82 protein-coding genes, 4 tRNA genes and 1 pseudogene (1 of these 87 running past the window's edge) are annotated in these 115,343 nt (G+C 37.7%); 46 read left to right on the top strand and 41 right to left on the bottom strand.

The window, feature by feature from the left end; translation table 11 throughout:
• From dnaK to lepA, 5 genes are all read left to right on the top strand, one after another.
• Nucleotides 1-1,664, top strand: partial view of a molecular chaperone DnaK gene (gene dnaK, locus ACFIJQ_RS00480; RefSeq protein WP_273722421.1) — the 3' portion only. It extends 229 nt beyond the left edge of the window; 1,664 of the gene's 1,893 nt are visible here — the last part of the coding sequence; its start codon lies off the left edge, out of view; its stop codon occupies nucleotides 1,662-1,664.
• Between the two features lie 157 nt (nucleotides 1,665-1,821).
• A complete protein-coding gene (gene dnaJ / locus ACFIJQ_RS00475; protein ID WP_012754490.1) occupies nucleotides 1,822-2,964 on the top strand; it encodes a molecular chaperone DnaJ in 1,143 nt (380 codons plus the stop codon).
• A gap of 839 nt (nucleotides 2,965-3,803) precedes the next feature.
• The gene (gene argB / locus ACFIJQ_RS00470) at nucleotides 3,804-4,709 is read left to right on the top strand and encodes an acetylglutamate kinase (RefSeq protein WP_012754491.1); all 906 of its coding nucleotides are present in this window, start codon (nucleotides 3,804-3,806) and stop codon (nucleotides 4,707-4,709) included.
• A 32-nt stretch (nucleotides 4,710-4,741) separates the two neighbouring features.
• On the top strand, nucleotides 4,742-5,656 hold the full coding sequence (locus ACFIJQ_RS00465; RefSeq protein WP_273787500.1) for a DMT family transporter: 915 nt from the start codon (nucleotides 4,742-4,744) through the stop codon (nucleotides 5,654-5,656).
• 1,453 nt (nucleotides 5,657-7,109) lie between these two features.
• On the top strand, nucleotides 7,110-8,915 hold the full coding sequence (gene lepA, locus ACFIJQ_RS00460) for a translation elongation factor 4 (RefSeq protein WP_375628132.1): 1,806 nt from the start codon (nucleotides 7,110-7,112) through the stop codon (nucleotides 8,913-8,915).
• A gap of 75 nt (nucleotides 8,916-8,990) precedes the next feature.
• On the opposite strand, the gene ACFIJQ_RS00455 is transcribed toward lepA, so the two are convergent.
• Nucleotides 8,991-9,137 carry a hypothetical protein gene (locus ACFIJQ_RS00455; protein WP_375627978.1) on the bottom strand — a complete coding sequence of 49 codons (147 nt, stop codon included), beginning with the start codon at nucleotides 9,135-9,137 and terminating at the stop codon, nucleotides 8,991-8,993.
• A gap of 262 nt (nucleotides 9,138-9,399) precedes the next feature.
• Complete coding sequence (dapD, locus tag ACFIJQ_RS00450) at nucleotides 9,400-10,248, bottom strand: 2,3,4,5-tetrahydropyridine-2,6-dicarboxylate N-succinyltransferase (protein WP_375627976.1); 849 nt, start codon at nucleotides 10,246-10,248, stop codon at nucleotides 9,400-9,402.
• Between the two features lie 106 nt (nucleotides 10,249-10,354).
• On the opposite strand from dapD, the gene ACFIJQ_RS00445 reads away from it, so the two are divergent.
• Nucleotides 10,355-11,218, top strand: a complete 864-nt coding sequence (locus tag ACFIJQ_RS00445) for an LOG family protein (RefSeq protein ID WP_375627974.1) — start codon at nucleotides 10,355-10,357, stop codon at nucleotides 11,216-11,218.
• A 32-nt stretch (nucleotides 11,219-11,250) separates the two neighbouring features.
• On the opposite strand, the gene truA is transcribed toward ACFIJQ_RS00445, so the two are convergent.
• Genes truA through def form a run of 3 tightly spaced genes read right to left on the bottom strand, consistent with a single transcriptional unit; the run spans nucleotide 11,251 to nucleotide 13,461 of the window.
• A complete protein-coding gene (gene truA, locus ACFIJQ_RS00440) occupies nucleotides 11,251-11,994 on the bottom strand; it encodes a tRNA pseudouridine(38-40) synthase TruA (RefSeq protein WP_273787496.1) in 744 nt (247 codons plus the stop codon).
• Between the two features lies 1 nt (nucleotide 11,995).
• A complete protein-coding gene (gene fmt, locus ACFIJQ_RS00435) occupies nucleotides 11,996-12,925 on the bottom strand; it encodes a methionyl-tRNA formyltransferase (protein WP_273787495.1) in 930 nt (309 codons plus the stop codon).
• The gene (gene def / locus ACFIJQ_RS00430) at nucleotides 12,925-13,461 is read right to left on the bottom strand and encodes a peptide deformylase (RefSeq protein WP_273787494.1); all 537 of its coding nucleotides are present in this window, start codon (nucleotides 13,459-13,461) and stop codon (nucleotides 12,925-12,927) included. Before def ends, fmt begins: the two co-directional genes overlap by 1 nt.
• Before the next feature lie 90 nt (nucleotides 13,462-13,551).
• On the opposite strand from def, the gene ACFIJQ_RS00425 reads away from it, so the two are divergent.
• Both ACFIJQ_RS00425 and ACFIJQ_RS00420 read left to right on the top strand, forming a co-directional pair.
• Entirely contained in the window at nucleotides 13,552-14,733 is a 1,182-nt protein-coding gene (locus ACFIJQ_RS00425) for a DNA recombination protein RmuC (RefSeq protein ID WP_026500134.1), read from the top strand.
• A gap of 111 nt (nucleotides 14,734-14,844) precedes the next feature.
• Nucleotides 14,845-15,429, top strand: coding sequence for a membrane protein (locus tag ACFIJQ_RS00420; RefSeq protein WP_012754500.1), 585 nt, complete (start codon nucleotides 14,845-14,847; stop codon nucleotides 15,427-15,429).
• 1,199 nt (nucleotides 15,430-16,628) lie between these two features.
• Here ACFIJQ_RS00420 and ACFIJQ_RS00415 read toward each other — a convergent pair.
• Both ACFIJQ_RS00415 and ACFIJQ_RS00410 read right to left on the bottom strand, forming a co-directional pair.
• Nucleotides 16,629-16,704 (bottom strand) — tRNA-Ala (locus ACFIJQ_RS00415).
• A 117-nt stretch (nucleotides 16,705-16,821) separates the two neighbouring features.
• Entirely contained in the window at nucleotides 16,822-17,202 is a 381-nt protein-coding gene (locus ACFIJQ_RS00410) for a TIGR02300 family protein (protein WP_012754501.1), read from the bottom strand.
• Nucleotides 17,203-17,389: 187 nt separating this feature from the next.
• Between ACFIJQ_RS00410 and aroA the strand changes: the two genes are divergently transcribed.
• The 5 genes from aroA (at nucleotide 17,390) to pncB (ending at nucleotide 31,431) form a co-directional block, all read left to right on the top strand.
• Entirely contained in the window at nucleotides 17,390-18,718 is a 1,329-nt protein-coding gene (aroA, locus tag ACFIJQ_RS00405) for a 3-phosphoshikimate 1-carboxyvinyltransferase (RefSeq protein WP_273787493.1), read from the top strand.
• Nucleotides 18,715-19,362 carry a (d)CMP kinase gene (gene cmk, locus ACFIJQ_RS00400; protein WP_273787492.1) on the top strand — a complete coding sequence of 216 codons (648 nt, stop codon included), beginning with the start codon at nucleotides 18,715-18,717 and terminating at the stop codon, nucleotides 19,360-19,362. Before aroA ends, cmk begins: the two co-directional genes overlap by 4 nt.
• 132 nt (nucleotides 19,363-19,494) lie before the next feature.
• On the top strand, nucleotides 19,495-21,195 hold the full coding sequence (gene rpsA / locus ACFIJQ_RS00395) for a 30S ribosomal protein S1 (protein WP_026500132.1): 1,701 nt from the start codon (nucleotides 19,495-19,497) through the stop codon (nucleotides 21,193-21,195).
• A gap of 228 nt (nucleotides 21,196-21,423) precedes the next feature.
• Complete coding sequence (locus ACFIJQ_RS00390) at nucleotides 21,424-29,994, top strand: GH36-type glycosyl hydrolase domain-containing protein (RefSeq protein WP_375627970.1); 8,571 nt, start codon at nucleotides 21,424-21,426, stop codon at nucleotides 29,992-29,994.
• A gap of 132 nt (nucleotides 29,995-30,126) precedes the next feature.
• Nucleotides 30,127-31,431 (top strand): nicotinate phosphoribosyltransferase, encoded by a 1,305-nt coding sequence (pncB, locus tag ACFIJQ_RS00385; protein ID WP_375627968.1) that lies wholly within the window; start codon nucleotides 30,127-30,129, stop codon nucleotides 31,429-31,431.
• Nucleotides 31,432-32,021: 590 nt separating this feature from the next.
• On the opposite strand, the gene ACFIJQ_RS00380 is transcribed toward pncB, so the two are convergent.
• The 10 genes from ACFIJQ_RS00380 to nth form a co-directional block, all read right to left on the bottom strand.
• A complete protein-coding gene (locus ACFIJQ_RS00380) occupies nucleotides 32,022-32,408 on the bottom strand; it encodes a YbaN family protein (RefSeq protein WP_012754508.1) in 387 nt (128 codons plus the stop codon).
• Nucleotides 32,409-32,815: 407 nt separating this feature from the next.
• Nucleotides 32,816-33,721 carry a metal ABC transporter permease gene (locus tag ACFIJQ_RS00375; protein WP_012754509.1) on the bottom strand — a complete coding sequence of 302 codons (906 nt, stop codon included), beginning with the start codon at nucleotides 33,719-33,721 and terminating at the stop codon, nucleotides 32,816-32,818.
• Nucleotides 33,718-34,584: a metal ABC transporter permease gene (locus ACFIJQ_RS00370; RefSeq protein ID WP_012754510.1), complete on the bottom strand. Its 867-nt coding sequence runs from the start codon at nucleotides 34,582-34,584 to the stop codon at nucleotides 33,718-33,720. Before ACFIJQ_RS00370 ends, ACFIJQ_RS00375 begins: the two co-directional genes overlap by 4 nt.
• On the bottom strand, nucleotides 34,581-35,411 hold the full coding sequence (locus tag ACFIJQ_RS00365; protein WP_273787488.1) for a manganese/iron ABC transporter ATP-binding protein: 831 nt from the start codon (nucleotides 35,409-35,411) through the stop codon (nucleotides 34,581-34,583). Before ACFIJQ_RS00365 ends, ACFIJQ_RS00370 begins: the two co-directional genes overlap by 4 nt.
• Nucleotides 35,408-36,316, bottom strand: coding sequence for a metal ABC transporter substrate-binding protein (locus tag ACFIJQ_RS00360; protein ID WP_375627965.1), 909 nt, complete (start codon nucleotides 36,314-36,316; stop codon nucleotides 35,408-35,410). Before ACFIJQ_RS00360 ends, ACFIJQ_RS00365 begins: the two co-directional genes overlap by 4 nt.
• 291 nt (nucleotides 36,317-36,607) lie before the next feature.
• Nucleotides 36,608-39,022, bottom strand: coding sequence for a phenylalanine--tRNA ligase subunit beta (gene pheT, locus ACFIJQ_RS00355; RefSeq protein ID WP_375627964.1), 2,415 nt, complete (start codon nucleotides 39,020-39,022; stop codon nucleotides 36,608-36,610).
• A gap of 32 nt (nucleotides 39,023-39,054) precedes the next feature.
• Nucleotides 39,055-40,137, bottom strand: a complete 1,083-nt coding sequence (pheS, locus tag ACFIJQ_RS00350) for a phenylalanine--tRNA ligase subunit alpha (protein WP_375627962.1) — start codon at nucleotides 40,135-40,137, stop codon at nucleotides 39,055-39,057.
• 94 nt (nucleotides 40,138-40,231) lie between these two features.
• Nucleotides 40,232-40,633 carry a 50S ribosomal protein L20 gene (gene rplT / locus ACFIJQ_RS00345; RefSeq protein ID WP_273787484.1) on the bottom strand — a complete coding sequence of 134 codons (402 nt, stop codon included), beginning with the start codon at nucleotides 40,631-40,633 and terminating at the stop codon, nucleotides 40,232-40,234.
• A 33-nt stretch (nucleotides 40,634-40,666) separates the two neighbouring features.
• A complete protein-coding gene (gene rpmI, locus ACFIJQ_RS00340; protein WP_012754516.1) occupies nucleotides 40,667-40,870 on the bottom strand; it encodes a 50S ribosomal protein L35 in 204 nt (67 codons plus the stop codon).
• Nucleotides 40,871-41,024: 154 nt separating this feature from the next.
• Nucleotides 41,025-41,765 carry an endonuclease III gene (gene nth, locus ACFIJQ_RS00335; protein ID WP_273787483.1) on the bottom strand — a complete coding sequence of 247 codons (741 nt, stop codon included), beginning with the start codon at nucleotides 41,763-41,765 and terminating at the stop codon, nucleotides 41,025-41,027.
• A gap of 120 nt (nucleotides 41,766-41,885) precedes the next feature.
• On the opposite strand from nth, the gene ACFIJQ_RS00330 reads away from it, so the two are divergent.
• The 3 genes from ACFIJQ_RS00330 (at nucleotide 41,886) to ilvD (ending at nucleotide 45,268) form a co-directional block, all read left to right on the top strand.
• Nucleotides 41,886-42,317, top strand: a complete 432-nt coding sequence (locus tag ACFIJQ_RS00330; RefSeq protein WP_012754518.1) for an Hsp20 family protein — start codon at nucleotides 41,886-41,888, stop codon at nucleotides 42,315-42,317.
• A 26-nt stretch (nucleotides 42,318-42,343) separates the two neighbouring features.
• Nucleotides 42,344-42,595 (top strand): DUF1150 domain-containing protein, encoded by a 252-nt coding sequence (locus ACFIJQ_RS00325; RefSeq protein WP_012754519.1) that lies wholly within the window; start codon nucleotides 42,344-42,346, stop codon nucleotides 42,593-42,595.
• A gap of 834 nt (nucleotides 42,596-43,429) precedes the next feature.
• Complete coding sequence (gene ilvD, locus ACFIJQ_RS00320; protein WP_375627959.1) at nucleotides 43,430-45,268, top strand: dihydroxy-acid dehydratase; 1,839 nt, start codon at nucleotides 43,430-43,432, stop codon at nucleotides 45,266-45,268.
• 1,042 nt (nucleotides 45,269-46,310) lie between these two features.
• On the opposite strand, the gene mutS is transcribed toward ilvD, so the two are convergent.
• A complete protein-coding gene (mutS, locus tag ACFIJQ_RS00315; protein ID WP_375627957.1) occupies nucleotides 46,311-49,055 on the bottom strand; it encodes a DNA mismatch repair protein MutS in 2,745 nt (914 codons plus the stop codon).
• A gap of 195 nt (nucleotides 49,056-49,250) precedes the next feature.
• Between mutS and ACFIJQ_RS00310 the strand changes: the two genes are divergently transcribed.
• Nucleotides 49,251-51,551 (top strand): NADP-dependent malic enzyme, encoded by a 2,301-nt coding sequence (locus ACFIJQ_RS00310; RefSeq protein ID WP_273787480.1) that lies wholly within the window; start codon nucleotides 49,251-49,253, stop codon nucleotides 51,549-51,551.
• Nucleotides 51,552-51,618: 67 nt separating this feature from the next.
• Here the strand turns inward: ACFIJQ_RS00310 and secB are convergent, their stop codons facing one another.
• The gene (gene secB / locus ACFIJQ_RS00305; protein WP_012754523.1) at nucleotides 51,619-52,095 is read right to left on the bottom strand and encodes a protein-export chaperone SecB; all 477 of its coding nucleotides are present in this window, start codon (nucleotides 52,093-52,095) and stop codon (nucleotides 51,619-51,621) included.
• 142 nt (nucleotides 52,096-52,237) lie between these two features.
• Nucleotides 52,238-52,732 (bottom strand): FxsA family protein, encoded by a 495-nt coding sequence (locus tag ACFIJQ_RS00300; protein ID WP_375627955.1) that lies wholly within the window; start codon nucleotides 52,730-52,732, stop codon nucleotides 52,238-52,240.
• A 172-nt stretch (nucleotides 52,733-52,904) separates the two neighbouring features.
• Here ACFIJQ_RS00300 and ACFIJQ_RS00295 point away from each other — a divergent pair, with 172 nt between their 5' ends.
• Complete coding sequence (locus ACFIJQ_RS00295; protein WP_273787478.1) at nucleotides 52,905-53,597, top strand: Tim44/TimA family putative adaptor protein; 693 nt, start codon at nucleotides 52,905-52,907, stop codon at nucleotides 53,595-53,597.
• Between the two features lie 52 nt (nucleotides 53,598-53,649).
• Nucleotides 53,650-54,240: a Smr/MutS family protein gene (locus tag ACFIJQ_RS00290; RefSeq protein ID WP_375627953.1), complete on the top strand. Its 591-nt coding sequence runs from the start codon at nucleotides 53,650-53,652 to the stop codon at nucleotides 54,238-54,240.
• 901 nt (nucleotides 54,241-55,141) lie between these two features.
• Here ACFIJQ_RS00290 and ACFIJQ_RS00285 read toward each other — a convergent pair.
• Entirely contained in the window at nucleotides 55,142-55,675 is a 534-nt protein-coding gene (locus ACFIJQ_RS00285; protein WP_375627951.1) for a GcrA family cell cycle regulator, read from the bottom strand.
• Nucleotides 55,676-56,161: 486 nt separating this feature from the next.
• Here ACFIJQ_RS00285 and ACFIJQ_RS00280 point away from each other — a divergent pair, with 486 nt between their 5' ends.
• From ACFIJQ_RS00280 to ACFIJQ_RS00270, 3 genes are read left to right on the top strand one after another with little or no spacing between them, the layout of a single operon-like run.
• Entirely contained in the window at nucleotides 56,162-57,376 is a 1,215-nt protein-coding gene (locus ACFIJQ_RS00280; RefSeq protein ID WP_012754528.1) for an aspartate aminotransferase family protein, read from the top strand.
• Nucleotides 57,373-58,308 (top strand): ornithine carbamoyltransferase, encoded by a 936-nt coding sequence (gene argF, locus ACFIJQ_RS00275; protein ID WP_273787475.1) that lies wholly within the window; start codon nucleotides 57,373-57,375, stop codon nucleotides 58,306-58,308. The genes ACFIJQ_RS00280 and argF overlap by 4 nt, the downstream gene beginning before the upstream one ends.
• 36 nt (nucleotides 58,309-58,344) lie before the next feature.
• Nucleotides 58,345-59,346: an Hsp33 family molecular chaperone gene (locus ACFIJQ_RS00270; RefSeq protein ID WP_375627949.1), complete on the top strand. Its 1,002-nt coding sequence runs from the start codon at nucleotides 58,345-58,347 to the stop codon at nucleotides 59,344-59,346.
• A 1,102-nt stretch (nucleotides 59,347-60,448) separates the two neighbouring features.
• Here ACFIJQ_RS00270 and ACFIJQ_RS00265 read toward each other — a convergent pair.
• Genes ACFIJQ_RS00265 through ccmA form a run of 5 tightly spaced genes read right to left on the bottom strand, consistent with a single transcriptional unit; the run spans nucleotide 60,449 to nucleotide 63,370 of the window.
• Complete coding sequence (locus ACFIJQ_RS00265; protein ID WP_273787473.1) at nucleotides 60,449-61,042, bottom strand: DsbE family thiol:disulfide interchange protein; 594 nt, start codon at nucleotides 61,040-61,042, stop codon at nucleotides 60,449-60,451.
• Nucleotides 61,017-61,268, bottom strand: a complete 252-nt coding sequence (locus ACFIJQ_RS00260) for a hypothetical protein (RefSeq protein ID WP_273787472.1) — start codon at nucleotides 61,266-61,268, stop codon at nucleotides 61,017-61,019. Before ACFIJQ_RS00260 ends, ACFIJQ_RS00265 begins: the two co-directional genes overlap by 26 nt.
• Complete coding sequence (locus tag ACFIJQ_RS00255; protein WP_375627946.1) at nucleotides 61,256-62,035, bottom strand: heme ABC transporter permease; 780 nt, start codon at nucleotides 62,033-62,035, stop codon at nucleotides 61,256-61,258. The genes ACFIJQ_RS00260 and ACFIJQ_RS00255 overlap by 13 nt, the downstream gene beginning before the upstream one ends.
• 46 nt (nucleotides 62,036-62,081) lie before the next feature.
• A complete protein-coding gene (gene ccmB, locus ACFIJQ_RS00250) occupies nucleotides 62,082-62,747 on the bottom strand; it encodes a heme exporter protein CcmB (protein ID WP_375627944.1) in 666 nt (221 codons plus the stop codon).
• 11 nt (nucleotides 62,748-62,758) lie between these two features.
• Nucleotides 62,759-63,370 carry a heme ABC exporter ATP-binding protein CcmA gene (gene ccmA / locus ACFIJQ_RS00245; RefSeq protein WP_375627942.1) on the bottom strand — a complete coding sequence of 204 codons (612 nt, stop codon included), beginning with the start codon at nucleotides 63,368-63,370 and terminating at the stop codon, nucleotides 62,759-62,761.
• 297 nt (nucleotides 63,371-63,667) lie between these two features.
• On the opposite strand from ccmA, the gene acnA reads away from it, so the two are divergent.
• The 11 genes from acnA to gpsA all read left to right on the top strand — a co-directional run bounded on the left by acnA (nucleotide 63,668) and on the right by gpsA (nucleotide 77,857).
• On the top strand, nucleotides 63,668-66,355 hold the full coding sequence (gene acnA / locus ACFIJQ_RS00240; protein ID WP_273787468.1) for an aconitate hydratase AcnA: 2,688 nt from the start codon (nucleotides 63,668-63,670) through the stop codon (nucleotides 66,353-66,355).
• Between the two features lie 237 nt (nucleotides 66,356-66,592).
• Nucleotides 66,593-66,859: a 30S ribosomal protein S20 gene (gene rpsT, locus ACFIJQ_RS00235; protein ID WP_012754537.1), complete on the top strand. Its 267-nt coding sequence runs from the start codon at nucleotides 66,593-66,595 to the stop codon at nucleotides 66,857-66,859.
• A 701-nt stretch (nucleotides 66,860-67,560) separates the two neighbouring features.
• Complete coding sequence (gene dnaA / locus ACFIJQ_RS00230) at nucleotides 67,561-69,132, top strand: chromosomal replication initiator protein DnaA (protein ID WP_012754538.1); 1,572 nt, start codon at nucleotides 67,561-67,563, stop codon at nucleotides 69,130-69,132.
• Between the two features lie 185 nt (nucleotides 69,133-69,317).
• Complete coding sequence (gene dnaN / locus ACFIJQ_RS00225; RefSeq protein ID WP_273787467.1) at nucleotides 69,318-70,439, top strand: DNA polymerase III subunit beta; 1,122 nt, start codon at nucleotides 69,318-69,320, stop codon at nucleotides 70,437-70,439.
• A 20-nt stretch (nucleotides 70,440-70,459) separates the two neighbouring features.
• Nucleotides 70,460-71,593 (top strand): DNA replication/repair protein RecF, encoded by a 1,134-nt coding sequence (gene recF, locus ACFIJQ_RS00220; protein ID WP_375627939.1) that lies wholly within the window; start codon nucleotides 70,460-70,462, stop codon nucleotides 71,591-71,593.
• Between the two features lie 54 nt (nucleotides 71,594-71,647).
• The gene (gene aroQ / locus ACFIJQ_RS00215) at nucleotides 71,648-72,100 is read left to right on the top strand and encodes a type II 3-dehydroquinate dehydratase (RefSeq protein ID WP_273787466.1); all 453 of its coding nucleotides are present in this window, start codon (nucleotides 71,648-71,650) and stop codon (nucleotides 72,098-72,100) included.
• A gap of 132 nt (nucleotides 72,101-72,232) precedes the next feature.
• Nucleotides 72,233-73,204 (top strand): ubiquinol oxidase subunit II, encoded by a 972-nt coding sequence (cyoA, locus tag ACFIJQ_RS00210; protein WP_273787465.1) that lies wholly within the window; start codon nucleotides 72,233-72,235, stop codon nucleotides 73,202-73,204.
• Between the two features lie 75 nt (nucleotides 73,205-73,279).
• Entirely contained in the window at nucleotides 73,280-75,298 is a 2,019-nt protein-coding gene (gene cyoB, locus ACFIJQ_RS00205; protein WP_375627937.1) for a cytochrome o ubiquinol oxidase subunit I, read from the top strand.
• The gene (locus ACFIJQ_RS00200; protein WP_273787463.1) at nucleotides 75,295-75,963 is read left to right on the top strand and encodes a cytochrome (ubi)quinol oxidase subunit III; all 669 of its coding nucleotides are present in this window, start codon (nucleotides 75,295-75,297) and stop codon (nucleotides 75,961-75,963) included. The genes cyoB and ACFIJQ_RS00200 overlap by 4 nt, the downstream gene beginning before the upstream one ends.
• The gene (gene cyoD, locus ACFIJQ_RS00195; protein WP_273787462.1) at nucleotides 75,963-76,451 is read left to right on the top strand and encodes a cytochrome o ubiquinol oxidase subunit IV; all 489 of its coding nucleotides are present in this window, start codon (nucleotides 75,963-75,965) and stop codon (nucleotides 76,449-76,451) included. The genes ACFIJQ_RS00200 and cyoD overlap by 1 nt, the downstream gene beginning before the upstream one ends.
• A 398-nt stretch (nucleotides 76,452-76,849) precedes the next feature.
• Nucleotides 76,850-77,857 carry an NAD(P)H-dependent glycerol-3-phosphate dehydrogenase gene (gene gpsA / locus ACFIJQ_RS00190; RefSeq protein ID WP_375627934.1) on the top strand — a complete coding sequence of 336 codons (1,008 nt, stop codon included), beginning with the start codon at nucleotides 76,850-76,852 and terminating at the stop codon, nucleotides 77,855-77,857.
• Between the two features lie 586 nt (nucleotides 77,858-78,443).
• On the opposite strand, the gene ACFIJQ_RS00185 is transcribed toward gpsA, so the two are convergent.
• The 4 genes from ACFIJQ_RS00185 to fabA all read right to left on the bottom strand — a co-directional run bounded on the left by ACFIJQ_RS00185 (nucleotide 78,444) and on the right by fabA (nucleotide 82,396).
• The gene (locus tag ACFIJQ_RS00185) at nucleotides 78,444-78,593 is read right to left on the bottom strand and encodes a hypothetical protein (RefSeq protein ID WP_375628131.1); all 150 of its coding nucleotides are present in this window, start codon (nucleotides 78,591-78,593) and stop codon (nucleotides 78,444-78,446) included.
• A gap of 1,148 nt (nucleotides 78,594-79,741) precedes the next feature.
• Complete coding sequence (gene fabI, locus ACFIJQ_RS00180; protein WP_273787460.1) at nucleotides 79,742-80,560, bottom strand: enoyl-ACP reductase FabI; 819 nt, start codon at nucleotides 80,558-80,560, stop codon at nucleotides 79,742-79,744.
• A 48-nt stretch (nucleotides 80,561-80,608) separates the two neighbouring features.
• Nucleotides 80,609-81,829, bottom strand: coding sequence for a beta-ketoacyl-ACP synthase I (gene fabB / locus ACFIJQ_RS00175; RefSeq protein ID WP_273787459.1), 1,221 nt, complete (start codon nucleotides 81,827-81,829; stop codon nucleotides 80,609-80,611).
• A 57-nt stretch (nucleotides 81,830-81,886) separates the two neighbouring features.
• Nucleotides 81,887-82,396, bottom strand: coding sequence for a 3-hydroxyacyl-[acyl-carrier-protein] dehydratase FabA (gene fabA / locus ACFIJQ_RS00170; protein ID WP_375627932.1), 510 nt, complete (start codon nucleotides 82,394-82,396; stop codon nucleotides 81,887-81,889).
• 231 nt (nucleotides 82,397-82,627) lie between these two features.
• Here fabA and irrA point away from each other — a divergent pair, with 231 nt between their 5' ends.
• A complete protein-coding gene (gene irrA, locus ACFIJQ_RS00165; RefSeq protein WP_273787458.1) occupies nucleotides 82,628-83,140 on the top strand; it encodes an iron response transcriptional regulator IrrA in 513 nt (170 codons plus the stop codon).
• Nucleotides 83,141-83,186: 46 nt separating this feature from the next.
• Here the strand turns inward: irrA and ACFIJQ_RS00160 are convergent, their stop codons facing one another.
• The 4 genes from ACFIJQ_RS00160 to ACFIJQ_RS00145 form a co-directional block, all read right to left on the bottom strand.
• Nucleotides 83,187-83,747 (bottom strand): SH3 domain-containing protein, encoded by a 561-nt coding sequence (locus tag ACFIJQ_RS00160; RefSeq protein WP_375627930.1) that lies wholly within the window; start codon nucleotides 83,745-83,747, stop codon nucleotides 83,187-83,189.
• A 1,616-nt stretch (nucleotides 83,748-85,363) separates the two neighbouring features.
• Entirely contained in the window at nucleotides 85,364-85,597 is a 234-nt protein-coding gene (gene rpsU, locus ACFIJQ_RS00155) for a 30S ribosomal protein S21 (RefSeq protein ID WP_012754552.1), read from the bottom strand.
• A 186-nt stretch (nucleotides 85,598-85,783) separates the two neighbouring features.
• Nucleotides 85,784-87,457: a formate--tetrahydrofolate ligase gene (locus ACFIJQ_RS00150; protein WP_375627928.1), complete on the bottom strand. Its 1,674-nt coding sequence runs from the start codon at nucleotides 87,455-87,457 to the stop codon at nucleotides 85,784-85,786.
• Between the two features lie 679 nt (nucleotides 87,458-88,136).
• Nucleotides 88,137-88,213 (bottom strand) — tRNA-Arg (locus ACFIJQ_RS00145).
• A gap of 366 nt (nucleotides 88,214-88,579) precedes the next feature.
• Here ACFIJQ_RS00145 and ACFIJQ_RS00140 point away from each other — a divergent pair.
• The 3 genes from ACFIJQ_RS00140 to pgi all read left to right on the top strand — a co-directional run bounded on the left by ACFIJQ_RS00140 (nucleotide 88,580) and on the right by pgi (nucleotide 94,713).
• Nucleotides 88,580-89,719 carry an efflux RND transporter periplasmic adaptor subunit gene (locus ACFIJQ_RS00140; RefSeq protein ID WP_273787455.1) on the top strand — a complete coding sequence of 380 codons (1,140 nt, stop codon included), beginning with the start codon at nucleotides 88,580-88,582 and terminating at the stop codon, nucleotides 89,717-89,719.
• Nucleotides 89,716-92,850, top strand: a complete 3,135-nt coding sequence (locus ACFIJQ_RS00135; RefSeq protein WP_375627926.1) for an efflux RND transporter permease subunit — start codon at nucleotides 89,716-89,718, stop codon at nucleotides 92,848-92,850. Before ACFIJQ_RS00140 ends, ACFIJQ_RS00135 begins: the two co-directional genes overlap by 4 nt.
• Nucleotides 92,851-93,048: 198 nt before the next feature.
• Nucleotides 93,049-94,713, top strand: a complete 1,665-nt coding sequence (gene pgi / locus ACFIJQ_RS00130) for a glucose-6-phosphate isomerase (protein ID WP_375627924.1) — start codon at nucleotides 93,049-93,051, stop codon at nucleotides 94,711-94,713.
• A 315-nt stretch (nucleotides 94,714-95,028) separates the two neighbouring features.
• On the opposite strand, the gene ACFIJQ_RS00125 is transcribed toward pgi, so the two are convergent.
• Nucleotides 95,029-95,118: transfer RNA gene (locus ACFIJQ_RS00125), tRNA-Ser, on the bottom strand.
• Nucleotides 95,119-95,403: 285 nt separating this feature from the next.
• Between ACFIJQ_RS00125 and rplU the strand changes: the two genes are divergently transcribed.
• The 4 genes from rplU (at nucleotide 95,404) to ACFIJQ_RS00105 (ending at nucleotide 100,683) form a co-directional block, all read left to right on the top strand.
• Nucleotides 95,404-95,883: a 50S ribosomal protein L21 gene (gene rplU / locus ACFIJQ_RS00120; protein ID WP_375627923.1), complete on the top strand. Its 480-nt coding sequence runs from the start codon at nucleotides 95,404-95,406 to the stop codon at nucleotides 95,881-95,883.
• A gap of 12 nt (nucleotides 95,884-95,895) precedes the next feature.
• On the top strand, nucleotides 95,896-96,165 hold the full coding sequence (rpmA, locus tag ACFIJQ_RS00115) for a 50S ribosomal protein L27 (protein WP_273787451.1): 270 nt from the start codon (nucleotides 95,896-95,898) through the stop codon (nucleotides 96,163-96,165).
• A 1,422-nt stretch (nucleotides 96,166-97,587) separates the two neighbouring features.
• On the top strand, nucleotides 97,588-100,119 hold the full coding sequence (gene ptsP, locus ACFIJQ_RS00110; protein ID WP_375627921.1) for a phosphoenolpyruvate--protein phosphotransferase: 2,532 nt from the start codon (nucleotides 97,588-97,590) through the stop codon (nucleotides 100,117-100,119).
• A 474-nt stretch (nucleotides 100,120-100,593) separates the two neighbouring features.
• Nucleotides 100,594-100,683 (top strand) — tRNA-Ser (locus tag ACFIJQ_RS00105).
• A 462-nt stretch (nucleotides 100,684-101,145) separates the two neighbouring features.
• Here ACFIJQ_RS00105 and ACFIJQ_RS00100 read toward each other — a convergent pair.
• From ACFIJQ_RS00100 to ACFIJQ_RS00090, 3 genes are all read right to left on the bottom strand, one after another.
• On the bottom strand, nucleotides 101,146-102,366 hold the full coding sequence (locus ACFIJQ_RS00100) for an MFS transporter (RefSeq protein WP_375627919.1): 1,221 nt from the start codon (nucleotides 102,364-102,366) through the stop codon (nucleotides 101,146-101,148).
• A gap of 1,925 nt (nucleotides 102,367-104,291) precedes the next feature.
• Nucleotides 104,292-105,497, bottom strand: a complete 1,206-nt coding sequence (locus ACFIJQ_RS00095) for an ATP-grasp domain-containing protein (protein ID WP_375627918.1) — start codon at nucleotides 105,495-105,497, stop codon at nucleotides 104,292-104,294.
• Nucleotides 105,494-106,684 (bottom strand): hypothetical protein, encoded by a 1,191-nt coding sequence (locus ACFIJQ_RS00090; RefSeq protein WP_375628130.1) that lies wholly within the window; start codon nucleotides 106,682-106,684, stop codon nucleotides 105,494-105,496. Before ACFIJQ_RS00090 ends, ACFIJQ_RS00095 begins: the two co-directional genes overlap by 4 nt.
• Before the next feature lie 180 nt (nucleotides 106,685-106,864).
• On the opposite strand from ACFIJQ_RS00090, the gene ACFIJQ_RS00085 reads away from it, so the two are divergent.
• From ACFIJQ_RS00085 to ACFIJQ_RS00075, 3 genes are all read left to right on the top strand, one after another.
• Nucleotides 106,865-107,182: a hypothetical protein gene (locus ACFIJQ_RS00085; RefSeq protein WP_375627917.1), complete on the top strand. Its 318-nt coding sequence runs from the start codon at nucleotides 106,865-106,867 to the stop codon at nucleotides 107,180-107,182.
• A 584-nt stretch (nucleotides 107,183-107,766) separates the two neighbouring features.
• Complete coding sequence (gene tmk / locus ACFIJQ_RS00080; protein WP_375627915.1) at nucleotides 107,767-108,417, top strand: dTMP kinase; 651 nt, start codon at nucleotides 107,767-107,769, stop codon at nucleotides 108,415-108,417.
• 603 nt (nucleotides 108,418-109,020) lie between these two features.
• Complete coding sequence (locus tag ACFIJQ_RS00075; protein ID WP_375627913.1) at nucleotides 109,021-110,232, top strand: MFS transporter; 1,212 nt, start codon at nucleotides 109,021-109,023, stop codon at nucleotides 110,230-110,232.
• 321 nt (nucleotides 110,233-110,553) lie between these two features.
• Here the strand turns inward: ACFIJQ_RS00075 and ACFIJQ_RS00070 are convergent, their stop codons facing one another.
• The 3 genes from ACFIJQ_RS00070 to ACFIJQ_RS00060 all read right to left on the bottom strand — a co-directional run bounded on the left by ACFIJQ_RS00070 (nucleotide 110,554) and on the right by ACFIJQ_RS00060 (nucleotide 111,625).
• Nucleotides 110,554-110,823 carry a hypothetical protein gene (locus tag ACFIJQ_RS00070; protein WP_273787442.1) on the bottom strand — a complete coding sequence of 90 codons (270 nt, stop codon included), beginning with the start codon at nucleotides 110,821-110,823 and terminating at the stop codon, nucleotides 110,554-110,556.
• The gene (locus tag ACFIJQ_RS00065; RefSeq protein ID WP_114647992.1) at nucleotides 110,804-111,271 is read right to left on the bottom strand and encodes a hypothetical protein; all 468 of its coding nucleotides are present in this window, start codon (nucleotides 111,269-111,271) and stop codon (nucleotides 110,804-110,806) included. The genes ACFIJQ_RS00070 and ACFIJQ_RS00065 overlap by 20 nt, the downstream gene beginning before the upstream one ends.
• Nucleotides 111,272-111,343: 72 nt before the next feature.
• Nucleotides 111,344-111,625, bottom strand: a complete 282-nt coding sequence (locus tag ACFIJQ_RS00060) for a hypothetical protein (RefSeq protein WP_273787440.1) — start codon at nucleotides 111,623-111,625, stop codon at nucleotides 111,344-111,346.
• A 146-nt stretch (nucleotides 111,626-111,771) separates the two neighbouring features.
• Here ACFIJQ_RS00060 and ACFIJQ_RS00055 point away from each other — a divergent pair, with 146 nt between their 5' ends.
• Both ACFIJQ_RS00055 and ACFIJQ_RS00050 read left to right on the top strand, forming a co-directional pair.
• The gene (locus ACFIJQ_RS00055; protein ID WP_375627911.1) at nucleotides 111,772-112,278 is read left to right on the top strand and encodes a helix-turn-helix domain-containing protein; all 507 of its coding nucleotides are present in this window, start codon (nucleotides 111,772-111,774) and stop codon (nucleotides 112,276-112,278) included.
• 892 nt (nucleotides 112,279-113,170) lie between these two features.
• Nucleotides 113,171-115,343: pseudogene (locus ACFIJQ_RS00050) on the top strand (hypothetical protein); the annotation flags it as partial.

The raw sequence follows: 115,343 nt of genomic DNA, 5'->3' as shown, positions 1-115,343 counted from the left end.
TTGATGATCCTATGGTTGAAAAAGATAAAGCACTTGTGCCTTATAAAATTGTTAAAGGTGACAATGGTGATGCATGGGTTGAAGAAGCGGGTAAGAAATATTCTCCATCGCAAATTTCAGCTATGATTTTGCAAAAGATGAAGGAAACAGCTGAATCTTATCTGGGTGAAAAAGTTGAACAAGCGGTTATTACTGTTCCTGCTTATTTTAATGATGCGCAACGTCAAGCGACTAAAGATGCGGGTAAAATTGCTGGACTTGAAGTTTTACGGATTATCAATGAGCCGACTGCTGCTGCTTTAGCTTACGGTTTGGATAAAAAAGACGGAAAAACAATTGCTGTTTACGACCTTGGTGGTGGTACATTTGATATTTCAGTACTTGAAATTGGAGATGGCGTTTTTGAAGTTAAATCAACCAATGGAGATACGTTTTTAGGGGGTGAAGACTTTGACATGCGCTTGGTTGGTTATTTTGCAGATGAATTCAAAAAAGAGCAAGGAATTGATCTGAAAAATGATAAATTAGCTTTACAGCGCTTAAAAGAAGCGGCAGAAAAAGCAAAAATAGAGCTTTCTTCGTCACAGCAAACAGAAATCAATTTACCATTTATCACGGCAGATCAATCAGGTCCCAAGCACTTAACAATGAAATTGACTCGGGCAAAATTTGAATCTCTGGTTGACGATTTAGTGCAGCGCACCATCGAGCCTTGTAAAGCTGCGTTAAAAGATGCTGGATTAAAGGCCGGTGAGATTGACGAAGTTGTTTTAGTGGGTGGTATGACACGTATGCCCAAGATTCAGCAAGTCGTGCAAAGCTTCTTTGGTAAGGATCCACACAAAGGCGTTAATCCTGATGAAGTTGTTGCAATGGGTGCTGCCATTCAAGGGGGTGTATTGCAAGGCGATGTCAAAGACGTGTTGCTTCTAGATGTAACACCTTTATCCTTGGGGATCGAAACCTTGGGTGGTGTTTTTACACGTCTCATTGAGCGCAATACCACTATCCCAACGAAAAAATCTCAAGTTTTTTCAACAGCTGATGATAACCAGAGTGCTGTAACTATTCGTGTTTTCCAAGGTGAACGGGAAATGGCGAGCGATAATAAGTTATTGGCTCAATTTGATCTTGTTGGTATTCCTCCAGCACCACGTGGTATACCTCAAATTGAAGTTACTTTTGATATTGATGCGAATGGTATTGTTAATGTTTCTGCCAAAGATAAGGGAACTGGTAAAGAGCATCAAATTCGTATTCAGGCATCAGGTGGTTTAAGTGATGCTGATATTGAAAAAATGGTACAGGACGCGGAAGAGCATGCAGCTGAGGATAAAAAACGCCGTGAAGGTGTTGAGGCTAGGAATCAAGCGGAAGCTCTTATTCATTCAACTGAAAAGTCACTCAATGAATATGGCGATAAAGTATCAGCTGAAGAAAAAGGACAGATTGAAACAGCAATATCTGATTTGAAATCTGCGCTTGAAGGCAGTGATACTGAAGAAGTAACAACAAAGATGCAAAAATTAGCTGAAGTCAGTATGAAGCTTGGACAGGCTATGTATGAAGCTTCACAAGCAGCGAGTGCTGACACTGAAACAGAAGCAAAGAATGATGATGTTGTTGATGCTGATTTTGAAGAAGTTAATGATAAGAAGAAATAGTGTCAGCATATGTGTTGATTAATTTATAAACCCGGCCTTTGAAATATAAGGCTGGGCTTTATTATTTGAGTGAGTTGCAACTTTGTTGCTAAAAATATAAATTAAAAGCAATCTTATCCATAAAGATGGATGACAGAGAAATTATCAGGAATACATGATGAAGGTTGACTATTATGAAATTCTTGGCGTGACTCGTGAATGTGATGATAAAAAGTTGAAATCTGCTTTTCGTAAGTTGGCAATGCAATATCATCCTGATCGCAACGCCGGGGATAAAGAGGCAGAGCGAAAATTCAAAGAAATTGGCGAAGCCTACGAAGTCCTTAAAGATCCCCAAAAGCGTGCTGCTTATGATCGATTTGGTCATGCGGCCTTTGAAAATAGCGGTAGTCAAGGAGGAGCAAATCCCTTTGGAGGTTTTGCTGCTGGTGGTGGCTTTGCTGATATTTTTGAAGATTTTTTTGGCGAAATTATGGGAGGTGCGCACCGTAAGCGTGGTGATGGTCGCGAACGTGGTGCAGATCTGAGTTATAATATGGAAATAACCTTAGAAGAGGTATTTTCAGGAAAAACTGCAGAAATTACTATTCCCAGTTCCGTTACGTGCGATGTTTGTGAAGGATCAGGAGCGAGAAAGGGTTCTAAGCCGCAAGTTTGTGGAACATGTCATGGATCTGGTCGTGTGCGTGCTGCACAAGGTTTCTTTTCTATTGAGCGAACATGTCCTTCATGTCATGGACGTGGTGAAACTATTACAGATCCATGCCCAAAATGTCAGGGGACACGACGCATAGAGAAAAAACGTTCATTGAGCGTGAATGTTCCAGCTGGTATTGAAGATGGAACACGTATTCGCCTTTCTGGTGAGGGTGATGCTGGTATTCGTGGTGGCCCCAATGGTGATCTTTATATTTTTCTTTCCGTGAAACCGCATGAATTTTTTCAGCGAGAAGGAGCAGATCTTCACTGTCGCGTTCCCATTTCAATGGTAACAGCTGCTTTAGGAGGAGAGTTTGAAGTTTCCGATCTTGATGGTGTTAAAGCGCGTGTTAAGATCCCAGAAGGGACACAAAATGGACGTCAGTTCCGCCTTAAGGGAAAGGGTATGCCCATGTTGCGTCGGCAGCAAGCAAGGGGTGACCTTTACATCCATATCACGATTGAGACACCACAGAAATTAACGCAAGAGCAACGTGAACTATTGCAAAAATTTGAAAAACTTTCAAATCATGAGAACTCACCGCAATCACATGGCTTTTTTTCACGTATGAAAGAATTTTTTGAAAATATTTCTGGTTAAATATGTGAATGTTCTCAGAATAGATTAGAAAAAACTTTTGGAAGGTTATTTTAATTAAGCTTTCTATAGTCTTAATCATCTGTGAAAAGCATTTTTTCTTGAAAAGAAAAGAGAGAAACGATTAATTTAGGGTAAGTGCCTGCCGCTGATAGTTTTTTACATTTCACGAGTTTTATGGATAAGTCTTATTTTTGAGTATCTATGATATTTTAAAAAGGGCTTATCCATACAAGAAGAACGCAATTGAGTGACTAATTTCCAGTGTCATGATAACTGCCTTTATGCATTCAGCATTTTTTGTATTTATTGTTTTACTCAAAATGCCTTTTTAAAAGCCCTGTACTAAAACTGTCAAATAGGGTAGTAGCCCACCAAGAAGTAGCTAAATAAGCTATTAGACAATCCATCTTTTTGAAATAAAAGATCAATTCCTCATAACCAATTTTATTTTTGGCATTTTTGATAGTCTTAAAAATTTCTTGGATAAGGTTACAGTGTTAAGTCAATCTACTTTTTATCGGTGATCTGTTAATTTTATTATTATAAGAAAATTTTGTTTTTACCTTACAAAATCAATGGTTGTATATATTCTTATTCATTGTTAAGTATCCATAAGCGTAAACTAACGAGTCGAATGTACGGCATAACTTTAAAATTTTTTTAGAACTTTGCTTTTCAATTTTATACATAAAATCATAAAATAATAACGTTTTGTACGCCTGTTTTGTTTAATTTTTCGCTGTCAATTTTTTGAGGAAGTTGTTTTCTTGTTTCATTTCGTTATTACTTTTCCTAAATTCCACTAAGAGATGGTAAAAAGTGATGAGGAGGCTCTATTAATGGATGATGCTAAAAACGGTGCTGTAGATGTTTTAGAAAAACAAGCAGCATTTCTATCGTCTGCTTTACCATATATGCAAAAATACGAAAATGAAACGGTTGTGGTAAAATATGGCGGTCATGCTATGGGTGATCCTGCCTTGGGGCGAGCATTCGCGCGTGATATTGCTCTATTAAAGCAATCGGGGATTAACCCTGTTGTTGTTCATGGTGGAGGACCTCAAATTGCTGAAATTTTGATGAAAATGGGGATTGAATCACGATTTGAAAACGGTTTACGGGTAACCGACGAGCGGATCGTTGAAGTCGTTGAAATGGTTTTGGCCGGTTCCATAAACAAAGAAATTGTCGCTCTCATCAATGCAGAGGGTGAATGGGCAATAGGATTATGTGGCAAGGACGGCAATATGGTTTTTGCCGAAAAGGCTTATAAAACTGTCATTGATCCTGATTCGAATATTGAACGTGTTTTAGATTTGGGATTTGTTGGTGAGCCTATTGAAGTTGATCGCACATTGCTGGATCTTTTAGCATGTTCTGAAATGATACCAGTTCTTGCTCCTGTGGCTCCAGGACGCGATGGAAAAACCTATAATATTAATGCTGATATTTTTGCTGGGGCTATTGCTGGTGCATTAGAGGCTAAACGCCTTTTATTTCTCACTGATGTTCCTGGTGTTTTGGATAAACAGGGCCAACTTTTAAAAGAATTGACAGTTTCTGAAGCAGAGAAACTTATCAAAAATGGAACAATTTCAGGAGGCATGATTCCAAAAGTAGAGACTTGTATAAAAGCCCTTCAAAATGGTGTGGAAGGTGTTGTCATTTTAAATGGTAAAACTCCTCATTCTGTTTTACTAGAACTGTTTACCGAACAGGGAGTTGGAACGCTTATTGTTTCATAAATTGTGCGGAAAATTGGAGGAGAAAGCCTTTCATGACAAATATAAAACAGCTTAAATATCCTTTATTAAGTAAGCCAGAATTAGCAATATTTGTTGCAACAATATTGTGGGGTATTACATTTTTAGTCATTCATATTGCGGTACGCTATAGTGGTCCCCTGTTTTTTGTTGGATTTCGTTTTATTGTTGCATCTCTTATATGTGGAGCAATTTTTTGGCGCTCTATAAAAGGTATAACGGTTTATGAAGTTTTCGCTGGGATGGCGATTGGTTTAGCCATGTTTTTAGGTTATGCTTTTCAAGCAGCTGGACTTCAAACGATTATTAGTAGTCAGTCGGCTTTTATTACAGCGCTTTATGTACCGATGGTTCCAATCTTGCAATGGATTGTTTTTAAAAAACCTCCCCGTTTTGCTTGTTGGGTTGGTATTGTTTTCGCTTTTATTGGGCTTGTTCTTGTTTCAGGACAAAAGCCGGGGAATTTTGATTTTTCAAAAGGCGAAATTTTGACTTTGTTAGGCGCTTTAGCGATTGCTGGAGAAGTCATACTCATCGGAATTTTTGCCAATAAGGTTGATAGTCGGCGTGTGACCATTATTCAGTTATTTTTTAGTGGTTTTTTTTCATTTTCTTGTATGCCTTTAATGGGTGAAAGCATTCCTGAATTTTCGTGGGTATGGTTTAGTATTGGCATCGGATTGGCATTAATGAGTGCCATCATTCAATTGGCTATGAATTGGGCACAAAAGTCTATTTCCCCTACACGTGCAACACTCATTTACGCAGGTGAACCGGTATGGGCTGGTATTGTTGGGCGTTTGGCTGGAGAGCATTTATCCCCGTTAGCATTATTAGGTGGCTTGCTTATTCTGATTGGGATCATTGTGGCTGAATTACAACCTTCACAATGGCGTAAAAAAAACAAAGCAATTGAAAAAATTGATTAGCTATGCACCTTTACTATTATGATTTTATTACATGAGATTTTTGCTTGCAAAGTTTTCATTTTTGAGGCTTTTTTTAATATGGAGATAAAGGAGGCTTTATAAGCTATTCCAGCTTTTGTATAGTAAATTGGAGCAATAATATTTATCTGTCTTCTTAACCTCTGAAACGAGAAGTCAACCTTCATTGAGTCAAAGCATGAAGTGGTAAAGACAAAAAACAACTCTCATCTTTACTGTTATTGTTAAATTTAGCTTTACAATTTTCAAAAACATCCATGGTAATTTTTTTGAATAATAAAAATTACGCACCGTTGCATGTTATTCCTTTTGTTATTTCATGGGATCACGCTTTTCACGTAAAATAGAACGCCTAAAGCAGCCTCCCATAATGTTGTATATTAACGCGTTTTTTAAAAAGACAATTTTCTTAATATACATCATATTCATTGACGGTCCGCGTGAAGTATCGAAAAACCACAGAGCATCATCGTTTTACTTAAATAAAAGGCACTAGCATTTTCTTTGTCAGTTCTCAATATTACGACAGCCTTTCGCATTTGAAAGAGAGAGAGGCATGTTTACTCATTTCTTAAACGTTTTTATCCATATACTAGCCCTGTTTTATAATGGGGAAGCAAAAAATTTGATTGATTCACTATGAAAAGATTTAAAATGAGAAAGGCTCGCGATATTCAGAGTTTTAATTTAAATTGAAAAACAATAAACGATCATTATAAATCAATGCATTATCCAATGAATCGAAGAGGATTGGTGTTTTTTATCTTTAATGGATGGAGGAAGGAGTTGTATAAAAGGTACATAAAAACATCACTCAATAGAGCATATTTCTAAAGTTTTAAAAATTGAGAAGAAACTCCCTCGATATTCATGTTATTTTATATAAGATTGCTAAAAAAAGCAGGTTATTGCGTATAAATAAAAAAGCATTTCTTGCGAATTTTATTGCAAGCTTAAGTGATATATACGCCCATCATATAAATATTATAACACATTGATTTATAATTATAATATAGAATTATTCACATTGAATTAGAACCCTGAATACCGTAAAATTTTCTCACTTCAAATCGTTTTCATATTAAATCAATCCAAGTCTACTTGCTGACACGTTACAAGCAGGTAGTCCATGTGGGTAAAAACTGTACAAGAAAGGCATATCTCTTATAAACTTTTTCAAGTGTAAAGGATTGTTGCAACATTGGAGACTGGCAAAATGTGTGATGGTATCGGTTTATCCAGCATATGAGTCATAAAATAAGATGCGAAAGTATCATTTTAGCACCGTTGGATTTAATTTAGCAAATAAAAGCCTCATTTTTTAGGTTATGAAAAGTTGTGTTTTGAGAAGCTTTTTAGATTTATATTCTTTTGATAGAAGCCGGAGCATAATTGGTCTTTGCGTTTTGTATTATTCTTTGCTAAATCGCCTTATATGACAATAGATCGTAATTATATTCGTAATTTTTCCATCGTGGCGCATATTGATCACGGCAAATCCACTTTAGCTGATCGTTTGATTCAAATAACAGGTGGGCTTGATACACGTGAGATGAAAGAACAAGTACTCGATTCCATGGATATTGAGCGTGAACGTGGAATTACTATTAAAGCACAAACGGTACGTTTACACTATAAGGCAAAGAATGGTGAAACCTATATTTTAAATCTTATGGATACACCTGGTCATGTGGATTTTGCTTATGAGGTTTCGCGTTCATTGGCAGCTTGTGAAGGTTCTCTGTTGGTGGTGGATGCAAGCCAAGGTGTAGAGGCGCAGACGTTAGCAAATGTTTATCAAGCCATTGATAATTCCCATGAGTTGGTTGTTGTACTCAATAAAGTTGATCTTCCAGCAGCAGAACCTGAGCGTGTTAAAGAACAAATTGAAGATGTGATAGGCATTGATACATCTCAAGCAGTAGAAATATCAGCAAAAACAGGTTTGGGTGTTCCTGATGTTTTGGAGGCAATTGTTACACAATTACCACCTCCACATACAGGCGATGTTGCAAATCCCTTGAAAGCAATGTTGGTTGATAGCTGGTATGATGCATATCTTGGTGTCATTGTTTTGGTACGAGTGATAGATGGTATTTTAAAAAAAGGCCAAACCATTCGTATGATGGGTACGGGAGCAAAATATCCAGTTGAGCGCGTTGGGGTGTTTACACCTAAAATGGTACAGGTTGATGAGTTAGGACCAGGCGAGATTGGTTTTATCACTGCCTCTATCAAAGAAGTAGCAGATACACGGGTTGGGGATACGATTACTGAAGAGCGCCGTCCTTGTGAAAATGCTTTGCCTGGTTTTAAGCCGGCGCAACCAGTTGTATTTTGTGGTCTTTTTCCAATTGATGCTGCCGATTTTGATGATTTGCGTGCAGCCATGGGCAAATTACGCTTAAATGATGCGAGTTTTTCTTTTGAAATGGAAACATCCGCGGCTTTAGGATTTGGTTTTCGCTGTGGCTTTTTGGGACTTCTTCATCTTGAAATTATTCAAGAGCGATTAGAGCGTGAGTTTAATTTGGATTTAATCGCGACAGCACCTTCGGTTGTTTATCGCATGAATATGAATGATGGTTCTGTTAAAGAGTTACACAATCCAGCGGATATGCCTGATGTGGTTAAAATTTCTTCAATTGAAGAACCATGGATTCGGGCGGCAATCATGACTCCTGATAATTATCTTGGGTCAATTTTAGAACTATGCCAAGAGCGGCGGGGGATACAGGCTGGTTTGTCCTATGTTGGAACCCGTGCTATGGTAACGTATGATTTACCACTGAATGAAGTTGTTTTTGATTTTTATGATCGGCTAAAATCAATCTCAAAGGGTTATGCTTCTTTTGATTATCAGATGGCAGATTATGCAGAAGGGGATTTAGTTAAAATGTCTATTTTGGTAAATGGAGAGTCTATAGATGCATTGTCTATGCTTGTGCACCGCACGATTGCAGAAAAGCGCGGGCGTTCCATGTGTGAAAAACTGAAAGATCTTATTCCCCAGCATATGTTTCAGATTCCAGTTCAAGCGGCTATTGGTGGTAAAGTTATAGCGCGCGAAACAATTCGTGCTTTGCGTAAAGATGTAACAGCAAAATGTTACGGGGGTGATGTCACGCGTAAGCGCAAACTTTTGGAAAAGCAAAAAGAAGGCAAAAAGCGGATGCGCCAATTTGGAAAAGTAGAAATTCCACAATCGGCATTTATTCAAGCGCTCAAAATGAACAAATAATGAAAAAAGGAGTATTGTCTCTCATTGATTGCGCTTTTGCTTTTGTTGATTGGTTCAGGTGCTTAAAGAACACTTTTAAATAGAATTGCGCTGTGCTTGTTTTAGTGAATCATCACTCAATGCATCAAATTCCATTTCACAATAGGGGCTGTGAAAAATATAAAGTAACATACACTGTGAATGATATAAAATCCATTTGGCATTACCGTCTTTACGCGTCATAAAGATGCAAAGTGCACCTATCATTCTCTTTTTCAGCTCAAAATATTATGACAGTCCTTATCACTTGAGAGAATTTTCATTAAAAATATTTTTACTCTTTTCTTAAAGTGTCTCTTACCCACACACCAACTGCGTTTGGAACGTGCAAGGAAATGATAGTGATTGATTCACTATGAAAGGATTTGAAATGAGAGAATTCTTGTATTCGAGGTTATTATTCAAGTAAAAAAACGATGAAATATTATTATGAATTATCTTGTGTCTAAGAACGTAAAAGATCATTAATGGATGTTTTTTCTCGTGTTTTTTGATCAACGCGTTTTACAATAACGGCACAATAAAGGCTTGGTCCTGCTTCACCATTTGGTAAAGGTTTTCCAGGGAAAGAACCTGGCACAACCACTGAATAGGCTGGTACCTCACCGATAAAAATTTCACCTGTTGTACGATCAATAATCTTTGTAGATTTTCCAATAAAGACTCCCATTCCCAAAACAGCACCTTCACGGATAATACAGCCTTCAACAATTTCAGAACGAGCACCGATAAAGCAATGATCTTCAATGATTGTTGGGTTTGCTTGCAGTGGTTCCAAAACACCTCCAATACCAACACCGCCAGAAAGGTGGACATGTTTACCAATTTGTGCACAAGAACCAACAGTGGTCCATGTATCAACCATTGTACCCTCATCGACAAAAGCACCAAGATTAACAAAGGATGGCATCAATATAACGTTGGGTGCAATGTAAGCAGAATGACGTACAATGGCTCCAGGAACGGAACGGAAATTAGCACTTTTAAAATCTGCCTCTTGCCAACCAGAGAATTTTGAAGGAACTTTATCCCACCAATGTGTTCCATTGATTCCACCAGTGATAATTTGCATAGGATTAAGCCGAAAAGAGAGCAAAACCGCTTTTTTCAACCATTGATGAACATGCCATTGTCCATTTTTTTGTCGTTCTGCAACACGGATTTCACCTTTATCAAGAAGGTTCAATGTATGTTCGATACTCTCACGGATTTCGCCTTTTGTGGTAGTATCGATAGAATCGCGATCGTCAAAAGCTTGTTGAATAATCATTTCAAGTTGTGTGAGATGGGTCATGACGAGAGTTCCGTTAAACAAGTTGAAAGCTTCAAGATTTATTCTCTATGAACTACGCGAAGAAATGTGTTCAGTCAATAAAACGATGAGGAAGTAGGACAGGTGTATGAAAAAAGGCTGTAAAGAAAAAATAAAAGGAGAGCAAGAAAATTGGACACCACTTCTCCATACGAAGGATGCTCTACAACAAATACATAAAATCTCTAATTCAGCACAAATGCGTTCGTCTACTTATCGCTTAGCCTATATCGATCAAGATTTTATGATGCGTCCAGAGTTGCGCTCACAACGTATTGGTCTTGAATTTTTAAAGCCGGAAATAACCCTTAAAGAATATGATATTCAATCAACAGTTGTTTTGTTTGGTGGTGCGCGTATCCCTGAATCTGGGCAAGCAGCGTGGGCTGCAAAAAATGAAATACAAAAGAAAAATTTGCGTGCTATGTCACATTATTACGATGAAGCGAGAGAATTTGCGCGTTTGTGCTCACTTTATTCTGCTACGACAGAATATCGTGAATTTGTGGTTGTTACGGGAGGCGGACCAGGAATTATGGAGGCGGGAAATCGTGGTGCTTGTGATGTTGGTGCCCCAACGATTGGTTTGAATATTATTTTACCACATGAGCAGGAACCTAATTCGTATGTGTCGCCGCATTTGTGTTTCAATTTTCATTATTTGGGGATGCGCAAAATGCATTTTTTAGTACGAGCGAAAGCATTAGCTATCTTCCCTGGAGGATTTGGGACTCTGGATGAATTGTTTGAGACGTTAACTTTAGTACAGACGGGGCGTATGAAACAGGTACCAATTTTATTGTTTGGCAAAGAATTTTGGAGCAATACTATCAATTTTGAGTATCTGTCTGAACAAGGTACAATTTCTCCTACTGATGTTAATTTTGTGAAATTTGTCAATACAGCAGCAGAAGCTTTTGAAGAAATTCGTTCTTTTTATGAACTGCCTTGACGACTTTTAAGACGTTCACTCTTGAAGGATAATTAATACTCTACTTTAGTTAAATAAAGTCCTGAAGGAGGAGCAACAACACCACAATGTTTACGATCTTTAGCATGAAGAGCTGCTTCGAGATCTTGAGCTGTCCAACGTCCAATACCCACTTCCATGAGGCTTCCTGCGAATGAACGGATTTGATGATGAAGAAAAGAACGCGCTTGCGCATAAAGGAAAATCTCATCTCCTTCTCTTTGAACATCCAAACGGTCAAGGGTGCGAATAGGGCTTTTGGCTTGGCAATGTGCTGAACGGAAAGTGGTAAAATCATGTTTTCCTACAAGCTTTTGAGCAGCTTCATGCATGGCTTCAGCATTAAGAGGCTTTGGCAACCACCACACGCGTTTGGCATTTAAGGCTGGTGGAGAGCGACGATTAAGAATTTTAAAAAGATAATGACGTTTTACAGCGGAAAATCGTGCATCAAAGTCATCAGGGACATTTTGTACGTTTAAGATTGAAATCGCTTCTCCCTGTTTACGTAAAAGAGCATTGAGCGCATCACGTACAGTATGGGGATGCCAGTTTTTTATGAAATCAACATGCGCAACCTGTCCCGTAGCGTGTACGCCCGCATCGGTTCTTCCTGCTGTTGTTATGGTCAATTGTTGTCCACTAAAGGAAAAGAGTACCTGTTCAAGAGCTCCTTGTACAGTGTGAAGCTTTGCTTGACGCTGCCAACCAGCATAATTTGAACCATCATATTCAAGAGTGAGTTTAAAACGTGGCATCTTAAAAAACAGCAGAAATATGAGCACCTCGCAAAAAGGTTGCGCTATCAAGGACTTTACCACCCGATCTTTGGAGAGAGGTTATTTCTATCCGCCCTTGTCCACAATGGACAATCAAAGAATCTGGTTCTATTCGTCCAATTTCAAGAGAAGGACCTGTTGTTAAGCGACTATCAAGAATTTTTACACGTTCTTCTCGTCCCCCAATATTCATATTGCACCAGCAGCCAGGAGAAGAAGAGAGCGCACGGATATGCCTATGAATAAACTCTGCAGGTTTTGTCCAATCAATGCGGGTCTCTTCCTTTTTGATTTTGGCAGCATAGGTGATGCCTTCCTCTGATTGTGGGGTCAGTTTAAGTTGTCCTTTTTCAAGAGTTGATAGGGTTTCTACCATAAGTTCTGCGCCAATATGTGAAAGTTTGTTTAAAAGCTCAGCAGTGGTGGTGTTATCAGTAATGGGGATGGAGCGAGAAAGAGCGATAGGTCCCGTATCAAGTCCTTCATCCATTTTCATGATCATAATACCTGTTTCTTTATCACCAGCCATAATTGCTCGTTGAATAGGCGCAGCACCACGCCAACGTGGTAAGAGTGAAGCGTGGGCATTAAAACAACCAAAACGCGGCGTTTCGAGAATAGCTTTGGGTAAAAGGAGTCCGTAAGCTACCACAATAGCAACATCAACAGAAAGTGCTGCAAATTGCTCCTGTTGTTCGATTGTTTTGAGTGTTTGTGGCGTGAAGATGGGAATAGATTTCTCTTTTGCTACATTGTGAACAGGTGAGGGGATTAATTTAAGTCCTCGACGTCCTGCTGGGCGAGGGGGTTGACTATAAACAGCAACAACATCATGACCTGCATCCAATAAAGCACGTAAAATAGGAACAGAAAAATCTGGTGTCCCCATAAAACTTAATCGTAAAGCCATTACAAAACTGCTTCCTGCATGTTTTTTTCTTTTGCGCGTTTTTTAAATTTTCGTATCACCATATCGCGTTTGATCTTTGAAATGTAATCAATAAAAAGGCGCCCATCTAAATGATCAATTTCATGCTGCAAGCAAGTTGCCAAGAGATCGTCTGCTTCAATTTCTGTTTGTTTTCCTTCACGGTTCTGATAGCGAACACAAAGGCGTTTAGGACGTTCAACCTCTGCAAAATAGTCAGGAATAGAAAGACAACCCTCTTTATAAATATTACGCTCATCTGAAAGCCATAAAATTTCAGGGTTGATAATAACAAATGGTTTTTTCTGCTCATCTTCAGAATTTCCAGAGACATCTATAACCAACATACGTAGCGGTATACCAATTTGAATAGCAGCAAGACCAACGCCCTTAGCATTATACATGGTTTCCAACATATCATCCGCAAGTTTTTGTAGAGCTGAATCGACCTGATCAACGGGTTTGGACACTTCCCGTAAAATCGGATCAGGTAAAGTAACTAAAGATCTCATTGGCATAAGTAGAGATTAATCAATGGTTTGTTATTGGTCAATATTGAATAACGGATTCTTGCGTTTTTTTACAATAAGAGCGTTATATTATAATTTATGTTTGATTCGTTTTTTTCCATACTCGCTGGTGAGTTTTTTTCTAAACTAATGCTTTTGCTTTTATTTATATTTGTCTGTTTGGCATTTTTTATGTTGATACATTCTCATCGAAAAAAAGCATTTTTGGAAAATGAAATTGCTGAACGCGCACGTGAGGCACAAATGCAGATGGCTACCTTGCTGAAAACACAAGCTGAAATGCAAGGGAGAATGCAAACGATGGCGGAAATTTTTGGTCAACGGCAGGCTGAATTAAATAAATCACTCAGTGAGCAACTCAATGGGATGACAACAAGCTTAGGCCAAACACTTCAGGTACAGACCAAATCCACTTATGAAAATTTGAATCGTTTGCAAGAGCGTTTAGCAGTGATTGATGCGGCACAAAATAATATTCAATCGCTTACGGGACAAGTTGTTCAGTTGCAGTCCATTTTAAGTAATAAGCAGACACGTGGTACTTTCGGTCAGGGGCGGATGGAAGCAATTATTGCCGATGCCTTACCAACAAATGCTTATGCTTTTCAGGCTGTTCTTTCCAATGGAAAGCGCCCAGATTGTCTCATTCATATGCCCAATAAAGCCCCTTCTCTTGTTGTTGATGCTAAATTCCCTCTGGAGGCTTGGAATGCTATGCGTAAGGCAGAATCAGCGCAAGAGCGTCAAGAGGCAGAACGCCAATTTCGTACCGATATGGAAGTCCATATTCGTGATATTGCACAAAAATATTTGATTCCCGGAGAAACTCATGACACTGCTTTCCTTTTTGTGCCATCTGAATCGATTTTTGCAACAATTTATGAGGACTTTGAGGCATTGGTACAAAAATCCAATAGAGCCCATGTGATTATTGTTTCACCATCTTTGTTGATGCTCTCTGTCCAAGTAGTACAAACCATTATGAAAGATGCACGGATGCGTGAACAAGCGCATTTAATTCAATCAGAAGTAGCAAAATTGATGGAAGATTTTGGACGAATGGATATACGTGTTCGTGCGTTACAGAAGCATTTTCACAAAGCAGGTGAAGATATAGAGGGAATTTTGATATCATCCTCCAAAATTATGAAACGGGCAAATCGCATTGAAACTGTCGAATTAAAAGAGAATCATTCTGAACCAACAAAAATGACAACATTGGCTCAGTCGCAAACATTGCGTTTTGCTGACGAGGAATAAAGCAAAGCAAGCTTCTTAAATATCACAAGTCAGATCACGTTCTTTATTGATTGGTAATACTTTTTTAGTATCTCTATCTTGTTTTATTTCTTAAACGAGAGGAATAGGAAGATGCGACACCTTTTGTTTTTAGGGGCACTGGTGTTTCTGCTAGATGGGTGTGCAACGACCACTCCCACACACACAAACAATGCTTGTGCTATTTTGGCACAAAAAAATGGTTTTTTTGACAATTGGGGTAAGGCTTCTAAACGTGCAGAAATGCGCTATGGGATTCCTATGCCTATTATTCTTGCAACCATTAATATGGAATCGAGCTTTCGTCACAATGCACGTCCTCCACGTAAAAAACTACTTGGTTTTATTCCATGGAAGCGTCAATCGACAGCCTATGGTTATTCTCAAGCGCTTGACAGTACATGGGCAATGTATCTTCGCTCTACGGGCAGATCTTTTGCATGGCGTACGAATTTTGCAGATTCTGCTGATTTTATTGCTTGGTATCATCGTCAAAGTGTTCAACGCAATGGGGTGAGATTTGATGATGCATATAGCCTTTATTTAAATTATCATATGGGACATGGTGCTTATGCGCGTGGCGGGCGTGTCACTGCTGCACTTTCACAGGCAGCACAGCGCATGGCAAGGATATCGAGGCTCTATGAACAGCAATTAAAGAGATGTGGATGGCGTTAGGGAAGATTTTTGAAAATCTCAATTAGGGAATTGTTGCGGTAAAATTATTTGAGAGCCAAATTTCTTATGGCGTAATAAGGTTGTATCGTTTTTCTGATTGTTAAATGAAATAAATTGTTATTTTTTAGAATAAACCCAAGAGACAGAAAGCTTTTGCAATGCTCAATATATTTGACTGTACTCTCGATATTTTTACCTTCTTTGTTTAAAAAATTTACAATGGAAACTATATCCTATTTGGCTCAGGCATTTCGCACAGGTTTAAATATCAGAGATTATTAAAGAAAAATTTTAAAGTTTAATATCATTTTTTATTTTCATTATGCGTATTACTGGCTGGTTATTACATGAATATTTTCTTTGTTAACGTATAAAATAGCAATCAAAAAAATGCAATTCGAGCATCATATTAAAGTAAGAATCTCGAATGGCGTAGGGTTTTATCATTTCAGATCTCTTGAGGTTAAATCAATAAAAACAATTGGCTTGCACATAACAAGCGTAATTGGCATGTGGATAAAAACTGTGAAAGAAAAGACTAAAAATGTTTTTTATGAACATTCTCAAAAGTAAGAATTATCGGCAACATTGAGAATTAGCACATATAATGATGGCGCCACTTTGCTTTTACAACTCAACCTTGCTTGTGACGGGCAAGGAAACAAAATTAATTGATTCAATATGTTATTTAAGCGTGAATATACCTTAGTATTGAGCAGGTAGATGCTACCCAAGGTGGGCAATTTTTTAATTGGCAGGACATCTGATCAGGCTAAAAATACTCGAAAAAAGTTCTGATTCGCAATAATTGAGAAGTATATTTTAATATTTTATTCTCTCATCTTCGTTTAGATACTTCGTACCTTTTAAAAAGATGTCGATAACCAACATATTATGATTTTGTGGAAATATTGTGATAAAGAGAATTCAAATTTTGTTCTTTAAAACAAGGCGTAAGTTAAACAGCTCATTTTCCGTTTCTGTGCAAAGCATAAAAATTATCTACTTTCACGGTTACGACAGTAAAATTTTATAATCCAATCAATGATTAAAAATGTGTTATAATATCATAAAAATGCAAGGAACAGGCGCTATTGGAATGATGATTAAATAACACATAAAACTTTTAAATTGATGCACACGTTCCCTATTATAATTGATATTATAATTAATCCCCTTGATAGAATAGCTGGTCCTTTTGGTGGAGCTAAGCGGGATCGAACCGCTGACCTCTTGCATGCCATGCAAGCGCTCTCCCAGCTGAGCTATAGCCCCTATAAAAACAATTTTTCCCAAAAGGAAAGTATACAATTTCAGCTTTTCTAGAACGATCAAAATTGAAGATCAAGAAGAATTTACATTCAACGGAAAAGATATCCTCTTTTACTTCTCTTAAGCATCGTCATCATTAGAAACACCGCCTCCGAGAATATCAGTAACGTCATCATCTTCATCGTCATCATCATGAGATAAAAATGTATCATCGTCATCACCGAGATCTACATCACTATCTTCTAAATCAGGAAGATCGTCATCTTTAGAATCCTCATCATCCTCTTCAAGAAGCATAAAAGCAGATTTTTCAAGTGCTGTATCAAGCTCTTCAGCATCAACGTCTTCCTCATTGTTTGCTTCAGCTGCTGCAACTTCAAAGTAAGAACGCGGATAAGAAATTCCTGTATAGGGCGACACAATAGGATCGCGATTTAGATCGTAAAATTTTTTTCCTGTTTCTGGATCAACACGTTTAGTTCCAAGTTCTTGTTTTGCCATAAACCGTGCCTCTTTGATTAACTATTATTCCATTAAAAGATAAATTTTATGGTGCTTAATCGAAAAATAATACCTTTGTCAAAGATAAATACACTGTTCCACAGTGATTTTTTCATGACGTCTTTTAAAGCATGTGCTAAAGGATGCACAATTTCATAAAAGTTAGATAGAATTAAATAGAATTTCCATGCAAAAAGCAATCCCTATAACCACCTATAAATCAAGTAGTCTCTCTGGAAAAATTAAAATACCAGGAGATAAATCAATCTCTCATCGCTCTCTTATATTGGGAGGATTAGCAAGTGGTGAGACACATATTCATGGATTACTTGAAAGCGCTGATGTACTCAATACAGCTTCTGCTATGCAAGCTATGGGTGCCTGTATTATTAAAAAAGATGACTTCTGGACCATACGAGGAACAGGGAATGGTTGCCTTTTAGCTGCACAAAAACCTTTGGACTTTGGAAACGCTGGAACGGGTGCTCGTTTGGTTATGGGAATGGTTGGGCCATATCATATGAAAACAACCTTTATTGGTGATGCTTCTCTCTCTAAACGTCCAATGGGACGTATTCTTGATCCGCTGCGTCTCATGGGGGTTGAAATTGAAGCAACGCATGATGATCACCTTCCTTTAACACTTTATGGTCCGAAAATGGCTAATCCGATTCGTTACCGTGTTCCAATAGCTTCCTCCCAAATTAAATCAGCAGTCTTGCTTGCTGGACTCAATACCGCCGGCATTACAACTGTTATTGAACCAGTTCTGACACGAGATCATACGGAAAAAATGTTAAAAGCATTCGGTGCACAACTTGAAATAGAAAAAGATAATGAAGGTGCGCGTTTGATTCATCTTAACGGTCAACCCCATCTTATTGGGCAAACGATTCATATTCCGGGTGATCCTTCTTCTGCTGCTTTTCTAATTATCGCAGCCCTTCTTGTAGAAGACTCTGATATCACCATTGAAAATGTTTTGATAAATAATTCTCGAATAGGGCTTATCGAAACATTGTGGGAAATGGGTGCTCAAATTGAATTTTTGAACCGACGTCAAACAGGTGGAGAGGATGTTGCTGATCTACGGATAAAATCATCGGTTCTTAGAGGCGTTACGGTGCCCAAAGAACGTGCTCCATCGATGATTGATGAATATCCTGCTTTGGCAGTAGCAGCAGCCTTTGCAGAAGGTAAAACAGTGATGTTAGGAATTGAAGAGTTGCGTGTAAAAGAATCAGATCGACTGTCTGCTGTTGCTCAAGGACTCGAAATTAATTGCGTAGACTGTGAAGAAGGTCAAGATTTTCTTATTGTTTATGGGAAAGGTTCTGCCAAAGGTTTGGGTGGTGGACATGTCTCCACACATCTTGATCATCGAATTGCTATGTGTTTTCTCGTTTTTGGGCTTGTATCAGAAAAACCTGTTACCATTGATGATAAACGAATGATCGCTACGAGTTTTCCAGAATTTATTCCTTTTATAAAACAACTTGGGGGGAAAATCGCTTGAAGCCTTTTGTTATTGCCATTGATGGGCCTGCAGCCTCAGGCAAAGGAACCTTAGCACGCAAAATTGCTGCACATTATCGTCTTCGCCATCTTGATACTGGTCTTACTTATCGTAGTGTTGCTCATACGCTTTTACAACAAAATTTAGCTCTTAATGATGAAAAAAATGCTATTATTTATGCTAAAGAACTTGATTTTAATACCTTAAATCCTGCCCTTCTTTCTTCTCATGAACTTGGTGAAGCGGCTTCAAAAATAGCGATTAATCCTGCTGTACGCAAAATTCTTGTCGAAAAACAACGCAACTTTGCTAAAGTTTTGCCTGGCTGTGTGCTTGATGGACGTGATATCGGAACTATTGTTTGTCCTGATGCCGATATCAAGTTTTATGTTTTAGCCAATGTTCAAACGCGCGCCAAACGTCGCTATCAGGAGATTTTAAAAAAGGGTGTTCAAGCAAATTATCATGAAATCCTAACTCAACTTGAACAGCGCGACAGTCGCGATATAACGCGCAAACAAAGTCCACTAAAACCAGCAAAAAACACCCACTTGCTTGATACGTCAGAATTGAGTATAGAAGCAACATTTGAAATTGCATGTAGTTTTATTGATCCAATCATAAAAATGCATATAATTGGATAAATTCGTTAAGGTGACTTCCAGCCTAGCGCTAACTTTTTTTCCTTTATTCAAGGAAAAAGGCAGGGGGTTGCTTATGTTAACACTAACCTAGCGCTCATACCTTATAACACAAGGTATATATTAGGAGTTCTTATGTCACAATACAATCCCACAACAGCGGATTTTGAAGCCCTTTTAACAGAATCTTTTCAAACCAATGATCTTAATGAAGGATCTGTTGTTAAAGGTCGTGTTATTGCAATCGAAAAAGACATGGCCATTATTGATGCTGGTCTTAAAGTCGAAGGACGTATTCCTCTCAAAGAATTTGGAGCTAAAGCAAAAGACGGTTCTTTGCAAGTTGGCGATGAAGTTGAGGTTTACATTGAACGCATTGAAAATGCGATGGGTGAAGCTGTTTTATCACGTGAAAAGGCACGGCGCGAAGAAAGTTGGGTCCGTTTGGAGGAAAAATTCAATGCTGGTGCACGCGTTGATGGAGTGATCTTTAGCCAAGTAAAAGGTGGTTTTACAGTCGATCTTGATGGTGCTGTTGCTTTCTTGCCGCGCAGCCAAGTTGATATTCGTCCCATTCGTGATGTTTCACCTCTCATGCACAATTCTCAATCCTTTGAAATTTTGAAGATGGATCGTCGTCGTGGTAATATTGTGGTTTCACGTCGTACTGTTTTAGAAGAAAGTCGCGCCGAGCAACGTTCAGAAATTGTACAAAATCTTGAAGAAAACCAAATCGTTGAAGGTGTGGTGAAAAATATCACAGATTACGGTGCCTTTGTTGATCTTGGTGGGATTGATGGTCTCTTGCACGTTACAGATATGGCATGGCGGCGTGTTAACCACCCATCTGAAGTTCTCACAATTGGTCAAACGATTAAAGTTCAAATTATTCGCATCAATCAGGATACGCACCGTATTTCTCTTGGAATGAAACAGCTTGAAAGTGATCCTTGGGAAAGCATCAGTGTTCGGTATCCGATTGGTAAAAAAATTACAGGTGCTGTCACCAACATTACTGATTACGGTGGTTTTGTTGAAATTGAGCCAGGAATCGAAGGGTTGATCCATGTTTCTGAAATGAGCTGGACGAAGAAAAATGTTCATCCTGGAAAAATTCTGTCTACATCACAAGAAGTAGAAGTAGTTGTTCTTGAGATTGATCCTTCTAAACGGCGTATTTCTCTTGGCTTAAAGCAAACATTTGAAAATCCATGGGAAGCTTTTGCCAATAAATTTCCTGTCAATTCACAAATTGAAGGAGAGGTTAAAAATAAAACAGAATTTGGTCTGTTTATTGGGCTTGAAGGCGATGTTGATGGTATGGTCCATTTATCTGATCTTGATTGGAACCGTCCTGGTGAACAAGTCATTGATACTTACAATAAAGGCGATATCGTTAAAGCTGTGGTCCTTGATGTTGACATTGAAAAAGAGCGCATTTCTCTTGGAATTAAGCAGCTTTCCAGCGATAAAGTTGGAGAAGCAGCTGCTTCTGGCGAATTGCGAAAAGGTGCTGTTGTAACATGCGAAGTGATTGCTGTTAACGACAATGACATTGGTGTGAAGTTGATTGACCACAACCTTGAGACAACCATTCGGCGTGCTGATCTCGCGCGTGATCGTGATGAGCAACGTCCTGAGCGTTTCGCAATTGGACAAAAGGTTGATGCTCGCATCACAGCATTTGATAAAAAAACACGTAAAATTTCAGTATCGATTAAAGCTTTAGAAATTGCAGAGGAAAAAGAAGCTGTTGCACAATATGGTTCTACAGACTCGGGTGCTTCTCTTGGTGATATTCTTGGTGCTGCTTTAAAAAAACAAGAACAAGATTAATCATCAATCATTAAAGCTTACGGTGTTATTAAGGTCACTCATTTTAGGGTGACCTTTTTATTTTCTAAAAAAATTGTCTGCTTATTTTCTAATTATTGCGTAAAAAATTATAACTGCTTGCAACTAAAAACAAAAAGTTTGTTTTTTTGTCTATCAACGGTTCACTATTCAGATAAAATGCTTACAATTTAAATAAACAACGATGTAATTGAATAACAATGGGACATTATGACGTGCATAATACCTTTCATAAAGTGCTTTTTTTCTCAAAAAGAGAAAAAAAACCATTTTATTAATACGGATTTTCCTCTTCGTGCAATTTATAAGGTACGGGAAGATCTTTATAACTTAGGGCGTGATATAGCTTCTGGTAAAGAAATTTTACTCCCTGAATATGAAGGAGTAGAAGATTTTCGCAAGAGATTGAATGAAAATGCGAAACTTATTCTTAATGCCTTTCATACCAGTGATTTTGCAGCCCGAAATGATGAGACTATCGCACCGTCTGCTCAATGGCTCATTGATAATCATTACACCATTGATAAAACTATACAAAAGCTACGTCGTAATCTACCCAAGTCCTTCATAAAGCAACTTCCTCTTTCTACACACAAAGCGGAAATACCACGAATTTTTGCTTTAACTTGGCTTTATATTGCGCATACTGATAGCAGCTTTTCACAAGAAACACTCACTGCTATGACCAATGGATTTCAAGAAGTTTGTGCGCTCACAATTGGTGAATTGTGGGCTCTTCCTTCTGTTATGCAAATGTTGCTCATTGAAAATGTCCGTCGTCTTTCAGTACGTATCGAAAAAGCGCGACATATGCGCCATCTTGCTAGCCAAGTGGCTGATAAAATTTCTCTTGTAGAAAATAAAAAAAATCTACACTCTCTCTTTACGCAGTATAAACCATTTACTGTTGATCCAACGTTTTCAGCACATTTATTCTATCGCCTGCGTAGTGCATCTGTCGATTCAACCGTAGCATTAACTTGGCTTGAAAAGCAATTGAAAAGCCAAGGCAGTAGCTTAGAGATTGCAACAGCTGATGAACATACCCGACAAGCAGCAGATGGTGTGACCATGGGAAATATTATCCGTGCTCTTAAAGCTATAGATGATGTTGATTGGACAGCATGGTTTGAAACAGTGAGTTGTGTCGATTCTATTTTGCGTAAAAATAGTGATTTTTCTGAAATTGATTCTCACTCACGCAATATTTATCGACAAGTCATTGAAAAAGTTGCACGCTTTTCGCCTCTTAGTGAGCTGGAAATTGCACATAAAGTTGTAGAAATGGCAAATTCCACTTCTAAAGATATGCCTCATCATTCTTGTGTGGGGTGGTACCTTGTTGATGATGGTCGTGGCATATTTGAAAAGGCTTGTGGATATATCCCGCCCTTTCTCATAAAATGGACACGAGCTTCCTGTTGCTCAAAATTGAGAGTCATCGCCATTCCTGTCTCTTTTCTGACGCTCGCTCTTTTGCTTGTAATTTACGCCCTTTTACAAATATCTGGCATGACATCATGGATGTCTTTTTGCTTTACTGTATTAGCGCTTTTTCCTGCTATCGATGCTGCTTTTGCTTTATTTAACACTGTTGTTTCATGGTTTGTCCCATCAAGACAACTCATTGGCTATGAATATAAAGAAGGTATTCCAAAACATGCACGGACAATGGTTGTTGTACCTACTTTGATGACATCACGCGATGATATTGATGAACAAGTGCGCAATCTTGAAGTGCACTATCTTTCCAATCCTAAAGGTGCCATTCATTTTGCACTCATTACAGATTGGGTGGATGCTCCATTGAGAGAAACGCAAGATGATCTTGATTTATTGCACTATGCGCAAAAAAGTATTGATAAACTCAATAGTCGTTATCATTGTGATGAACTTCCTCTTTTTTTCCTTTTACATCGCCGACGCCTTTATAATACAAGCGAAAAATGTTGGATGGGATGGGAACGAAAGCGAGGAAAACTTCATGAACTCAATCGGCTCTTAAGAGGCGATAAAAACACAAGCTTTTATCCTCCCAATCCACACCTTCCTATGGATTGCCGTTTTGTTATGACGCTGGATTGTGATACACGTCTTACTCCAGAGAGCGTCGCGAAACTTGTTGGAAAGCTTAACCATCCACTCAATCATCCCATTTTTGATCCGCAAAGTGGAAAGGTTGTAAAAGGCTATAGCGTTTTACAACCACGCATTATTCCTTCTCTTACAACAGGAAAAAAAACATCAATTCTCCAACGGGTTTTTTCTATCAACCGTGGCATTGATCCTTATGTTTTTGCCGTTTCTGATACTTATCAAGATCTTTTAGGAGAAGGTACCTTTATCGGTAAAGGTCTTTATAATATTGATGCATTTGAACAAGCGCTTGATGGCAAAATTAAAGAAAATACTATTCTTAGTCATGATCTCTTAGAAGGAGGTTATGCTCGTACTGCTCTGGTAAGTAGCATAGAAGTCATTGAAGACTATCCAACCGCTTATAATATTGATGTTATGCGTTATCATCGCTGGATTCGCGGTGATTGGCAGCTTTTGCCTTATCTTTTTTCCCACCGTCAAATAAGTTCCGTGACGCGTTGGAAAATGCAGGATAATTTACGTCGTTCTCTTACTCCACTTATGTGGTTAATCGCAGCATTTGCAGGATGGACTTTTTTGTCTTTCAAGAGTGCAATTGTCTGGCAAATATTCTTGTTGTTTAGCTCCTTCATTTCTCCCATTCTATGTGTATTAAAAACGCTAGTCTCGTCCAATATAGATCATTCTTTGCGTGGACATTTTCAATTAATTTGGAACAAAACTGCTCTTACAAGCGCTGATATATTTCTTAAAACAACGTTTCTTGCTCATTCGGCGTATTTTATGACCGATGCGATTATTCGTACACTCTATCGTATGACGATTTCAAAACAGCATCTTCTTGAATGGAAAACTTCTGCCGCAACAAAATCAATGCCCAATAGTTTGCGTTTCTATGTTTTTACAATGGCACCAGCATCGCTTATTGGTGTCCTTACTGTAGCACTTTCTCTTTTTTCTGATAGTTTTGCAAGCTTGATTGCTTTTCCTTTTGGGATAGCATGGTTTTTTTCACCCTTCATTGCTTGGATTGTGAGTCAACCTTCAACCTTTCAAGATAGCCTTGATCTTTCTTCAAAAGATGAAAAAAAACTTCGCTCTATTGCACGGCGTACATGGCTTTATTATACAACCTTTGTCAATGCACAAAACAACTATTTGCCTCCCGATAATTTTCAAGAAGATCCTGAACCTCTTGTTGCTCAACGTACATCTCCTACGAATATTGGCGTTTATCTCCTTTCTGTTATTGCTGCACGTGATTTTGGCTGGATTGGTTTTGAAGAGACCATTACCCGTATTGAATGTACATTACGCTCTCTTACAAAAATGGAAAAGTTCCGTGGTCATCTCTATAATTGGTATGAAACGGATACACTCAGGCCTCTTTTACCTACTTATGTATCAACCGTTGATTCAGGAAATCTTGCCGGTCATTTGATAACACTCTCTTCTGCCTTAAGTGAATGGGCTGAAAAACCGCCTCTTTTTTTTCAAATTGATCGAGAAGGCTTATCGGATGTTCTTGCTATTCTTGAAGAAACTGTCAAAGAAATTCCAGATCATCAACCCAATTTACGCTCGTTACGTCAAAAAATCGAAGAAAACATCACTCGTTTTCATGACTCTGTCTTCACTTTTGTAAAACAAGAAAATACAATTCCTTCTCACATCATAGACCTTTCACATGCAGCCCACGATATTGTGCACTTAGTCAGTGAACTTGACCACAAAATTCAAACAATAGAATCTGCTCGTGCGCTTTCTTGGGCTAAATGCCTTATCGATACCTGTAACGCTTATCATCATGATGCGACTGCTCATTGTGATACTGAAAAATTACGTAAAAAACTAAACAGGTTGGCTATAGTGGCACGGCAAATAGCCTTTGATATGAAATTTGACTTTTTAGAACAGCCTAAACGGCATCTCTTATCCATTGGATATCGTGTTCAAGAAAACAAACTCGATGAAAATTGTTATGATCTACTTGCTTCAGAAGCACGTCTTGCAAGTTTTTTTGCTATCGCAAAAGGAGACATAAAACTTAAACATTGGTTTCGTCTTGGTCGACTCCTCGTACCCATAGGTTGGAAAGGTGCGCTCCTATCATGGTCTGGATCGATGTTCGAATATCTTATGCCATCTCTCATAATGCATGAACCTTTAGGATCTCTCCTAGATCAAACAAATCGATTGATTATTCGTTGTCAAATACAATATGCTCATAAACGGGAATTGCCATGGGGTATTTCAGAGGCCGCATTTAACGCTCGCGATCATTTAATGAATTACCAATACGCTCATTTTGGTGTTCCAAACCTCGGACTCCAACGTGGTCTTTCACGCAATGCTGTCATTGCTCCCTATGCCAGCCTTCTAGCGGCACAATATGCTCCTGCTTGCGCTGTCGCTAATTTAAAACGACTTCGTGATCTTGGAGCTTTAGGAACATATGGTTATTATGACTCTGTCGATTTTACCCCTTCACGCGTGAAAACAGGGGAAAAATACGCTGTTGTACGCAATTATTATGCGCACCATCATGGCATGTCTATCCTTGCTCTTAACAATGTTATTTTTCAAGGGCGAATGCGTGACCGTTTTCACCGTGATCCCATTATTGAAGCAACGCAATTGCTGTTACAGGAAAGAGCGCCTCATCTCATTCCTATTATTCATACCAAAGCTGTTAATCGTATGCGCAATAAGTCTCAAGCACTTGACGCCGCTCCTTTGCGCATTATTACAAACCCGTTGCTCAAACCACGAGAAACGTTACTTTTGTCTAATGGCTTTTATTTTACCATGCTAACAGCGAATGGTTCTGGTTACAGTCGGTGGCACGATTATGCGATTACGCGCTTTATTCCTGATGCAACAGAAGATCAACAAGGTACTTTATTCTTCTTACGCGATACGCATAGTGGACGGTGGTGGTCTGTTACTAGTGAGCCAACACGTGTTATTGAAGAAGAAGCTGTCAGCATTTTTACAGATGAAAAGGCTGAATATACAAAAATGGTTGATGGTATAAAATCAACACTTGAATGTCTTATTACATCTGAAGGATGTGGCGAAGGTAGACGTATTCAACTGATGAATACGACAAATAAAGAGCGCCTCATTGAAGTGACTTCTTATGGTGAATTAGCGCTTGCCACAATGGATACAGACGAAGCTCATCCTGTTTTTTCCCGTATGTTTATAGAGACAGAAATTGCTGAGGAAGGTAAAACAATTTTTGCTAAAAGGCGCAAACGTTCACCTAGCGATCCTGAAATCTATGTTGCCCATTTTGTCTCTAGTACAACAGATATTCTCCAAGAGACAGAAGCTGAAACGGATCGCTCTCTGTTTATTGGGCGGGGTCGATCTATTCATCGGCCCGCTGCATTTGACCAAAATGCTCGTTTCAGTAACAGTCAAGGTTGTGTTCTTGATCCTATTATGTCATTGCGATGCCGTATAAAAATTTCAGCATATGGAAAAGCAGAACTTATTTTTTGGACTTTTGCTGCTCATACAAAAGAAGCGCTGCATAATCATATTAAACATTATCGACAACCCGATATGTTTCAAAAAGAACTTTCAAGGGCATGGACGCGCTCACAAGTCGCACTGTATCAGAGCGGAACCCAGCCTAAAGAAGCTATTGTCTATCAAAAATATGCCACATCGCTTATCTACCTTGATCGAATATGGCGTCTTTCTCCTGAAATATTAGCAAAAACGCTTGGAAAACAGTCCGATCTTTGGCCTATGTCCATTTCAGGAGACAATCCACTCTGTCTCCTTAGATTAAATAACGAGGGAAATATCTCTGTACTGCGTGAGCTCCTTAAAGCACACGAATATTGGCGTATGCGCGGACTCATCGTTGATTTGGTAATTCTCAATGAACAAGTATTTTCCTATATACAAAATACACAACGGGCTCTTGAATGGGTCTGTGAATCTTATCGACACCACGCACAAGAGGCAGATGAACGCCAACATATTTTCATGCTTCAGCGTGACAAAATAAATGAACAAAGTTTTAAAACGCTTCTTGCATCAGCGCGCATCGTTCTTGATGCCCAAAATGGCTCTTTATCTGAACAGCTTAAACGATTTGATGAGAGTGATTTTGATCTTACAGTTCATAAAAATTATCATGAATTGCATGATCAATTAGATTACCAAAAATATAACGAAGGAAGGCAAGTTACAACACAAACTGAACAAAATTTTTTTGCTTCCATTGGTCTTATTAGCCAACGAAAACCATCTTCTTTTCTCATAAATGGAGAAGATCTAAAATATTGGAATGGTTACGGTGGTTTTAACCAGTATAACCATTATGTAATACGTCTTCATGGACGTACAACCACACCGCACCCGTGGATTAACGTCATCGCTAATCACAAATTTGGTTTTCATGTCTCTGCTGAAGGTGCAATTTTTACTTGGGTTAACAATAGCCGCGATTATAAATTAACTCCTTGGGCAAATGATCCAACATCTAACCGGCCAGGAGAAGCACTTTATCTGGTTGATCGCCAGTCTTTAAAACGTTTTTCACCCGTTTCTGCTGTAGAATGTGATGAAAATATTGTCTATGAGGCTTGTCATGGTTTTGGATTTTCAACTTTTAAATCGACACATTCAGAAATTGCATTAGAACTGACTCATACACTCGATCCGGAAAAACCAGTTCGCTTTTCACGTCTTACCCTCACGAATGAAGGGAAAAAACCACGCAGTTTACGCCTTTATAATTATGTTGAATGGGTTTTGGGAAATACCCGTACAAAATATGCCCCCTTCATTATTTCCTCTTATGAGGACAAAAGGGGTGTACATTTTATTCAAAATCCTTATCACATTGAAAAATCTCAACAAGTCACATTCTTATCGGCATCTGAAATGCCAACCAGCACCACAACCAATCGTGCTGAATTTATTGGTGCAACGGGAACCGTAACGCATCCAACAGCGATCCGTAAAGCTGGTGCTCTTTCGAATACCATTGAAGCAGGATGTGATCCTTGTTCAGCATTTTCCTATGATATTGATCTTCAAGCAGGGCAAACAAAAGAAATCATCTTTTATCTTGGCAGTGCTGAAAATAGACAAGAAGCTGAAAAATTACTTAATCACGTACGTGCAAGTGATTTTGAAATTCTGCTCACAAAACAAAAACAGCAATGGAGCGATTTTGTTTCTCCTTTTCAAGTTAAAACACCGGATCCCTCTTTTGATATTATGGTCAATCATTGGCTCCCTTATCAGACCTATGCATGCCGCATCATGGCACGCGCAGGATTTTACCAAGCTAGTGGTGCATTTGGCTTCCGTGACCAGTTACAAGATAGCTTATCTTTATTATTGCTGGAACCACAACTGGCACGTGAACAATTGTTAAACGCCGCCGCGCACCAATTTCTTGAAGGGGATGTGCAACATTGGTGGTTACCCGATACAAATGCTGGTGTTCGTATGCGCATTTCTGATGATATCGTTTGGCTTGCATATGCAACAGCTCTTTATGTCAATACCACTGGCGATGATGCCTTTCTTGATACGCTCATTCCTTTTATTGAAGGCGATGTTCTCAAAAGTGGGCAACAGGATGCTTATTTTCAACCCACCCAATCCTCAAAGGTTGCAACAGTTTATGAACATTGTGTTTTAGCTTTAGACCTTGCCATTAAACGTTGTGGACCCCATGGTCTCCCTCTTATTTTAGGTGGGGATTGGAATGATGGCATGAATTTGGTAGGTGTGGAAGAAAAGGGTGAAAGCACTTGGTTAGGATGGTTTCTTGGTACTACATTAAAAGCATTTATTCCTTTGGCCAAAAAACGTGGTGATAACAGCCATATGCAAATATGGAGTACATACCTTGAACGCTTAACAAAATCCCTAGAGGAAAACGGTTGGGATGGTGCTTGGTATCGACGTGGTTATTTTGATGATGGAACACCTCTTGGTTCTAAAATCAATGATGAATGCCAAATTGATACCATTGCTCAATCTTGGGCTGTCATTTCTCAAATGGCGTCGCCTGAACATCAAAAGCAAGCAATGACATCAATGTTGGAACATCTCTATGATAAAAAAGGCGGACTCATTCGCCTTTTTTGGCCACCTTTTGACAAAAGCACACTTGAGCCCGGTTATATAAAAGGTTATCCTCCAGGAATCCGAGAAAATGGTGGTCAATACACGCATGGTGCCATTTGGAGTATTTTAGCATTGGCAAAAATGGGGCAAAACGATAAAGCTTATGCGTTATTTTCTATGATTAATCCGATTACCCATGGACAAGATCCTGAAACTTATCGTGTTGAACCTTATGTGATGGCCGCAGATATTTATTCTGTTGAACCACGATGTGGTCAAGGCGGTTGGACATGGTATACAGGCTCAGCCGGTTGGTTTTATCGCGCTACAACACAAGCTATTCTTGGAATACAGCGTCAGGGAGATCTGTTGTTTTTACAGCCACATTTACCCTCTATTTGGCCAAAATATGAAGCAACAATGAAGTTTTATGATGCCGTTTATACCATTAAAGTAAAATGGGGACCTAAAAATATGCTCCATGTTAATGGCAAAAAATATACCGAAGTTCATGCGGGGATAAAGTTACACAAAACAGGTCAGCATGAAATTATACGTATTGTTAAATCTTAGAGATGAAAGATGAAAAAGAGAGCAGACTTTTTTATTCTTGCTCAAAACTGTAGAGTTGTTATATCGCACCGCCTATATTGTCCGTGTTGGTGCATAATATTTTAGATTTTATGAAACTGAAAGAAAAAGGTTATGAATCATCCGGATATTGCTAGACGTGTTTACAATCATACTTGGAAACTTGATCCCATTATTCGTTCACTTCTTGATACGGATTTTTATAAGCTTCTTATGGTACAGATGATTTGGGGGTTGTATCCTGATGTTAATGTTACTTTTTCCCTCATAAATCGCTCTAAAACAATACGTCTTTCCGATGATATTGATGAGAGTGAATTACGTGCTCAACTTGATCATGCTCTTAGTTTGCGCTTTACAAAAAAAGAAATGATCTGGCTTGCTGGTAATACATTTTATGGACGCAAACAAATTTTTGAACCGGATTTTCTTCAGTGGCTTGAGAATTTTCAACTCCCAGAATATGAACTAACCCGCAAAGATGGCCAATATATGCTTCATTTTTATGGTTCGTGGGCTCGTAGCTCTATGTGGGAAATTCCAGCCCTTGCTATTATCAGTGAATTACGTTCACGTGCAGCTCTCAAAAAACTAGATCGTTTTGCTCTTGATGTACTTTATGCGCGTGCTAAAGCAAAAATGTGGAGTAAAGTTGAACGTCTCAAAAAATTGCCTGATATTAAAATATCTGACTTTGGGACAAGGCGTCGCCATTCTTTTTTATGGCAGCGCTGGTGTGTGGAAGCATTAAAAGAAGGCATTGGTAATTCTTTTACTGGAACTTCTAATGTTCTTCTTGCCATGGATACGGATTTAGAAGCTCTTGGAACCAATGCACACGAATTGCCCATGGTTATTGCGGCTCTCAGCAACAACGATGATGAATTACGCAGAGCTCCATATCAAGTCTTGCAAGATTGGAACCGTTATTATGGTGGAAATCTTCTCATTGTTTTACCTGATACCTTTGGTACAGAAGCATTTTTACGCAATGCACCAGATTGGGTCGCTGATTGGACAGGTTTCAGACCCGATAGTGCGCCCCCTATTGAAGGTGGTGAACGTATTATTCAATGGTGGAAAGAAAAAGGAAAAGATCCACGCGAAAAACTTTTAATTTTTTCTGATGCTCTTGATGTCAATACAATTGAAAAAACCTATCATCATTTCCATGGCAGAGTGCGCATGAGTTTTGGATGGGGCACGGATCTTACCAATGACTTTACAGGCTGTGCACCTCAGGAAATCGAAACTCTTGATGCTCTTTCCCTTGTTTGTAAGGTGACCTATGCCAATGGTCGACCAGCCGTAAAGCTTTCAGATAATCCTGAAAAAACGATCGGTGATTCAAAAGAAGTACAACGTTATCTCAATTTTTTTGGTAATAAAAAGCGAATTGCTAGACCTATAAAGACGTAGTTTCCGGTTCTTTAAACGAGTATATTGACTCATCATATTGTTCATAAGATTGATTTTTGTCCTACCCTAAGGATGAGGGTTCTTAACCTTTGCTGGTCTGTAAATAGTTCGGTTGTTTTTTAAGAATTATCCTTAAGCTAAGAACAGATGTAACATTAAAGATTGATATAATAGACCGGCTTCTTAACTGTATAAGTATAAAATGATGATGTTTAGTAAGCTTTGTATTATATCTTCATTAAGAGATATGAAAATAAACGAAACGTCTTTTTAGAAAGAAAAGGCTATCATATCAATGACTTTTCAATGACGTATATATAGAGATTCATACAAACATGTCTTATAAAAATAATGACTCTCTTCCATGAATGTGGTTTATCCAAGTGAGAACATTTTGAGTGTGCGTAAACAGTCTTCTTTGTTCATAAAAATCATTTCACAAATATATTATTAATTAATTGCTTTCAAAAAGCTTACTACGTCATATGCATTTTGGATATGGAGAGCTTATATTCAAAACTTAAAAGTCCTCATAGTTTTTACAAATAAGTCGAAGCTAAAAAGAATATCTCATAAAGCCTTTTCTATCATTATGAAGATGGACGTGTTACAATATAAATGGCAATCAGCAGTAATATAACCGCAACAAGTAAGGAAATCCATAAAGGAGGGTGTACCATTACGAAAAAGGATAAAAATCCTCCTGTCATACTCATTATTGCAAAAACTTTAATGAATGGAGAGATTGCTTTTTTTTCTTCCCATCGCTTAATAGGGGGACCAAAAATACGATGATTATTCAACCATTGATGAAAACGTGGAGAAGAACGCGTAAAACACCATGAGGCAACTAACAAAAAAGGCACAGTTGGCATAATAGGTAATACTACACCGATAATACCTAATATAACCATTGTCCACCCTGCTATATAATAGCAGATACGCAAAGGGTGAGATATCTTCAAATCTTTTTTCATTTTCTTGTATTTTTTTCCTCTACGCAAAACCCTCTACAAAAACATTATATCTATTTTTTTCTGTTTACATGTCTGAGTGCACAATTACTTTCTACCCCTTCATGCGTAAGCGTCTTTGCTGTTATAAGTTCCTTGAAAATACCAAATAGCTCACGCAATATGATAATCATTTTAAATGATTTCAAGAAAAGAGAAGAGATTTTAGAAAATCAAAAAAATAAAAAGGCTGCAGAATAAATCGATGCAGCCTCTTAATTAAGAATGCAGCGTTGGGGGGAGAAAATGTACCGCATTCACTTGCTAGACATTAGGAGGAAAAATAACCTAGCGCCTCGAACTCTAATTAAAATAGAAATGAGAAACAATATATAAAAATGCATGGCTGATATGCATGAATTTTAACACTTTTAAGTTTCTTGAACTGTGTTTTGACGAAAAAAAATCATCATGAAAATAGCCATAAAAATCAACGTCAAGATCAACACAATTGTGGAAGCAGAATCAGAGCCGATAAATAAGCTGAGATAAATCCCTAAAAAACCAGAAAAAGCTGCAACAAGTATCGCGATCATTAACATAAAAGAAAACCGCTTTGTAACAAGATAGGCAATTGCTCCTGGTGCTATCAGTAAAGAAATAACGAGCACGATACCTACAGCTTTCAAAGCCGCAACAATTGTAAGAGAAATCATCGTTAGAAGGGTATAGTGAAGTAGAGATATTGGTAACCCCATTGCATGTCCTTGAACTGTATCAAAAATATACAACATAAAGTCGCGCCATTTTGCTGCTAAAATGAAAGTGACAACAGCAGAAATGATCGCCGTTTGTGTTATATCAAGCCAGTTAACACCTAAAAGATTACCAAATAGAATATGATTCAAATCTAAGCTACTATAAATAGACGTGGCTAAAACAAGCCCCAAACCAAACATCGAAGAAAAGACCACACCCATCACCGTGTCCTGTTTGATACGGCTATTGCTTCCTAAAAAACCCGTTAATAGTGCACACACCATTCCTGCAACAAAAGCACCGCAAGTAATCAGAGTCATTGTAATATTCTCTGGACGCATATGTTGAAACCAAGCAAATGGCAAAGAAGTCAGAAATGCAATTACCCATGGTGTTGTCATATAACCAACAACAACACCTGGAAAAACTGCATGAGAAATGGCATCGCCTAACAGCGCCCATCCTTTCAAAATAAGAAAACAGGAAAGCATCGCCATGGGAATAGAAAGAATCATGACAATAAGCATACCCTTAAGCATAAAAGAAAACTGAAACGGAAGTAGTAATTGATCAATCATGATAATATTACACCCTTTTTTGCCGCATTTATGCGTAAGCGCGCAGCAATATACCCATGTTTAGGAGCAAAAATAAAAGCCAAAACAAATAAAGATGCTTGAAAAAGCACAACAACCCCCCCCGTTTGTGCATTTAAAAAATAACTCACATAAACACCCAAGACACTTGTGAATGTTCCAATTACAACTGCAATAACCAAGATATTCACGAAACGATCACTTAAAAGATAGGCTGTAGCCCCAGGTGTCACAACAAGACAAATGACTAAGAACGCTCCAACGGTTTGCATAGCAGCAACAGTACAAGCAGCAAGTAATGTGAAAAAGAGAATCTTTAAAAACTTTACATTTAATCCAATGGCATGCGCATGCGTTTCATCAAATAACGAAACAAGAAGATCTTTCCATTTCAAAAGCAATATAAGCAACGAAAAAAAGCCGATAAAAGCCAATTGTAGAATATCTGATGAACTAACGGCTAAAATATTTCCCAAAACAATCGTATCAATATTAACAGCCATTGGTTTTAATGATTTGAGAAACAACCCAAAGGCAAAAAAGGAAGAAAAAATGAGCCCAATAATGGTATCTTCTTTCAGCTTTGTCCGGTGGTTAAAAAAGAGCATTGCTGCTGCTGCAAGACCACCAGAAAAAAAAGCGCCGAGTGAAAAAGGTAATCCTAAAAGATAAGCTCCTGCTACACCAGGAACAATTGAATGGGAAAGAGCATCACCAATTAATGACCAACCTTTTAACATCAAAAAAGCTGAAAGAAAGGCACAAACACACCCAACTAATCCAGAAACCCACATTGCATTCACCATATATTGATAGCTCAGTGGCTCAAGCAACCAAGAAATCATGCAACGTGCTCCACTCTTTCAATGTCTTCACAAACTGCAGACTGCTTTCTTCCTATGAAAACATCATTTTTTTTTGTGCTTTGAAGATCAAAAATATGGTGGTGCAAAGACCCTCCAAAGGTTTTCTCCAGATTTTCCTTTGTAAAGATTTTTTCTGTTAACCCAGAAGCTAAAACGGTTCCTTTTATTAAAACTGTATGATCACAAAATTCGCGAACAGAACCCAAATTGTGAGTTGAAACCAAGATCACTGCTCCTTCTTTACGAAGATCTTGTAACAAAGCAATGATTTTATCTTCTGTTGTAACGTCAACCCCTGTAAATGGCTCATCTAATAAAATAGCTTTTGCTTTCTGTGCAAGAGCGCGCGCTAGGAAAACGCGCTTTTTCTGTCCACCAGAAAGTTCTCCAATCTGGCGCTTGGCAAAAGCCAACATATCAACGCGTTCTAAGGCAATACGAACGGCTTCATAATCTTGTGTACGGGCATAGCGAAAGAAATTCATATGACCGTACCGCCCCATCAATACAACATCTTCGACCAAGACAGGAAAATTCCAATCAACATCTTCACTTTGAGGAACATAAGCAATAAGGTTTTTTTTCAAAGCTATATCAACGGGCAAATCAAACATGCGAATTTTTCCCTTTGAGGGGCGTACAAACCCCATAATCGCTTTAAATAACGTTGACTTACCGGATCCATTAACACCAACTAATGCCGTAACAGAACCCTTTGGACTTTCAAAATTTACTTCGCGTAAAGCTGTATGTCCATTACGATAAGTTACCGTTACTCCTTGGGCAAATATTCCAGATTCTGTCATTGGCTTTTTACTCCCTCTAATAAAGCATTGCTAATACGCCCACTCGTGACACGTAATAAATCAATATAAGTGGGTACCTCACCATTTTTCTCACTTAAAGAATCAACATAAAGAACACCACCATATTTAGCCCCTGTTTCTCTGGCAACCTGTTTAGCAGGTGCAGGGGAAATAGTGCTTTCAGAAAAAACTGCATGAATATTGTATTTGCGAACCATATCAATAACATGCTTGACTTGCTGTGGTGTTCCTTGTTGGTCAGCATTGATGGGCCATAAATAAAGTTCTTTTAGATTAAAATCACGCGCCAAATAGCTAAATGCCCCCTCACTGGTCACAAGCCAACGCTTATCTTGCGGTACGGCTTCTAATTCAGCCTTAATTGGATCAATCGTTGCACGAATTTTCTGTTTATAAATTTCAGCATTCTCTTTATAAATAGCAGCATGTTCAGGATCATATTTCACAAAAGCATCGCGAATATTATCAACATAAATCAAAGCAGAGGTTGGTGACATCCAAGCATGAGGATTGGGTTTACCGCTAAAGGGGCCCTCACCAATTTTAATGGGTACAATACCTTTTGAAACAACAACACTTGGAACATCCTTGATATTTTGAAAAAACTTTTCAAACCAAAGCTCTAACTCTAATCCATTCCACAATACAAGGTTAGCTCCCTGGGCACGCATAAGATCGCGTGGGGTGGGTTGATATTCATGAATTTCCGCACCTGGTTTTGTAATGGATTCAACCTCAGCGGCATCACCTGCTACATTGCGTGCCATATCAGCAATGATAGTGAATGTCGTAACAGCTTTAAATTTACCAGCACACAAAGCAAAATTGGGTGTAAAAAAAATAACACTTCCAAAAACTATGCTGAAAAACGTTCTTACGTTCATTGATTCTCTCTTTCCTCTATATGCTTTCTTTTTATTGCAAATAATTTGCATTATCATTTAGCAATAGCAGTTATCTTTTACATTTGCAATGAAGGATTAAGAGAAAAAATAACTTTTCAAGATGTTTAAAAACAGCTTTTTTCATATTGAAAAAATTGATGATTTAAGCAGCTTGTTTTGGTAAGGAGCACCGCTTTCAAGAAGCTCTATCGCTCTTGAATGCCAAATAAAAAGGGAGCACTCAAAAATGCTCCCACTTCATGTAAAATATCTCATAAAAAATGAAAATACTCAGTAGCGCAAATATGCACCTGTCATTTTGGTAACATTATCCACGATCTTTAAGGCAAGCTTTTCTAAATCTTCATCTGTTAGAGTCCGTTCTATGGGCTGAATAGTTACTTCAATCGCAACAGATTTTTTATCTTCGCCAAAGCTTAAATCTTCAAAAATATCAAAAATCTGCACTGAATGAATAAGTTTTTTATCGGCTCCACTTGCCGCACGAATAATAAGAGAAGAGGCAACAGTTTTATCCGCTATAAAGGCAAAATCACGCCGCACCATTTGAAAAGGTGAGAGTTTCAAAGGAGGACGGCTTTTGGTCGTTTTTTTCTTTGATTCTGGAATTCTGTCTAGAAAAATTTCAAAGCCGCATAAAGGGCCACTAACATCTAACTTTTCTAATGTAGCAGGATGAAAAACACCAAAAAAACCAAGAATAATCTTTGATCCAAGTTTTATGACACCTGAACGACCAGGATGATACCAATCGGGCGCTCCTATTTCAATCTGCACTTTCCCAACATCCATATCGCATGCTTCTAAAATAGCTAAAGCATCTGCTTTGGCATCAAAAACATCAACGACGGTTGCATTGCCATTCCAAAAACGACCAGCCCCTTTAAATTGCTCTGTTCCGCGACGAATCCCACTAACAACACGGTGTTGTTTATCAGGGGTATCGCCTTCATAAATATTGGAAACTTCAAACAAAGCAAGATCGGAAAAACCACGATCAGCATTTCTCTGTGCCGCCATAATCAAACCAGGTAAAAGGGAAGGACGCATCATTGACATATCAGCAGCAATAGGATTAACCAATTTAAGCTCTTCTTGACCTCCTCCAAAAGCAAGAGCTTGATTTTCAGAAATAAAAGACCATGTTACCGCTTCTTTCATACCACGTTGCACTAAAGCCAAACGTGTAGCACGTGAACGAATTTGTGCGCATGTTAAAATTTGATCTTTTCCTTCTGCGAAGTTTTCCAAAGGAATAGGTTTAATTTTATCTAGCCCATAAATCCTCATGACTTCTTCCACCAAATCGGCTTTCCCCATAATATCAGGGCGCCATGATGGTACTTTTACTGTAACGACATCTCCTTTTCCTTCAACGAAAAATCCAAGTTTTGTTAAAATAGAGATGACTTTTTCAGGTTCTATTTCCAAATTTGTTAAACGTTTAATTTCAGAAAAAGGAAAAGCGATCTGTTTGATTTCTTGTTGCTGATAGCCAACGATCCTCTTCTTAGATACTTCACCACCACAAAGACGTAAGACCAATTCTGTTGCAATCTCAAGCCCTGTTTCTATAAAAGCCGGATCAACACCTCGTTCAAATCGATAACGTGCATCACTGATAAGACCTAATGCTCTTCCTGTTTGTGCAATGCTTTGCGCATCCCAAAGCGCTGATTCAATAATAACGCGACGTGTTGTCTCATCACAACTCGTTCTTTCACCGCCCATGATACCGGCAATCGAAACAATCCCCTCTTCATCTGCAATGGCACAATTCTTAGCGCCCAAATGATAGATTTTTCCGTTCAGTGCTTGAAGCTGTTCTCCCTCACGAGCACAACGTACACACAAATTACCTTTAATTTTATCTGCATCAAAAACATGGAGTGGACGACCAAGGTCAAAACTTATGTAATTGGTCATATCAACAAGCGCATTAATCGGTCTCAAACCAATTGCATTCAAACGCTGTTGCATCCACTGAGGTGATGCACCATTTTGAACATTGCGCACTTCACGCCAAGCAAAACCTAAACATAATGATGAATCTTGCGAAAAATCTAATGAAACATCGAGAGGTGTTTCAAAGGAAGGCTCAAATTTTGACAAGGATAATTCTTTTAATTTTCCCATTCCAGCGGCAGCAAGATCACGGGCAATACCACGAACACCTGTACAATCAGAGCGATTGGGGGTCAAACCAATATCAATGATCGGATCATCTAAACCAGCATAAGTTGCAAATGAATCTCCAATAGGTGCATCTTCTGGAAGTTCGATAATCCCGTCATGTTCATTTGATAATTCAAGCTCCGCTTGCGAACACATCATCCCAAAACTTTCAACACCGCGGATTTTTCCTACAGATAATGTCACATCGAGTCCTGAAATATAAGTGCCTGGTAGTGCCAGAACACCAACAAGACCTGCACGCGCATTTGGTGCTCCACAGACAACTTGAACAGGTGTAGAAGTCCCTGTATCGACGGACAGAATCTGGAGTTTATCTGCATCAGGATGCTTTATTGCTGTTAAAACTTTTGCAATCACAAAACCTTTTAAAGAAGACCGATCATCAACGTAATCAACCTCAAGACCTATAGCTGTTAGTTTCTCACAAATTTCATCCAAAGATGCACTTGTCTCTAAGTGATCTTTTAACCACGATAATGTAAATTTCATTTTAAAACCTCACATGAAAGCGATGACTAAGATCACATATTTCTATTAGGAAAAAAAGCAGGCATATCAAAGCAACGAAAGCCATAATGGTCTAACCAACGCAGATCAGCATCAAAAAAAGCTCGTAAATCAGGCATACCGTATTTCAACATGGCAATACGATCAATGCCCATTCCCCATGCAAAGCCTTGATATTCATCGGGATCTAAACCAACATTTTTCAACACATGAGGATGCACCATTCCGCATCCTAAAATTTCCAACCAATCCTGTCCTTCTCCGAACTTTACTTCTGAACCAGAACGATCACATTGAATATCCACTTCCATAGATGGTTCGGTAAAAGGGAAAAAAGAGGGACGAAAACGCATTTTTACAGAGGGAACTTCAAAAAATTCTTTACAAAAGGTTTCATGTAGCCACATCATATGGGCAATGGTGGAGGTTTTATCAATGACAAGACCTTCTACCTGATGGAACATGGGCGAATGCGTCGCATCCGAATCCATGCGGTAAGTTTTTCCAGGAATAATGATCCGTATCGGTGCTTTTTGTTTTTCTAGTGTGCGAATTTGTACGGGTGATGTATGGGTCCGCAATAATTTTCGTTCTCCCATTTTATCGACATCAAAAAAGAAGGTATCATGCATTTCGCGTGCTGGATGCCCTTCAGGAAAATTCAATGCCGTAAAATTATAATAATCTGTTTCAATATCAGGTCCCTCTGCAAGAGAAAAACCCAACTTCGTATAAATGGCAATAATTTCCTCAATCACCTGTGAAATAGGATGAATGCGTCCCCGTTCTATAGGTGAAGAGCGAACAGGCAAGGTAACATCAACCGTTTCACGAGAAAGACGGGCATCCATTGCCTGTCTTTTCAGAAGATCACGCTTTTGCGCCCATAATTCTAAAATACGATTTTTTAATCCATTAAGAACTGGTCCAACTTTATGGCGCTCGCTAGCATCCATCTTCCCTAATGCTTTTAATTTTTCAGAGATGCTACCTTTTTTACCCAATGCTGCAATACGCACTGCTTCAAGTGCCTGTTCATCACCCGCTGCCTCTAAGGCTAAACAAATTTCTTGTTCCAGACGCTCAATATCGTTCATATTTTTGCCTATTTTTTTAATAAAAAAAACCCGCACTCGCAACAGCCAGCACGGGACCTCGAATAAATAAATGCTTTAAGAGAACACGACTGGCTTACTTGACAGCGCCTTCAAAAGCATTAGGTGTCGTATTTTTTAAATATTCCAAAGCCTTTTTTGCCGAAGCTACTAAAGCAGAAAATGCTTCTGCTTCGTGGATTGCTATATCTGAAAGAACCTTACGATCAACCTCAATACCGGCTTTTGATAAGCCATCAATAAAACGTCCATAAGTTAAACCTTCTGCGCGAACAGCCGCATTAATTCTCTGAATCCACAAAGCACGGAAAGTACGTTTCCTATTTTTGCGATCACGATAAGCGTATTGCTTTGAACGATCAACTGCTGCTTTAGCTGCACGAATGGTATTTTTACGACGACCGTAAAAACCTTCAGCCTGTTTAAGAACTTTTTTGTGCTTAGCGTGTGCTGTCACACCTCTTTTCACACGTGCCATATTATAATCTCCTCAAAATCAAAAGCGTAAGGTTTAAACACCATTCGGCAAATAATGCTGAACGACTTTTTTAGCATCTTGTTCACACAAAACCATTGTCCCACGTGCATCGCGAATAAATTTATTCGAACGCTTAATCATACCGTGGCGCTTACCGGCAGCTGCTACTTTAATTTTGCCTGACGCAGTGATTTTAAACCGCTTTTTAGCGGATGATTTGGTCTTCATCTTGGGCATTTTGCTACTCCGTACATTAATTTATTCAATCAAATATTTTATTCACTCAAGCGGACCAACGCTTGAACAAGCATTTAAACAGCCACGGCATGCCCTGCCGGGCGGTTCTAATAGTGTTTCCATAAGCCACTATACACAAAATAGCAAGACCGTATTACAAAAAAATCGGAGCTCCATTGCCTTGAAGCTCAACTAAAGGTGCCGGAATAGCATTTGTTTTGATAGCTGCTTTACATAGATCAGCAATAATGCATTGCCTACATTGTGCTTTACGTGCTTGGCAAACATAGCGTCCATGTAAAATAAGCCAATGATGTGCATGACGAAGATAATGGATTGGTATAATCTTTAATAATTTCTTCTCAACAATCTCTGGTGTTTTGCCAGGCGCTAAACCAAGACGATTGCTTAAGCGAAAAATATGTGTATCTACTGCCAATGTAGGCTGACCAAAAGCAACATTCAAAACAACATTAGCTGTTTTGCGCCCCACTCCAGGAAGGGACATAAGTGCTTCACGCGTATCAGGTACTTGACCGCCATAACAATCAATTAAACAGTTGCAAAGTGCATAAACATTGCGTGCTTTTGCTCGCCAAAGACCAATTGAACGGATATAATGTGCTATTTCTTCCTCTCCTAATGCAACCATTTTTTCCGGTTGATCAGCAAGGCGAAATAATTCTTTTGTCGCTTTATTAACGCTTACATCTGTCGCTTGAGCCGAAAGCACAACGGCAACCAAAAGCGTAAAAATATTTGTATAGATAAGATCACTCTTAGGCGCTGGGCGTTGCACAGAAAAACGGCGAAATATTTCTGCAATTTCATTTTCATTATATAATATACCAGATAAATTTCGCACGTTTGACAATTTTATGGTACTTTGAGGCATTGAACTCTCTTAAATCTTCTCTCTTGAAGTTATCATTCACGCTCGCCATATGAGAGGAATGCAGCGAACACTTTTATAGAGTTTGGTCAAGTAAAGCCGTTTTAAAGAGGATACTCATGAATGACACATGTGACACCTTTCTCCAATCCCTTCCTTTTAGGGTTTGAAACCGTAGAAAAAATATTGCAACGTATCGGTAAAGCTGATGAGGCTTACCCAGCCTATAACATTGAACGTTTGCATAAAAATGATGATGCAAATCATATCCGCATAACTTTGGCTGTTGCTGGATTTAAGATTAACCATCTTAATATTTTGCTCGATGATAATCAATTGGTTATTCATGGTAAACAAACAGATAACCAAAATCATCAATATTTATATCGCGGTATAGCTGCGCGACAATTCCAGCGAACCTTTGTTCTCGCGGAAGGGATGCATGTTACAAATGCAGAGTTGAAAAATGGTCTTTTATCAATTAATCTGTATCAACCAAAGTTAAAAAAAGAAATAAAACAGATTCCAATTAAAGTCAGTAGTGGTGAGTCATAAAAGTTAAGGCGTAAAGGAACAGTGAAATGGGAGAACATAAACAGAACTTGTCGTTTCAGAACACATCCTACTCTGATGCGGGACAGATTGCCTATTTAAAAAAAGTTTGTACAGATGATTTGGCTAAAAATTTTCCAGATCTTCCACCAATGACCCCAGGAATTACGATATGGGCTCTCTTTGGTGAAACAGGTTATCCTATCATTTTATCCGATGAGCGTTCTATCGCTCTTGCTGGAGCCAATGAGCATGAACTACAAATTGTAACTCTGCACTAGATTACCTTACGAGAAAACGCTGTACTCTTTGTAAATTCTATCTGTTTTTTCGTAAAGGGTGTAATGTGAGTTATAATGAGATAAGTATTGGTTTATATTCATAATTAATTTTTTACAACTGGAATGAGAGTCCCGAATATCATAAGGTTCTCTCATTTTAGATCCTCTTGTATTAAAACAATTAAAGTCACTTGCTTGTATGTCACACGCAGGGAAAGCCGTTTAGATAAAAACGCTTGAAGGAAGGAATAAAAATATCTCTTGTTAATTGTCTTAATTACCAAGGATGTTCGCAATATTGGGGATGAGAAAAATGTATGATGGTGTCAGTTTGCTTCTTCATAAGTGTGAAGATGTTCCCTATAGATTTATATTATTCACGGGGATTTTTATACCATTCATAGGCGCTATCGTGAAATAGGTTCGAGTGTGCATTGAAAGATGTAAAGCTGAATTGTAAGGAGATGATAGATTTTTACCATGATGCCTTTATACTCTTTCCAAATTAGGCTGTCTTCTTGTTCCAGAAATTACGCAAACAGATAGATGCAATATACTTACCAAATCTTGCATACAAAAATCTGGAACAGTTCGTGCCACACTGAAGCGTTTTGATATTTGTCTCAAACGTGGAATTGCACAGGGATTAGATGTTGATTAACAGGTAATAAGAAAAACAAAGGCTTTACGAAAAAGTTTATGCAGAGCTTTTAATTTTGTGCTTCAAATGCCTCAGTACAAGGTATTTTTCTCTTTTGAATATTAAAGCTCTTGTTTTTATAATGAAGTTACAGCACAACAAGCAAAATGGAATTATTTGAGGGGAAAAAAATAATGCCTTCTTACCGTTCAAGAATATCGACCCACGGGCGTAATATGGCAGGAGCCCGCGGGCTTTGGCGTGCAACAGGGATGAAAGATACTGATTTTGGTAAACCCATTATTGCGATTGCGAATTCTTTTACACAATTTGTACCAGGGCATGTCCATTTAAAAGATCTTGGGCAATTAGTCGCACAACAGATAGCAGTTGCCGGTGGTGTTGCGAAAGAATTTAATACCATTGCTGTAGATGATGGAATTGCGATGGGGCACGATGGAATGCTCTATTCTTTGCCCTCACGTGAAATCATTGCTGATTCTGTAGAGTACATGGTTAATGCACATTGTGCGGATGCACTTGTCTGTATTTCTAATTGTGACAAAATTACGCCTGGTATGTTAATGGCTGCTTTACGGTTGAATATTCCGACAATCTTTGTTTCCGGCGGTCCTATGGAAGCAGGTAAGATTAAATGGAAGGATCAAGATCTAAGGGTTGATTTGGTCGATGCCATGGTCGCAGCAGCTTCAGAACAGAATTCAGAAGAAGAAGTTGCTGAAATGGAGCGTGCTGCTTGTCCTACATGTGGTTCTTGTTCAGGAATGTTTACAGCCAACTCCATGAATTGCTTAACGGAAGCATTGGGGCTTTCGCTTCCCGGAAATGGATCAATGTTAGCAACACATGCAGATCGACGGATGCTTTTTGAAGAAGCTGGAAAACAGATTGTTGCATTGGTTAAACGTTATTATGAAAAAGATGATGAAACAGTCTTGCCGCGCTCTATTGCTTCACGCAAGGCTTTTGAAAATGCAATGACCGTTGATATTGCTATGGGGGGATCAACCAATACAGTATTGCATCTTTTAGCCGCGGCGCAAGAAGGTGAGGTGGATTTTACCATGACGGATATTGATCATCTTTCACGTCGTGTTCCTGTTTTATGTAAAGTTGCTCCTGCTGTCGCGAATGTACATATGGAAGATGTTCATCGCGCTGGTGGTATTATGGGGCTTTTAGGTGAACTGGATGCGGCAGGACTCATTGATACGTCAACTTATACGGTTCACGCAAAAACAATGAAAGAAGCTCTTTACCGTTGGGATGTGAAACAAACTAATGAACCAACAGTTCGTACATTTTATCGTGCTGCTCCTGGTGGTATTCCAACACAGACAGCTTTTAGCCAATCTTGTCGCTATGAGACCCTTGATCTTGATCGTGAAAAAGGTGTGATTCGCGATAGGGAACATGCATATTCACAAGATGGAGGATTGGCAGTTCTTTATGGAAATCTTGCAAAAGATGGCTGCATTGTAAAAACAGCAGGCGTTGATCAATCAATTTTAACTTTTAAAGGTCCGGCAAGAATTTTTGAAAGCCAAGATTCAGCTGTTTCAGCTATATTAACTGATAAGATTAAAATAGGTGAAATTGTTTTAATCCGTTATGAAGGTCCACGTGGTGGACCTGGAATGCAAGAAATGCTTTATCCAACAAGTTATCTCAAATCTAAAGGATTGGGCAAGGTTTGTGCACTTGTTACGGATGGACGTTTTTCAGGGGGAAGTTCAGGGCTCTCGATAGGACATATTTCACCAGAAGCTGCTGAAGGAGGAGAAATTGCGTTGGTGGAGGAGGGGGATATCATAGAAATTGATATTCCAAATCGTAGAATTCATATGTTGGTGGATGACGTTGAGATGAAGCAGCGCCGTGCTAAGATGGAAGCAAAAGGAAAAGGTGCTTGGCAACCGATAGAGAAGCGTCAGCGTAAAGTTTCAAAGGCTCTCAAAGCCTATGCAGCGATGACCACATCTGCTGCAAAGGGTGCAGTACGTAATATTTGATGAGATGAATGACGCGTCTTATAAAAGAGAGATAGTATTCTGATTTTTTGCATCTTTTACACGATATTCTAAGCTAATTATTTTATGAGCTTATCAGAATATTTCGAGTCATGATCAGTATGATTAAAAAGCTATCAATACAACTAAAAGCTGCTGCGGATTGCTTATTTTAGCAGCTATGTAAGACAGATAAAGATAGATATGGTATGATTACGTTTCATATCATATTTCAATTTTATACGAAATTACGATTTCCTGTTCTTATATTTATGAAAGATATTTATTGTACTGGTGGCATTATCTTGTTGTACCGTAAAAACACTGTCATTTAGAGCTGTGATATACGGCATCCTACTTAATATATTTAGTGTGTGGTGAATATTCTTAAACTTGTTTATCAAACTTTGAGTTTAAGTGAATCACATGACTAGGAAGTCAAGGTAAATCCCTTAGAATCTGGACTGTTTGCAGACTTGATTCGAATGAAAATCCTTATCCTTTGAGGTGCGGGAAGGAGTTCAAAGGATGTTTAGGAAAATAAAATGCTGCTGTGATATATCTGATTATATGATTCATATGAAAACAGTAAAAGAGCTCTTTATAACTTAAAATGTGAAGAAAATGCGAGACCCATTATCTGTGAAGTTATTATGCAAAATATGGAGTGGCATCCCAACACCGACAGCTTTAAACTAAAACTGTTGCTATGATAACAATAATATTGATTGTGAAAAAGCATAATTCATTAAATGTTGTGTATTTGCAAGGTGGAGGAGATTTCATGACAATCTTTGCAAAAAACGACTATCTTGTAAAAATAGTCGATATTGACAAATTTTTTGTATACGGGCCAATGTTGATCTAAGGAAATATGAAATATAATGCATAGGATTTTGCCTCTATATGCATTACACTTATCAAAATATATTGTGTAGAAAAGCGATGGGAATACGGTAAACAACAGTTTGTGCTGTGGCATATCAAAAAGGGATACTTTATCTCCTATTAAGAAAGCTTTTTAATAAAAAATAACATCCGTTTTCTATAAAGGGTTACTCTTTTCAAGTTGTTTGAGGTGGTAAATTGCTTCTAAAGCTTGTTTAGGAGAGAGTTCGTCGGGATGGATATTTTTTAAAGCTTCGTGAAGTACACAATGTTTGTTTCTTGCTTCATTGACGGGAGATGTTGCTTTAAGAGAAAAGAGTGGTAAATCATCAATGAGTTTATGTCCTTTTCCAGCCATTTCACCTTGTTCTAATTGATGGAGTACATCTGTTGCTCGTGTAATAACGGCTGGGGGAAGTCCAGCAAGCTTTGCGACTTGTACACCATAGGAACGGTCAGCAGCTCCTGGTGTGACCTCATGAAGAAAAACTACATCACCATCCCAATTTTTGACTTTCATGGTTACATTATGCAGTCTGTCAAGTTTTTCGGTAAGTGCGGTCATTTCATGAAAATGGGTAGCGAGAATAGCACGACAATGGTTAACCTCATGGAGATATTCAACGGCAGCCCAAGCAATAGAAAGTCCATCAAAAGTTGATGTCCCACGCCCTATTTCATCAAGAATAACAAGGGAATGGTGGCTAGCATGATTGAGAATCGTTGCTGTTTCAACCATTTCCATCATAAAGGTTGAGCGCCCCCGTGCAAGATCATCGGAAGCCCCGACACGACTAAACAGGCGATCAACGACACCAATATGTGCTGAAGTCGCTGGAACGAAGGACCCCATTTGCGCCATAATAGCAATGAGAGCATTTTGCCGCAAAAAAGTTGATTTTCCTCCCATATTAGGCCCTGTCAACAGCCAGATTGCTGCATATTGCTGATTTTCTTGCACAGAGAGATCACAATTATTGGCAATAAAAGGTTCTGCTGCTTGTTTGCGGAGTGCTTGCTCGACGACAGGATGGCGTCCTGCTGTGATATGAAAGGTAAGTGAAAGATCAATTTTAGGTCGGCAATAGCCTTGTTCTTCAGCAAGATATGCTAAGGCGACAGAGACATCTAAAATAGCAAGTGCTTCAGAGGCTTTACGAATAAAATCAACTTGTTCGGTAATTTCCTGAACGAGAATATCAAAAATCTCTAGTTCAAGTGTCAATGCGTGATTGGCAGCATGGGCAATACGGCTTTCAAGGTCAGCAAGCTCTGTTGTCGTAAAACGCATAGCGTTTGCCATTGTTTGCCGATGAATAAAACGTGCTTTAGCTTGTGGATTATTTGTAAGAGCAGATGCTTGTGTACTGGTTACTTCAATGAAATAACCTAGAATATTATTATGCTTTATTTTAAGAGTCTTAATATCTGTTTCTTGGGCATATTGCGCTTGAAGTTCAGCAATGACACGGCGCGATTCATCACGTAAAGCACGCATTTCATCGAGCTCTTTATGATAATTTGAACGAATAAAACCACCATCACGTTTAAGGAGTGGGAGATCATCAGCTAATGTTTGTTCTAAATGAAAGTACAACGCTGTGGGTAAGTTTGAGAATACCTGTTGTACATCACTTATTTCTTGAGGCAGAAGCTCATTATTAAGAAGTTGATGCAATTCACGAATGATTTCAAAGCCGCGCTGAATTGTTGCCATATCACGGGGACCTCCTCGTCCAAGAGCCAAACGTGAAACGGCGCGAGGCATATCTGGTCCCCCTTTTAAAATAAGCTTTATCGCTTCTGCAAGAGAAGGATTACGTAGAAAAAAATCGATAGAATCCAAACGCGTATCAATAGCTGAAGGAGTGGTGAGGGGAGCAATAAGGCGATCGATGAGAAGGCGTGATCCTCCTCCTGTTACAGTGCGATCAATAGCTTTTAATAAACTTCCATCCCGTTGACCTGATGTCGTACGAATAAGTTCAAGGCTTAATCTGGTTGCGGCATCAATAAAAAGAGTCGCATTTTCATTTTGGCGCTCAGGCTGCATGAGGGGAGGACGATGCGTTATTTGTGTTTTTTCGATATAACGAATAGCAGCTACAATTGCAGAGAGTTCGGAACGTGAATAATCGGCAACACCTTCAAGAGTTGAGAGTTTAAAATAATTGCAAATATCGCGTTCAGCGGTTAGTGCATCAAAGAGACAAGCAGGTTGAGGTGAAATGATACGATCAAGAACATTAAAAAGTGATTTGTGAGATTTATCATGAAAGAATGAATCAGCAACAATGATTTCTTGTGGATCCACACGCATAATATCTGCTAAAAGTTTTTCTTGGCGGCTTTCTGTTACACGAAATATGCCTGTTGAGATATCAATCCAAGAAAGAGCAAATTCCTCTCCATCGCTAGTTTTTATACGAGAAAGTGTCATCAAATAATTTGCGCGTGTTGGATCAAGGAGTTTTTCTTCTGTTATCGTTCCAGGTGTTACAAGGCGAACAACATCACGCCGAACAACAGATTTTGAGCCACGTTTTTTTGCTTCAGCAGGATCTTCTATTTGCTCACACACAGCAACTCGGTAACCACAAGCAATCAGTTTTTGTAAATAATCATCAGCAGCATGAACGGGAACACCGCACATAGGAATATCTTGTCCTAAATGTTTTCCGCGTGCTGTGAGTGTGATTCCTAAAGCCTGAGCAGCTTCAATCGCATCATTAAAAAATAATTCATAAAAATCCCCCATTCGGTAAAAGAGAAGGGAATCATGATGGACGGCTTTGATTTCTATGTACTGCTCCATCATAGGTGTCAGACGTTCTTGAGAGGAAGCAGATGAGGAGACAGGCTGTGGAGTTAAATTATTTTTATGGTTGTCTTTTTTATCCATTTGTACGAGGCCTGTTTCCTTTAAGTGAAGTTTTTACTCTTTTTTGTTTACTTCAATATCTATTTATCTCTAAATTGCAACGCATCATCAGATTTGCTAAGGCAAGAATAGCGATTTCTAATATATGAATCAAATTTAATGACTATACGCATTATCAAGCAAAATTTACACTGTTTTTGGAGAAAATAAAGTGAGATGAAAGAGAGCGAGCAGGATCAGAAAATGTCTCAAACTGGTTACAGTGCGAGCGAACGAGAAGCTCTAGATTTTCATAGTCGTGGTCGACCAGGAAAGCTTGAGATTGTTGCAACAAAGTCTATGGCAACACAGCATGATTTAGCGCTTGCTTATTCACCAGGTGTTGCAGTTCCAGTTAAAGCAATTGCTCAAAATCCAGCGTTAGCTTATGATTATACAGCAAAAGGAAATCTTGTTGCTGTTATTTCAAATGGTACAGCTATTTTAGGGTTAGGCAACTTAGGAGCTCTTGCCTCTAAGCCGGTCATGGAAGGCAAAGCAGTGCTGTTTAAGCGTTTTGCGGATATTGATTCCATTGATTTAGAAATTGATATAAACGATACAGAAAGTTTTATCAATTTGGTGCGTCATTTAGAACCTTCTTTTGGTGGAATTAATCTTGAAGACATTAAGGCGCCAGAGTGCTTTATGATTGAAAGCCGCCTACGCGAGGTGATGAATATACCTGTTTTTCACGACGATCAACATGGTACAGCAATTATTGTTGCTGCCGGTGTTCTCAATGCTTTGACTTTAACAGGGCGTGATATGCAAAATACGCGGTTAGTCTGTAATGGTGCTGGTTCTGCAGGAATTGCTTGTATTGAACTGATTAAAGCGATGGGCTTTCGTTCTGAAAATATCATATTATGTGATACAAAGGGTGTGGTCTATGAAGGACGCAAAGAGGGAATGAATCAGTGGAAATCTGCGCATGCTATTCCAACAGATAAACGTACGCTTATAGAAGCAATGGAAGGTGCAGATATATTTTTTGGGGTTTCTGCTAAAGGTGCTCTTACTCCTGAAATGGTAAGATCTATGGCACCACAGCCGATCATTTTTGCTATGGCTAATCCTGATCCAGAAATTACGCCGGAAGAGGTTATGCAAGTGCGTCATGATGCCATTGTTGCAACAGGGCGTTCCGATTATCCAAATCAGATTAATAATGTTCTCTGCTTTCCTTATATATTTCGTGGTGCACTTGATGTGCGTGCAAGAGTTATTAATGAAGAAATGAAGATTGCTGCGGCAAAGGCTCTTGCCAATTTAGCGCATGAAGAAGTGCCTGACAGCGTTGCGGAAGCTTATCGTGGAAAGCGATTAAAATTTGGTCCTAATTATATCATCCCTGTTCCTTTTGATCCACGTTTATTGACGGTTGTTTCAATAGCGGTAGCAAAAGCAGCAATGGAAAGCGGTGTTGCGCAAAAGAACATAGATGATTTAGAGGCCTATGAGCGCGATTTGAATGCGAGACGTGATCCTACTTCTTCGATGATGCGTGGGGTTTATAACCATGTTCGTCAAGCACCAAAACAAATTGTCTTTGCAGAAGGTGAAGAAGAGCAAGTTATGCGGGCAGCCGTTTCCTATGTTCATCAAAAATTAGGACAAGCGATTTTGGTTGGTCGTGAAGAGCAAGTAAGAGAAACAGCTGTTATCGCTGGAATTGATCTGGAGCGTGAAGGTATTTCTATTATGAATGCTAAGCTTTCTTGCCGTACAGATGCTTATGCGAATTATCTTTATAAAAAGATGCAGCGTCAAGGTTGGCTGTTGCGTGATTGTCATCGTCGTATCAATAATGATCGCAATTATTTTGCTGCGTGTATGGTGGCACTAGGAGATGCTGATGCAATGGTTACAGGGGTGACACGCAATTATGAAACAGCGCTGATCGACATACGTCGTGCAATTGATGAAAAACCAAAAGAACGATTGATTGGTATCTCAATGGCCATTTGCCGAGGACGAACTGTGTTTATTACGGATACAGCTGTTTATGAAAATCCTAATGCTGAAGAACTTGCGGATATAGCGGAACAAACCGCTTCATTTGTACGTGGATTTGGATATCAACCACGGGTAGCATTTTTAGCATTTTCTACGTTTGGTTATATGAAAGGGCAAATCACACAGCAAATTCAGGATGCGATTAATATTTTGCATGAACGCAAGGTTGATTTTGAGTTTGACGGAGAAATGAGCGCCGATGTAGCACTCAATTCCAAATTGATGCAGCAATATCCATTTATGGGATTAACAGAGCCCGCTAACATTTTGGTTATGCCTGGATATCACGCGTCTTCCATTGCAAGCAAAATGTTACAAGAACTTGGTGGAGCAACCATCATTGGTCCTATTTTAATTGGATTGGAAAAATCTGTCCAAATTGTACCGTTTAGTGGAAACGATACAGATGTTGTCAATATCGCAATGCTTGCGGCTTATCATGCCGCAAAAGTCGTCTAAAGGAAAAAAGCCCCTAATATACTAATAATATATCAAGGGGCTTTATGATAGCAAAAGAATAAATTTTTTAAGAGGGTTGTATTTGATTGTCTTTTTGTTCTTCAGCGAGACGCTTTTGGAAGAGGGCTGCAAAATCAATAGGATCAATCCATAAAGGTGGAAAACCACCATTTTGAGTAGCATCAGATATAATTTGGCGGGCAAATGGAAATAAAAGACGGGGACATTCAATAAAGACCAATGGCATAACATGTTCTTGTGGAATGTTTTCAAGGTGGAAAACACCACCGTAAATCAGTTCTACATGAAATAAGATTTCAGTATTATCATTGGCTTTGACGGAGAGAGACAAAACGACATCATAATTGTCATCACCAATTGGGTTAGCATTGACGTTAATATTGATATCAATTTGTGGTGATTTTTCACGTGTACGCAATGAACGAGGAGCACCTGGGTTTTCGAATGATAAATCTTTTAAATACTGAGTTAATACAGCAAAAACCGGCTCTCCACCACTGTTATTCATTTCATCTTCGGCCATACGACGAACCTCTCTCATTATAATATGTATATTTATTTTAGATCTAAAGACAAAATTGGTTATCACGCCTTGCAAAAGGTTGCAAGAAATGCGCTCTTTATCTTGAATATTTTTTTAGTTTGTTACAAATTTTTTAGGCATTTCAATGGTTATCATCATTTTTGCGCCATGGAGATTCTGTCGTATCATAAGTTGTGTAATCTTCTGCATTAAGATCAATTATTTTTTCAGCATCATTTTTTCTTTTAGTATTGAGATTCATTTTGTTTTGTAATGATGTAAAGAAATGCCAAACAACAGAGCGAATTGGTTTAATAAGAAGTAATATTCCCAAGAGATCACTTACAAAGCCAGGAAGAATAAGTAAAATTGCACTAAACATAATGAAAACATCATTAATAATATTATTCTCTAATGTGCGTCCTTGGATAAGTTCAGTTTGTATGTTTTTTAAAAGGCTAAACCCTTGAACTCGCAATAAAACAACCCCAACTATGGTTGTGAGAATAACCAAACTCAAAGTTGCCAAAATACCAATTTCTTGACCAACAAAGATAAAACCAGCGATCTCGATTAAAAGAATGCAAAGAAAGATAACAACAAAAAAACGAGGATTTGTAGAATAAAGTTTTATCACATGCAAATTTCCTTCTGAATGAGGTGGGGAGAAATTCTTAAGAGCACTCCATTTAATATAAAATCTATAAAAATATTTGAATGATAGGATTCCTTATTTTACATATTTATTGATAAATGGTATTGACTGCAATGTTTATTAGAGATTTAAGCTTTGGAGATTGACAGCGCCCATGGAATTTGACGTTATACTTGTCATAGCTCTTGTTGTTATGGTTGTTATTTTTGTGCAACTCCGTAATGTATTAGGGAAACGAATTGGGTTTGAAAAGCCCCCCTTTGATCCTTATTCGCGTCGTTCTAAAAAACAGGTTGAAGCAGAAACGGCTGATAATATTGTTTCGTTCCCTCATCAGAAAAATTCACAAAAAGACGACTTTAGTGAAATTGATAAAATTTCACCGGAGGGGAGTATTTTGAATAAAAATTTGCGGGAATTGCATAAAATTGATCCTCAATTTTCTCCTCAATTTTTTATAAAAGGTGCACAAATTGCTTATGAAATGATTGTAACAGCTTTTGCCAAAGGTGATCGCAATCAACTTAGAAGCTTGCTTTGTCAGGATGTTTTTGAGAGCTTTTGTACGGCTATTGAGCAACGAGAAAAAAATAAAGAGAGAATAGAGTTCACTTTTGTTGGAATTAATAAGATCGAATTTGTTGCGGCGGCAATACAAGAAAAGGATGAACTTCTAACGATACGTATTGTCAGTGAGATGATTTCTGTTACTTATAATGAACAGGGTGAGCGTATAGACGGTGATCCTGATGCTATTGTAGAAATCAGGGATATTTGGACTTTCGTTCGCAATAGTTTATCGTCAGATCCAAACTGGAAGCTTTTTGCTACAGAAAATGAAAATTAAAATACTTATTGTTTTTCTTCCATAAGCATTCAATGATTTATGAGAAATTAAAATGTCCTCAAGTAAATGGAGACAAAAAAGAGATTTATTGGCTTCACAGGATCGCCTTTTATGGGAGATGGTTTGTCGTACGATAACACCGCTTCACGGGAAGAGGCTCTCTTCTGCTTCAGAAACTATTGCAAATATTAATGATAAAAAACAGCCTATAACTCAAATCTCCTCATTGTCTCAGGAAAATCAACAACCCTCGACATTTATTAAAAGAGAAAAGAGGGCAGTTACACAAGTACAAAAGATTCATTTCTTTGATCATGTTGCACATCGTAAAATTTCCCAAGGTCGTTATCCTCTTGAGGCGCGCCTTGATCTCCACGGTTATATGCAGGAAGAAGCTTATTTTTTCTTAAAAAAATTTCTACAATCCTCTCAGCAGAGAGGATTGCGTTATGTCCTTGTGATTACAGGAAAAGGACGATCTGTTGGGAGCGATGGAGCTTTGTATAGATTTGTTCCGTATTGGTTATCAACACCAGCTTTTCGATATTATGTCCATGCGTTTGAGCAAGCAGCGCGTCAGCATGGCGGAGAAGGTGCACTTTATGTTTGGTTGCGCCGTTTCGTGTCGGGAAAAGGAAAGTGATGTTATTGTGGTCGTTCTAGGTTTAATATTTATTTATAAGTAATAATTCATAGTTTTCGTATATTTCGTAAGAGCCTTGAATACAATATCCCCTTATTTATAATTTTTTATAAAAAATTATAAATATATCATTTTACATTCTACGTATTGCTTCACGCTTTTGTTTATCGCATTCTTTAATGGGGCACATCCCTCACGCAAAACAGAATGACATTGGATTGCATATATGCACAGGCTTGTTTTAAAGAAACATTTCTCAACGCACCCAAGCCTATTTTGCGACGGCATCTGTGAAGGGTATAACGATAAATCCATTAAGACTCTTATTTTTATGCTTAATAAAAGAGCAAGCTGGCATCATCACACACTTTGCTAGCTCCCAATGTTGCAACAACTCTTGAAGCTCTTGGCACTTGAAAGCATTTGTAGAAGGCATGCTTTTCTTTAAGTGTTTTTACTCTCCCCAGTTCTCATTTCATTCGTGACGCCCAAACGAAAGATTTTGATTGATTCAATATAAGAGGGCTTGAAATGAAAGAGATATTGATGGATCTTATTTAGGGTGCAACGCGATAAATTGTTTTTATAAACCACAGCATTACTCTATTAAATACACGAAGAATAAAAACATGAGAAATTGTCTTATTCAAAAGATGTTGCTATGGATAGTGTTAGAAGTAGTACAACTAAATTAAAGAGAATCTTGGAAATAAACAGGAATATAACTTTACAACACATAATTGTGCAATAGCACAAAAGATACAATTTCGTTGAATAGTTTCATGAAGAAATTTTTTCACTCATTAAAAGCTTTATTAAATTTCTTTCTCATAATAATTCGATAATTAAAATTTCATAACGAAGCGCAGAAGGTGTAGAATATGAGATTCAATCGAGGATATTACACTCTTATCCGACGTCTTTCAGATATTGGTTGAAATGCTAACTTAGCATGAAAGGCACAATAGGGGCTATTTTCATCAGAATCTGCACCACAAAAATGAAAATCTGCTGATAATGGATCGCCAACCGGCCATCTACATGTATTTTCACTCAATTGTAAAAGATTAAGTTGACGTGATATAGGCACAACTACATTGGATTTTGTGGACATATCAACTTCTTTTATATCTTCCGCTACAAATTCTGTCTTTAAAGCTGTTTCTTCAATACTTACAGATGATGTGTTCATTGGCGATACCGTGGATGTGTTGCGACGCACACGTGGAGATGATGGGCTGCTTCCCACGGGGTTTTTTTGCGTACGCGCACTTCCTTGTGCTGTTTTACCGCGTCCTGGCAACTTTAATCGGTGTACTTTTCCGATGACTGCGTTTCTGCTGACCCCACCTAATTGAGCAGCAATTTGACTTGCACTTAACCCTTCACTCCAAAGCTTTTTAAGAAGCTCAACGCGTTCACATGTCCAACCCATACCAGCACTCCATTCCGATTACGTCACTAAGATGCTATCCCCCTTTGCATCTTCAAATGTTTTAATAATATTCTCACTACGCTGAATGAAAGAATTTTACACTCTAAGCGAGCATAAGAAAATCATCCAACCTGTGGACTTACAAACTAAAACACATCATCTTGCTTATTATATTATAAATTACAATATGCACTCACTCTATGACAAGAGTCTTTACCTCTTGAAGAGTTTATTTAGAATGTTTTCCCCAACTTGCAAATCAATCATAGGTTAAACTTTCACTTTTGTTTAAGGCTTTTTCCCAAAATGCTTATTTGTAGAACCTTCATTGACTTTTTTTCAATTGGTGTAATGATCTATTCCATAGGTGTAATCATTAATCGTAATGAAATGTTGAAAGCACCGTAACAAAATGTACCATGTTGTTTTATTTGTAGTGTTGCTTTGTATATATATTGAAAAGGTTAAAATATAAAGGAAATTATGATGGATGCCGTCTCTATACAACCACTTTATGAATGCTTCGCACGACGAGATTTGCATTTTGAACAGGGGCATGGTGTATGGCTTATTTCCGATAAGGGAGAACATTATCTTGATTTCACATCTGGCATTGCTGTTAATGCATTAGGGTATTCACATCCAAAATTGGTTGATACGCTTAAAATGCAAGCTGAAAAACTTTGGCATGTTTCTAATATTTTTCAATCCCCTGAACAAGCAGCTCTTGCCACGCGGCTTTGTGCAAATAGTTTTGCGGATAAGGTTTTTTTCTGCAATTCAGGTACTGAAGCATTGGAGTGCGCATTCAAAACGGCACGTCATTATTACTATGCTGCGGGTCATTCAGAACGCATTGAAATAATTACTTTTGAAGGGGCATTTCATGGACGTACACTTGCAGCACTTGCTGCGACTGGGCATGAAAAATATCTTGAAGGCTTTGGACCTAAAGCTGGTGGATTTATTCAAGTACCTTTTTGTGATGAAATCGCTTTGCGTAACGCTATTAATAAAAATACCGCCGCTATTCTTATTGAACCTATTCAAGGAGAAGGAGGAATACGAACAGTTTCTCATGAATATTTAAGATTTTTGCGCAAAATATGCGATGATAATGGTCTGTTATTGATTTTGGATGAAGTCCAAACGGGTATAGGACGAACAGGGAAGCTTTTTGCTTATGAATGGAGTGATGTCTCGCCTGATATTCTTACCCTCGCAAAAGGATTAGGAGGAGGATTTCCATTAGGTGCTTGCCTTGCAACGGATAAAGTTGCAAAAAGCATGACACTTGGGACCCATGGTTCAACCTTTGGAGGAAATCTTCTTGGAATGGCTGTAGGAAATAGTGTTCTTGATATTTTGTTAGAGCCAAATTTTCTCAACCATGTTCAGCGTATGGGAAATAAACTAAGAAGTGGACTTTTGCACATTCTCAATATCTATCCTGATATTATCTGCGCAGTTCAGGGGATGGGCCTAATGGTGGGTATTCAGTGTGTTGTGTCTTCTAATCTTGTCGTTAATGCTTTAGAAAATGAATATCTCTTAAGTGTTGCTGCCAACAACAACGTTGTGCGCTTATTGCCTCCTCTTATCATTAGGGAAGAAGAAATAGATGAAAGTTTGCATCGTATTGAAAAAGCAATAGCGTATCTTTCGCAAGTAAACAAAGAAAGACAAATATTACACACATGACAAATGCTCTTCGTCATTTCACGGACTTATCCATTTTAACGCCATCAATAGCACGCGCACTGATCGATTATGCAAAAATCCTTAAAGCATCTTTTAAAGCAGGGAAAGGTTCAAAACCTTTTATAGGTAAAACACTTGCGATGATTTTTGAAAAACCATCCACACGAACCCGTATTTCATTCGATATCAGTATGCGCCAGCTTGGGGGAGATACAATCATGCTCACGGGGTCAGAGATGCAGCTTGGTCATAGTGAAACTATAGCTGATACGGCTCGTGTTTTATCCCGTTTTGTGGATATCGTGATATTACGAACAACAAAACATCAACGTATGCTCGAATTGGCACAATATGCACAAATCCCTGTCATTAATGCCCTTACAGATGATACACATCCTTGCCAAATTTTAGCAGATATATTAACCTATGAAGAGCATCGGGGGCCAATTGCTGGCAAAATATTCGCGTGGATGGGGGATGGTAATAATGTGCTCCATTCCTTAATTGAGGCCGCAGCTCTTTTTGATTTTCATTTGCGTATTGCTACTCCAAAGGGCAGTGAACCACAAGAAAAATTTATACATTGGGCACGTGAACGAGGAGCGCACCTTACACTAACCCATAGTCCCCAAAAAGCAGCTCAAGATGCTGATTGTATTATGACCGATACATGGGTCTCCATGGGACAAGAATTTCGTGCTCGCAGTCATTCTATTTTTCAGCCTTATCAAGTCAATGAAGCTCTCATGAAATTAGCAAAATCTGATGCTCTTTTTATGCATTGTCTTCCTGCTCATCGTGGTGAAGAAGTGGTTGATTCTGTTATTGATGGACCGCACTCCGTTGTTTTTGATGAGGCTGAAAATCGTCTTCATGCTCAAAAGGCAATTCTTTCTTGGTGTTTACAAGATGCGTTTTTCTCTCCACAATAGCTCCTCTACAACAAATTATATAAAAAAGGCAAAGCTATGAGTAAACAAGCTAAAGATGAAGCCTCTCTCAACAACAACTTCTTGCATGAAGATGATACTGTTATTCCCTTTCAAGTCGAAGAACTTGATATCCGTGGACGTGCCGTACAACTTGGGGAATCTTTAAATTCTATTCTTAACAGACATCAATATCCTGAACCGGTTTCTTATCTTCTAGCAGAAGCTTTACTTTTAACTGTTCTGCTTGGAACTTCTCTAAAACTTACGGGAAAATTTATTTTACAAACTCATTCCGATGGACCGGTTAATATGTTGGTATGCGATTTTTCGCCTCCTTCCAGTTTACGTGGATATGCTCGTTTTGATAAAGAACAGCTTAAACAAGCCATAGACAATAATCAAATCTCTTCAGAAACACTTTTAGGAAAAGGCACTTTAGCCTTCACAATTGATCAAGGTCCCCATATGCAACCCTATCAAGGGATAGTTGCATTAGATGGATCAAATTTACAAGAAACTTCTCGTATTTATTTTGATCAATCAGAACAAATTCCTACCGATATCCGTTTGGCTGTTGCTATATTAATTAATCGTGACCAACAAGGAAAAACGCAGAAAAGCTGGCGAGCTGGAGGTATTTTGATCCAACTTTTACCCCAAGAATCGTCTCATCATAAAATAGATACCCCTCATCAAACGCGAGAAAAAACGAAAACCCATAGCCAATTGGATAACCAATGGCAGGAAGCTAAAATACTCATGGCAACGATTGAAAGTTCAGAATTAACAGATCCCCAAGTTGGTAGTAAACAGCTCTTGTTCCGTCTTTTTCATGAACAAGGTGTTAGAGTTTTTAATCCTTTTTCTCTTGTCGATCAATGTTCTTGTTCACACGAAAAAATTAAAGGAATCCTAGAAGGATTTTCGATTGATGAACGCAATAAAATGGTTAAAAATAAATATATTTCAGTCACATGTGAATTTTGCTCAAAAACGTATTGTTTTACACCACAAGAATTTTTAGAAGAAAAAACATAATCAAATATTTTTCATAAAAAAATGATGATTGCAACAAAAGCCTATTTTATTTGCGTCATAAAAGTTTACCTATAAGCTCATATGAAGTTCTAGAATATTTCTTGTCTTAGAGTTTTTTAATGTATACGAGTGATCTTTCTGTTGAAATCAGTAATCACGTCACAGAGTGCTTAAAAAAGAGTTCTCTGTAAAATATATTTTCTCCTCTCGAAAAAGCTTCTTGTTTATTTTTTTCATCTCAAAAGCTTATTTCTTACAATGAATTCTTTTATAATATTCATTGATAGATTGATCATGTACTTATAACTTATCTTCTCTGTTAAATGAGATTTTTTGATTGTAGTCATATTTTCTTACTCGAATTTATCTTATTAAGAGTCAAAAAAGCTTATTAGTTATAATCATAAGATAAATTATCGAAAGAATAAGAATGTATAGACTCAATATGGACTTTATGGAGTCTATTACGAACAGATAGTGTAATGGGAATAAATATACCAATAACGCTGCGAAGGAATGGATTTGTTATTTTATAAAGATGAAAATAGTGGTGAAGTCCCCTCATAACAATGTGCATTTCAGATAAAAAAGCGGAGACAGAACACTATATGATTTTGAAAATAATAGTCGGTTTCTTTCACTAATCTAACGATGTTTCTATAACAATATTGTTTTGTCCAAATAATCAAAAATAAAGCTCCCAAACAGATATTTAATCGCTAAAAAATGAAAACTACTTAAATTTTTGTCATATTTGGGAGGTTTGCTCTACAGATATTTCTTTGCACATGTTTTTGAATCAACAATGGTAATGCTCTTGTCAAATTTTCCTAAAAAGAATGAGGATCCATATAAATAAAATAGCATACATAGCATGATAAAACGTTATGTTTTTACAAACCTGCATTATTATATTTTTCAATTTAAAATATTGCCAATACTTTTCACGTTTAGACAATTCATAAAAGGTATTTTTAGTCTTTATCCTAAATGTTTTTTTGATTCAACATATAGAAATTTTAAAAAATCTCATAGTATACGGTATTTTCATTTAATAGATAAAAATGGTAAATTATTATTTATAAATCAATATGTTGATATTTTATTTTTCTTCTGTCATGAGCGCTTGTTCAATTTTTGGTAGAATTTTTTTTTGATAAATTTGCCATGTTAAGGGACCAACATGTTTAGCGATAATGGTGCTCTCTTTATTCAAGAGAAAGGTTTCTGGGGGGCCATATATTCCCCAATCAATGGCTGTATATCCTGAAACATCAAAGCCAATAAATTTAAAAGGATTACCAAAACTGTTTAAAAAGCGCAGGGCGTTTGTTTTGTTATCTTTATAATTAATACCAATCAGATCAAAACGTTTATCTTGTGCAAGTTTCATAAGAATAGGATGCTCTTCGCGACAGGGCAAACACCAAGAGCCCCAAAAATTGACCAATGTGACACGTCCTTTAAACTGTTTTGAATTGAGATAACTTTCTTTATCAAGAAGAGGAAGATGAATATTAGGAGCAGATTTTTCAGCTAATGCGTTTGGGAGAAGGGAAGAATCTTGAAGGTATTTTTTATCCATAAAGTTGAAAAAAAGCACCATGAGAAGAAGAAAAAGCACAAATGGTCCAAAAAAAACAAGCAGAACAGGCAAAGATATATTTTTTTTAAGTTTTGGAGGGATGTTTTTCATTATACTTTTCTTTTTGTGACAGCTCTTTTTTGTTTAGCTGTTGGAGAATTTTTTTTTGGCATAGGGCTTTGCAAAGAATATATCCAATAAGACATAAGAGGGATATTGCAGAAAGCACATAGCTTAAAACAACAATTTGCTCGTGTTTAAGGGTGCTAAGGAAAAAATCAATTTTCTGAGATAGATTTCCTAAAAGTCCGCCTTGGATGCCATTTAGGTCGAGCATGATGAAGAGTCCTGTTGTTGTGCACGGCGGGATTTTTTAATCTGAAGCATTCGGATATAATGACTATTGATTTCATTTCGCATAGCCATCAAATAGAGCGAAATAAACATAAATATGAAACAAAATAGCATTGTTATAAGGGGCCATAACATAGCATTGTCGATTGTTGATCCTCCAGCACGTAACAATGATGCTGGTTGATGCAATGTATTCCACCAATTAACGGAAAATTTAATAACAGGGATATTAACAAATCCAACAAGTGTAAGAATTGCAGTAGCGCGAGCGCCTTTTACTTGGTTGTCAAAAGCACGTCCAAGCAGGATAATAGAAAGATAGATAAAAAGCAGAATTAAAACTGATGTTAACCGTGCATCCCAGACCCACCATGTTCCCCATGTAGGTCGCCCCCAAAGTGCTCCTGTCATGAGAGCCAATGCGGTAAAAATTGCTCCAATAGGCGCCCCACATTTAAGTGCCACATCAGCAAGATGATATTTCCAAATCAGATTTCCTAATGCCGCTGCACTTATCGTTACATAACAGAATGTAGACAACCACGCAAAGGGCACATGAAGGTACATAATCTTAACAGTAACGCCTTGTTGATAGTCATCAGGGGAATGCATTATCAGAATAAGCCCTAAAATAAGGAAACACAATGTTATGCCGGCCAACCAAGGTAAGACGGTACTGCTTATTTTCATGAAAAGGGTGAAACTTGCAGGGAGTGATCTGATTTTATATGGACGAGATAGTTCATTCATGAAATTCATAATAGGCAGAGTTTTTCTATGCGGCAATCATCTTTTATTATTCTGATAAAAGTTTAAGCGTTATTGCAGCAACAAAAGAGCCAAAGAGACTCAAAATAAGTGAAAAAGCGCTAAGAAGAGCCAAGGACGTGAGAAAAGAAATATTTGGATTTATTGGGGCTGTAGCAGCAGAAACACCAAAAATCATAATTGGAATGATCCACGGCAAGATAATGATAAAAATAAGCAGAGTACTGTGCAACAATGAGGTTGCGAGTGCAGCGCCTATGGCGCCAATAAAAATAATGGCTGGTGTTCCGCATAAAAGGGTAAGTATTGTTGTAAAAGTTATTGTTGCATCTAAATGGAGCATGAGGGCTAAAATAGGTGTAGCAAAAATAAGAGGAAGCATTGTTCCTACCCAATGGGCAAGACATTTGGTAAAGATAATTAGTGTAAAACTTTGTCTTTTTCCTGAAAGGATAAATTGGTCGAGATTACCATCATCGCGATCGATTTGGAAAAGTTTGTTCAGATTGAGGAGTCCTGCAAGAAGGGCTCCAAACCACAATATACCAGGCCCTATTTGTGCAAGAATTTTGGGATCTGGTCCAATGGCAAAGGGGGTTATGACAACAACAGCGATAAAAAACAATAGTCCTGTTAGTGAAGAGGCTTGTGGCGCTAATAATAGTTTAAGATCACGCCAGAACAGTGCTTTCATTTTATTCTCTCCTAGAGAGGTAAAAATTTTTCCAGAGCGATTTTATGGTTTTCTGGAATACCTAGGGAATTATGAGTTGCCGCGATAATCATACCACCTTGATTGAGATGACGCTGGAAAATATGAGCAAGGAGTTTTTGAGCATGGTTATCAAGCCCAGATATTGGTTCATCTAAAATCCAAAGAGGACGATAGGAGAGCAAAAGGCGAGCAATAGCTACGCGTCTTTGTTGTCCAGTTGACAGAGCTTTAAAGGGTAAATGTTCAAGGTTAGAAAGACCAATATCAGCAAGAACCTCATGCACAAAGCGTAAATGTTGACCATAAAAATCTGCCCAAAATTGCAAATTGTCCATGACAGATAAGAGAGGTTTCATAGCATTTTGAGGACCAAGATAATGACACGCAGTTGCAACAGGGTATATTTGATCATGGTCTTTAAGTATTATATGACCTTCAGCAGCTTCAAGAAGACCGACAATGATTCGGAGTAATGTAGACTTTCCGATACCATTAGGACCAGTGATTGTCATCAGTTGCTGTGAAAATAAACAAAAAGAAAGACCTTTAAACAGAATTTCCTCGTTTCTGTAAGCGGCTAAATCTTTGCCTGATAACACCATGTGATTACCTATTTTGTTTTTATTTTCATATTCTTTATTGCATTATAGAATAAAAAACACATTTTTTGTGCAATTGTACCTAGAATAGTTCTAGAAATAGTTCTATAAGGGATGCCATACATCAATATCTGGTGTAAAATGGTTTCTGGCGCTGATTTCCGCATTTGCCTATGAGAGGGTGGAGGGGGAAATGGATAGCGGAGGTGATTGCGTCTGCGCTCAAGCTGCGACCTTGACTCGTAGTTTGTGTTGTTCATTCCTGGAAATTGGGTGGTTATAGTATGAGGGTGGACAGTCATGACTCAAATTGATAGCTTTAATTGTCGCAGAGTATTAAATGTTGGTGGCAAAGAATATACTTATTATAGTTTGATCGAAGCGGAGAAGAATGGACTTGAAGGTGTTTCTCGTTTACCGTTTTCGATGAAAGTTATTCTCGAAAATTTATTGCGATTTGAAGATGGTCGCACAGTTAAAAAAGAGGATATCCTCAATGTTGCTAAGTGGTTAAACGACAAAGGGAGCGCTGGAGCAGAAATTGCTTACCGTCCTGCACGTGTTCTGATGCAGGATTTTACGGGTGTGCCAGCAGTTGTTGATCTTTCTGCAATGCGTGATGCTATGGTTAAACTTGGCGGTAACGCTGAAAAAATTAATCCTCTCATTCCCGTTGATCTCATCATTGATCACTCAGTTATTGTTGATGCTTTTGGCAATTCCATGGCTTTTAAGGAAAACGTTGAGCATGAATATGAACGCAATGGTGAACGCTATCGTTTCCTTAAATGGGGGCAGCAAGCCTTTCAAAATTTTCGCGTTGTTCCTCCAGGAACAGGGATTTGTCATCAGGTTAACCTAGAGTATTTAGCACAATGTGTATGGATGAAGAATGAAGAGGGCTGTGAGACGATTTATCCTGACACCTGTGTGGGAACTGATTCGCATACGACTATGGTTAATGGTTTAGGGGTTTTAGGTTGGGGTGTTGGTGGTATTGAAGCAGAAGCAGCAATGTTAGGCCAACCTGTTTCTATGTTGTTACCTGAAGTGATTGGTTTTCGTCTAACAGGTAAACTTAAAGAAGGTGTAACAGCCACCGATCTCGTATTGACTGTGACTCAAATGCTACGCCGGAAGGGTGTTGTCGGTAAATTTGTTGAGTTTTTTGGTCCTGGTTTGGAGCAGATGACGCTTGCTGATCGGGCAACGATTGGAAATATGGCGCCTGAATATGGAGCAACATGTGGTTTTTTCCCAATTGATAAGGAGACAGTGCGTTATCTCAATATGACAGGGCGTGATGAAGATCGGATCGCCTTAGTAGAAGCTTACACCAAAGCACAAGGGATGTGGCATGACGAAATGGTGGCTCATCCCATTTTTAGTGATACAATTGAATTGGATATGGGAACTGTTGTTCCTTCTATGGCTGGTCCTAAACGTCCTGAAGGACGTATTGCATTGGAAAACGTTGGGCAGGGTTTTGAAAAGGCGTTGGTCGAAGACTATAAGAAGACTTCTGAACAAGATAAGCGTTATCAGGTTGAGGGTGAAGAATATACGCTTGGTCACGGTGATGTGGTGATCGCTGCGATTACGTCGTGTACGAATACATCGAATCCAAGTGTTCTTATTGCAGCGGGTCTTTTGGCAAGAAATGCTGTGGCAAAAGGTCTCAAGAGCAAACCATGGGTAAAAACTTCTCTTGCACCAGGTTCACAAGTCGTTGAAGCTTACCTTCAAAATTCGGGTCTGCAAAAAGATTTAGATGCATTAGGATTTAACTTAGTAGGATTTGGGTGCACAACATGTATTGGGAATTCTGGTCCTTTGCATCCAGCTATTTCCAAAACGATTAATGACAATGGTATAATTGCATCTGCAGTTCTTTCGGGAAATCGTAATTTTGAAGGGCGTGTTTCCCCTGATGTGCAAGCGAATTATTTAGCTTCACCACCGTTAGTTGTTGCACATGCGCTCATCGGGACGGTGTGTAAAGATTTAACCAAGGAACCTCTTGGTGAAGATTCAAATGGCCAACCCATTTATTTGAGAGATATTTGGCCAACCTCTCAAGAAATACAGGAATTCATCGAAAAAAATGTCACGCGTAAGGTTTTTGCTGAAAAGTATGCAGATGTTTTTAAGGGAGATGAAAATTGGCAAAAAGTTCAGATCCCTACGGGTTCTACCTATTCTTGGGATGAGCAATCCACTTATGTACGCAATCCACCTTATTTCGATGATATGCAGAAAACACCTGATATCTTACCAGATATTAAAGATGCACGGATTTTAGGTTTATTTGGTGATAAAATCACGACGGATCATATTTCTCCTGCTGGTTCTATTAAAGCAGCTTCTCCTGCCGGAAAATATTTAATGGATCATGGTGTTAAAGTGGCTGATTTTAATCAGTATGGAACGCGTCGTGGGAATCATGAAGTTATGGTGCGTGGGACCTTTGCCAATATTCGCATTCGTAATTTCATGTTGGGGGAAAATGGTCGAGAAGGAGGTTATACGGTTCATTATCCGTCAGCGGTAGAACAAGCCATTTACGATGCAGCAATGGCGTATAAGCAAGAAGGTACTCCACTCGTTGTTTTTGCTGGTATTGAATATGGCAATGGATCATCGCGCGATTGGGCAGCCAAAGGTACCAATCTTCTTGGTATAAAAGCAGTGATTGTACAGTCTTTTGAAAGGATTCATCGCTCTAATCTTGTTGGTATGGGCATTGTTCCCTTTGTCTTTGAGGAGGGTGTAAGTTGGAAATCTTTAGGCTTAAAGGGAGATGAAAAGGTGACAATTGAAGGAATTCATAACTTGAAACCTCGTCAAAAGACAGTAGCGAAAATTACTTTTTCTGATGGTACGATAAAAACCGCTCCGTTATTATGCCGTATCGATACTGAAGATGAGCTAGATTATTTGCATCATGGGGGAATTTTGCAATATGTCTTGCGTAAGTTAGCCGTTTAAATTTTTTTGTTTGTTAAGGAATATCTATTATTAAGCTATAAAGTTGCGGATCAAAGAGTTTGGCTTCGTTTTTTTATGACTATCTTTGAAAATCTAATTGACGTTAGCTTTGGGATTGCGCTATAAGCCACACAGTTATAGGCAGCTTTATAGTTTTGCTTGGGTTGAATTTATTTATATTGGTAGAGTTGTTATTTAGACTCATTTTACCAAGGTGTTGAAAGAGAGATTATATTTATGGCGAATACACCTTCTGCTCGAAAAGCGGTGCGCAAGGTTGCGGCACGCACACAGGTTAATAGGGCCCGTCGTTCGCGCGTTCGTACCTTTATACGTAAGTTTGATGATGCTTTAGCGGGTGGCGATAAGGCATCTGCAGAGATTGCATTTAAGAATTTTGAGCCTGAAATTATGCGTGCGGTTTCTAAAGGGGTTTTTCATAAAAATGCTGCTGCGAGGAAAGTATCGCGTTTAGCTAAACGTTTGAAGGCTCTCAGCGTTTAAGCTTTTTCTCCTTTATTGAGAATCAAGCCAGTATCCATGAGGATGCTGGCTTTTTGTTTATTATTTCAAAAAGTTTCTATTGAAAATAAGAATCGATAATGATTCTCCTCTTGAAAAAGGAGAGAAAGTTTATAGGGGGGAGTATGGTTATCCACAAGCTTTGTGGATTTTTACAGAGTCTTTTTTGTCAAGCATTTTATTTTTTTTTTTAAATCTGAAGAGATTTTTTAATTGTTGGTAAATTTAGAGAAAAAAAATGAATTGAATCAATATTTTTTTCATTCCTCATTGATACAAGCATTTTTTTCGGGTTTTTTGATTTTATTTTGACCTCTTGCATTTTACCTCTGCTGTTTTGTATGGTTCTTATGAAGACTAAAAAGCATGAAGGGGTCACACCAGCACATTGTTCTATATTTTGTTGAGTACAAGATGTTTTGACTTAGGCTTTTCGAAGCTTTTGTGCTGGAGAGGTTTTCTGACGATTTTTTAGTTTTCTGAATAGATATGTTTGCCATTTTAGAAGGGTGGGTCATATCATGAGTGCAAGTAAATCTTATTGGTCATCTTTGTTAGTGGGGTTGTGATGAGGCTATCCTAGGGGAGGGTGAGTAATCTTATTTGGGGTAGGGCGTTTTGCCTTCGCTAGATTTATTTTAGCTGTTTGGCAGGACAAAATTTTATTTTTATCAGGATGGAAGATGGTGGATAAATTGAACTCTAAAGCTAGTTCCTTTAAAAGGGTTTCGGTGAATATCCTGTCAGCAGAGAACATAATAAAGAATAGGGTGACGGAGAGTGATGAGGATGTTTGTAGAAATGCTTCTATAGGGCATTCTATTGTTTCAGAGGAGGAAAGTGCGGCGGCTTTTATACGTGTTATGGCGCAATTAAAGGTGCAGGTTGGTGTTGAGGCTTATACCAGTTGGTTTGGACGCGTGAAGCTTGCTGAATATAGCCATACTCTTGTAAAGCTTTCTGTTCCTACTGCTTTTTTACGTTCATGGATTAATAATCACTATGGTTCTCTTTTGACTCATTTATGGAAACAAGAGAATTCAGCAATTCTTCGTGTTGAAGTTATTGTTCGTGGTATGGAACGCGTTTCAAGAGACGTTGTTTGTAAAAGAAGTGTTCCTTCTGTTGTTCTAGAGGAGCAGGCGACTTCATCTTTTGTTGAAAGTTGTGCAGAGCATTCAGTTAAGAATTCTCAAACGGGAGTTTTTGGGTCTCCGCTTGATTCTCGCTATACTTTTGAAAGTTTTGTTGAGGGGGCTTCTAATCGTGTTGCTTTAGCAGCTGCGCGTTCAATTGCGGAGGGGCATAAAAGTGCTTTGCGTTTTAATCCTCTTTTTATTCACGCATCTGTTGGTTTAGGAAAAACACATTTGCTTCAAGCGATTGCTGCTTCTGCATTGAAGCGTTTAACGTCTGCGCGCGTTATTTATTTAACTGCTGAATATTTTATGTGGCGTTTTGCAACAGCTATTCGTGATAATGATGCTCTTTCTTTTAAAGAACAGCTTCGTGATATCGACCTTTTGATTATTGATGATATGCAGTTTTTGCAGGGTAAGTCGATACAACATGAGTTTTGTCATTTGCTTAATATGTTGCTTGATAGTGCAAAACAAGTTGTTGTCGCTGCAGATCGTCCGCCAGCAGAATTAGAATCGCTTGATCTTCGCGTTCGTTCTCGTCTTCAGGGAGGGGTAGCCCTTGAAATTGAAGCACCAGATTATGAAATGCGTTTGCAAATGTTGCGCCAGCGGTTGAAGGTGGCACAACAAGATGATGGCATGGTATCAATTTCTGATGATATCTTGGAATATATTGCGAAAACGGTTTTAGGGTCGGGGCGTGATATTGAAGGTGCATTTAATCAGCTCTTGTTTCGTCAATCTTTTGAGTCTGATTTATCTTTAGAGCGGATTGATGAGTTATTAGGTCATTTGACACGTCCTGGTGAACCTAAGCGCATTCGGATTGAAGAAATTCAGCGTACGGTAGCACGTCATTATAATGTTTCTAAACAGGACTTGTTATCTAATCGTCGAACACGTACGGTTGTGAAGCCACGGCAAGTTGCAATGTATTTAGCAAAAGTATTAACTCCTCGCTCGTTGCCAGAAATTGGGCGTCGTTTTGGTGGACGTGATCATACAACAGTTTTACACGCTGTGCGTAAAATTGAAGATTTGGTTTGTGGTGATCAGACCTTGGCTAAGGAACTTGAACTGCTTAAGCGGTTGATTGGAGAACAGGCTGTATAGTGTTTATCGTTTCTTTCTTTGGAGAAACTTTAAAGAATTTAATGAAAAGATTTATTTTTTCTTATGCAGGAGTGACTTGCCATTTTAAGAGAGGTTTAATAAAGTCTAGCAGGCGATTCTTTGAAGAGGATCTATTTTAATGCTAAGGAATTCTTATAGTTTTTAGTAAATCATACGGGGCTTTTATGCGTATTACAGTTGATCGCAGTCAATTTCTCAAGTCTCTTGGTCGGGTTCACCGTGTGGTAGAGCGCCGTAATACTGTTCCTATTCTATCGAATGTGCTGATTGATGCAGAAAATGGTTCTGTGCAGTTAAAAGCAACAGACCTTGATTTAGAGGTTACGGAATCTTTTGCAGTTAATGTTAAACAAGCTGGAGCAACAACTGTTCCGGCACATTTGCTCTATGATATCATTCGAAAACTTCCTGATAGCAATGAAGTTGTATTATCCGTCGATGAGAATCAGGCAGGTACAATGTCTGTTGTTTCGGGTTGTGCACATTTTCAGCTTCAATGTCTTCCGAAGGCAGATTTTCCAGAGTCGCTTCCTGGGCAGTTTGGTTATCGTTTTTCTCTATCGGCATCAAGCTTAAAACATTTACTTGATTGTACGCAGTTTGCTATTTCTACTGAAGAAACCCGTTATTATCTGAATGGTATTTATTTACATGTTATTAATGATGGTGTTTTGAAATTGCGTTTGGTTGCAACTGATGGTCATCGTTTGGCACAAGTTGAGATGGAAGCTCCTTCAGGAGTTGAGGGAATGCCTGGTGTTATAGTCCCCCGTAAAGCTGTAGGAGAATTGCAAAAACTTCTTTCAGAAGAAAATGATAGCGATGTATGTATAGAGCTTTCAGAGACAAAGATTCGTTTTTCTGTAGGTTCTGTGATTTTTACATCAAAATTAATTGATGGAACATTTCCGGATTATCAACGTGTTATCCCTCTTGGAAATGATAAAGAATTAATTGTTAATAGGCAGGACTTTTCTTCTGCAGTTGATCGTGTTTCAACGATTTCAAGTGATCGGGGGCGTGCAGTTAAATTAACGATTGAGCATGGACAGTTAAGGCTTGTTGTTAATAGCCCAGATTCGGGCAGTGCAGAAGATCAATTATCAGTAACTTATGCATCTGAACCGCTTGAGATAGGATTTAATTCACGTTATCTTTTGGATATTGCTGGGCAGCTTTCAAGTGACGAGATGGTTTTTATGTTGGCTGAGGCTGGAGCACCAGCTCTGATTCGTGATAATGATGATGCGGATGTGCTCTATGTACTGATGCCTATTCGCGTTTAGGGGCAATTGTTTTGCAATGCATGGCCAGTCATGTGCACAAAGTGGCAGTGAGGCAGCTGAAGCTTTTACGTTATCGCAATTATCCTTTTTTCAATATTCATTTTTCTGGTCAGCATGTGGTTTTTACCGGCCATAACGGTGCTGGTAAGACGAATCTTTTAGAGGCGTTATCTTTTCTTTCTCCTGGTCGTGGTTTGCGGCGTGCTGCTTATTCTGACGTTAGCTTTGTAGATGGTGGCGGTGGAGGATTTGTTGTATTTGCGCGTCTTGAATGCGCTCTTTATGGTGAAGTAAAGATTGGGACAGCTTTGGAGGTTAGCGATAACAGTCGAAAAGTCCATATTAATGGTGTAAATGAGTCGGGTGATTGCCTAACAGATTATTGTCATATTAGTGTCCTAACACCGTCTATGGATGGTCTTTTTACAGGTCCTTCGCTTGAGCGCCGTAGTTTTTTGGATCGTATGGTTTTGGCGATTGATCCCTTGCATAGGCGCCGCATAGCCGATTATGATAGAGCTATGCGCGCACGTAATCGTTTGTTTTTAGATGGAAATGAAGATTGTGCTTGGTTTGATGCTTTAGAAAAGCAGATGGCAGAACTGGCGACAGCTATTTCTGCGGCGCGTGTTGATGTTATTCGTCTTTTAAATGATATGTTTACACAAATGCCATCACAGATACCTTTCCCACGAGCTTTTTTGCAAATTGATGGTTTTTTGGAAACAGCTCTTAGTGAAATATCAGCAATTGAAGTTGAAGAGCAATTTTGTGATCGATTGCGACATAATCGCGCAATGGACCGTGCTGCTGGTCGGACGTTAGAAGGACCACATCGCGCAGATTTGCAGGTTTTTTATGCTGATAAAAATATAGCAGCAACATCGTGTTCAACAGGTGAACAAAAAACGCTGCTGACAGGTTTAGTTTTGTGTCATGCACGTCTAACAGGTATGATGTCGGAAAAAGCTCCCATTCTTCTTCTTGATGAAATGGCTGCTCATCTTGATTCGCATCGACGTGCTGCTTTATTTGATATTCTTGATGATTTAGCTGTACAAACATTTATGACAGGAACAGATCGTCTTTTATTTGATGACTTAAAAGGACGCGCAGAATTCTTTGAGATTAAGGATGGGGCTTTATTGTCGTAAAAACATGCTAAATATTTTTTTAATAAGTGATAGGTCTAAAAGAAAAGGCATGCTATGTCTGAGATGATAACGATTTTAAATGGTCCTAATTTAAATTTTCTAGGTCAACGTGAGCCAGAAATTTATGGAACTGAGACTCTGGAAGATATTGAAAAAAGATGCAGAGAATGGGCAAAAAAAAATGATATCATAATAAATTTTTATCAAAGTAACTGTGAAGGGCAGTTGGTAGCATGGATACAAGAAGCAATAGAGGAAAGTTCTGGATTGATTATTAACCCAGCGGCTTACAGTCATACATCTGTTGCACTTCTTGATGCCCTAAAAATGTTTTCAGGGCCAAAAGTAGAAGTTCATTTATCTCATATTTACCAGCGTGAAGCTTTTCGTCACCACTCTTATACATCTGCAGGTGTAGACGCTATCATAACTGGGTGTGGAGGTGATGGATATTGGTTTGCACTTGAATATATTGCAAAACAATTAAGCAAAACAATTAAATTATGATAGGTAAAGAATAAGCGTTTGATAAGAGTAATATAGGCATTGAATTCACTTGATAATTATTTTCAAATCTGTACAATACGAGGTATATATATTTATGACAATTTTTGGTGCATATGACGGGGGTAAATAGAGATGAAAAGCTTTGTTCGACAATTAGAAATGCTTGTGATTTTAGGGGGAGCACTGCTTTTATCTGGTTGTAAAATTGATGTTATACAGCCATCAGGTTATGTTGCACGTCAACAGCTCATTTTGATAGTTGTTTGTGTGGTGGTGATGCTTTGTGTTGTCATCCCAGTTATGGTGAGTGTGGTATTTTTAGCTATAAAATATCGTGCATCGAATATGAAAGCGGACTATTCTCCTGATTGGGCGCATTCAAATAAAATTGAAGCGTTGATGTGGGGTATTCCAATTGTAATTGTAATGGTTTTAGGTTCATTAACAGCTTATTATACTTATAAGCTGGAACCTACAAATCCTCTCCCAGTGGAAGTTGTAGGTGAAGGAAAGCCATTACAGATTGATGCCGTTTCTCTTGATTGGAAATGGCTTTTTATTTATCCTGAATATGGTGTTGCATCGATTAATGAGATTTATGCACCTGAAGGACGTCAAGTTTTATTGCAATTGACGTCAGAGAATTCTGTCAATGCTTTTTGGGTCCCCAAACTGGGTACAGTTCTTTACGCTATGCCGCAGATGAATGCTAAGTTGCATTTGGTCGCTGAAGAGCAAGGAGTATTCAAAGGAACCTCAGCAAATTACAGTGGTGATGGTTTTTCGAGTATGCGGTTTAAGTGGCATTCTGTGTCTTTGCAGGATTTTGAGGATTGGATTGTAAAAGCTCGGGCTAATGGTCGAGTACTTGATCGTGCATCTTATCGTCAACTTTCTATTGCGCCTCGTATGGGTGATATTGCTGCGAAGAAAAAAGATGCTGAAGTTCGTTATTTTGCACCTGTTGAGAAGCGCCTTTACTATCGTGTTGTTAATCGATGTGTCGATGAAAATACGGTATGTAATGAGGATTTAATGAAACGTGCTGCTGCTCAGACGCTATGGGGTGCACTATGTTCAGTATTTGATCCTGATGTTATTTAAAGGGTCAGTAAAGAAAGAGCCCTTTTAACATAAGGTTTCTTTTAAACTTGAATTTCATTTGAAATGGGTTGAGAAATGTTTGGAAGACTTACAGATCCTACGGCAGGTGCTTTTCATGCACTTGCACATGAGCCGATCGTTTTATACACGTGTATTGCGATTGTTGTGGTTGGTTTAATTGCTGTTGTTGCTCTAACAGCACTTGGGTGGTGGGGGATTCTATGGCGAAATTGGATTACAACTGTTGACCATAAACGCATAGGCATTATGTATATAGTTCTTGGAATTATTATGCTTGTTCGCGGTTTTGCGGACGCACTCATGATGCGAACACATCAAGCTTTAGCTCTTGGGAGTGAAAGTGCAGGTTATTTGCCCCCTGACCATTTTGATCAAATTTTTTCGGCGCATGGTACTATTATGATTTTTTTCATGGCCACGCCTATTTTATTTGGTCTTTTTAATTATCTTATACCGCTTCAAATTGGTGCGCGTGATGTTGCTTTTCCCTTTGCAAATAATCTAGGTTTTTGGATTACGGCTGCAGGGGCAATATTGATTAACATATCCCTAGGTGTTGGGAATTTTGGTCGTGGTGGCTGGTTGATGTATCCACCTTTTACAGAATTGCAAACGAGTCCAGATACAGGGGTAGACTATTATTTATGGTCACTTCAACTTTCTGGTATAGCGACAACAATGGGGGCGGTCAATTTTGTTGCGACTCTGATTAAGATGCGTGCTCCTGGGATGACGATGATGAGAATGCCTGTTTTTTGTTGGAGCGCTTTTGTTAGCAATGTCCTTATTTTAGTTATTTACCCTGTCTTAACTGTAGCATTTGCACTCTTGGCATGTGATCGTTATTTGAACATGAATTTCTTTACCAATGTTGGTGGCGGAAATCCGATGGTATGGATTAACTATGTTTGGGTTTTTGGTCATCCTGAGGTTTATGTTTTGGTTGTTCCTGCTTTTGGAATTGTTTCTGAAGTTGTATCAACTTTTTCTTCAAAACGCCTCTTTGGTTATACTTCGATGATATGGGCCATGTTGGTTATTTTGATTCTTTCGCTTCTTGTTTGGGGACATCATTTTTTCACAATGGGTGGCGGTGAAGCTGTGAATACTTTCTTTGGTATTGCGACAATGATTATTGCCGTTCCAACAGGTGTAAAAGTCTTTAATTGGCTGCTAACTATGTATAAGGGGCGGATTCGCTTTGAGCCTCCAATGCTTTGGTGCATGGGAATGATTTTTACATTTGTTGGTGGTGGATTAACTGGTGTTTTGTTATCTATTGTGCCAGCTGATTGGCAGTTTCATAATTCGTTGTTTTTGGTAGCGCATTTCCATCATACAATTATTGGTGGTGTCGTTTTTGCGTACTTGGCGGGGATTGCATTTTGGTTTCCAAAAGTTTTTGGTTATAAACCGAATCGGGCATTGGGTATTGCATCTTTCTGGTGTTGGTTCATTGGTTTTTACCTTGCCTTTTTCCCAGTCTATGCACTTGGTTTAATGGGTGGGACGCGTCGTCTCCAGCATTATATGGAACCTAGTTGGCAGCCGATGTTTATGATTGCTGCATTGGGTGCTTTTATTATTTTGCTTGGTATCCTTTGTTTTGTGCTGCAAGTTGTTTTGGCGATTTGGTACGGTATCAAACATAAGGGACATTTACCTGTAACATTAAATGATTCTTGGGGTGATGCACGGACCCTTGAATGGTCTATCTCTTCACCGCCACCTTCTTACAATTTTGCAATAGTTCCGAAAATACAGTCTGATGATGCTTATTGGAATATGAAGAAAAGTGGTTATCAACGTCCTACTAGTGGATTTACAAAAATTCATATGCCGTCTAATACATCGGCTGGAATTATTGCGGGATTCTTCTCATTAGTTGTTGGTTTTGCGCTTGTCTGGCATATTTGGTGGCTTGTTGCGGTCGGTTTGATTGGTTTTATTGCAACGCTTGTGTGTCATTCATTAACAGGTGACCATCATGGTTATTATATTCCGGCTGAAGAAGTACAAAAAACTGAAGATGCCTTTACAGCTGTTCTTAAAGAACAAGGAGTGACAGTATGAGTGCAGTAACAATGAATAAAGTGAGTGCTGTGGATGAACATCACCACGATAATAGTTCGGTAATGACGTTTGGTTTTTGGGTCTATATTCTCTCAGATTTGATCCTGTTTTCGACACTTTTTTCAAGTTTTGCTGTTTTTTCTGCTTCTTATGGTGGTGGTAAGGCCGGCAATGAGTTTATTGATTTAAAATTTGTTTTGGTTGAGACTGCTTTCTTGTTGGTTTCGTCCGTCACTTATGGTTTTACAATGGTACAAGCACATAAAAATAACATCAGTGGTGTGCGTTTATGGATGGCTATTACCTTTGTATTTGGGTGTTGCTTCATTGGTATGGAACTTTACGAATTTCATGAACTTTTGGGTGAGGTCTTTTATTACGATCCAAATGCTTATGCTGGTATTGATCCTGCAACGGGTTTACAGCTTTTTGGACGGGAGATTCTCTCTGCTTATTGGTCAGCATTTTTTGCTTTGGTTGGCACCCATGGACTTCACGTAAGTGTTGGTCTTCTTTGGATGGTTGTGATGTTTTTTCATCTTTGTCGTAATGGCTTGGATCAGAACAATAAAACACGTTTAGCATGCCTTTCCATTTTTTGGCATTTACTTGATATTGTATGGGTTGGTGTTTTCACCATGGTTTATCTATTAGGAGCGTTGTGATGAGCATGCAAAATGAAACACATGGTCCCAGTACTGGTTCCTATTTGGTCGGTTTTATTCTGGCTGTATTTTTCACCCTAGGTTCTTTTGTTCCTGTGATGTATGGAATGATGGAAAGTTGGGCAGTTAGTACAAAGGTTGCATATCTTATTGGGATGGCGATCATTCAGATTATAGTACAAATTGTTTTCTTTTTGCACTTGAATTCTGGTCCAGATGCCAAGTGGAATTTAAGCGCATTGTGGTTTGCTGCTATTTGCGTTTTTGTTATTATTGGGGGAACTTGGTGGGCTATTTCTCATTTGAATTATAATATGATGGGTGGTTCTGGACGTGTTATTGAACCGGAAATATCAAGTAGAGATGATTCTTCAGTATCTGAGCAGTTATCAAACAAAGATATATCCGTAAGAAAACAGCCAGAAAAGATACAGGGCTCAGAAATGCCTGTGGAGCAGGGGCTAAGTACGCAGTCTCCTGTGGAGTAGTTGTTAGAAGTATCTGTGGAGCTGATGCAGCATGTATCAGCTCTTACAAGAAATTCGTAGGATATTAAAGAGAGGGGTGGGTACAAGATATCAGTGGAATGAGTCTCATGATTTTAAATGTACTTTTATTTTAAAAGAGAAATTCCATAGAGTATTTAGTCAAGCCTTAATTTTTGAGATAAATAGCTCTTTGTAGGATATACAAAAAGTGATGTTTATACAATTTACTACAAAGAAAGAGAATGTGAGAAACAAGTTTTTATGTTGTGTGAGATAAAAGCTACGAGGTGGTAACGTTTTTATGATTTACAGGATTTATATCAAAGATAGCATTAGAAGTTATTTGTAATAATAACATGCCTCTGAAATCAAAATTTAGAGAATAATCAGAAAACTTAATGAAAACCGTTGCAATGACAGTTATTGGTGCTGGTTCTTTTGGTACTGCATTAGCGATTGCTCTTGCCCGTAATGGTCATAATGTTTTACTTTGGGGATATAAACCCCAACATATCAAAGAATTACAGGAACAACGTTGTAATCAAGTATATTTACCCGATATTCAATTTCCTGAAAATTTATTACTTGAAGCTTCGCTTGAAACTGCAATAGCAGCAAGTCGCAATATATTAATCGCTGTTCCAAGCCATGTATTTCATCAAGTTTTGTATAATATTCAGCCTTATTTAGATCCGCATTCACGTGTTATTTGGGCAACAAAAGGTTTAGAACATGGTACCGGACGCTTCTTACAAGAGGTTGCTCGTGAGATTTTAGGTGAAAAAATTCCTTTAGCAGTTTTTTCTGGACCAACTTTTGCTCAAGAACTAGCTATTGGTTGGCCTACTGCAATGACGATAGCAGCTTCTGATGTTGAGTTTGGTGAAGAATTGCAGCAACTTTTTCATTGTGACAAAAGTTTTAGAGTTTATAAAAGTTCAGATATGATTGGTGTTCAATTAGGGGGAGCAGTCAAAAATGTTATTGCTATTGGTGCAGGAATATCAGATGGCATGGGATTTGGGGCAAATGCACGAATAGCTCTCATCACACGAGGACTAGCTGAAATCAGTCGTTTGGGGGGGGCTATGGGTGCTGAGCTTTCCACATTTATGGGAATGACAGGCTTAGGTGATCTGGTTTTGACATGTACTGATAATCAGTCGCGTAATCGCCGTTTTGGAATACTTCTTGGTAAAGGAGTAAATATAAAAGAAGCAGAAAAACAAATTGGTCAGGTTGTGGAAGGGTACTTAAATACCAAGGAAGTACATACGTTGGCGCAACGTATTGGGATAGAAATGCCCATTGTAGAACAAATTTATCAAATTCTCTATTGTGGTAAAAACATAACTGAAGCGGCGAACGCATTACTAAGCCGTACTCTTAAGGATGAAATACAATGATATCCTGTTTTTTTAAATAATTCCAATCGTAAAAAATAGAAACATGCTATGATAGGCATATAAAATAGATTGTATTGATGGTTGTATAAGACAGTCATATTCTAGGAAATTATAGATTCATATCATTCGATTCTTTATGAAACATGGATGAAATATAAAAGTTTTGGCTTTTGTCTAAGAACTATCTCTTTGAAAATAAATTATCGTTTCCACTTACACATGTTTATGTAATATAATGAATTTATGCAATGTAATGAACAAGATATTTTGATTTTCTCTTAAATTCATCTCACAATGATATTTGCAAACAGAATAATACAAGACTCATTAGGTGGAAGCATCTTATTTATGTAACGTATAAGCTAAAGATATCATTGCTATTATCCAATTTTCAATATTATTTGCTGCGTGTAACAGCGTTTATATCTCGATAGGGGCAGGGATATCGTGTGTCTCTGTTTGTGTAATTCTTTAAAACAAGAAGACAATCTAATTTGGGAAGAAGATGAAATTTTAAAGATGAAAACCAGTTTCCATTTCTACCATCATTTTTAAATTCAGTTTTATGCTATCTAAAGCATATCTTTTAAATAGTGGAGATTACCTCACACCTTGATGTGTCAGGTAAAATAGAACGCCCAAAATACAACACTATTGCTGTTGTATATTCACGCGCTTGTTTTAAAGAGACCTCTCTTAAAACGCCCAAGCCCAATTCGCGACGGTGACCGTGAATAGTGTAACGATAAAGCCATTGTGCACATCCCCATCTTTACCTTTACGAAGGAGGAAGCCGGGCATCATCACACATCCTACCAGCCCCCAATGTTGAGACAGCTCTTGGCACTTGAGGCTGTTCAGTAGAGATGTTTACGCCTTTTATTTTCTCACATGTCAATTCTGTTTTTTATATGCAAGAAATGACTTTTGAAATTATAAATTTGAAAAAATGTTATCGTACTTGTTTGTGGCTGTCATTTAAACTGAAAAAATAATGTGATTATAAAGATAACAAATTGATTTGTATGAATAATTCTTTTTATTTTTGTATTGAATTAATTAAAAATATGTATTTTCTTGTCACAAGCGGGTTAGTATGTGGATAAAAATTATTAAAAATACTTCTAATGAATCATCTCAAGTATCAAGGGGTGTTTCAACATTAGAACATGGCAAGTAAAATGATGGTGTCGGTTTCTCATTTGTATAAACATTAAAATGGTGGAGCAAAAAGGATTTATGTACTTCACGGGGATTTTTATACGTTCTACAGATACCATTGTGAAATGGAATTGCGTGTATTGAGAGATATCTTTTAAAAAATGCATGAAGGAGCAACAGCCGTAGTGTTTTTGGGCGTTCTATTTTACCTGATATATCAGAGAAATGCTTTCATGAAAGAACGAGAAAAATAAAAGTGTGAGGTAAAGCGTAACCTCCCTTATTTAAAAAATATTGATGTGGATGCTTTTAAAACTGTAAAGCCTCATTAAAGAATAATAGTAAGGCTAATGATTGATTTCTTTACGTCTTTATATTCTTCCTAAATTAGATTGCCTTTGCGTTTCAAGAATAAATAAAACGGTAGGCAATATTTTTTTCAATCTGGTATACAAAAGCTGAAGCTAAGGATTTTAATAATCCTCTAATCTCTGTTTCAAACTGCGAGGGCTGGGGATTGATTTATAAGCAACAGCAAAAGCGTATGCTTTAGTAAGGTAAATAACGTCATAAAATACAAAATTTATCAACCATGGATTGAAGAAATATTCCGGATTTTTATGAAACACTTTGCAAAACAAGGTATCTGGTTTTGTATTACACTTATTCTTATAAAGACCTGCACACGTGCCTTACGTCATATTTTTCTAAGTGCGATGATTTTTATCCTTCCTGAGTATCATCACTTTTTTTCAGCTCTTCAAGTATTGGCATAGACATGATGTTATAACCTGAATCAACATAATGGATTTCACCTGTAACACCTGATGATAAGTCAGAGAGTAGATAAAGAGCAGATTTTCCAATTTCATGAATATTTACGGTACGACGTAATGGGGCATTACGGCGTTGATGTGAAAATATTGCACGTGCAGCTGCAATACCATTACCTGCTAAAGTTCTAACAGGACCAGCGGAAATCGCATTGACACGGATATTTTGAGGACCAAAGTCCGCTGCTAAATAACGTACCATAGCTTCTAGAGCTGCTTTAGCAACACCCATGATGTTATAATTAGGCACAACTTGCTGTGAAGCACCATAGGTAAGAGTTAAAAGTGTTCCTCCATTGGGCATAAGCCTACCCGCGCGCTGGGCAATTTCAGTAAAGGAATAAGCTGAAATAACCATCGTGCGTTGAAAGTTTTCACGTGTTGTAACATCAACATAACGCCCTTTTAGCTGAGTTTTGTCTGAAAAACCAATGGCATGGACAATAAAATCAATTGTTTTCCATTCTTTTTCAAGTTGCTCAAAGACGTAGTCAATATTTTCAATTTTTTCAACATCACACTCTAGCACTAATTTGCAGCCAAGTTTATCAGCTAGAGGCTGAACACGTTTTCCAAAAGCATTCCCTTGATAAGTCAATGCTAATTCAGCTCCTGCTTGTGCGAGCTGACAGGCAATGCCCCAAGCAATTGAATGGTCATTCGCAATCCCCATAATAAGGCCACGTTTGCCCTCCATCAAACCTTTCATATTATTCTCCGTAAGACCGTACTTTTTTCAATTACTAAGAACTTGTGTTTATTCATAGCGTTGGAAAACAAGTGTTGCATTGGTACCGCCAAAGCCAAAAGTATTTGACAATACGGTATTCAGTTGTTGATGATCACGTCGTTTACGAACGATTGGCATATCAGCAAAAGCTGGATCAAGTTCTTCAATATGGGCACTTTCACAAATAAAATTATGCTGCATCATTAACAGTGTGTAGATTGCTTCTTGAACACCAGCTGCACCCAAGGAATGACCAGTCAGAGATTTTGTGGCAGAAATTGGCGGGCATTGATCACCTGCTCCGAAGATACGGCGGATCGCTTCTATTTCAGGGGGATCACCAACAGGTGTTGCTGTTGCATGGGGATTGATATAATCAATCTTATTTTTGACGGTCGCAAGTGCCATGCGCATGCACCGTTCTGCTCCCTCACCAGACGGAGAGACCATATCGTATCCATCGGATGTAGCGCCATAACCAACAATTTCTCCATAGATTTTTGCACCACGTGCTTTAGCGACTTCTAGTTCTTCAAGAACCAAAACGCCAGCGCCACCAGCAATAACAAATCCATCACGATTAGCGTCATAAGCACGCGAAGCTTTTTCTGGTACATCATTATATTTGCTGGACATAGCACCCATAGCATCGAATAAAACAGATAATGTCCAATCCAGATCTTCGCAACCACCAGCAAAAATGCGATCTTGTTTTCCATATTGGATTGTTTCATAAGCATTGCCGATACAATGATTGGATGTAGCACATGCGGAAGAGATTGAATAGTTTACGCCCTTAATTTTAAAAAAAGTTGCAAGTGTTGCGGATGCCGTAGAACTCATCACTTTAGGCACAACAAAAGGACCGATGCGTTTTGGACCTTTTTGGCGTGTAATATCAGCAGCTTCTACGATTGAATGTGTTGAAGCACCTCCAGAACCCATAATAATACCCGTGTGTTCATTCGATACTTCATGCGGTTCTAGACCCGCATCAGCAATTGCCTGATCCATAGCGATGTGATTCCATGCTGTTCCACGCCCATGAAAACGTAGAGCACGCCGATCTACGAGTTCTTCTATATTAATATCGGGTTTGCCGTAAACTCTGCTACGAAAGCCTAATTCGGCATATTGAGGCGCGTAAGAAATTCCGGATTTTGCTTCACGTAAACTGGTTAAAACAGCTTCAGGTCCATTTCCAATCGCGGAGACAATTCCCATTCCGGTTACAACAACTCGACGCATTCATACCTCCTCGTTCCATACAGAATAGTGAAAAGTTCTTTCTGACGGAAATAACGTTCAATCTTCTTTGAATAAAGCAACGCGTAAATCATTCGCCTTATAAATAGTCTCTCCATCTGCTTTTAGCCACCCATCAGCTATTCCTAAGACTAAATTTCCACGTCGAATACGCTTAAAATCTATTTCATATTCAAGAATTTTGGTTTGTGGAGTTACCATCCCTGATAACTTTACTTCACCTGTTGATATCGCTCTTCCTTTTCCTGGTTCGCCTAGCCAACCAAGAAAAAAGCCTGTTAATTGCCACATACCATCCAGTCCGAGACATCCCGGCATGACGGGATCGCCTATAAAGTGACAATTAAAGAACCATAGGTCTGGTGTAATGTCAAATTCGGCGCGAACCATTCCTTTATCGTATTTACCATCAGTTTCACTAATTTGAGTGATTCGATGAATCATCAACATTGGCGGTGCTGGCAATTGCGCATTACCTTTACCAAACATTTCGCCGCGAGCGCAGCTTAGAAGCTCTTCATAAGTGTAGCGAGACTTTTGTTCAGCCATTGTTACTCCATTTATTTGCATATATTTTTATTTCTGCGCTTTTCCCAACCTACTTTTAGAGCAAATTTCAAAGAGAGGGAAATGATTTTATATCATTTTTAATGACAAAAGCCCTTTTTCATGTATTCTACACAGGTAATTATTTAAAAATGGAATACAAGATTACACCATACTATTCCCATTTTTTTGTATTTTGATCTTATTTAGCAGGAATATATTTGGGTTTGTAATATGTCAGTAAGTGCAGACGATTTAGATATGAATGAAGAACAACAGTTCACAAAAGAGTGTGGAAAAATTGTGCAATATTATTCCATTTCTATGTTAGAAAAACGTTTGCGTCAAAATGGTCTGCGTCCAACACGTCAGCGGCTGGAGCTTGCACATATGATTTTTTCTCAAGGAAATCGTCATATTACTGCTGAAGAGCTCTATGAGGAAGCGGGGAGGGCAGGTGTACCTGTATCTTTAGCAACGGTTTATAATACGCTTCATCAATTTACGGAAGCGGGATTGTTACGGATTATTGCCGTAGAAGGCTCAAAAACTTGGTTTGATACCAATACCTCTGATCACTACCATTTTTATATAGAAGGCGAAAATCGTATTCTTGATATTCCTTACAATTTGGAAGAAGCTCCCATTATTAGAAATTTGCCTAAGCCACCAGAAGGTATGGAAATTTCACATGTTGATTTGATCGTACGATTGAAACCAAAAAATCAATCTTGTGATAGGCAGTGAGGATATTCAATGAGGAATAAAAGTTAAACTTGATAAGTTTGAGTATTCACCAACCTTTTACTTTTTCATCAGGATAGATTCCCCATAACTGGGGTTGCTGAAGCCATCCGCGCGTATTATTAATGTTTAGTTCGCACCATTGTCCATCACATTGGCGAATATTACCAATGACATTAGGTTCTACTTCCGCCACAAGTTCTGCGTTGTCGGTGGGGTTTTTTCGTAGCATCAGCCTTTTTGTTTTATCTTTTTGCCATGGAATAGTTATAGCAGTTCGCTTTCCCGATAAAAGCGACTGATACACCCACCCCTCATCGCCTTCTGCATCACGAATTTTGCGCCATTGATCATATTCTTGAATGATTTCAATAGGTAATCCCTTCTTTTTGTAGGTAAAAATGATAGAATAGTTGCTTCCTGGTCCGACGCGGACATTAACGCTGGTGGGTTTAATCGAAGCAAATCGCGGAAGTGGTAAACCGCTGGGCCCTAAATTTTGATTAAATGTTTGTGCGTGCAACAAATGAGGTGAACCCAATACAATGACTGTTGCTATTAAGATACATGATGCGAGTATTGAAACGCGAAACCAACAAGAATTTTGCACACTGAACTCCTTTATTTCGTCATATATTGGAAATTTAAAATCTGAAAGATAAGACTAGAAACTGATAAAAATTATGACATATCGCTCGTTAAAGAGATCTAAACAATGAAAAAATTGTTACGAGAATAGCAAAATAAGGAAAATAAAAGTTTTTATTTTTTAGTGCTTATCTTGTTTATGAGGGGATAAATATAAATAAACACTGGATTTTATGTAGCTGTACGCGTGATAAAACAGTAAAGTATACTGGGAGCATAGCAGTTTTTGTACAGGAAATTAGGGCTAAAGTATTGCATCTCTTTTCTGAGTTTGTTTCTCGAAGTAAAAGTACATGTATGCATATTATGAACAAAGAGCTGTTCAGTAAAGGGGTTATCATGTGGCTTGAAAAGAAGTTTTGAATGGACAAAATAATACGATGAATAAAACATTTAAGCTTAAAAATATGAGCAAAATTATGGAGTAGATTGATATATGAAGGGCTGATTTTAACAGGATAGTTTTTCGTGATAATCCATTTTATAAAATTTGCTATGCTATGATCTTATGCCATGATAATGCTTATCTGTATGGTAGATAAGCTGGATCCATCATACCTTTACCAGCTCTCAATGTTACGTAGTTCTTATTATTTATGGCGTTCATAAGAGGCATTTTTATTTTTTTCTTAAATAGCTTTTATTCTATTTGCATACTAACCCTGCTTATGATGTACAAGAAAATAATCTTGATTGATTCAATATAAGAAGGTGTTGAGAAACTTCACGTTATTCAGAATTATTACTTAATATGAAAAACGATTACTTATAACGATAAATCAATGCGTTAAAAACTTTAACTCGTTATTTAAATTGTAAAAATATTTCCATCAAAAATGGTAATAAAAGGCACATTCATTCATCCATATTAAAATACAGTGTTTTCTTTGTTTATTGTCAATTTGCTTTTTCTCTAACTCAGTATAGAAGAAAGTTGAATGAAATAGAGGGGCTTATTCGATACACTTATGGGGGTCACTACATAAGTGATGAATAGAAGAAATTTATCAAGAAAAAAGAATCTGTAGTGCAGTGGTTGAAATTTGTCATCGTTTAGAGAGACAGAGTCAAGGGATATAAAAAGTTATGGAATTATATCGTTTTTTTACATAACTGAAGGGAAAGAGGATTATGCATTTGATATCATATTTTTATACACAATCGCATATTGCGATAGTTGCTTTTGTTTTGCAATCTGATCTAGCATCTTCGAAAGATGTAGAATATTTAATGACAAAAAAAGAAAATCATCATGAAATTTATACATAAGAAACAGTTACTTAAGAGATATCCGGAAGGAGAAAAATTATAGCGAAAAGCGATAATAAAACACCCTACACTCAATTCACATAAGAACAAGTCGCTTAAATATCTAAAGCGTAATTTGTTATCTGTTTTTTGAAATATAAGAATGAAAAAACCACCCCTATGACAAAAACCTTATTATTTTCAGATAACTAAATATTAGATAACATTGTACACAAAAAAGCATACACAAGCAATTTATTGCAATCGCCTATGAAGATAAAATTTTCTGGAAGCTTATTACCTACTGCTTACGCAATTATATAAAGTATATTACTTTACCGCAACAGTTCGTCCGTTGCTAACAAAACCTTCTCTTTGCGCACGCTTACGAGCAAGCTTACGTGTACGACGAATAGCCTCAGCTTTTTCACGAGCACGCTTCTCAGATGGCTTCTCATAATAACTACGCATTTTCATTTCACGGAAGATACCTTCACGCTGCATCTTTTTTTTCAACGCACGGAGCGCTTGGTCAACATTATTATCACGAACGAGTACTTGCACTATCTATCCTGCTTTTTTCAGTGTCATAAATGATAGGAAAAACCTACGTCCTTTTAAAGGCATATCCAAAAGGACAAGCACCTATATCACATAAATAAGACATTTGTCTATATCGCTTTTTAAAATTCTATTCTTTTTGCAATAAAACGCTTTTTATAATGAATGATAGAATTTACGGTTATAAATTTATGAAAGTCCTTGTATTTGATCATTTTCGTCAAGATGAATTTTTTCAGCCGTGGGATAATGGGGTAGTCCCGGCATGGTCATAACATCTCCACAAATGACAACAATAAAGCCGGCTCCCGCACAGAGACGAACTTCACGTACGGGAATTTCAAAATCAACAGGAGCACCATATTGCTTGGGATCAGAAGAAAAAGAATAAGGTGTTTTTGCCATACAAATAGGGTAGGCACCAAAACCTTCTTTTTCCCAAGATTCAAGTTGTTTGAGAATAGGAGCTGGGATGATGGCGCCACGCCCACCGTATAGCTTTGTTATAATACAATTAATTTTTTGAACGAGTGGAATATTATCTTGATATAAAACTTTAAAATGAGAATGTTTTTCTTCAATCAAGGTAACGAGTTCTTGTGCAAGTTCTATAGCGCCTTTACCACCTTGTTCCCAATGCTTACAGATAATAGCTTTGTGTCCAGTTGTTGCAACTATTTTTTGTAATGTTTTTATTTCAGCATCGCTATCGCTGTCAAAATGATTGATAGCCACAACACAAGGAATACCGTAGTGCTCCATATTCTTTATATGTCGTAAAAGATTGGCTGTTCCTTTTTCTAAAGCGGTGATATTTTCTTCTGTCAGGTTATTTTTATCCACACCACCATTCATTTTTAATGCACGAATAGTTGCGACGATCACTGTAGCATTTGGTACAATACCTGCTTGCCTACATTTGATATTGAAGAACTTTTCTGCTCCAAGATCTGCTCCAAACCCTGCTTCTGTGACAACATAATCAGCAAGTTTTAAAGCAGTTTTTGTTGCTATAACTGAATTGCAACCATGAGCAATGTTGGCAAAAGGTCCTCCATGAACGAGAACAGGGTTATTTTCAATTGTCTGTACGAGATTGGGTTGTATAGCATCTTTGAGAAGAACTGCCATTGCACCTTCTGCATTGAGATCAGAAACGGTGATGGGCGTTTTATCATAACGATAAGCAACAATAATTTTTTTGAGTCTTTGTGTAAGGTTTTCTAAATTTTCAGAGAGACAAAGAAGTGCCATAATTTCTGACGCAACAGTAATATCAAAACCTGTTTGGCGTGGAAAACCATTTGTTATACCCCCCAATGAAATAACAATATCGCGCAATGCACGGTCATTCATATCAAGAACGCGTTTCCAAACAATGCGACGTGGATCAATGTTTAGAGTATTTCCCCAATAAAGATGATTATCTATCATTGCGGCAAGAAGATTATGAGCAGCTGTAATAGCATGAAAATCACCGGTAAAATGTAAATTAAGGTCATCCATTGGAACGACTTGCGCATAACCACCACCAGCAGCACCACCTTTTACACCAAAACAGGGACCTAAAGACGGTTCTCTCAAGGTAGCTATTGTTTTTTTACCAATAAGATTAAGAGCATCACTTAGTCCAACTGTTGTTGTTGTTTTGCCTTCTCCGGCAGGTGTGGGGTTGATAGCTGTGACGAGGATAAGTTTACCATCTGGATTTTTATCAAGCGATTTTATGTATTCAGAAGAAATTTTAGCTTTATCATGGCCATAGGGAATGAGATTTTCATGTGAGATACCAATTTTTTGTGCAATTTCAATAATATGCTGCTTTTTAGCAGTGCGAGCAATTTCAATATCTGTTTTAGGCATGGAAAAATTCTTTAAACTTATCTTTTATTAATGTTCGAGATCTGTACCCCATGGATTAATTAGAAGAATTCATAGAGAACAGAAAGTGTCAGGATATCATAGAAGTCGATGACATGCTATGCAAGAGATAATGCTAAAGAAGCACGAGAAGAGTTTCATTGTTTTTTAGGAAAAAGAGTTTCTTTGCTTTTAAGCAGTAAAAATATGTTTAATTCAATTAAAAATATCTCGAAAAGAAGCTTTGGTTTGCAACAAAATGCTAATGATATTAATGGATACCATAAGTGTTTTATGGCGGCACATCTGAAGTCCCTATTAAGATGGGATTGCTAGGAATAAAATATCCAGAAACATCTAGTTATGGAAAAATTAGAAATAAGCACGCAAAAAATTATCTAACTGATTAAAGAGTATAATCCGGAAGAGACTAAAAACAAACGCATAGATCGAAAAAAGAAAACAACACACGCTGCTTATGCAATCGTTATGATTATTAGCTAATAAAAGCACCTTGGAGCTGAATTGAAGGACTCATAACATCTTATTCTAGCAAAATGGCTAAAGAAACGACTCACAACAGAATGAAGTAACAAAATACAAAAAACAAAGATAGGCAAAAATAAATCACAAAATAAAGAATTTAAAGAGCCTGAATTTATAAGAAGATACTATTGATAGATGGCGCACCCGAAGAGATTCGAACTCCTGACCCCCAGATTCGTAGTCTGGTGCTCTATCCAGCTGAGCTACGGGTGCATACATTTCAGTTTTTTACATTATCTACGACAAAGGGTTCCTAATCGTTTCATTAAAGAAATGCAAGTGAAACTTGGATAGTAATAAAAAAAAACTCTCTTTTTTATGAGATATTTTAAAAAAGGATATAATATATTATGGTTTCAGTTGGTTTTGATATAATCATTTTTTGTTGTGACCGTACAAAGCAATATGAACGATAGTTAACTTGACGTTTTAATCTATGAAAGATAGTCAAGCAAAGATGAGATGTGTTTTTTGCGGTGGGGGTAAGATATATACACCCGCTGTTTGGGTTTTGTGTAAAACGCCGATATTACTGTTGAAAACTATTTCAGATGAACATGACACAGCAAGGGTGGATGTATGGCGTTATTAAAAAAGAGCTTTCCGTTGGTATTTTTAATCGTCGTTTTAACGGTTACTTATTGGGCTGGAAAAAAGAGTGCAGAACAACCCATTTCTATGGTAGATAAAACAAGAGTATCGTATAAAGCTTCAAAGGAAAAAATGGGAAGACCACCAGCGAATGTTGTCGTTGATCTTGTAAAAGTTCAAGATTTTTATGAACAACTTAACGTTCTTGGGAGTGGAAAAGCTCTTGCAGAAGTCGATCTTACCCCTTTATCCTCAGGTGTTATTGATAAGCTTTTTGTATCAGCTGGTACAAAAGTACAAGTCGATGATGTGATTGCAAAGCTTGATTCTAAAAAAGAGGAAATAGCGGCTGCAAAAGCAAAAGTACAACGTGATAATAATGCATTAACGCTTTCGCGCATTCTTAAATTACGCGCCAGCAATACAGCAACGGAAGTTCAAGAAATTACAGCACGTTTAGAGTTGGATAACGCAAATTTAGTTTTGCGTAATGCTGAATTAGATCTCGATCGGCGAACAATTCGTGCACCGATTCCTGGAGTTGTTGGTATTTTGCCCGTTGATGTGGGGAATAACGTGACCCTTAATACCGTAATAGGGCGTATTGAGAATAGAGAACGTATTTTGGTCGATATATGGGCCCCTGAACGATATGTGTCGCGCATCCATAAAGGAGATGAGGTAACGGCAACATTAACTGCGCAGCCAGATAAATCTTTTGTTGGCCATATTTATGCGATTGATAATATTGTTGATCCAGAAAGTCGCACGCTTCATGCTCAGGTTGAAATTAATAATGAAAAAGATACGCTCATGTCTGGTATGTCCTTTTCTGTTGTATTGCAATTTCATGGTGGTTCTTTTCCTGTCGTTAATCCTCTTGCGGTTCAATGGAATAGTAAAGGGTCATTCGTTTGGCGTGTGAGAGAAGGAAAAGTAGAGTCTATTCCCGTATCAATTATTCAGCATAAAGCGGATCAGGTTTTCGTGAAAGCTCCCCTAGAAAAGGGTGATCAAGTTGTCATTCAAGGGGTGCAAATGCTTTATCCAGGAAGTAAAGTAACTATTGATGACCCAAAGTCCCATCAACAGCAATTATCAGCGGTTTATGGAACGGATATACAATGAGCCAAGAATTAAGCACAAAACAGCCTATATCAAAGGTGGAGCAAGGTGGTCTCATTGCCTTATTTATTCGCAGACCGGTTTTTACTTTTGTTTTAAATGCTATGATCATCATTGCAGGATTTGCAGCATGGTTGAATGTTGATGTAAGAGAATTACCCGATGTTGATACTCCAGTAACAACGATTGTGACGATGTTTTCTGGTGCGTCAGCAGAAACCATTGATCGTGAAGTAACAAAAATTATAGAAGATGCGGTTTCTCGTGTTTCAGGTGTTAAGACAATTTCTTCAACATCTTCTTTTGGACGCTCTCGTGTGCAAATTAATTTTAATGTCGGTGTTGATTTGAATGTAGCTGCATCTGATATTCGTGATGCTCTGTCTCGTATTGCTTATTCTTTACCAAAAAATGCAGATACCCCTCTGATCATTAAAGCAGATTCGAATGCTGCTGCTATGATGTATTTGGTTGTGACGTCACCAACAATGAGTATTGATGATTTAACAACGATTGTAAATGATCAGATTGTTGATGCAATTTCTGCTGTTGATGGTGTTGGTGATGTACAGGTTGATAGTGCTCGCACAAAGATTTTTCAGATTGATATAGATCAAGCAAAACTTGCAAGTTATGGATTAACTGTAGCAGATATTTCACGTGTTCTTGCTGATATGACAACGGATGTGCCAGTAGGATCATTACGCAATTCTAAGCAAACTTTAGTTGTCCGTGCCACTGCTCGTCTAACAACACCAGAATCTTTTGAACAAGTTGTTTTAAAGCCTCATGTGCATCTTGGTGATGTTGCGCATGTTACTTTATCGCCGGATATAGAAACGGTTATTCTTCGTGTCAATGGAAAGACAGGTATTGGATTAGGTATCGTGCGGAAAGCACAATCCAACACGCTTAATATTTCTCAAGGTGTAAGAGCCGTTGTTGATAATCTCAAAAGTATTGTTCCTTCTTCTGTACATATAGACGTTATTAATGACGATGCAATTTTTATTAAAAGTGCCCTTCATGAGGTTGAGGTTGCGTTGGTCATTGCTATTTTGAGCGTTATTTTAGTCATTTTTCTTTTTCTCAGAGATATTCGTGTAACACTGATACCTGCTTTATCTCTTCCTGTTGCCTTAATTGGTACCATTGCAGCTATTTATCTTGTGGGATTTTCATTGAATATTCTCACATTTTTAGGACTTGTTTTAGCAACAGGGCTTGTTGTGGATGATGCCATTGTTGTTCTGGAAAATATTGTTCGATGGCGCAATATGGGGTTAGGTTCCAGAGCTGCAGCGGTGTTAGGAACACGTGAAGTTTTTTTTGCTGTTGTCGCAACAACATTGACTTTAGTGGCTGTATTTGTTCCTATTTCCTTTCTTCCTGGGCAAGTTGGAGGGCTTTTTAGAGAATTTGGTTTTGTTTTGGCAATTTCTATTTTGCTTTCTTCAATTGTTGCCTTAACGCTTTGTCCCATGTTGGCTTCACGTTTTCTCAAAGAACATATTGAGGAGAAAGAAGAAAAGTCCCATCATTTTACTTTTTTATATAAATTAGGTACTTTTCTTCATAAGGCATATACTTACAGTTTGCATCAGTGTTTAGAAAAGCCTTGGTCTGTTGTTTTTGCTTCACTTATTTTTGCGGGTCTTTGTGTTGGAGGCTATATGAAGCTGAAACAGGAATTAACTCCAGCAGAAGACAGAGCTTTTATCTTTTTGGTTATTAATGGACCACAAGGTATTTCAACACAATATTTGAACGAACAGGTAGAGCAAATTGAAGCAAGTCTACAGCCATTACGTGATGCAGGGGAGATTGCTAACAGTTACTCTATTGCGGGTATTGGTGGTTCACCCAATACTGCTTTTTTGCTTTTATTGCTTTCATCTTGGGATAAACGTTTACGTAGTCAGCAAGAAATTGTGAAGGATGTTAATGCAAAGGTTAGACAGTTTCCCGCAGTTTTTGTGTTTGCTGCGGAGGGAAATTCTCTAGGTGTGAGAGGAACTGGGCAAGGATTACAATTTGCAATTCTTGGCAACGATTATGCAACACTACAACCCATTGCTGATAAGCTGGTGAGTGCTTTACAAGATGATCCGCGTTTTATTCGACCACGTCTTACTGTTGATGCAACACAACCGCAATTTTTTATTGAAATCAATCGAAAAAAAGCCTCCGATTTAGGGATTGATATCACCAATTTGGGCGATACATTACAAGCAATGTTGGATGGTAAAAAGATTGGTTCCATTAACGTGGATGATCATTCTTACGATGTTAAATTGATATCGCGTAAAAATTCTATGAAGAGTCCTAGTGATTTAGAAAATATTTTCTTAAAGACTAAAGACAATCGATATGTTCCTTTATCGGTTATTGCGCATTTACATGAAAAAGCTATCGCTCCCCAATTAAAGCGGGAAAAACGCATGAGCGCTGTTATTTTAAGCGCAAATCTTGCTCCAGGTATCGCTTTAGGGGAAGCTTATCAAACTGTACAGAAAATTGCTTCTCCTTTGTTATCAAAAGGAATCTACGTGGTTCCCTTAGGAGAAGCTGAAACGCTTAATGAAACATCTTCCAATTTTATGATTGTTTTTGGCATTGCTTTTTTGATTATTTTATTGATTTTGGCTGCTCAGTTTGAAAGTTTTATTTCAGGATTCATTATCATAGCTACGGTCCCATTAGGGATTGGTTGTGCTGTAATTGCTATGCTATTAAGTGGTGTGAGTCTTAATATTTACAGTCAAATTGGACTAATTTTGTTAATTGGCGTTATGGCAAAAAATGGTATTCTCATTGTTGAATTTGCAGATCAATTACGAGATCAGGGAAGAAGTGTGCGTGAAGCCGTAGAAGAAGCAGCAAATATTCGACTTCGTCCAGTTTGTATGACAATGATTTGTGCCATTTTAGGAGGTATTCCTTTGGTTTTAGCCAAAGGTGCTGGTGCAGAAGCTCGTATAGCTTTAGGTTGGGTTATCGTTGGTGGCCTAGGTTTAGCAACTATTTTTACGCTTTATGTCACACCGGTTGTTTATCTTTTTTTGGGGCGGTTTATAAGACCGAAAGCAGAAGAAGATTTACGCTTAACAAAAGAACTCAATCAAGTTAAATGATGTATCTGATAGAAAAGATTTGAAAGTTTATTCTTGTAAAAATATCATTTTCGGATCTTATCCTTTTATTTTGTATATTCCTTCATTTTTATGTGAGCAGTGAAAATAGCGAGTAATATGAGCACTACAGGAGACGCTTTCTGCTTTGTTATGGTTTGGGCATAGATTTCATTATCAATAACCGTATAGGATAAGCTTATGGGAGATAGCTTTTCGATTCGAAATGAAAAGGCTTTTGAGGCCACGTTAAAAGCTTTAAGAAACCATGCCGCAAAGGATGGGGTCTATGATATTCGTCGACATTTTGTAGAAGATGAACAGCGTTTTTCCCATTTTTCCCTCAGACTTGATGATCTTCTTTTTGATTTTTCAAAATGTGGTGTGACATTTAAAACATTGCAACTTCTAGATGACTTAGCTGTCGCAGCAGATGTGTTAGGCCGGCGTGATGCAATGTTTTCTGGTAAGGCGATTAATACAACTGAAAAACGCTCAGTTCTTCATATTGCGTTACGTTTACCTGCTGATGAAATTTTCATGCTGGATGGTCATAATCTTATTCGCGATATTCAAGACGTCCTTGAAGATATGGAAAGATTTTCTGAAAAGGTACGTGATGGCAGCTATAAGGGAAACAGCGGCGAGAGAATAAGTGATATTGTCAATATTGGTATTGGTGGTTCTGATCTTGGTCCTGCAATGGTCACATATGCTTTAAAACCTTATCATGATGGTCCACAGTGTCATTTTGTTTCTAATGCTGACAGTGCCCATATTTCTGATACTCTCTCTATTTTGAATCCAGCAACAACGCTGTTTGTCATTGCTTCTAAAACTTTTACAACGGCTGAAACAATGGTAAATGCTCAAGTTGCACGTCAGTGGATTTGTTCACATTTAGGAGAAGAAGCCGTTGGTACGCATTTTGTTGCTGTTTCAAGTGCGCTTGATAAAGTGGCAGAATTTGGCATAGATTCCGCAAGAGTTTTTAAATTTTGGAATTGGGTGGGAGGACGTTATTCAATTTGGTCAGCCATTGGACTTGTTGTTATGTTTGCAATAGGTGGTGGAAATTTTCGCCAATTTCTCAATGGTGCATTGCAAATGGACCAACATTTCAAAACTATGCCTTTGCATAAAAATATTCCTATTCGTTTTGCTCTTTTAGGATTCTGGCATCGTGTTATTTGTGGTTATTCATCACGTTCTATCATTCCTTATGCACAGCGTTTAATACATTTTCCAGCTTATTTACAACAGCTTGATATGGAATCAAATGGTAAGCAAGTCTCGCTGGATGGAAAACCATTAAGTTTTTCAAGTGGTCCGATTGTTTGGGGGGATTCAGGAACAAATAGTCAACATGCTTTTTTTCAGCTTCTGCATCAAGGAACAGATATTATTCCTGTAGAATTTATTTTATTTATAAAAGGGCATGAGCAAAATTTACATTCTATGTATGAGATGTTGCTAGCAAACGGTTTAGCACAATCAAAAGCATTGATGAAGGGGCGTAGTATTGAAGATGCTCGGCATATCTTGATAAAAAATGGAGTTAATGAGGGTGAAGCAAATCATTTAGCACTTCATAGAAGTTTTAAAGGAAACCGTCCCAGCATTACGTTGGTTCAAGATTTATTAACACCTTTTACACTTGGTCGTCTTATTGCGCTTTATGAACATCGTATTTTTGTTGAAGGGATTTTAATGAATATTAATTCATTTGATCAATGGGGGGTTGAACTTGGTAAAGAATTAGCAAATGAGTTACTACCAATTCTTCGTGGAGAAAGTAAAGCGGATAATCGCGATAGTTCAACATTAGGGTTGCTAGCACATATTCAAGAAAGACGTGCAAAATAAATATAATTTGACAGTAGGTTTTGTACTAACTAAGCAAAAGTAGAATGAGAGAGAATTATGAGATAATTCTTTGATTTTACTATACGTTCTCTTATTATCTGAACTATATTTATGTAACAGAAAGCCAAAAAGTGAAAAAATTGTAATAATGAGAATTTATTCGCACAAACGATAAAGAGCTTTGAAAAGTCTTGAAGATCTTTTGAAAAATGGATTGATACAAAACCTGCTTACAAACTACACTAGGTAAAAATATACAGAATCCACCGGCAAGCTACGATTAAAGACATTTTAATAATATCGCTTTATAAACTTTGGCGGAGAGAGAGGGATTTGAACCCCCGATAGAGTTGCCCCTATGCCGCATTTCGAGTGCGGTGCTTTCAACCACTCAGCCATCTCTCCATAATAAAGTGAAATAAAAATTGGCACTATTTGAGTGTATAAGGGGTAGATAACCTTCAATTGTTTTTGGTACAACCTTTTTTTCTTTTTTATGGGACTTTATTGACAGAGAATAGAAATTCCTTCATATATACGGAACATGAGCGTGGAGAAATCTGCGCGTATTTGTGTTGAAGAAGGTTTTATCCTTCTTTAAAATCTATTACGACTGATAAAAAGCAGCCTATTTTCCCTTATTTCAAGGCAGAAATTAAATAAGAGCTGGAGTGAACGGAAGGATAAAAAATGTTCGCAGTCATTAAAACTGGTGGTAAGCAATACCGCGTTGTTGCTAATCAAGTGGTGAAAGTTGAAAAAGTTAGTGGAAATGCGGGTGATGTTGTTGAATTCAATGACATATTGATGGTTGGGCAAGAAGGTAATGCGGTTATTGGTACCCCTGTCGTTGCTGATGCATTGGTGACAGCCGAGATTGTAGAACAGGCACGTGGGCGCAAGGTTATCGCATTTAAGAAGCGCCGTCGTCAAAATTCTAAACGCACGCATGGTCATCGTCAAGAATTTACGAAGCTTCGTGTTTTAGAAATTTTAATAGGTGGTTCAAAACCTAAAAAAGCAGCTGCAAAGCCGATAAAAGAAGAGGCAACTGCACCAAAAGAAACAAAAGATGCTGCTTCTGTTGAGAAGACGGCTAAAAAAACGGCTGAAAAAAAGACTGCGTCGCAGAAGAAAGCATCTGTAGCATCAAAGAGTAAGAAAGATTAAAGGAGAGCGTCTATGGCACATAAAAAAGCTGGTGGTTCCTCGCGTAATGGTCGCGATTCAGAATCGAAACGTCTGGGCGTTAAAAAATTTGGTGGTGAGACCGTTATTGCTGGAAATATTATTATTCGCCAGCGTGGTACACGTTGGCATCCTGGCAACAATGTCGGCATTGGAAAAGACCATACGCTTTTTGCATTATCAAATGGAAAGGTTTCTTTTCAACGCAAAGCGGGTGATCGTTCCTATGTTTCAGTCATTCCTATGGTGGAGGCAGCAGAGTAATCTGTAACACTCTCTAGCAATCAACGGGATTCCATTGAATTGTAGTTGTGGTTTTATAAGTATTAAAAGGGAAAGATGAATTTCATCTTTCCCTTTTTGTTTTGGTACTATAATAAATGTAGAAGATATACGAAAAAGGTGGAATTGGGGAAATGACTTTTCTCAATGAGGGAAGGGGTTTGTGCGGTGTTATGTTAGTATTTAGTACTGAACGTATTGATATTATGATAGAATTTGTTGATAAGTTTCTGTATAATAATAGTGAGGAGAGACTTTCTTTTTATGCATGAAGAAGTGTCTAGTAATTTCTTTATAAGAGGAGCAGTTTGTTTTCAGGAAATTATGAGAAATTTAATGAAAGCATTATTAAAGCATTATTTACGTAATCATTTTGATAAAGATGAATCTTTTTATTGGCATTGTAGTATTGATGAGTTGTCATACTGTTTTTAGGTGGTGGTGTGGATAGGTGGGGCTATTCATTTAAAAGGATATAGGGATAAAAAATCCATAAGATGGCAGTCAAAACTACTTTGAAAGTGACGTGCATTAAGGAGTTTTCGGTAAATCGAGAGTGAAATTATATTTTTAAGGAGGACGCTGTTTAAAGATATAAAAATAACCAATGTGCAATCAGCGCTCTTCAAGAATATTTTTTCTGATTTCACTATTATTGTATTGTACATTTTTGAAAATAAACAAGCATAAAAGCTGGGATTAAGGCAATAACTGCTTTTCATTTTTTACTTTATTTATCTTATTTGTAGCGTTTTTCTTGATTTTAGTAGTTGATGATGGTGCTTGGGTGATGCTCGTACTTTGCAGATATGCGACAGAGGGTATTGTGTGTTTGCGATATTGATTGAAGTAAAGGAGTATCTTAAAATACATGGATGTTATATATCAATGAGGTAGCGTCATAGGATGAGCTGCACGGAATTTTAAAGATGATAAGTTGCATAGAGCAATTTATAATTATGTAATGAATTTATAAAGAGGGATAATAGGTTAAATAAACTTTGAGGAATCAGTTAAAATATTAACTGAAGTTACAGATGATTGGGAAGGATGCTTTCTTTTAGGGAGAATAATGAAAAGTTATGTTGAATAACTTGGGATAATGAGAGCGTTTTTAAAACATAGTTTTTTAGGTGATTGGTGCTGTAAAAATCGGGGTTTTGTTTTTGTAAAGTAAAAGAGTAAGAGGCAGATTTGCTTATGATGCTTTTAAGCACCTCGCTAGATGATAATATCCAATTGTATTATCGGTTATATTGAGGTATTTAAGCACCTCACTTAGCTACATTTCGTAAAATATAAAGAGAGCTGTGGTGGTATTTATAGCTTGTATTTTGGGAAATGCAGCTTTGAAAAGGAATTTATCAGAGATATTGGTGTTCAAATGTGAGGCAATTTGAATTCATGATGAGATGTGAGAAAGCAGAAGCAATGAATGTAGATTTTATCGAGAGTGAAATCTTGTCTATAAGATCTGTACAACTTGCAGCTGCTTTTGATCATAAAAATGATGCAATTTATGCTGCTGCTGAATTGCTTGTGCAGGTTGGTGCGGTTGATAAGTGTTATCTGGCAAGCATGCTCGCATGTGAAGAAACAACCAATACTTGGCTTGGAAATGGTATAGCCATTCCTCATGGTATAGCTGAAAATCGTGATTTAATTATCAAGGACGCTGTTGCTGTTATACAGGTTCCTGCTGGTGTTGAGTGGCAGGATGGCAAAAAAGCACATTTGGTTATTGCTATTGCAGCATGTCCAGATCGCTATAGAGAAATTTGTAAAAAATTGACGTCTCTTTTATTTGATAAAAAACAGCTTGAAGTACTTGCAACAACTATGGACAAACAGCAAATTGTTACAACTTTGTTTGATCAAGATATGAAGATAGAAAAAACTTTTATTGGTGACCTTTCGGTGTGTCAGGAATGGACTTTAGATTATCCAAGTGGTCTTCATGCACGACCAGCTTCTCTTTGGGTTGATTTTGCGAAAAAGGCTCAAAATTCTATCAGAGTTCGCCATGGTCAATATGCCGTTGAAATGAAAAATTTGGTTGGTTTATTGCAATTAGGAGCAAAAAACGGTGATGTTCTGATTTTTTCTACAGATGCTGCAGAAGGAGCACAACTTCTCAATGATGCCATTGCTATTGCAAAAAAAGTGAGTATTAGTGAAAAATGCCTGATGAGAGCAATGGAATCTCAAACAAAGGCTTTTCATGGTTGGTATCCACGCTCTATGCAAAAAGGCATTTCTGGTATTGGAGCAAGTTCAGGATTAGCATTTGGTAAGATTTTTGTTTTAAGGCAAAATGATATTTCTATAATAGACCAGCCAATTGATTTTGCAGCTGGTGCAGCATGTCTTGAAAATGCTCTTAAAAAAACAAAACATAAAATGGCATCTGTGATTTCTGATATTACAGTGCGTATGGGAGCAGATTCTGCTGCGATTTTTTCTGCGCAAATGGTTTTGCTTGAAGATGAAAATTTAATAGCTCAAGCTTGTCGTTTTATAGCAGAAGGTCATGGTGTCGCTTGGTCTTGGGATAGAGCGGTTCGTCAATTTTCAGATATGTTTTTTAAGGTAGATAATCCTTTGTTAGCAGCACGTGCTGTTAATTTAGTTGATGTTGGTCGACGTGTTTTAGGTGAAATCAATCCATCCTATAGATCATTCTTTTTAAATGATATTCCACATGGTGTAATTCTAGTTACAAATGACCTTTCTCCTTCTGATGTAGCACAACTTGATTGTACAAGGGTAAAAGGATTAGCAACAGCATGGGGAGGTCCATTATCTCATACAGCTATTTTGGCGCGTACTCTTGGTATTCCAATGGTTGTTGCTGCAGGTGATGATATTTTAGCGATACAGTCTGATATTCAGGCTATTATTGATGGCGATAACGGGTTTATTTATCTTGATCCTACGCTTGAAGACGTTGAAGATGCTCAAAGGCATATTGATACTGTTGTGCAAAAACGTGTCAGTGAAATAAGTGCGTGTAGATTACCAGCGCAAACAACAGATGGTCAAAGAATTCGTATCATGGCTAATGTCAACTACGCAAATCAGGTTCCTGTTGCGCTTGATTTGGGGGCTGAAGGTGTTGGACTCATGCGCACGGAATTTTTGTTTTTAGAGAATCCACATATTCCGGATGAAGAGCTACAATTTAATACATATCGGGCGATGATTACAGCTGTAGGAGATAAGCCATTAATTATTCGTGCACTCGATATTGGTGGGGATAAACAGGTTACGCATTTACATTTATCTAAAGAGGACAATCCTTTTTTAGGTGTTCGAGGGACGCGGCTTTTGTTACGTCGACGTGATCTTTTGGTGCCTCAATTACGTGCTTTGTATCGAGCAGCAAAAGAAGGCGGAGATCTATGGATTGTGTTTCCGATGGTAATGTCTGTTTCAGAGATTGTCACTATAAAAAAGATTGCAGAAGAAATCCGCAATGATATTGATGCACCAAAATTAAAACTTGGTATTATGATCGAAGTTCCAGCAGCCGCCATTATGGCAGATGTGTTGAGCGCCCATGTTGATTTTTTCTCAATTGGAACCAATGACCTAACACAGTATACAATGGCTGTTGATCGGCAAAATCCGTACCTTGTGTCTGAAGCTGATAGCCTTGATCCAGCAGTTTTGCGTATGATTTATCAGACTATTCAGGGAGCTTCACAACATAAGTGTTGGGTTAGTGTATGTGGTGGTATGGCTGGAGATCCTTTTGGTGCGATGATTTTGACTGGGTTGGGAATTAATGAGCTTTCTATGATATCTTGCGATATTTCTCCAGTAAAGGCGTGTTTGCAGACTCATAGTTTTGAAGATATGAAAATTTTAGCACAAAAAGCATTACAATGTGAAACTGCACGAGCTGTACGTGCTCTAAGCAAGGATATAAGGTGATAAAGAACATTAAGGGGAACGAGCTAACTCATTTTGCAGAGTAATCAGACCGTTAGTGCTGTAAAACATTATTCTTTTATACGTTACAGAGAGGAGTAGCGTGTGAAAAACACTTTAAGAAAGAATAAATGCCTTTTATGCATTCTCTCAAATAGCAAGGGATGTTGCAACATTAGGGGATAAATAGCGTGATGGTACTTGGCTTGTACTTTTTATTTAAGGAAAGATGATGCTATTCAATAGATTTTATACCATTCATAGACACCGTATGAGATAGATGTGACGATCTTTTTATTCCCATTATTGTATTATACAAACCTATCCACGGAAAAAGTTTTTTCTTAAAAAGAAAGGATGTGCTTGTTATTCAACAGATATAAGCTCTTACTTTAATAAATGAATTTGTTTTTTGAACTTTGAATGTATAATTTAGGCTTGCACGTTATTTCTTTCTGGGTATAGTGCGAGACTTCTGGAGAGGTGGCCGAGTGGTTGAAGGCGCACGCCTGGAACGCGTGTATATGGGAAACCATATCGAGGGTTCGAATCCCTCTCTCTCCGCCATTAATTTAAAACGAATTTTCATATGCTTGATATGACATAGCTTAAAAAGCTCAGGATTTTTTTACTGTTTGCAATTGACCAGTTTGCGCCGATCTGTATCTGTCATTATGTATACCTAGAAATTGCAGTTGAATTTCCATGAATTTTATAATTTCTAAGTTACTCTCCTCTCGATCTTTAGATAACCTGATCTAGCATAAACGATCTCTTCAAATATCGTTAAGGGATTTTTGCCATTATCACTAACTTCTGATAGAGTTTCAGAATTAATGGTGATCATAGTGCTATTTGCAATTCCGATTAACGGGCTAAATGCGTTTTATCCACATGAGAGGTAACGAACACCTCAGCTTTTCTCACGCAATGTGCTCATTTAAAATTAATGTCATGAATATTTGTACAAAATCTTTATCTATACAATAATCAAAAAAAGGCTGACGTAATATAATAATTGAAGATTATTCATGTGGTGCTTTCTTTTATTTCTAAGCTTTGTATGTAAATAGATAGTCCGTGTAAAATAAATAAAGGGGCGCAAAAACCTATAAATATACACAGGACGTATAATGTAGAAAATGAAAAAAAATTTCCGGCATATAAAAGCACAATAGAGAATAAAGCTGTTATGATGCGCACACTGGCATCGCCTGCCAAAATCACCTCGGCTAAATTTTCACTAGGTGTGATAGCTTGTCCAATTGTTATTCCCGATACCCTAAAATAAAATTGCCCAATACCTAATAAAAAGCCCATAATATAAAGGGAATATTGAGTAAAATTTAAATATAAAACAAAAGAGATTGCGATCACTGCAAAAGCCGGTGTTCCCCATACAAAAAAACGAATTAAAGATGGAAATTTCCGTAAATAATAGGATGAGATAAGACCATTGACTACAAAACCCAGTGCTGACAAAGCAAAAATAGTATTTTGAATAGCTGTAAATTTTGTATTATCTGATGTTATAGATGCAAGAACAAGTGGCAATAGAACAATAGGCCCCGTATAGAGAAAATTATTCAAAATACGATTAATCGTTAAAAAACGTAACGCATAAATCCGCCAAAGGCATCTAAAACCAACTCCATAAGCTTTTTGAGATGGCTTTTGTAATAGCTCTTTTACTCTGTTTATTTGTTGTATAGACTTTATACGAAACCATAGGCTGGCATTCAAAAGATAAATAAACACAATAAAGGCTATGGCTATTTTGTGCCCCAAATGCGCAATTATAAAATATATAAGCAATGGGGATATAATAACAAAAAACTGACAGCAACTAGTATAAAATGCAAAAATTCCAGCTTTTTGTTTGGGAGCTGGAACCAGCTGATTCAAGGCACTGTTGTTATTTGGATTATCAGCCCCCATCAAGAGAGCAAGTAAAAAAAATACAAATAAAATAAGTACCGGATTGTTCATAAATAATAAGAACGATAATAAACAAGCGCAAATAATTTGACTATAAAACCCAATTATAAAGCCTTGATAGCGCACCAACACATTTCCCAAACATAAGCCTGCAATTCCAATTGCGATTAAATTAACAACATTTAAAGTAGCAGATGCTTTTCCAGTTGTATCTTGGAATTGTAACAAAGAAAGGCCAATAGATAATACACCACTAGCACAAAAACTCGTCAAACAACCAATCAAAATCATAAGAAAAACAGAATTACGCAATAGCTTTCTCACTCTTAAACAGAGACTCGAGCCATTTTATGATTTTCTCCATTGTCGAATATGGTTCGGTACTAAATTCCAGTTTTTCATAAAAGTTTAGTTCAAATGCGTTATAGGGACTTATTTTTTGCAAGTCATCTGTCAGTATGAATTCTATACTTGGCAACGTTGCGCCCATAGATTGAGACAAATAATAGGAAATTACTTTCCAATACATATGGGCACGTTCTCTTGCCAAATAATTTTCCAAGACATATTTCAAGTGACAACCATCTAAAATATATTTCGAACAATGGTGCAAAGGATAACAAATACAAATAGCATCTGTTTCATGTACGGGACAAGAAGAAATATTAATATTTTTATCATTTCATAATATTATAAAAACTTCAGTGAGCAGATCTTCTAAATTTAGTCTAGTCACAACAAGATTGGGTGCTAATTTTTGGGCAACATGAGACCAAGCTAATCTTACTACTAAAGTTCCAAAAACCTTTAAGTCAGATTCTAGATAAGCTTTTTTTAAATTCCCCACCCATATGGTTCTATGACATATAATAATTGGCTCATCTCGTCTGAATGAACAAGATGTAATTCTAAACCAATATTATCACAAAGGTTTGAGCTATTGAATTGCTCGGATCCTAATCTGGTATTCTTAAATCATTATAGCAACTAAAGAGTTTTTAAGTATTCCAGCTTTTATTAAACTTTGTAATAATGTATTGGAATCTCCCCTTCACGGACTTCGACAATTATTGTATCACCACTATAAGAACAAAAAAATTATCTTTGAATTTGCTTACTTTTAGAAAGAAAAATGAGCAACACTCTTCCTTAACTAAAAGAAACATGTTCTCTACTTTTTTCTTTATGATGATCAAAAACCTATACTGTTACAATTCGATCATCAATTATTAGGATAAATATTCTGCGTTTAGCCTAATAAACTGTTATGATCAATGTTTCTCTCTATTCTAAAAATCAGCGCTTTTCTTCCTAGAGATACTCGTAATTGCTGTACAATCTTTCCCAAAAAGGCACTCCTTCAACATTTCTATTAACACGATCATTCTGAAAAGTTTTATACATACACACGGCATTATACGGAATGCTATGTATTTTTTTAACTTACTCAACTAACCAACATCTTTTTGATGGGCAAAATAAATCACGAAATTTGTGTGCTGTCACAATTCGAAAAACAATCATATATCTCCCACCAATGATAGACGATGTCATTAGAAGAAAGCTTTAATGATATTGGTAGAATAAATTAACCAGAAAAAATTGCAGCACTGATGGAACCAATTTTATTTCATACCTTGTAACTCTATCTAAATTTTAATCATTTTTGTTAAAGATTCTTATGCAACTTTTTCTACGTTCAGCATTTTTTTTCCACTTGTTTGCAACAAAAGATTAATAGCTAAATTCACCTGTGTCATAGTAGCTCTTCTTTTGGTAAAATAGAGCTGCTTCAATCTCGATATATAAATATTTTAGTTCTTTTAATATATTCTCTTCAGATGCTTTAGATTAATAACACACCAAAACCCAAAATAAAAAATATTTATTTTACTTAAGTTATTGAATATTATTTGAAAAGTATGGAAATAGAGTGATGCAAGAGTTAAGAAATTATTTAAAAGTTCAAATCCACCTACACTAGAGCCATCACGCATGGTAATAGCAGTTGTCATTAGATATACTAAGTATGCTTGATAACTTTTCTGCTTCATGCCTGTAGGGAGTTTCAGATAGAGATAATACCAGAATCCATTCGTGAATGCTCGACAATAAAGCTGTAAACAAAATTATTTCCTTGTTGTTTAATCCATTAAGCTTGATCAATTTTTAATATTTGTCTATATTTTCAATTAGTTACGCTGATGAATCTATGTTTTCTTTCCAATTATTGTATTTTATAAGAAATTGCTACGAATAATCCTCTCCAAAGCTGATAATTCATCATCACTGTGTCCCCAAATTGCTATAATGGCAGGGCAGGTATTTAAATCGATGGTTAGGGGTAGGGGCTCATTTTCTTTAAAAAGGAGCTTAAAATGAACCACATTTTCCCAAGAATGAAGCTTTTGCTGCCATAAGTTAACATCTTTTATAATATGACCGTCGATCTTGTTGATAAGAAAGATAATACGCCCTTTTTTCTTAAAGCGACTTGGTTTTTGCGAAAACACTCCTGCAATAAGATTAACGGAGCTTTCAAGTAAATCATCTTCATAGCAATGTGCGAACAAGGTGGGTGCAATTCCTCCGTGGAGGCGGGCTCCTACTTCGATCATCACTGGACCACGAGCTGTTTGCATGATTTCCATATGCGCGGGTCCATATTCAATCCCCAGCGTGCGAATACATTTTTTTGCATAAGAGATAAGAGGGGCATAAGAGGGATCTTGAGCATCAAGCACATCAAGCGATTCATAAACAAAAGCACTTCCATTATGAATACCTTTTTTATATCGCGATAAAGCACATATTTTTATAGCCTCTCCCTTTACGACGGCGTCGACGATGTATTCCTCTCCCTCCAATCTTTCTTGGAGCAAATAAGCCTCGTTAGGTGCGCCAAAAATATTTTTTTGCGTCCAGTCGATTCTAGAGGACCATGCCGCTACTTCCTCACGGCTGGAGAAAAACAAAATGCCATCACTCCCAGCAGAATCATTTGGCTTCACTACATAGCCGCTATGACTTTCAAAATCATCGATAGCACAATCGCCTTTTGTAAGAATCTTCGACCGAATGTAAGATAAACCATTTTCACAAAGGCGCCTTTGCATTGCTGCCTTTTTTCGTCGCCAATCGGTGGTTGAGGGATTATTCCCAAGGCAACCATAATAAGCCGCCAATTGCTCTGCACAATAAATACCTCCTTCGGCGCCTGCTACCACAGCTTCTATCGCACCGATAGGAAAGCGTATCTTGATCTCATCTACATTATGAAGTTTTGCTTCTGCCATGCCTTTTCCCTGATAAGAAAGCATATAGCGTGAAAAAAGATCTGGTTGAGAGACAACTCCATAACAAGCATAGCCTAATTTTTGCAAAGCAGGGCCATAGAGGGCACCCGTGGAGAAAGGGTCGACAATAAGAATAGGTTTTCTCATGCTTTGTTCCGCTGTGATAAAAGGAAAAGAACATAAATAAAGATTATTAGCCCTATAAGGGGTAGAAGATAAACAGCTGCTTGAGGACCCATAAGGGCAGAGCTTGTAAGAAGACCAAGGATAACATAACCTGCCGATTGGGAGAGAGTATAAAGCATGCCGCTATAGCTTCCCACCAGCTCTGCTTGAGCCTCTGTTTTAGTCGCTTCAATCGTATGTTTGCGGGCATTAATTCGCATGGTATTCATTGAAAAGCCAATAAAAAAGCAAAAGACCACAGCCAAATAGGGCAATTGTGTGGTGCTAAAAATAAGATCAGCCACGCTCAACATAAGGGCTGGGAGAATAAATTCAAAGCGAGGGATTTTGATAAAAGCAGCCAAAAAAGCGCCCACGCCTGCGACCGCACTGCAAAGCCCATAATATTCAGAGCCAAAATTTTTCACACTCTGAAAAAGAATGGTTGCCAGCGTATTATAAGCGCAAATATGAAAGCCAATAAGTCCTATGCAGACGCATAAAAGTTTAAGCTCATAAGAGAGTTCATTCGCTTGCGGTGTAGGTACTGGCTTCTTATCGGTTGCAAGTGCTGTGGTATCTGTAGCGTTATATTCATCGCAAAAGATGATATATCCGGCTATAAGGCTTATAATGATGTCAAACACACAAAGTGCCACAATCAAACCATTATAGCCAATTTCAGCCGCTGCCCCTCGAGGGCTGGTCGCTTCTAAGAGATAACCACTCAGTGCTGCTCCCAAAAAAGCGCCAATTTGCACAACTGTTTGCATAATGCGGGAAGCCTTTTGGGCGCTAATATAACCACCAAGTGCGAGTTTAGTATTATAAGTCTCGAGAGTGCTTAAGGTAATCAAAGAGAGATAGCCGATAGAGATAGAGACAGCGATAAAACCAAAGGGAGAATCGGCATAATGGAAAAGAGCAATCAATAAAAGAAGGCTATAGATAATGATCCGCCTTTTGTATAAATCGACTAACCGCAGTGAGGCTTTAATGCGCACAAGTCCGCTTTTTTTTAAAAGGTAAGGCGTAAGGGTGCCCAAAGCCATGGTTATGCCTAGGAAAATCGATGAGGATGTTATGCGATAAGCATTCCAAAGATTACTTAAGAATAGAACCATATCAGAAAGATATAGTAAGACAACAAGCCCATAAAACCGAAACATCAGTTGTTTGTGCACATCATCCCCCCATTTTGAAATCTCTTAAAAACACGCAGTATTATAAATCAGCACACATGTTTACGAATAATAAATACACACATACATGGCTGGGCATGTCAAGTTTTTTCGGTAGGAAAAATTGAACGCTGATGTTTATGCTAGTGATAGCTTATTTTCAGGAGAATGAGTAGGATGGAGGCTGGTATTTTTACTGCGTCTCTTGGCAGGTGGCTTGCCAATAAAGAACTATGTCCTAGAGATATATTTCGCGCTTTCAAGTTGATTTTGTTTATACTCAAGGTTGAGGTTTTGTTATTGACGGTTGTTAGATGTTGTTGTGACAATAAACTTCGTTATCTATCAGAAACATTTATGGCATTAGCGCTAAGGTGTGCGGTTGTATTAAAGCCTTTACATGGTAGTCTTTTTCATAGAGAAGGTATTATTGGTTCAGTTTTAGGAGGCTTTGTCACGGCCGATTTGGGCGTCGTCGTTGTTTGAAGTCTTATTATAATATTCTTAGTTTCAGTTTATGAATATACCGAAAAATATAGTGAAACATTTGATTCAAACGCTTTTGCAAGGCATATTTCAATATCTCAGCGATGTTTTCTGAGAATTGTTCTGCCGCTTTTTGACGGAATCGGATATCAAATGCTTATGGCGTGGGCAGTGGTTTGAGAAAAGATAGAGTTGATTTCGTTAGATTCCTATGTAGCGGAATTCAGTATCAGTCCTTAGGGGGGCAATAATATACTTAGATCGAACTCATTTCTATACGCTTACACGACGTTATAGGAGTAATCCTCAGAAACTCTACTAGAATTCGTTAAAAAATGGCAGGTTATGTAGCGTGAACAAAAAATATATTTTTTAAAAATACTTAAGCTCATTTTAAGTTGTCTAAAATATAATCTTATCTTAAAACTAAGTCTATATACCGCCATTTATCATAAAGTTAATAAGTTATACAAATACGGGAGTATTGTGTTTTTCTGTTTAGAGACGAGTAAAAAAACATCTTATTAAACATTAAGAGATTTTAGACATAAAACAATTTAACTTATGGAGAGTATATAGACAAAATGTATCTTGATAAAAAAGTTTATAATTCTATGTGGTCTTCAAAGAAATTTTCCGGTTCTTTTATTGTCTTATGCGGGTTTGATGGGAGTGGAAAGACAACACAAACAAAAGAAATTGCTCGCCATTACTCAACAGAAAAACATATAATACAAACTTTTCAACCCAGTTATTGGTATAGAAATAATCCAGAAATTAGAGATTACTTAGATACTGGAAAGGCAATTGATCCGTTGCTTTTAGCACTCTTATCAGCGACAGATAGACGCAAACATACGCTTGAAATTATTGAACCTTCCTTAATGTCATCGCAAAATTTATTAATTAGCGATCGATATGTTTATTCTAGTCTTGCTTATTTTTATGCTCGAGAGCTTTCTGTTGAAAGTGTAGTTAAATTAAATCAATCTATTCCAAGACCTCATATTACATTTTATCTTCATTTACCGCCCACTACTATACTGGAACGATTGCAGAAAAGGGATGGTTTAAACTTAAAATACGAAGAACAACTCTCTTTTATTGAAAAATTTTATGAAGTATACCAAGTTTTATCAGAAATAGATGAGCGGTTTATAACAATTGATGGAACTGCTTCTGTTTCTTTAATTCATCATCAAATACGACGTCATATAGATGAAGTTTGTTTTTGATTATGAATAAAATCATTTATTAATCAATTTATCCACGATAAATCCTTCTTATGTATTCGTATTCTAAATCTGAAACTTTAGAGATATGATTGCAATAATTTAACTGCTCAGGAAAAATATCACGTTATATATTTTAATTGGAAAATTAACTGTAATGGGCTTGTTTTAAAAGATTTAGAGAAGGGGAGTAGAAAAGTTATCAATATTTATCGTGAGAATAATAGTATGTTTATTCTTTTAGAGACGAAGTGTGGTAATAGAAGAACGACATAGAGGGATATACTCGAGCATATTTTAGTGCACGGAATAATAAGGACAATGATGTGTGTGAAGCTTCCATATCATAAAATTGTTTCACATATGTATAAAGGTGAAGCTTCTGAATAAAATGCACATAAAATATTAATTTTATTGTATTTTTGTTCATAAATTTTTATTTTAATAGAAGAATTAATCATACCACAGCACAAAGATTTTAAAAGCCTCAAAAAAGGAATTTTGCTTTCTTAAATTTAATGATCTAAAATGAAAACCGTAAGAATGCATGTTTTTAAACAGGATGTATCATGCATATCGACGGGTATTTATTTTAGAGGATAATTTATGTTCACTTCAAATTTGAAGGAACGCATTGCTTTATTTGAAAATAGAACTTTTCTCTATTTTACTTTGAGCGGCTTATTTGCTACATTTGGAAATGGACTAAATTATATTGCATTGTCATGGCTTGCTTACAATCAGACGGGTTCAATCCGTGGTGTAGCGTTGATGATGCTTTTTCTTTGGACGCCTAGCATTATTTTTGCCCCTATTTTGGGCATATTGGCAGATAAATATAATCGTAAAACGCAGATTATTATTTCAAATCTTGTGAGAGGTTTGGTAATCGTTGGCTGGGTAATGCTATGGCATTTTGGTATAGAAATTGAATTGATGGTCTTATCTGCTCTTTTGGGTATTTTTATCTCTTTTTATATGCCATCAGCTATTTCTTTAATTCAAAGTATTGTGCTGAAAGAACAACTCATCAATGCAAATGCGACTATCGATATGATTTATGAACTTGGCACTATCGCAGGTATGGGCTTAAGTGGATTGATACTGTCCTACGCAGGAACAAAAGGAACTCTTCTGATAGGTGGTATATTCTTTATTATTGCTGGTTTATTTAATTGTGCAATGAAGGTACCTAAAAACCGAAGATCTAAAAACCAAAACCAGCAAAATTGGTGGAGAAATTATACAGCAGCCCTTCATTATTTTAAACAGAATCCGGCTCTTTTTGTACCTTATGTAAGCCAGATGATTATTATGACTCTTTTGATGACCATTCCTGTTATTCTTGTTCCTTATATACAAGAGGTTTTGCATGCGGATAGCAGGACCTTTGCAATATTTGAGGTGCTTTATTCTATGGGCGTATTGACAGGTGCGTTTTTTTCACCACTTCTTTGTAAAGTTTTATCCATAAAGAAAACATTAGCCATTTTATTAGCTTTTATGGCTATTGGTCTCGCTATTCTATCTGTTAATACACACAATTTTGTTGTTTTTCCTGTTTACTTTATGATTGGATTTGGACTTTCGAGTTGGGCTCTTTCGATTTCTTTATCACAACTCTCTTGTGATCCTGAATACCAAGGAAGATTGCAGGCAAGTTTTAATGGTATCTCTGGATGCTTGATCCTCGCAGTCTATCTCATTATGGCACGCGATAACAGTAGCATATCACCTCAATCGATATATTTTTTTCAAAGCATTTTTGCGCTTGTTGGAATATTCATAGTGCTGTTTTATAAACATGAAAAACAATAAATTACATTTATAAGTGTGGTAATACACGCTATTTTATAAACATTTACGCTACAGCATATTTCATATTTTGCTTTTACAGGGAAGTGAGAAAATGTAAAAATTGGTGCTTAATGAATAAAGCATACATTGATGTATGCTAGAGAATACTCTCTATTTTTTGATAACGACCCACAAGAATTGCTGCGTTTCTTTAATTCATCTCACTGTTGTTAAGAAGATGAAACCGCAACATTTTAAATCTTCTTGAAAGTTTTTTTTGTTTAAGCGCAGTAGAAAATAAAGCGATGAGGTAATATCGTATCATACGGGGAGAGTGTTGCATTATTTTTGTTTTTCAAAATCCATATGAAAAATTGTATCAATTTCATCTTCATTGGAATGGGTATTTCTACGACGATGCAAGGTTTGCACAATCTCTTTTTTTAAAACGGCATCTATTTCACTTAAACGGTGAATACTGAGTTCCAATTCAAGAGATAACGCCAAGTCCACGCACAATTTAAGCTCTTCTCCAATGTCGAAACCGCGTTGATAGTCGTCATAAAGACCAACCAATGTATCAGATAATTCTTTATCGCATAAAGAGGTCATGCTTAATTCCTCCGCGTTGCGGTTTCCATGCAGCTTTTTTAAGTATCACTCCACTATTCTCACTTAGAATTGCCATGTATACGAACCTCATGGTTTTGTCAATTTTCTGCAAAATACGCGCTTTTAAACCAATGTCTATTAAAGACTGTATTACTTCAAGATTTTGAAGCGCCCAATTGTAAATATGGATGGTAATGTGTTTACTATAGAACTTATAGCATTTAAAATACATTGCTAAAAGGCTTTTAATATGCATAGAGGAGGAGCATTCTGACGATAAACCAAACACCCTGAAATCTCTATTGCCAATTACAGCTAACTTAGCACCATTAATATATAAAATAAGCAAATATGGTTTGTAAACGTCTAACTTTTTAATAACGAGTGATGATCTCATTTTTTGTAGAATACCAATTATTTTGCCTATTTTATATTGATTTTTAGACATTGATAAACTTTTTACCTTATGTTGTAATGTAAAAACTTTGGGAAGTGTATTTATAGATTTTTGCAAAAAGGTTTAAGCAGGTTTACTAGGCTGTTGAGTGAGAGAACCTGTGTTGGGCTTTTTGCTTCTGAAAAATATGACTGTGACTTTTGAGAAAGCAGTTGGCAAGAATTTGCTTGGCGTGCAAACTGATGGAGTTGGCAGTGGCGCATTTAGCTTTTTCATTAGGCTGTGTCCAAATGTTTTTGACTCTGGAAAATAGCCTCTGATAGGCTTGAGTTTTTCCAAAGTTATATTACAGGGGCGCAGTTCAGTAAAATACCACGGCGATTGCATTTTTTGTGTGATTGTCATAAATTTCGCTCCTGCATACGGATGCTGCAACATCTGTTTTTGTGGGGTTATGTATGTGATAACTGCTCTTCTTAAGGAGCAGTAATGATAGATATAAATCAATATAATTATTTAGTCAACAATTATATTGATTTTGGAGTGTTTTTTTGGCTCGTCCGGAAGCAAAACCTAAAACTGAGTTGGCAAAACGTTTTCGTGAGGTGCGTCACGCTCTTGGTTTTACAGAGCGTAAGCAGTTTGCTGAACATCTTGGTATCACTGCTGGCTCTATAGGAACTTATGAAACTGGTATAAGTGAGCCTACAGCCTCTGCGCTCTCCAAATATCAAGAAATTTGTGGTGTTTCATTAGATTGGCTTGTAACGGGCAATGGTGAGATGTTTTCAGATATGGCAAAGGCGAAAGCAGCTGGTTTTAAACCACAAGCGATTCCTGTTGGGCTGATGAAAAAGCTTGGACATTTGGTTTATACGACCTATCATGATGCAAAAATAGATCTTTCCCCTGAAGATGTTGCGGAATTAGCAGCAGAGCTTTATGGAAAATTGCAAGAGCTCATTCAAAACCTCAATGATATGGAAGAAGTCGAAGCCACTTTACCACTTTTAAAATTACATTTAAAGCGTAAAATCGAAACTGAAAAGCACATCTAGAAACTTCATAAGATGCAAATGAACAGCCTTTTTAAAAAATAAAACTTTTTTTTGGTCTCTTATTCAACATAAAAAAATGATAAATTATCATTATAAATTAATGTGTTGCTCTAATTAAGGTAAAACTGCTTATAAAAAGAATTACAGTTAGTAATACAAAAAAATTTATACAACAGTAAAAATACAATGACGATGTTTTGTTTCTATAAAAGGGTCACAGACATATAAGAGAGAAGAAGGAAAGACTATTTATAGGCGCGCTTTTGTCTTTTATGAAGATGATGAGATGAGCGCATTGAAACTTTTTACAGAGCGTGCATCATTATATACAGAGCGTGCATCATTATATTAAGAGAGATTTCTCTCAAAGATATGTATCATATATTGAAACAGCCTACCTTGTAGAAAAGAGTGAGGTCATTATGATAATTGTCATCCATTACATTATGCTATAAGTTAAAAAAATCATAAATTTGTGCTTATAAGAATAGCTAATTTATTGAGAAGTATTTTTACAAATTTATAAAAAATTATTTTTTGTACTCTTGCCATTCTTCTGAGGCGCTTTATCTAAAAAATAGAATTGCTCTTTAGTGAAACTATTTTTGTTAAGAGATAAATCGCAGTGTTTTTGAATGGAGTTTACGGTATATTTTCAAAGTCTTGTGTTTTTATTTATTTTTTAGCTTGAATCCCTCTAGCTAAAAGGGTTGGGGACTTTTCTAGATTCGATGTTGTCGCAAAGATTTTAGGGCGATGCCGTAATAAATAGCGGTATCGAGGGGAGGGTTTTGTCTTGATTTGTTGGTTTTTGAAGTGCGCAAACTGAGGGGTTTGCCATGTGCGTTTTCACGCGTTGTGATGATGTTGAACTCTGTTGGAGGAGATACTTATGAAAAAAAAATATTCCACACCAAATTTAATTAAAGCTGTCTCTCTCAGCGCGGCAATGGCCACACTCTTATCGAGTGTCTCTCCTGTTATTGCTTCGAATCTCGCGATAACGGGTGACAAAACTATGAGCACGAGTGGTTCTGGTGTGTCTTATGACCATGGTAGCCATGGCAGTATTGTTTTTGCGGGTGATGATAATTACTGTGGTGTGGATAATGTCATTGGTCGTGGTGGCAAGCAACAGGAGTCAATTGCTAGTACTAATCAAATAACCGCAGAGCAGCAATATGATAGATTTACCAAAAATACAAATTTTTCTGGTCGTTATCCTTATGGCGTGACCACTGACAAAGTCACTTGGAATGGTGATAGTAACACGAGCAACATCAGCAGTGGTTATATGGGGAAGCTTACAGGTGGTAGCACGAGTGCTATGCCTGAGGCTTATGGTGTTTATTCTTTTGCGACCGGTTGTGGATCTGCTGCAACAGGGAATTATTCAACAGCATTTGGTGCGGGTGCAACTGCAAAGAGTGGAGGAGCACAAGCTTTTGGTGTTTCTGCTCTTGCGAATGGAGCGGCAAGTGTTGCCATAGGGATTGGATCGGAAACGGTAAAAAGATCGTCTATCGCTATAGGTGGGCTTTCAAAGGCAGATGGCATTGATAGTATTGCGTTCGGTAGTAAAGCGGCTACAGATGGTCAAGATGCGATTGCGATAGGTTATGCCGCTAAAGCCGGCGCGCAAAATGCAGTTTCAGTTGGTTCAAGTACAAAAGCGACTGGTAAAAGTAGTTTGGCTCTAGGCTATAAGGCAAGTGCATCAGGAGAATTAGCAGTTGCTATTGGTGGACTTGCAACCGGTATCCGCGGTATTGCTATGGGGAGTAACGCAGAAGCGAAGGATCAAGATACGATTGCGATAGGTTATGCTGCTCAAGCTCAAACAAAGTATTCGATTGCAATTGGTCCAAATGCACAGGTGATTGCTGGAGACGGAGTTGCGTTGGGTGGAGCTTCCGTTGCCAGTGTTGTTAATAATGTTGCTGGTTATGATCCTGTAAGTGACAAAAATTCACAACAAAACAATGGTGCATGGAAAAGTACAAAAAGTGCAATCAGTGTTGGAAAAGCCGACGGTAGTATAACACGCCAGATTACTGGGCTGGCGGCTGGTACTGCAGATACTGATGCCGTCAATGTGGCGCAGTTGAAAGCTATGAGAGCTGTCGTAGAAGGAGCAGGAGGCTGGAAGTTATCTGTTAACGGTGAAGCTGCTGTGGATATTCTGCCTGGTGAAACAGTCAATTTTGCTGGAGCCGAACTTGAGAATTATGAAAACAAGAACATTAAAATTGTAAGAAAAGATGATAAAACAGTAGAATTTGATTTGAATGACTTCATTACAGTTGGACGTGTACAAGCAGGAAAAACTCAATTAAGCGACCTTGGTTTCGTGATTACTGGTGGTCCGCGTATGACTGGTAGCGGTATTTTTGCTGGTGATAAACAAGTTTATGGAGTGGCAGCGGGGATTGCAGAGACTGATGCGGTTAATGTTGCACAATTGAATGAAGTAAAAAATCAAATAGCAGGAAATGGTCTTGTTAAATGGGATGAAGAACAGAAACTTATCACCATTGGTAAGGAAAAAGATGGTACGAAAATTGATGTTGCAGGTAGTGGGGGAGACCGGAGTATTTCTGGTGTAAAGGCCGCAGAGAGAGACAATGAAGCCGTTAATAAAAAACAACTCGATGGTGAAATTGCAGCTATTACTGACACTATTAACAATATTAAGGATGGTGGTGCGTTTGCAGTTCTCTACGATAAGAATGGTGATAGCAGTGTTAATTATAACAGTGTGACTTTGGGTGGCGGTAAGACTGGGGGGCATGTCGCTCTGCACAATGTCAAAGATGGTGAAATTACTGAAGAGTCGCATGATGCAATTAATGGTGGGCAGCTTTGGAAGACGAATGAGCGTGTTACAGGTGTTGAAAAGGATATTGTCCATATTAACGATAAGGTTACTAATATATCAGCTACGGTTACTGATCTTGGCAAGGAGGTTTTCAATATTCAGGAAGCGAATGCTTTTGCTGTTCTCTACGATAAAAATGCAGATGAAACCGTTAATTATAACAGTGTGACTTTAGGTGGCGGTAAGA

The sequence above is a fragment of the Bartonella sp. TT67HLJMS genome (genome assembly GCF_042193375.1).
Classification (GTDB): Bacteria; Pseudomonadota; Alphaproteobacteria; order Rhizobiales; family Rhizobiaceae; genus Bartonella; species Bartonella grahamii.
Note: the sequence above shows the minus strand (reverse complement) of the source record. Positions and strands in the feature narration are given on the sequence as shown.

What these genes read in the sequence shown, in the direction of transcription:
- dnaJ (WP_012754490.1), top strand. Translation starts at nt 1,822, where the DNA reads ATGAAGGTTGACTATTATGAAATTCTTGGCGTGACTCGTGAATGTGAT.
- argB (WP_012754491.1), top strand. Translation starts at nt 3,804, where the DNA reads ATGGATGATGCTAAAAACGGTGCTGTAGATGTTTTAGAAAAACAAGCA.
- ACFIJQ_RS00465 (WP_273787500.1), top strand. Translation starts at nt 4,742, where the DNA reads ATGACAAATATAAAACAGCTTAAATATCCTTTATTAAGTAAGCCAGAA.
- lepA (WP_375628132.1), top strand. Translation starts at nt 7,110, where the DNA reads ATGACAATAGATCGTAATTATATTCGTAATTTTTCCATCGTGGCGCAT.
- ACFIJQ_RS00455 (WP_375627978.1), bottom strand. Translation starts at nt 9,137, where the DNA reads ATGACGCGTAAAGACGGTAATGCCAAATGGATTTTATATCATTCACAG.
- dapD (WP_375627976.1), bottom strand. Translation starts at nt 10,248, where the DNA reads ATGACCCATCTCACACAACTTGAAATGATTATTCAACAAGCTTTTGAC.
- ACFIJQ_RS00445 (WP_375627974.1), top strand. Translation starts at nt 10,355, where the DNA reads ATGAAAAAAGGCTGTAAAGAAAAAATAAAAGGAGAGCAAGAAAATTGG.
- truA (WP_273787496.1), bottom strand. Translation starts at nt 11,994, where the DNA reads ATGCCACGTTTTAAACTCACTCTTGAATATGATGGTTCAAATTATGCT.
- fmt (WP_273787495.1), bottom strand. Translation starts at nt 12,925, where the DNA reads ATGGCTTTACGATTAAGTTTTATGGGGACACCAGATTTTTCTGTTCCT.
- def (WP_273787494.1), bottom strand. Translation starts at nt 13,461, where the DNA reads ATGCCAATGAGATCTTTAGTTACTTTACCTGATCCGATTTTACGGGAA.
- ACFIJQ_RS00425 (WP_026500134.1), top strand. Translation starts at nt 13,552, where the DNA reads ATGTTTGATTCGTTTTTTTCCATACTCGCTGGTGAGTTTTTTTCTAAA.
- ACFIJQ_RS00420 (WP_012754500.1), top strand. Translation starts at nt 14,845, where the DNA reads ATGCGACACCTTTTGTTTTTAGGGGCACTGGTGTTTCTGCTAGATGGG.
- ACFIJQ_RS00410 (WP_012754501.1), bottom strand. Translation starts at nt 17,202, where the DNA reads ATGGCAAAACAAGAACTTGGAACTAAACGTGTTGATCCAGAAACAGGA.
- aroA (WP_273787493.1), top strand. Translation starts at nt 17,390, where the DNA reads ATGCAAAAAGCAATCCCTATAACCACCTATAAATCAAGTAGTCTCTCT.
- rpsA (WP_026500132.1), top strand. Translation starts at nt 19,495, where the DNA reads ATGTCACAATACAATCCCACAACAGCGGATTTTGAAGCCCTTTTAACA.
- ACFIJQ_RS00390 (WP_375627970.1), top strand. Translation starts at nt 21,424, where the DNA reads ATGACGTGCATAATACCTTTCATAAAGTGCTTTTTTTCTCAAAAAGAG.
- pncB (WP_375627968.1), top strand. Translation starts at nt 30,127, where the DNA reads ATGAATCATCCGGATATTGCTAGACGTGTTTACAATCATACTTGGAAA.
- ACFIJQ_RS00380 (WP_012754508.1), bottom strand. Translation starts at nt 32,408, where the DNA reads ATGAAAAAAGATTTGAAGATATCTCACCCTTTGCGTATCTGCTATTAT.
- ACFIJQ_RS00375 (WP_012754509.1), bottom strand. Translation starts at nt 33,721, where the DNA reads ATGATTGATCAATTACTACTTCCGTTTCAGTTTTCTTTTATGCTTAAG.
- ACFIJQ_RS00370 (WP_012754510.1), bottom strand. Translation starts at nt 34,584, where the DNA reads ATGATTTCTTGGTTGCTTGAGCCACTGAGCTATCAATATATGGTGAAT.
- ACFIJQ_RS00365 (WP_273787488.1), bottom strand. Translation starts at nt 35,411, where the DNA reads ATGACAGAATCTGGAATATTTGCCCAAGGAGTAACGGTAACTTATCGT.
- ACFIJQ_RS00360 (WP_375627965.1), bottom strand. Translation starts at nt 36,316, where the DNA reads ATGAACGTAAGAACGTTTTTCAGCATAGTTTTTGGAAGTGTTATTTTT.
- pheT (WP_375627964.1), bottom strand. Translation starts at nt 39,022, where the DNA reads ATGAAATTTACATTATCGTGGTTAAAAGATCACTTAGAGACAAGTGCA.
- pheS (WP_375627962.1), bottom strand. Translation starts at nt 40,137, where the DNA reads ATGAACGATATTGAGCGTCTGGAACAAGAAATTTGTTTAGCCTTAGAG.
- rplT (WP_273787484.1), bottom strand. Translation starts at nt 40,633, where the DNA reads ATGGCACGTGTGAAAAGAGGTGTGACAGCACACGCTAAGCACAAAAAA.
- rpmI (WP_012754516.1), bottom strand. Translation starts at nt 40,870, where the DNA reads ATGCCCAAGATGAAGACCAAATCATCCGCTAAAAAGCGGTTTAAAATC.
- nth (WP_273787483.1), bottom strand. Translation starts at nt 41,765, where the DNA reads ATGCCTCAAAGTACCATAAAATTGTCAAACGTGCGAAATTTATCTGGT.
- ACFIJQ_RS00330 (WP_012754518.1), top strand. Translation starts at nt 41,886, where the DNA reads ATGACACATGTGACACCTTTCTCCAATCCCTTCCTTTTAGGGTTTGAA.
- ACFIJQ_RS00325 (WP_012754519.1), top strand. Translation starts at nt 42,344, where the DNA reads ATGGGAGAACATAAACAGAACTTGTCGTTTCAGAACACATCCTACTCT.
- ilvD (WP_375627959.1), top strand. Translation starts at nt 43,430, where the DNA reads ATGCCTTCTTACCGTTCAAGAATATCGACCCACGGGCGTAATATGGCA.
- mutS (WP_375627957.1), bottom strand. Translation starts at nt 49,055, where the DNA reads ATGGATAAAAAAGACAACCATAAAAATAATTTAACTCCACAGCCTGTC.
- ACFIJQ_RS00310 (WP_273787480.1), top strand. Translation starts at nt 49,251, where the DNA reads ATGAAAGAGAGCGAGCAGGATCAGAAAATGTCTCAAACTGGTTACAGT.
- secB (WP_012754523.1), bottom strand. Translation starts at nt 52,095, where the DNA reads ATGGCCGAAGATGAAATGAATAACAGTGGTGGAGAGCCGGTTTTTGCT.
- ACFIJQ_RS00295 (WP_273787478.1), top strand. Translation starts at nt 52,905, where the DNA reads ATGGAATTTGACGTTATACTTGTCATAGCTCTTGTTGTTATGGTTGTT.
- ACFIJQ_RS00290 (WP_375627953.1), top strand. Translation starts at nt 53,650, where the DNA reads ATGTCCTCAAGTAAATGGAGACAAAAAAGAGATTTATTGGCTTCACAG.
- ACFIJQ_RS00285 (WP_375627951.1), bottom strand. Translation starts at nt 55,675, where the DNA reads ATGGGTTGGACATGTGAACGCGTTGAGCTTCTTAAAAAGCTTTGGAGT.
- ACFIJQ_RS00280 (WP_012754528.1), top strand. Translation starts at nt 56,162, where the DNA reads ATGGATGCCGTCTCTATACAACCACTTTATGAATGCTTCGCACGACGA.
- argF (WP_273787475.1), top strand. Translation starts at nt 57,373, where the DNA reads ATGACAAATGCTCTTCGTCATTTCACGGACTTATCCATTTTAACGCCA.
- ACFIJQ_RS00270 (WP_375627949.1), top strand. Translation starts at nt 58,345, where the DNA reads ATGAGTAAACAAGCTAAAGATGAAGCCTCTCTCAACAACAACTTCTTG.
- ACFIJQ_RS00265 (WP_273787473.1), bottom strand. Translation starts at nt 61,042, where the DNA reads ATGAAAAACATCCCTCCAAAACTTAAAAAAAATATATCTTTGCCTGTT.
- ACFIJQ_RS00260 (WP_273787472.1), bottom strand. Translation starts at nt 61,268, where the DNA reads ATGCTCGACCTAAATGGCATCCAAGGCGGACTTTTAGGAAATCTATCT.
- ACFIJQ_RS00255 (WP_375627946.1), bottom strand. Translation starts at nt 62,035, where the DNA reads ATGAATGAACTATCTCGTCCATATAAAATCAGATCACTCCCTGCAAGT.
- ccmB (WP_375627944.1), bottom strand. Translation starts at nt 62,747, where the DNA reads ATGAAAGCACTGTTCTGGCGTGATCTTAAACTATTATTAGCGCCACAA.
- ccmA (WP_375627942.1), bottom strand. Translation starts at nt 63,370, where the DNA reads ATGGTGTTATCAGGCAAAGATTTAGCCGCTTACAGAAACGAGGAAATT.
- acnA (WP_273787468.1), top strand. Translation starts at nt 63,668, where the DNA reads ATGACTCAAATTGATAGCTTTAATTGTCGCAGAGTATTAAATGTTGGT.
- rpsT (WP_012754537.1), top strand. Translation starts at nt 66,593, where the DNA reads ATGGCGAATACACCTTCTGCTCGAAAAGCGGTGCGCAAGGTTGCGGCA.
- dnaA (WP_012754538.1), top strand. Translation starts at nt 67,561, where the DNA reads ATGGTGGATAAATTGAACTCTAAAGCTAGTTCCTTTAAAAGGGTTTCG.
- dnaN (WP_273787467.1), top strand. Translation starts at nt 69,318, where the DNA reads ATGCGTATTACAGTTGATCGCAGTCAATTTCTCAAGTCTCTTGGTCGG.
- recF (WP_375627939.1), top strand. Translation starts at nt 70,460, where the DNA reads ATGGCCAGTCATGTGCACAAAGTGGCAGTGAGGCAGCTGAAGCTTTTA.
- aroQ (WP_273787466.1), top strand. Translation starts at nt 71,648, where the DNA reads ATGTCTGAGATGATAACGATTTTAAATGGTCCTAATTTAAATTTTCTA.
- cyoA (WP_273787465.1), top strand. Translation starts at nt 72,233, where the DNA reads ATGAAAAGCTTTGTTCGACAATTAGAAATGCTTGTGATTTTAGGGGGA.
- cyoB (WP_375627937.1), top strand. Translation starts at nt 73,280, where the DNA reads ATGTTTGGAAGACTTACAGATCCTACGGCAGGTGCTTTTCATGCACTT.
- ACFIJQ_RS00200 (WP_273787463.1), top strand. Translation starts at nt 75,295, where the DNA reads ATGAGTGCAGTAACAATGAATAAAGTGAGTGCTGTGGATGAACATCAC.
- cyoD (WP_273787462.1), top strand. Translation starts at nt 75,963, where the DNA reads ATGAGCATGCAAAATGAAACACATGGTCCCAGTACTGGTTCCTATTTG.
- gpsA (WP_375627934.1), top strand. Translation starts at nt 76,850, where the DNA reads ATGAAAACCGTTGCAATGACAGTTATTGGTGCTGGTTCTTTTGGTACT.
- fabI (WP_273787460.1), bottom strand. Translation starts at nt 80,560, where the DNA reads ATGAAAGGTTTGATGGAGGGCAAACGTGGCCTTATTATGGGGATTGCG.
- fabB (WP_273787459.1), bottom strand. Translation starts at nt 81,829, where the DNA reads ATGCGTCGAGTTGTTGTAACCGGAATGGGAATTGTCTCCGCGATTGGA.
- fabA (WP_375627932.1), bottom strand. Translation starts at nt 82,396, where the DNA reads ATGGCTGAACAAAAGTCTCGCTACACTTATGAAGAGCTTCTAAGCTGC.
- irrA (WP_273787458.1), top strand. Translation starts at nt 82,628, where the DNA reads ATGTCAGTAAGTGCAGACGATTTAGATATGAATGAAGAACAACAGTTC.
- ACFIJQ_RS00150 (WP_375627928.1), bottom strand. Translation starts at nt 87,457, where the DNA reads ATGCCTAAAACAGATATTGAAATTGCTCGCACTGCTAAAAAGCAGCAT.
- ACFIJQ_RS00140 (WP_273787455.1), top strand. Translation starts at nt 88,580, where the DNA reads ATGGCGTTATTAAAAAAGAGCTTTCCGTTGGTATTTTTAATCGTCGTT.
- ACFIJQ_RS00135 (WP_375627926.1), top strand. Translation starts at nt 89,716, where the DNA reads ATGAGCCAAGAATTAAGCACAAAACAGCCTATATCAAAGGTGGAGCAA.
- pgi (WP_375627924.1), top strand. Translation starts at nt 93,049, where the DNA reads ATGGGAGATAGCTTTTCGATTCGAAATGAAAAGGCTTTTGAGGCCACG.
- rplU (WP_375627923.1), top strand. Translation starts at nt 95,404, where the DNA reads ATGTTCGCAGTCATTAAAACTGGTGGTAAGCAATACCGCGTTGTTGCT.
- rpmA (WP_273787451.1), top strand. Translation starts at nt 95,896, where the DNA reads ATGGCACATAAAAAAGCTGGTGGTTCCTCGCGTAATGGTCGCGATTCA.
- ptsP (WP_375627921.1), top strand. Translation starts at nt 97,588, where the DNA reads ATGATGAGATGTGAGAAAGCAGAAGCAATGAATGTAGATTTTATCGAG.
- ACFIJQ_RS00095 (WP_375627918.1), bottom strand. Translation starts at nt 105,497, where the DNA reads ATGAGAAAACCTATTCTTATTGTCGACCCTTTCTCCACGGGTGCCCTC.
- ACFIJQ_RS00090 (WP_375628130.1), bottom strand. Translation starts at nt 106,684, where the DNA reads ATGTTTCGGTTTTATGGGCTTGTTGTCTTACTATATCTTTCTGATATG.
- ACFIJQ_RS00085 (WP_375627917.1), top strand. Translation starts at nt 106,865, where the DNA reads ATGAGTAGGATGGAGGCTGGTATTTTTACTGCGTCTCTTGGCAGGTGG.
- tmk (WP_375627915.1), top strand. Translation starts at nt 107,767, where the DNA reads ATGTATCTTGATAAAAAAGTTTATAATTCTATGTGGTCTTCAAAGAAA.
- ACFIJQ_RS00075 (WP_375627913.1), top strand. Translation starts at nt 109,021, where the DNA reads ATGTTCACTTCAAATTTGAAGGAACGCATTGCTTTATTTGAAAATAGA.
- ACFIJQ_RS00070 (WP_273787442.1), bottom strand. Translation starts at nt 110,823, where the DNA reads ATGACCTCTTTATGCGATAAAGAATTATCTGATACATTGGTTGGTCTT.
- ACFIJQ_RS00065 (WP_114647992.1), bottom strand. Translation starts at nt 111,271, where the DNA reads ATGTCTAAAAATCAATATAAAATAGGCAAAATAATTGGTATTCTACAA.
- ACFIJQ_RS00060 (WP_273787440.1), bottom strand. Translation starts at nt 111,625, where the DNA reads ATGACAATCACACAAAAAATGCAATCGCCGTGGTATTTTACTGAACTG.